The organism is Streptomyces albidicamelliae (assembly GCF_025642175.1).
In the GTDB taxonomy this organism is placed as follows: Bacteria; Actinomycetota; Actinomycetes; order Streptomycetales; family Streptomycetaceae; genus Streptomyces; species Streptomyces albidocamelliae.
In genome coordinates this window covers 7195201-7304237 of the sequence record NZ_CP106795.1, presented here as the reverse complement: position 1 = coordinate 7304237, position 109037 = coordinate 7195201, and the positions used below count along the sequence as shown (strand labels likewise).

Here is a 109037-nt window from a genome sequence, read left to right as displayed (position 1 = left end):
CGTTCGCTCTACCACCTGAAGGAGGCCGACCCGCACGCCTGGGTGCTGCCGCGGCTGTGGGGCAGGGCGAAGGCGGCGATGGCGGCGGTGGAGTTCGACGAGTTCGGGGGCGGACGGGCCGAGCGGGTCCACGCCCGCCTGTTCGCCGACCTGATGACGGACCTGGACCTGGACCCGGCCTACGGGCGCTACCTGGACGCGGCGCCGGCCCCGATGCTGGCCGTCGTCAACCTGATGTCCCTGTTCGGGCTCCACCGCGAGCTGCGCGGCGCTCTGGTGGGGCACTTCGCCGAGGTGGAGATCACCTCCTCACCGGGGTCCCGCCGGCTCGCCGAGGCGATGCGCCGCACCGGCGCCGGCCCCGCCGCGGAGTTCTTCTACGACGAGCACGTGGAGGCGGACGCGGTGCACGAGCAGGTGGTGCGCCACGACGTGATCGGCGGACTGCTGGAGGAGGAGCCCGAGCTGGCGGGCGACATCGCCTTCGGGATCGACGCGACCGAGTACCTCGAGGACCGGCTGGCCCGGCGGCTGCTGTCCGACTGGCGCGCGGGACGCTCGTCGCTGCGGACGGCCTTCAGCGGCGAAATGGCTCATACGTCCTGAATGTCGGGGTACCCGCGCGAGGTGATCGCATTGTTGCTTCCGGGCGTGTACGCCCCACAGGACGATACGGAGCTGCTGGCCGAGGCCCTCCGCGAGGAGAGTCCGCCGCCCGGCGCCCGGGTGCTGGACGTGGGCACCGGCAGCGGGGCGCTGGCGCTGGAGGCCGCCCGCCGGGGCGCCGAGGTGACCGCCGTGGACGTCTCCCGGCGCGCGGTGTGGACGGCGCGGCTCAACGCCTGGCTGCGGCGGCTGCCGGTACGCATCCACCGCGGCAATCTCTTCGGCCCCGTCGGGGACCGCACCTACGACGTCATTCTCGCGAACCCGCCCTATGTGCCGGCGCCCGACGCCGGGCGCGGCCCGCGCGGCCGCTCCCGGGCGTGGGACGCGGGCCGGGACGGACGGCTGGTGCTGGACCGGATATGCCGGGACGCCCCCGCGCTGCTGCGCGTCGGAGGCGTCCTGCTGATCGTGCACTCGGCGCTGAGCGACCCGGAGCTCACCGTGGAGCAGTTGCGGGCGGCGGGCCTCAAGGCCGCGGTGGTCCGGCGCCGCTGGATCGCGTTCGGCCCGGTGCTGCGCTCCCGGGAGGAGTGGCTGCGCCGGAGCGGGCGGCTCGGGGCGTCCGACGACAGGGAGGAACTGGTGGTCATCCGTGCCGAACGAGTCCGCTGACGACCGCGCCCGCCGGATCACCATGCCGCGGCGCGGGCCGCTGCTGGTCGAGGGACCGGTGGAGATCGAGCTGGAGGACGGCACCACGGTGTCGTCGGACCGTTTCCGTGTCGCTCTGTGCACATGCCGGCGCAGTCGCAGGTTTCCGTGGTGTGACACGAGTCATCGCCGCAAGGCCTGAACGCCGTTGAAACCGTAGGTTTTTCGCCGCTCCCCGGAAGGCCCCCCACGGGCCTGCCCGGGGAGCGGCTGTGTGCCCGGAGACCGACGGATGGCCCCACTCCGCCCGTCGGCTCCGGCGCGAGATCGCAGGTTCCCCACTCCCGGGGCCGCACTCCCCAGTTACGGTCCTGATCCGGTGTGTCGGGGAACCGCGCGATCCCGGTCCTAGAACGCGAAGACGCTGCCGGTGGCCGCGTCCTTCACGCAGTTGTTGCCGAAGGTCCGCTCGTAGGAGACGCGCTTGCCCTGCCAGACGCCCTGGACCGTGACGACCACCGGGTCGTAGACCTTGGTGCAGAACGCGTCCGCGTCGCCCTTGAGGGCGTCGAAGTCACCGGCGGCGCCGCGCAGTTCGGCACAGGCCTGAGCCGCGGCGGGGTGCGTGCCGGAGGCGCCGGGGGCGCAGACGAGGGTGACGGCGCGCTCCGGGGTCGCCGTGGCCGCGCCGCTGCCGTGGCCGGTGGTGAGCACCAGGGCCGACGGGGCGTAGAGCGACGACGGGGCGGCGTCCGGTGCAGCGACGGCGGCCCCGGTCAGGGGTCCGCCGACGGCGGCGGCCGTGAGGCCGAGGGCCGCTGCCCAGCGCGCGGTGGTACGCATTGTGTGCTTCCTTCCGCTCGAACATCGGGGGTGCCGGCCGGGGTCCGGTCGGGCACCGGGCGGCGAGCGCCACTCTGCCGAGTCCACCGGCGAAACTCACATCGCACCCATGGGTTTCAGTAACCTTCGGTGTTCAATCAGTGGCGTGAAGTTACGGAATTCGAACACGTCGACCGCGGAACTGAGCGGTTCTTGATCGGTGGAACCGGCCGGATGGCCGAAAAACACCTCTTCGTTAATCGGCCTGAAACATTCCGACTTTGCTCGCAGCGAACCCCTTCGTGACGCCTTGTGTTCATGAAACCGACGGCGTAAGCCTGATTACATGATTACAGCAGAGCAGAGAGACGAACTGCGCGGCTGGTTCGCCGGCCGGCTGCCCGACGATCTCTTCACCGAACTGGTGGAGGTGACCGCGGACCGCGAGGAGATCACCGTGACCGGGCGCGTTCCCGAACCACGGCTCACCGACGACGCTCCGGCCGCCGAGCGGCACGCCGCCCTGCGTTCCCGGATCCAGGAGTTCCGGGAGCGTACCCGCGAGGCAAGGATGGAGGTGGCCCGCGAGGCGGAGCATCTTTTCGGCCGCAAGGTGTCCTGGGGCGTGGTGTGCGGCACGGAACAGGCACTGTTCACCCATGTGGCCGCGCCCGTGATGACCCGGCTGCGCCAGCCCGAGCGACAGGTGCTGGACACCCTCATCGCCGCCGGCGTCGCCCGCAGCCGCAGTGACGCCCTCGCCTGGTGCGTGCGCCTGGTCCGGCGCCACACCGACGACTGGCTGACCGAGCTGCGCGAGTCCCTGGAACACGTCCAGCGGGTGCGGGCGCAGGGCCCGGACGCCGACGAGGCGGCCGACTCCCCCACCGACGAGGGCGGGGACGGCGACAAGGACGGATGACCGCGCCGCGCGGCCCGTGGCGCACGCGCGGCAGGTCGGCTCGTTCCCGTCGCCGCCGGCCGCCCCTGTGACCGTCGTTCACGGGTGAGACCCCCGTTCGCGCCGCCCCACCCCCGTCCGGGACGGCGCGGCCGCCGCCCGTGAGGGCGCCTGCCGACCTGCTGCTACCCGCCAGTATCGTCGGGCTGCACGCGTACTCAGCGACGAGAGGCGGGACGGCCGGATGGCGAAGCACTGGGCTGACTTCCAGTACGAGATCTATCTGAACGGCATGACGGGCTCCGTGCCCCGGCTGCCCACCGATCTGACCCGGCTCGAGGAGCTCGCCGAACACCGGCTCGGCCCCGGCCCGGTGGGCTACGTGGCGGGGTGCGCGGGCGACGGCAGCACCGCCCGCGCCAACCGGTCCGCCCTGGCCCGGCACCGGATCGTGCCGCGCATGCTGCGGGACGTACGGGAGCGTGACCTGTCGACGGAGGTGCTGGGGCGGGCCCTGCCCGCGCCGCTGGCCCTGGCCCCCGTAGGGGTGCTGTCGATCATGCATCCGGACGCGGAGTCCGCCGCCGCCCGGGCCGCGGCCGCGCAGGGCGTGCCGTACATCCTGTCGTCGGCGTCCAGCACACCCCTGGAGCAGGTCGCGGAGGCGATGGGGGACGCCGAGCGCTGGTTCCAGCTGTACTGGGGCAAGGACCGGGAGGTGACCCGCAGCTTCCTGGGCCGGGCGAAGGCGGCCGGGTTCACGGTCCTGGTCGTCACGCTGGACACCCCCCTGCTGTCCTGGCGCCCCCGCGACCTGGACCAGGCGTACCTGCCGTTCCTGCACGGGGTCGGGACCGCCAACTACTTCACCGACCCCGCCTTCGGGGCCGGGCTGACCAAGCCGGTGCACGAGGACCCCCAAGCGGCCGTGCTGCACTTCCTCGGCCTGTTCGGGGACCCGGGGCACACCTGGCCGGACCTGGCGTTCCTGCGGGAGCACTGGGACGGCCCGATCGTGCTGAAGGGCGTCCTGCACCCGGACGACGCCCGGCTCGCCGCGGACGCGGGCGTGGACGGCGTGGTGGTCTCCAACCACGGGGGCGGCAGGTGGCCGGCTCGGTCGCGGCGGCCGACGCGCTGCCCCGGGTCGCGGACGCGGTCGGCGACCGGCTGACGGTGCTCTTCGACAGCGGGGTGCGCACCGGCGACGACGCGTTCAAGGCCCTGGCCCTCGGCGCCCGGGCGGTGCTGCTGGGCCGCCCCTACGTCTACGGGCTCGGACTGGACGGACAGGCCGGGGTCGAGCACGTCGTCCGGTGCCTGCTGGCCGAGCTGGACCTGACGCTCGCCCTGTCCGGGCACACCGGTCCCGGCACGGTGGGCGCCGGCGATCTCGTCACGGACCCCGCCTGAGCACGCCGTGTCCGGGGCCGGGCCCGCCGGCCCCGGACACGGCGGCCCCGGACACGGCGGCCCGTCAGGTGTCCTTCCCGGTGTCCTCCGCCGGCCGGGCGGCCGGTCCGTCGGAGCCGGCGATCGACAGTGAACCAGGGCTCCGCGTCGGCGAGTCGGACTGCCAGCGCTGTCCGGCGGACCGGTCGCGGATCTTGACCACGACGTCGGACCCGGGTTCCCCACCGGCGGTGGCGAGTGCCACGGTCCGGTCCCAGCGGGGCAGCAACTCGCCCCGCACCGTGAGGTCGTAGCGCACGTCGTCGGCCCGCTTCGAGCCGGCCCCGGCGCAGCTGCCCAGGGTCACCACACCGGCGTCGGCGTGCGAGTCCAGGCACAGTCCGGTGGCGGCCGCGCTGCGCAACTGCCCGTCGGCGTCATACGTCCACTGCTGGCCGGCCGTCGTGGAGCAGACGGCGAGCACCGCGGCGGCACCGGACTCGGGCGTGCCCCGGACGTCCAGGCACAGGCCCGCTGCCGCGTTGCGCAGTCTGCCGGGGCGGCCCGTGGCGGGCAGACCTGCGGTGTCCGGCGCGGTGCCGGAGGCGCGCGGGGCCGGGCGTCGGTGCCGGGCACGGCACTCGTGGAGGCGACCGGACCGGTACCGGAGCCGCCGTCCGGCCATACGCCCAGGACGACGACGGTGGCCAGCAGCACGACGGAGGCCACGCCGACGCCGGTGAGCAGGGTCCGCGTGGACCCGAGGGCGGCGGTGCCGGTGCCGCCCGGCGCCGACGCCGTCCGGGCGAACGGCCCGGGGTGCCGCGCCGTCGGCCGCGCGCCCCCGTGCCGCGCGACCGCGGCTCCGGCTCGCCGCCCTCGCGGGCCCGGGCGCGCGAGGAGGCGGTCCGGAACAGTCCGGGCTTCCCGCCGCCGCGCCGGCGTCCGCCCGGGCCCCGGGAGCCGCCGCGGGCGGGGCCGGGCCGGCGGCCGGGACGGCAGTCGAGGTAGCGGCGGGCACCCCAGCCGAGGACGGCTTCGGCGAGCAGCACCCCCAAGGCGGCCTCGGTGCTGCCGAGTTGCTCGGCGGCATGCCGGCAGTAGACACAGGCCGCCAGGTGCTCCTGGACGTCGGGCAGCAGGTTTCCGCCCCGCCGTATCGGTACGTCGAGCAGGCGGTTGTAGTAACGGCACTCCGTGCCGGGAGCGAGTTCCCGGTGCGCGCGCACCAGGCCTTCCCGGAATTTCTCGCGAGCCTGTTCGAGTGCGATCGCCGCGCTCTCGGTGTCGATGCCGAGCAGTTCGGCGGGAGCGTTTATCGGCTCGGCCTCGACCTCGGTGTGCCACAGCAACGTCTGTTCCAGCCGGGGAAGTCCGAGGAAGGCGCGGTCGGAGAGCGCGCGGTTTTCCGGTATCAGGGTCTTCGCGTTGCGCATACCGCGGCCACCGGCGGGTTTTCCGAGTCCGGGCAGTACGGCGGTGATCCGGTCCGTGGAGGACCAGTTGAGGACCGTGTCCCGCACTGCCACGAGCAGGCGGGGACGGAGCGCCTCGCCGGGTTCGCCGAGGGCGAGCCGGCCGAGGACCTGGTGGAAGGCGGTGGCGGTGGCCATGTGGGCGAGGGGCCCGGGAGCGGCCAGGCATATCACCGCGTAGTCGTGTGCGGGCTGCCAGTGCCGGGACATCAGGAGGGCGGTGGACCGGGAGGCCTCCGCGTCGGAGCCGGCGCGCAGCGGGCCGGCGAGGGACTCGTCGGATTCCCCCGGTTCTCCGCCGGGGGGCGGATAGGGGGACGAGGGGGTGGGGGTGGGCACGGAGCGGATTCCTTTGGTGCGTGGTGCGTAGGTGCGAGCCTCTGGGTGCGCGCGGGGAACGGGAATTCACCGGCGCTCGGCCGGCCGGTTCCGCAACTGCCGAAAGAACCCTGGACTATGCCCCCCGCACGGGCGCTGCAACCCTTGCACAACTTCCACACGGGCAACAAGGCGCCCGTAGGACATCGGCCTTGTTGAAAGAAAGTCAGAAATACTCGGTCCGGGCCTGGTCGGGTGACGCGGCCTTTCGTATTCCCATGCGCCCCGTGTGAAGCGTGCGCACGCGCCGGTGGGACGCGCACGCTCCCGGGTCCGCGGGAGCGGTAGTGGACTGGGTATCGGCCCTCTCGGAAGGCCCCGCTCGGGACGGCGGCTCTCCCGCGCGCGACCGGCCGCCGGCCCTGTTCCTCCCGCCCTCGGCCGGCGGCCCCGGCGGCTTCCCCGCCGGCCGTGGACCGGCTCACCCGGGAACGGGTCCGGCCGGCCGGACCCACCCCCGCGGCCACGGCCCGCACCATCCGGGCCCGGCCCCGCGCGTGGGACCCAGCTCCCTTGAGTTCGGGCCGGATCGGCTGGGTTCGGTCGTTGATCCGGGGTCGGGTCGAGACTCACCGGATCCGGCCCGAGAACGCCGGGCGGAGCCCCGCGGCTCAGATCTGCCAGGACCGCAGTCGGTCCGCCGCCCCGTACACGTCGGTCTTGCCGGAGATCAGGTCGCGGGCCAGGTCCACGAGGGCGCCGTAGGGCGGATCGATGCCGGCCCCGCTGACGAACATGTACGCCACCGCCGTCGAGCAGGCGAAGCGGGCGTTGGCCGCGGGCAGCGGCTTGAGCACGGCGAGGGTGTGCAGCAGGGCGGCGGCACGCCAGGCGGCGTCGGAGTCGACGCCCAGCCGCGGCGGGTCCACGCGGTGCCGGGCCACGGCGGCGACCAGCGCGGAGAAGTCGTCCACGGCGGGCTGGTCGGGCAGGACCTCTTCGTGCCGCTGGAGCAGCCAGGGGACGTCGATGTGGAGGACGGAGGGCATCGCTCAGGCGGCCTCGCCCTTGGCGGGGGGCTCGTCGTCGGGGAACGCGGCGGCGAACTCCTCCGCGTGGGCGGCGAAGAAGCGCCGGAAGGTCTCGGCGCCCTCCTGCAGGGCGCGGTGCCGGGCGATGTCGGCGGCGGCCGCCTCACGCACGAGGGCCTTCATCGACGTACCGCGCTCCTTGGCGATCTGCCGCAGGTCCTCTAGTTCCCGTTCGCTGAACTCCACGTTGAGAGCTGGCATGCCCCTCACGGTACCGCTCGGGTACTCACGCGTAAATATCCACAGGTCGGGGCGGTTGCCACGCGGTACCCGCGGCTGCTACAGGGCCGTGTCCGTTTTCCGCCGGTCACCGGCCCGGCCGCGCAGCAGACTCGACAGCACGCGAAGGCCGCACGCACAGGCGGCACGGAGGTATCCGAGGGAGCACCCATGCATAGGCGCACCGTTCACACCGTCCACCCGAGCCCGCTCGGCGATCTGCTGCTGACCGCCTGCGCCGGGCCCGGTGGCCACGCCGTCTCCTCGCTGTCCCTGCCCGGCGGGCCCGGGACGCCGGCCCTGCGTCAGGAGGACCGCGACGACCGGCCGTTCACCGAGGCGCACCGCCAACTGGAGGGGTACTTCGCGGGCCGCCGGACCCGCTTCGACCTGCCGCTCTCCGCACCGGGCAGCGCGTTCCGGCAGCGGGTGTGGCAAGCCCTGGACGAGATCCCGTACGGCACCACGACCACGTACGGCGAACTGGCGGCCCGGCTGGGCGTGCCCCGCTCCGAGATGCGCGCGGTCGGCCGGGCCCTCGGCGCGAACCCGCACCTGCTGCTCCGCCCCTGCCACCGGGTGATCGGCGCGGACGGGTCGATGCGCGGGTACGCCGGCGGGGTGGAGAACAAGGTGTGGCTGCTCACCCACGAGGGCGCCCTGCAGCCGGCCCTGCTGTGAATCCTGGAGGAGGAGTGACGATGACCTTCACCCTGGCCGAGGCCCGCCGCCGGGTCGCCCGCACCGACTGGCCCGCGCTGTCGGCCGGGCTGGACGAGCTCGGCAGCGCCGCCACCGGCCCGCTGCTGACCGCCGCCGAGTGCGCCGGCCTGGCCGCTCTCCACGAGAAGCCGGAACTGTTCCGGACCACGGTCGACCTGGCCCGGCACCGGTTCGGATCCGGCGAGTACCGCTACTTCACCCATGACCTGCCCGCTCCCGTGGCCGCGCTGCGCGCCGCGCTCTACCCCCGGCTGCTGCCGGTCGCCCGGGACTGGTCGGCCCGCCTGGGCCGGGAGGCCCCCTGGCCCGACTCGCTCAATGACTGGCTGGAGCGCTGTCACTCCGCCGGCCAGGACCGGTCGGCGCAGATCCTGCTCAGCTACGGACCGGGCGACTGGAACGCCCTGCACCGCGACGTCTTCGGCGAACTCCTTTTCCCGCTCCAGGTGGTGATCGCCCTGGACGAGTACGGCACCGACTACACCGGAGGCGAGTTCCTGATGGTGGAACAGCGGCCGCGCGCCCAGTCCCGGGGTACGGCGACCGTCCTGCGGCAGGGACACGGCCTGGTGTTCACCACCCGGGACCACCCCGTGCGCACGCGCCGCGGCTGGTCGGCCGGGGCGATGCGGCACGGGGTGAGCACCGTGCGGTCCGGGCGGCGGCGCACGCTGGGGCTGGTGTTCCACGACGCCGCCTGACCGGGGGCACGCGGAGGGAAGCCGGGGGCGCGCGGACGCGTGAAGCCGGGGGACGGCACGCGGGAGCGAGGGCCGGGGCGCGCGAACCCGGGAAGCCGGGGGCGGCACGCGGGAACGAGGGCCGGAGGCGGCACGCGAACGGGAAGCCGGGGGCGCGCAAAACGGAAGCCAGGGGGGCGGCACGCGGGAACGAGGGCCGGAGGCGGCACGCGGGGGCGAGGGCCGGGGGCGCGCGGATGCGGGAAACCACAGGACGGCACGCGGAGTGAAGGCCCGGGGGCGGCACGCAGACGGAAAGCCAGGGGGCACGCGGGCAGGAAGCCGGGGGCGCGCGGATGCGGGAAACCACAGGACGGCACGCGGAGTGAAGGCCCGGGGGCGGCACAGAGACGGGAAGCCGAGGGCGCGCAAAACGGAAGCCAGGGGGGCGGCACGCGGGAACGAGGGCCGGAGGCGGCACGCGGGAACGAGGGCCGGAGGCGGCACGCGGGAACGAGGGCCGGAGGCGGCACGCGGGAACGAGGGCCGGGGACGGCACGCGGGCAGGAAGCCGGGGGCGCGCGGATGCGGGAAGCCAGGGGACGGCACGCGGAGTGAAGGCCGGGGACGGCACGCGGGCAGGAAGCCGGGGGCGCGCGGATGCGGGAAGCCAGGGGACGGCACGCGGAGTGAAGGCCGGGGACGGCACGCGGACGGGACGGCGGGGACGCGCGGGCGGGAAGCCGGGGGCCTCCCGTCCGCCCCGGCGGGCCGGTCGGACGTCGGGCCGGCTGATGCGCGCGGCGCCCCCGTCCTCGCCCGGGTGGGCGCCCGTGGGGGCCGGGCGGAGCCGCGAGCGGCGATTCCGACGTCGTGCCTCGCGCGATCGTCACGGGTCCGGACCCGACCGAGCGCCTTCGCCGGAGGACCGGCCGAAATCACCCCTTGACCTTGTTCGACCCATCGACCGCAGAGCCGGGGGTCGCGGTCCGCGGGCGGGTGGGAAGCACTACGCTGGAACCCAAGTGGTGCCACCTGTTCACTGTGAGTGTGCGCTTGGGAGCGGCGACGATGAGCCGGGTCTATCCGTTCGACGAGGCGGCGACGGCCCGGGCTGTCATCGATGAGGACGGAACCCTGCTGGAGTGGAACGAGGGCGCGCGGCGCCTCCTCGGCCACCCGGCGGACACCGTCGTGGGCCGTCCCGCCGCGGATCTGCTGGCCGGCGACCGTCCACCGGCCCTCCCGGCCGGCGTCCGCTGGGAGGGAACGGTCGGTCTGCGCCACCGCGACGGCCATACCGTCCCCGTGTGGCTGCTCGCCCACCGGCGGCCCGCGCACGACGACCACCGCGGCGACTGGCTGGTGGTCAGCCCGCTCACCGGCGACCGGCCGCCCGCCACGGACGATCCGCTCGCCGCGGCCGACCTGATCCAGTCACCGTGCGCGCTCGCCGTGTACGACGACGAGCTGCGGCTGCGCCGGATGAACGAGGCGATGGCCTCCGTCATGAACCTGCCCGAGGAGCGGGTCCGCGGCCTGCGGCTCGCGGAGATCGGGGGCAAGCCGCAGAGCGAGGAACTGGAACTGGGCATGCTCCGGGTGCTGACCTCGGGCCGGCCGTTGGACATGCAGGCCTTCCTGCGTACCGGCGGCGGGGACCACGCACGCGCCTGGCTCGCCCGGATGGCCCCGGTCACGGACGCGGAGGGCCGGGTGCGGGGCGTGTCCATGGCCGCGCACGACGTCACCGACAACTACCGGGCCCGCCAACGGCTGCAACTGGTGAACGAGGCGAGCGTGCGCATCGGAACCACGCTCGACGTCACCCGCACGGCGCAGGAGCTCGCCGACCTGTGCGTGCCCGCGCTGGCCGACTTCGTCACCGTCGACCTGCTGGACCCCGAGGACTACGGCGGGGAGCCGCCCGCACGCATCACGGCTCCGGTGAGCCTGCGCCGTACCGCCCACCAGTCGGTGCTGCGCGGCATCCCCGAGTCGGTGATCGAACCGGGCGAGGCGGAGGCGTACCCGGCCCTGTCCCCGCAGGCCGACTCGCTGACCGCGGGCCGCACGATGACCACGTCGGTCGCCGCGGGTGACATGGACCAGTGGCTGAGCTGGCACCCGGCGCGCGCCGAGCGGGTGCGGACACTCGGCATCCACTCGTCGATGTCCGTGCCGATCCAGGCACGCGGGCTGACCCTGGGGGTGGCGGTCCTCACCCGGCACCTGCGCCCGGACACGTTCAGCGCCGACGACGTGCTGCTGGCCGAGGAGATCACCGCGCGCGCCGCCGTCTGCATCGACAACGCCCGCCGCTACTCGCGGGAGCGGGAGACCGCCCTCGCGCTCCAGCGCAGTCTCCTCCCCCGCACCCTCCCGCGCACGGCCGCGCTGGAGGCGTCCTCCCGCTATCTGCCGGCCGCGCGCGCCGGGGTGGGCGGGGACTGGTTCGACGTGATCCCACTGTCCGGGATGCGCGTGGCCATGGTCGTCGGGGACGTCGTCGGGCACGGCATCCAGGCCTCCGCCACCATGGGCCGGCTGCGCACCGCCGTGCGCACCCTGGCGGACATCGACCTGGCCCCGGACGAACTGCTGACCCACCTGGACGATCTCGTGCTGCGGCTGTCGGAGGAGTCCGGTGTCGAGGGCAGCCCCGGGGAGGTCGGCGCGACCTGCCTGTACGCCGTCTACGACCCGGTGTCGCGGTGCTGCACCCTGGCCCGCGCCGGGCATCCGCCACCGGTGCTGCTCCGGCCGGGCGGCCTGCCGGAGCAGCTCGACCTGCCGGCCGGGCCCCCGCTGGGCCTGGGCGGGCTGCCGTTCGAGTCCGCCGAGCTGGAACTGCCCGAGGGCACGGTCCTCGCCCTGTACACGGACGGTCTGGTGCTGTCCCGGGACCGGGACGGCGACAGCGGCCGTGAGCGGCTGTACGAGGCCCTCGCACGGCACACCGACTCCCTGGACCAGACCTGCGACCACGTGCTGCACTGCCTGCTGCCGCCGGGCGGCGCCGCCGACGACGTGGCACTGCTGCTGGCCCGCACCCAGGGGCTGCCGCCGTCGCAGGTGATGACCTGGGACATCCCGGCCGACCCGGCGCTGGTCGCGCCGATCCGCAAGCAGGTCGTGGACCAGCTGGACACCTGGGGGCTGAGCGAGGCCGCGTTCACGGCGGAGCTGGTGGTATCGGAGCTGGTCACCAACGCCATCCGGTACGGCTCGCCCCCGATCCGGCTGCGGCTGATCCACGACGCCGCCACGCTGATCTGCGAGGTCTCCGACAGCAGCCACACCGCCCCGCATCTGCGCCGGGCGAAGATCTTCGACGAGGGCGGCCGGGGTCTGCTGCTGGTCGCCCAGCTCACCCAGCGGTGGGGCAGCCGGCACACCGCCGACGGCAAGACGATCTGGGCCGAACTACCCCTGTACGAAGAGGACTTCTAGCGCTCGCGGAAGCGTCGGCGGGGGTCAGGTCGCCGACAGCCAGGGCCGTACCTGCTTGCGTGCCTCGTGCAGGCGGGACTTGAGGGTGCCGAGCGGGATGCCTACGCGCTCGGCGACCTCGGCGTAGTCCAGCTGGCAGATGTCCCGGTAGACCAGCGGCGCCACCAGGTGCGGATGCTCCCGCTCCAGGCGGTCCAGCGCCTCCAGCAGGTCCACCCGGGAGCCGGCGATGACGCTGGTGGTGCGGGGGTCGACGGCGTGCGAGGGCTCGATGGCGGCGGGCTGTTCGGCGGCCCGCCGCTTCAGCTCGCGGTACTTCTGCCGGCAGCAGTTAGCGACCACGGTGTACAGCCAGGTGCCGAAGCGGCTGCGGCCCTCGAAGGCGGTGAGATGCCGGGCCACCTGGAGCAGCACGTCCTGGGCGGCCTCCTCGGCGTCCTCCCGGCACGGCAGGAAGCGCGCGCAGCGGCGCACGACCTCGGGCCGGATCTCGGTGAGCAGCCGGTCCAGGGCTGCGCTGTCGCCCGCGGCGGCCCGCCGGGCGAGGTCCTCCATGGGCGCCTGGTCCTGCACCGAAGGGTCCCCCTCCAAGTCGATCTCAGGGCAGGCATGATAGTCGTATGCACTCCCTGGAGCGGATCGGCCGCTACCGCCTCGAACGGCCGCTGGGCACCGGCGCCTTCGCCACGGTGTGGCTCGCCCACGATCCCGAGCTGCAGGCCCCGGTCGCCGTGAAGGTCCTCGCCGAGAACTGGGCGCACCGGCTCGACATCAGGGAGCGGTTCCTGTCCGAGGCGCGGCTGCTGCGGCGGGCCGGTTCGAACCGGGTGGTGCAGGTCTACGACATCGGTGAACTCCCCGACGGCCGACCGTACTTCGTGATGGAGTACGCCGACGGCGGCACCCTGGCCGATCTGCTGCGCGACGGTCCGCTGCCGGTGCCGGACGCGCTGGCGCTGACGGCCGAGGCCGCGCGCAGCGCCGCCGCGCTGCACGAGGCGGGCATCGTGCACCGGGACATCAAACCGACCAACGTGCTGCTGCACACCGCCCCGGACGGCACCAGGCGGGTGCTGCTGGCCGACCTGGGCCTCGCGAAGAGCCTCGCGCAGGCCTCCGTCCTGACCCTGGCGGCGGGTTCGGCGGGCTACCAGCCGCCGGAGCAGGCCGAGCCCGGCGAGGGCATCGACGAGCGGGCCGACGTCTACAGCCTGGGTGCGGTGGGCTACGAACTGGTCACCGGGAGGGTGCCGGGGCCGCCCGGGAAGGTGGTGCCGCCCCGGCGGCTGCGGCCGGACCTCGGCGAGGACGTGGAGCGGGCGCTGTCGCGGGCGCTGGAGCCCGACCGGGAGCGACGCTGGCCGGGTGCGCAGGCGTTCGCGCACGAGCTGGACGGGCTGGCGGCGGGCCGGCCCGCGGCGGGGCCGCGCGGCGGCTGGACGGGGTGCGCGGCCGGCTGAACGCCGTGACGCTGGCGGTGGCCGCGGTCCTCGCGGCCACCGCCGCCGCGGTGGCCGTCACCGTGGTCGTCCAGCGGGACGACGGCGCGCCGGACGGGGTGCGGATCACGGACGCCACCGGCCGGCTCGCCGTCGAGGTGCCCGCCGGCTGGGGCCGGGAGTTGCGCGACTCCGGCTGGGACCCGCGCGCGCTCGGCCTGACGGCGGGGCACCAGCCGGGTCTGGTGGTGGCCGACGACCTGTCGCGCTGGCCGGATCTGACGGCGGCCGTCGACGGCGTGTTCGTCGGGGTGAGCCCACACGGCGACGTGGCCGCCGAGGTGAAGGCCCTCCAGCACACCGGCTGCCGCTACTCCGGCAGCCACACCTTCGCCGACGCCGACTGGCACGGGCCGGTGCGGGTCTGGAGCGGCTGCCCGGACGGCGGTTCGGTCACGGAGTCCGCGCTGTCCCCGGCGGGCGGCGGTGCGCGGCCGCAGGTGTACGTGCAGGTGCGGCAGCGGGGTGCCGGGGACGCCACCGACGGCATACTCCGTTCGCTGCGGGTGTCCTGAAAGACGCGGATGGACGGTCAAGTCGGGGAAAAGATCCCTGCGTGTCCCGAACTTTTCCCGCGTCCGGCGCATCGGATTGTCATGACGGCGCATCCGGCGCCGCGGGCACGCGGTGCGCCGCGCGCCCCGAACAACCAGGAGTGTTGAGCGACATGGTGTACACCCCCCGGTCCACGCGGCACGGGGCCCTGCTCGTGGGCACGGTCGCCGTGCTGGGCCTCCTGACCGCCTGCGGCAACGGCAAGGACGTCCACAGTGCCCCGCCCGTCACGGCGTCCGGTACGGCCGCGCCCGCGACGGACGCCTCGAAGAGTCCGGCCTCGGCGACGTCCGGCACGTCCGCCGCGGCCTCCACGCCCACCGGCTCCCCGGTCTCGCCGTCGGCCCCGGCGACGACCGCGTCCCCGGGCGGCGGGAAGACCACGGCGGCGGCGGGTTCCCGCTGCCACACCTCCGAACTGGGGGCCTCCGTCGGCCGCAACGACCCGGGCGCCGGCCAGGAGAACTTCCCGCTGGTCCTCACCAACAAGTCCGCGCGGACCTGCACCCTGCGCGGCTATCCCGGTGCGGCCTTCGTCAACGGCTCGGGCACCCAGCTGGGCCCCGACCCCCGCCGTGAGCCGGGCTCACCGGTGACGGTCACCCTCAAGCCGGGGCAGAGCGCCTGGGCCGGACTGACCTTCTCCAACCCGGAGATCAGCGGGGCGAAGACGGGCACGCCCACCTCGCTGCTCCTCACCCCGCCGGACGAGCTGGACCATCTGACGGTGGCCTGGTCGGGCGGACCCGTCCCGGTGTCCGGCAGCTCCTCGTCCGTCTCCCTCTCCGTCCTCGCCCCCGGCACCGGTCCCTGACCGGCGCCCCCGGCTCCCGGCGACCCCGCTGCCCGCTCCCGCGGCAGCGGGGTTCGTCATGAACGCGCCACAACTGTCACAGGACGGCAACAGGCGCCGAAAGCCGCGATCTTTCTCACGGACCCCGTCATCGAACCCCCCGACCGCACGAGGAACGGGCCCCGCACCGGGGCCCCGACGAGGAAACCGGGGAGACGATGAGCGGGATCTCACGCAGGCGGATGCTGACGGCGGGAGCGGCGGCGGGCGCCCTGGGCACACTGGCCGCCTGCTCCTCCGGCACCGGCCTCCGGGTCGGCGGCCCCGGGCCGGCGGACGGCAGGGGGACGGCCCAGGCCCGGCCGGTGAAGCCGATCGGGGACGGCTCCACCGCGGACACCGGCCCCCAGCCGCACCAGCCGGAGCCGGACCGGCTGCGCCCGGGCCGCAAGCCCCCGCAGTTCGTGGTGTTCTCCTGGGACGGCGCGGGCGAGGTGAGCAACAAGCTGTTCTCCCGGTTCCGCAAGGTGGCCGCCGACCACGGCGCGAAGATGACGTTCTTCCTCAGCGGCATCTACACCCTGCCCGAGTCCAAGAAGCACCTGTACCACCCGCCGCAGCACCCGGTCGGCGCCTCCGCGATCGGCTACCTCGCCGACCGGCACATCCACGCCACGCTCCAACAGGTGCGCGCCGCCTGGCTGGAGGGCCACGAGATCGGCACCCACTTCAACGGGCACTTCTGCGGGGCGACCGGCGTGCGCAACTGGTCCCCCGCCGAGTGGCGCAGCGAGATCGAGCAGGCGACGTCCTTCGTCACGCACTGGCGGACGAACACCGGCTTCACCGACCTGGAACCGCTCCCCTTCGACTACCGCAAGGAGCTGACCGGCGGCCGCACCCCCTGCCTGGAGGGGCAGGCCAACCTGCTGCCGACGGCCGCCGCGCTCGGCTGGAAGTACGACGCCAGCTCCTCCGGCGGCCTGCAGATCTGGCCGGCCAAGGTGCAGGGCGGGAAGGTGTGGGACTTCCCGCTGCAGTCCATACCGTTCTCCGGCCACTCCTTCCAGGTGCTGTCCATGGACTACAACATGATGTTCAACCAGTCGGGCGGGAACCCCCTCGGTGACCGCGCGCAGTACGACTCCTGGCGCGCGCAGGCCCGGGACACCTACCTGGCCGGCTTCCGCCGCGCCTACGAGGGCAACCGCGCCCCGTTCTTCGTCGGCAACCACTTCGAGCGCTGGAACGGCGGCATCTACATGGACGCCGTCGAGGAGGCGATCGGGCGGATGGCCGAGCACGACGACGTGCGGTTCGTGTCCTTCAAGCAGCTGGTGGCCTGGCTGGAGGCGCAGGATCCGGCGATGCTGCGCAAGCTGCGGACGCTCACGCCGGGCCAGGTCCCGACGGGCGGCTGGGAGGAGTTCCTGGGCGCGGCGGGCACCCGGTCGTCGTAGCCCGTGCGGGAACGTCTGTTTTGATGGGCGGGCACCGACGTGATCGACCCGGAGGACCCGCCCTGAACACGCCCCTTGCCGAGGCACTGTCCGCCGTCCTGCTCGCCGCCGTGCTCGCCTGGGCCGTCGTGCGGCCCTTCGGGTGGCCCGAAGCGGTCCTGGCGGTCCCCGCCGCCGGGATCGCGATCGTGAGCGGGGCGATCCCGCTCGACCACGCCCGGGCGGAGGCGGAGCGGCTGGGACCGGTCGTCGGGTTCCTCGCGGCCGTGCTGGTGCTGGCCCATTTCTGTGACGTGGACGGGCTGTTCAAGGCGTGCGGCGCCTGGATGGCCCGCTGGGCGGCGGGCCGGCCGGTGCGGCTGCTGACGGCGGTCTTCGCGCTCGCGTCCGCGATCACCGCCGTGCTCAGCCTGGACGCCACGATCGTGCTGCTCACCCCGGTGGTGTTCGCGACGGCCGCGCGGACGGGCGTACGGCCGAAGCCGCATGTGTACGCGTGCACCCATCTGTCGAACACCGCGTCGCTGCTGCTGCCGGTGTCCAATCTGACGAACCTCCTGGCGTTCGCGGCGAGCGGGCTGAGTTTCGCCCGGTTCGCGGCGCTGATGCTGCTGCCGTGGCTGCTGGCGATCGGGACCGAGTACGTGGTGTTCCGGCGGTTCTTCGCCCGTGACCTCGCGGCGGCCGCGCCTGCGGCCGCGGACGGCGGGGAGGCTCCGCGGCTGCCGCTGTTCGCGCTGGTGACGGTGGCCTGCACGCTGGCCGGGTTCGTGGTGGCCTCGGCGTTCGGCGTGGAGCCCGCCTGGGTGGCCGCGGCGGGCGCCCTGGTGCTGGCCGGGCGGGCGCTGCTGCGGCGCCGGGCGACCCCGCTGACCGTCGTACGGGCGGCGGCCCCCTCGTTCCTGGCGTTCGTGCTGGCGCTCGGCATCGTGGTGCGGGCGGTCGTCGACAACGGCCTGGCCGACGTGCTCGGGAACGTCATGCCGGACGGCACCACGCTGCCCGCGCTGCTCGGCGTCGCCGCGCTGGCCGCCGTCCTCGCGAACCTCATCAACAATCTGCCGGCGGTGCTGGTGCTGCTCCCGCTGGCCGCGCCCGTCGGGCCGGGCGCGGTGCTGGCGGTGCTGCTCGGTGTGAACATCGGCCCCAATCTGACCTACGCCGGGTCGCTGGCCACGCTGCTGTGGCGGCGGATCGTGCACCAGCACGAGCACGGCGTGGACCTCGGCGAGTTCACCCGGCTGGGGCTGATCGCCGTGCCCTCCTCCCTCGCGGTCTCGGTGGTGGCACTGTGGGGGTCGCTGCAGATTCTCTGAGGGCTCTTCGCGGGCCCTCGCCGGTTCGAGGGAGGCCGTCCGGATGCGTGTGATCGCCTGGCTCGTCGAGGGCACCTGGCCCTCCTGCGTGGACGCCGTGCGCACGCACGCGCCGCCGGCCGCCGAGGTGGTGCTGCTGCACGTCAGCGGTCCCGACGTGCCCGGGCTCGCGCACGGTGCGTTCGCGGGCCTGCTCGGCCGCGGCCACCCGGAGCGCGATCCGGGGATCTGGTCGAGGCCCTGGGCGGGAGTTCGGCCGCCGAACTCCTCGACGCGGCGGCCGGCCGGCTCGGCCGGCCCTGTGTGCGCGAGGAGCGGGCGGGCCGGGTCGAGCGGGAGGTGGTGGCCGCGGCCGAGGGTGCCGATCTGCTGGTGCTGGCCCGGGACGGGGACCGCTCGCGGCTCGGTCCGAAGAGCCTCGGTCCGGCCGTCCGGTTCGCGGTCGACCACGCGCCCTGCCCGGTGCTGCTGGTGTGGCCGGAACCGGCTCCCGGGCTGGCGACGATCCCGCCGCCACCGCCGCACCACCCGCACTGAGTCAGTGGTGGTGGCGTCTGCCGCCGCCGTAGTCCCCGCCCCCGCCGCAGTAGTAGGGGTGCGCGGCACAGGGGTCGGTGGTCGTGGACGCCGTCGGCGAGGGAGTGGGGGTGGACCGGCTCTCGGTGGGCGTGGGACTCGGTGACGCGGTCTTCCGGGTGCTCCCGGAGGGGGTGGGCCGGGGGGCCGCGGTGTGCGAAGGGCTCTCGTCGTCGCCCCAGTTGACGTTCTGCATCCGCAGTTCGGGCTTGACGGTGTCGATGGTCCAGCGCTGTGCGGGGCCGGTGGCCCGGGTCTTGAGGACGAGGGCGCCGGAGCCGTCGGTGGCGGCCGGGGTGAGGGCCAGCTCCTGGTTCCAGCGCGGGACCAGTGCTCCCTGGAGGGTGAAGTCGTAGCGGATGTTCCTGCCGGAACGGCCGGTGGCCGTGCAGGGGGCGAGCCGGACCGAGTAGCCGAGGTGGGAGTCGAGGCACAGGCCGGGATCGGCGTCGCTGCGCAGCAGTCCGTCGGTCTCGTACGTCCACTGCCGCTCCGGTGTCGCGGAGCACGCGGTGAGTTCGGTCTCGGCGCCCTTGACGGCCTTTCCGCCGACGACTCCGACGCACAGCCCGGAGGCGACGTTGTGCAGCGCGCCGTGCAGGGCGCCCTGGCCGGTGGCGGGCGCGGCGGCCCAGGACGTGTCCGGGGACGGGGAGTCCTTGCCCGGCGTCCGGGACGGGGTGCCGCCGGGGTGGGGGTCCGGGGAGTCGCCGGAGCCGAGCACCGCCCACAGCACCAGGGGCAGGGCGACGAGGCCGCTGACGGTGACGACGGCCAGGGTGAGGTTGCGGCGGCGGGCACGGCGGGCGGCGCGGTGCGCGGAACGGGGGGACACGGAGGGCCCGCCGGCGCCGGACCGGCCGGCGGGCGCGGTGGATCCGGTGCCGGTCCGGCCGGCCGGTGCGACGGCCGGATCGGCGGAGGTCATGGAGGCGGCCGGGGCGCCGGACATCGCCGATCCGGAGCCGCCGGACATCGCCGCTCCGGCGGACGTCGCCGCTCCGGCGGCCGTGAAGGACTCGCCGGCCGGGGGCGCGACGACGGAGGCGGGGGCGGGGACCGGCGCGGCCGGTGCCTCCGCGCCGTACGCCCGGGACTCCACGTAGGGGCGGGCGCCCCAGCCGAGCACCGCCTCGGCGAGCGCGAGTCCCAGCCCCCCGTTGAACCGGGCGAGCTGGTCGGCGGTACGGCTGCAGTGGGCGCACCGGGACAGGTGCTCGCGCAGGTCGGGGTCGACCTCCGCGCCGCCGCGCCGGTAGGTGACGTCGAGCATGCGCAGATAGCGACCGCACTCTGCCTCGGGCGCGAGTTCGCGGTGGACCTGGAGGCACTCCTCGCGCAACCGCTCGCGGGCCCGGCGCAGTTCGACGCGGACGTCGTCCTCCTCCAGACCGAGCAGGGCGGCCGGCACCGCCGCGGGCTCGGCCTCGACCTCGGTGTGCCACAGGACGGCACGGGAGGTCGGGGGCACTCGCTGGAAGGCAGCGGACAGCAGCCGCCGGCCGGACGGCGGCAGCAGCCGGGCGGCGGCGCGACCGCCGGTGCCGTCGGCCGACCGCAGGCCCGGGTGGAGGAGTTCCTGACGGCCGTCGGAGGCCCACTCGGACGCGATCCGGCGGATGGTGACGAGGACGTGGGGCCGCCAGGCCGCGCTCGGACCGCCCTGCCGGATCGACGCGCCGAACAACCGGGTGAAGGCGGCGGTGGTGAGCATCCCGGCGGCACGCGGGTTGTCGGTGCACAGCCGGGCGTAGGCGAAGGCCGCCTCCCAGTGCCGGTCGAGCAGTTCACCGACCGGATGGAGGGCAGGCGTGGCTCCCGTCCACTTCTTCAGTTCGGCACCCAGTTGTTCGTCCGACAGGCCTGCCTCATTCACGGCTGCATTCCTCCGGGCGTCTGCGACATTAGTCCGTACCAAAGCGTTCGGGGAGGTCATGGGCGACCCGGACGTCCACCTGACGCAGCTCTTTTGGAGCGTGAAGGGTGTACGGCAACGGCACGGCGCGTACCGCCTAAATGTTTTCGCGACCGCGCACCGACAGCGCGCATTTTTACACAGCTCCGCACACCGGAACAAGATTGTCGCCATTCCGGGAGAGCGCATTCCCTATTGACATTTCGTCGATGAAATCCCTTTCCCTCATTCACGGCCGCGCCCGCGCCCGGTAGGCGCCGGGCGGCACGCCGTAGCGCGCCCGGAAGACCCGGCTGAAGTGGAACGGGCTCGGGAACCCGGCTGCCGCGGCCACCCGTTCCACCGTCAGGTCGGTGACCTCCAGCAGCCGTGCCTCGCGCACGGCCCGCATCGGGGACCGGCCGGTCCGCAGCGTGAACAGATGGGCGAACCGGGACGGGGAGAGCGCCACGCTCCCGGCGAGCGACCGCACGGTGTGCGGGGCGCCGGGGTCGGCGGCGATCAGCTCCTCGGCGCGGCGCACCCGGGCGTCGGCACCCGGTTCACCGGCGGCCGGTCGGGCGCCGGCGGCGGCGAGCAGGACGACCTCCTCCAGTGCGCACAGCGCCAGTTCCCGGCCAGGCTGCCCTCCGCCACCACCACCGGGTCCGGTCCGTGCGGCGGCTCCGCGGCGGGCCCCCGGCAGTCGGCGGCCATCCGGGCGAACGCGGCCTGGACCCGCCGGCACAGCGGGCCGGGCCGGACCGGGACCGCGTACAGGCCGTCGGCGCGGGCGTGGGGCGCGAGCCAGGGCGTCCAGGCGGGCCGGGCCTGGCAGTGCGCCCACCAGAACCGCCAGTGCCCGGCATCCGGCGCGACGGTGTAGCGGTGTCCGACACCGGGAGCCAGGACCACCAGGTCCCCGGCAGAGGGCCGGGCGCGGGCGGCGCCCTGGCGGATCCGGCCGCGCCCGCCGGTGGTGAAGGTGAACAGCCAGCTCGACGATCCCCGGGGCCGGTTGACGCCGTAGCCCTGCCCCCGGTCATAGCGGCCGGCGACCACCAGGCCGGGCGGCGGCGACGGGTCGCCGGGCGTGGCAGTCACGGGCAGGTTCTCGGCACGCACGGTCATCCTCCCGTCGGGCGACTCGCCCTAGCGTGACGGACGAGGACGGCGGACGCGAGAGGCGGCTCCATGACGGCCAAGGACAACCGCGCCTCGGGTGCCCCCGTCGGGCCCGAGGCGCTGCGGCGGCGCTTCGCCGAGGACGGATTCACCGTCGCGCACGGGCTGTTCCGCCACGGGGAAGTCAGGCGGCTGTGCGGCGAGTTCGCGGCGCTGCACGCGGCCGGGCCCGTGCCCGGCCACTTCGCGCCCGAACCGGCCGCGTCCGATCCGCTGCGCAGGTTCCCGCGGGTGATGCAGCCGCACGAGTTCAACGCCCTGGCACGCGGGTTCCTCCTGGACGCCCGGCTGCGGGCCGTGCTGGAGGTGCTGTTCGGGGAGGAGGTGCTGGCCGCGCAGAGCATGTTCTACTTCAAACCGCCGGGTGCGCGCGGGCAGGCGCCGCACCAGGACAACTTCTACCTGCGGGCCGAGCCGGGCACGTGCGTGGCCGCGTGGGTGGCCTGCGAACCGGTCGACCGCGGCAACGGCGGCCTGGAAGTGGTGCCGGGAACCCACCGGATGGACCTGTTCTGCCCGGAAGAGGCCGACGCGCGGCTGTCGTTCGCCCGCGAGTACGTTCCGCCGCCGCCCGGTCTGGTGCCGGTGCCCGTCGACCTGGCCCCGGGCGACGTGCTGTTCTTCAACGGCAGCCTCGTGCACGGCTCGGGCCCCAACCCGAGCGCGGACCGCTTCCGGCGCTCGTTCATCGGGCACTACGTGGGCCGCTCGGCCCTGCGCGTCGGGGCGTACTACCGGACGCTCACCATGTCCGGGGAGCGGGTGGAACTGGCGCGGAGCGAGGGAGCCGGTCCGTGCGGCACGGAGTTCGCGCCGCACGGACCGCACTGACGGGTCAGTGGCCGCTGATGGCGCGTGGGGTGTAGGGCCGCTCCAGCTCCTCGATCTCCTTGTCGCTCAGGCGGAGTTCGACGGCGGCCACCGCGTCCTGGAGGTGCTGCGGCTTGGCGGCGCCGACGATCGGAGCGGTGACCGTGTCCTGGTGCAGCAGCCAGGCGAGGGCCACCTGGGCGCGGGGCACGCCCCGGTCGCCGGCGATGCGGGTGACGGCCTCGACGATGGCGCGGTCGCTCTCCAGGTACAGGCGGCCGCCGAAGTCGTCGGTGGCGCTGCGGTCGGTGACCTTGCCCCACTCGCGGGTCAGCCGGCCGCGGGCGAGCGGGCTCCACGGCAGCACGCCGACGCCCTGGTCCGCGCAGAGCGGCAGCATCTCCCGCTCCTCCTCGCGGTAGAGCAGGTTGTAGTGGTTCTGCATGGTCGCGAACTTCGTCCAGCCGTGCCGCTCGGCGGTGTACTGCGCCTTGGAGAACTCCCACGCGTACATCGAACTCGCCCCGATGTAGCGGACCTTGCCCGCCTTGACCAGGTCGTGCAGCGCCTCCATCGTCTCCTCGACGGGGGTCGCGTGGTCGTAGCGGTGGATCTGGTAGAGGTCGACGTAGTCGGTGCCGAGCCGGCGCAGGCTGTGGTCGATCTCGCTCATGACGGCCTTGCGGGACAGTCCGGCGCCGTTCGGGCCCGGCCGCATCCGGCCGTTGACCTTGGTGGCCAGCACGATCTCGTCGCGGTTCGCGAACTCGCGCAGGGCCCTGCCGACGATCTCCTCGCTGGTGCCGTCGGAGTAGACGTTGGCGGTGTCGAAGAAGTTGACGCCGGCCTCCAGCGCCTGCCGGATGAGCGGGCGGGAGGCCTCCTCGTCGAGGGTCCATTCGTGCGTACCGCGGTCCGGGAGTCCGTAGGTCATGCAGCCCAGACAGATCCGCGAGACGTCCAGGCCCGTCGAACCGAGCTTCACGTACTGCATCGTTGCTGCTCCTGCCTTCGGGACGATGGTCACCGCCGAGCCTACGACCCCGTCCGGCGGCGATTTGACGGTGTGCGCGTGCGGGCGATTTGATCCTGGCACGTGCCGCGCCGCCCGGCGTGGGCAGGACGGAGCAGACTTGCCCCCGAAGGGTGCTTCCCGCGCCACGGTTTCCCGGACGTCCCTGGTCGCCCTGTCGGCCGCCCTGGCCGTCACCGTCCCGCTCCTTGCCGGGTGCGCTCCCGGCGGCGACGGGAAGAGCGGCCCGGCCGCGCCCGCCTCGGTTCGGCTGCCGCCGCGCGGTGCCGGATTCGACTACCAGATCGGCGGTGCCTATCCCCCGCCGAAGGGCGTGCGGATCGTCAGCCGCGACCGGTCCGACTCCCCCGCGCCGGGCCTGTACAACATCTGCTACGTCAACGCCTTCCAGGCCCAGCCCGCCGAACGCGCGTCCTGGCCGGCCGACCTGCTCCTGCGCGACGCGCGCGGCCGGGTCGTCATCGACGAGGACTGGCACGAGCCGCTGCTCGACCTGCGCACCCCCCGGAAGCGGGAGCGGGTGGCGCGGCGGGTCGGCCGGTGGATCGACGGCTGCGCGGAGAAGGGCTTCGACGCCGTCGAGCCGGACAACTACGACAGTTACACCCGCTCCGACGGCCTGCTCACCGCGCGGGACGCCACCGCGTTCATGGCGCTGGTCTCCCGGCACGCGCACGCCCGGCACCTGGCCGTCGCGCAGAAGAACACCGCCGAACTGGCCGGGCGGAGCGAGCGGGCCGGGCTGGACTTCGCGGTGGCGGAGGAGTGCGGGCAGTACGACGAGTGCGGGGTGTACGCGAAGGCGTTCGACGACCGGGTCGTGGACATCGAGTACACCGACGGCGGCCTGCGCTCGGCGCTCGCCCGCTGGGGCGGCCGGCTGAGCATCGTCCGCCGTGACCGGGACGTCTCCACGCCGGGCAGCGCGGGGTACGTCCGCAGGACGCGCTAGCCCGCGCCGGCCGGGCCGGCGGGCGGTCGCCGCCGTCCTTGCGTCAGGGCGCGTCCAGCAGGTCCAGCGCCCGCTCCCAGGCGAACCGCGGGTGCCCGCCGTCGGGCCCGGGTTCGCCGGTGAAGGGCTCGCCGAAGCGCACGCCCATACCGCGCAGCCGGGTCAGGCTCTCCCGGTAGGCGGGATGGGCGGCCAGCGCGTCGGCCACGCAGGGCAGGACGGCGATCGGCACGCCCAGGCCCGCGGCCTCGCACAGGGTGCCGACGGCGAGGGTGTCGGCGAGGCCGGCGGCCCACTTGTTGAGGGTGTTGAAGGTGGCGGGCGCCACCACCACGGCGTCCGGCGGCGGGAACGGACGGGGATCGGCCGGGGAGCGCCACGCCGACCGGACGGGCCGGCCGGTGCGTGCCTCGACCGCGCCGGCGTCGAAGAACCCGCCCATCGCGACCGGCGTGGCGATGACCCCGACCGCCCAGTCCCGTGCCTGGGCGGCGCGGATCAGCTCGGGCACGCCCGAGGCGATGCCGGCCGCGCAGACGACGACGTACAGGAAGGGCTTCTCGGCGCGTTCGGTCATCCGGGAACCCTACTGAGGGTGCCGGGCCAGCGGCCCGGCGGGCGGTCAGCCGGCGGACTCCGGCAGGGTGATGGCGTGTACCGGGCAGGCGCGTACGGCCTCCCGGACCATCGCGTCGCCCGCGCCGTCCTCGCGGCCGGGCAGCAGTGTGCTGTATCCGTCGTCGTCCTGGGTGAACACGCGCGGCGCGGCCAGCGCGCACTGACCGGCGCCGATGCAGACGTCCCTGTCGATCTCGATGTGCATGGCTCGAGCCTCTTACCAGGTCACGGGGAGTTCCAGCATCCCCTGGATCGTGTCGCCGGGTTTCCAGGGGATTTCCTCGGCGGGTGCGGCCAGCCGCAGCCCGGGCAGCCGGGCGAACAGGGCGCCGAGGGCGATCTCCAGTTCCACGCGGGCCAGGTTCTGGCCGAGGCACTGGTGGATGCCGAAGCCGAACGCCACGTGCCGGCGGACGGAGCGGTGGAAGTCCAGGCTGTCGGGTTCCTCGTAGAGGGACGCGTCCCGGTTGATCACGGAGGTCGAGAAGAGCACGCCCTCCCCCTCCCGGATCGTGGTGCCGTCCACGTCGATGTCCGCCAGGGCGACGCGCGCCAGCCCCTCGGCGATCGACAGCATCCGCAGGAGCTCCTCCACGACCGTGGGCAGCAGCTCCGGGTCGGCGCGCAGTTCGGCGAGGCGGGCGGGGTGCCGCAGCAGGGTGTAGGTGCCCAGGGAGATCATGTTGGCGGTCGTCTCATGGCCCGCGACCAGCAGGATGAGGGCCAGGGACAGGAGTTCGGCGCGGTCCAGCGCGCCGTCGCGGAGCTCGTGGTGGACGAGGTCGTCGAGGATGCCGTCGCCCGGCCCGGCCGCCTCGGCCTTACGGTCGATCAGCCCGCCGAGGTACTCCTCCAGCCGGTCGCGGGCGTCCTGGGTGTCGGCGGCCGTCGGCCCGCGCAGCAGCCTGCGCGACTGTTCCTCGAAGAACGTGTGGTCGGCGTACGGCACGCCGAGCAGGCCGCAGATCACCGTCGAGGGCACCGGCAGCGCGAAGGCGGAGACCAGTTCGGCGGGCGGTCCCTGCGCGATCATGGCGTCCAGCAGCTCGTCCACGATCCGCTGGATCCAGGGCCGCAGGGCGGCCGCCCGTTTGACGGTGAACGACGGGATCATCATCCGCCGCTGCCGTTGGTGTTCGGGGTCGTCCGCCCCGAGCAGGGCCACCCGCCGGTCCCGGGCGCCCGCGAAGCGCTCGCTGGGGATGGGGAAACCGGGGTGGCTCCGGTCGGTGGACAGGCGGGGGTCGGCGAGCAGCGAGCGGGCGGTGGCCTGTGCGGTGACCAGCCACACCTCGCGGCCGTCGTAGAGGGTGACGCGGGACAGGGGGCGTCCGTCGCGCAGCGGGTCGTACCCGGTGGGCGGCTGGTAGGGGCAGGTGCGGTCCTGGGGGAAGGCGACGGGGGCGGCCGCGGTCGCCGGGCCGGTGCTGTCCTTCAGTTCCGTCATGGAAAGACCTCGCAGACGAAGAAGTGCGTCGTGCCGATCTTCATTAGATGCCCCGGGCACCTAAGGGGCGACGGCAAGTTCGGCCACTTCGGTGATCCGCGGGATCTGGCCGAAGGGCGGGGCCCGCGGGGGCCGGAACCGGCCAGGTCCCGGTGCGGGAACGGGCCCGGTCGGCAGGGGTGTCCGCCCCGGGGAGGTGTCACCCGGTCGGCCGAAGCGACCCGCGTAACGGATGATTCCCGGGTCACGGGTGTCAAAACTGGTGACGGACGCAGGTCGGACCGACGAAGGAGACCGATTCCATGCCTCTTGAGGGCGAGTACGAGCCCAGCCCGGCCCAGTGGGTGCGCGAGCAGGTCGAGCTGTACGAGAGCTCCGGCGGAACGCGGGGCACGACCCTGCTCGACACCGGGCTGCCGGTGATCCTGCTGACCACCCGGGGTGCGAAGAGCGGGAAGATCCGCAAGACACCGCTGATGCGGGTGGAGCACGGGGGCGCGTACGCCGTGGTCGCCTCCCAGGGCGGGGCGCCCACGCATCCGGTCTGGTACTTCAACGTCAAGGCCGACCCGCACGTCGAGCTGCAGGACGGCCCGGTCAAGCAGGACATGCGGGCCCGCGAGGTCACCGGGCAGGAGAAGGCCGAGTGGTGGGAGCGGGCCGTCGCCGCCTACCCGCCGTACGCCGACTACCAGGAGAAGACGTCACGGGAGATCCCCGTCTTCGTGCTGGAGCGTACCGGCGCGAACTGAGCGGGTGCGGTGCCCGTCCGTCGCGGAGAAATCCGTGCCCGCCCCAGGTGTGAAGCGGGTTCCGGGCGGGCACCCGTCGTTCAGGCCCCGCCGCGTTCCCCCGTCGCGGCGGGGCCCTTCTGTGTCTCCCGTGCGTCGCCGTCGGTGCGGTCGGTCACGTCGAGGAAGATCTGGTCGGTCTCCGGGAAGGTCCGGGCCAGCGACCGCTTGATGCGGACGGAGACCTCTTCCACGCGCTCGCTGTCCAGCCCGGGCATCAGGTCGATGCGTGCGGCCACCAGGGTGGAGTCGAGGCCCATCTTCATGGTGAACAGCGCCTCCACGCTGTCGATCTCGGGCTGCGCCTCGAGCAGCGACCGGATCCGTGCGCTCTGCTCCGGGTCGGCGGCCTCGCCGATGAGCTGGTCGCGGGCGTCGCGGCCGAGCCGGTAGGCGACGTAGACCAGCAGGACACCGATGGCCAGCGAGGCGGACGCCTCCCACACCACCTGCCCCGTCACCATGTGCAGGGCCATTCCGATGATCGCGAGGGTCACGCCGAGGACCGCCGTGCCGTCCTCGGCGACCACGGTGCGCAGGGCGGGGTCGCGCATCGCGCCGAGCCCCCCGCCCTGCCGGCGCACCTGGTGCAGGGCGCGCAACAGCGAGACACCCTCGGCGAGCAGGGCCACTCCGAGCACGATCAGTCCGGCCACGTAGCCGCTGAACTTCTCCTCGGTGTTCGCCTGCAGCGCCTCGAAGCCCTGGAAGAAGGAGAAGCAGCCGCCCATGACGAAGATGCCGACGGCCGCGAGGAGCGACCAGAAGAAGCGCTCCTTGCCGTAGCCGAAGGGGTGCCGCTCGTCGGCGGGGCGGCGGCTGCGGCGCAGCGCGGCCAGCAGGAACACTTCGTTGAGGCTGTCGGCGACCGAGTGCGCGGCCTCCGACAGCAGCGCGGGCGAGCCGGCGAGGACACCGCCGACGGCCTTGGCCACGGCGATGACCAGGTTGGCGGCCAGCGCCACGAGGACGGTCACCTTGGTGTGCCGGTCGTCCTTCGAGGGGTCCTTGCCGCCGTCCGCCGCCTCCGGGCCGCCGTCGCCGCCCGGTGCCGCACCCGCGGCCCCGCCCGTGGCGTCCGGCCTCCCGGCCTCGCCGTGCGCCGGAGGGCGCTCGGGTGCCGTGTCGTGCTCCTCGGCCGTCCGTGCGGCCGTCTCCCGTTCCGAGGATGTCCCACTCACCCTTCGCCGACTGCCCCCGTGAGTCCGGATCACACCGTGCGACCGGCCGAAAACGGGGAACGCGTTGCACGGAAGCCCCGGCCCGCGAGGAGGAGCGATGGGCGGCGACGGCAACAGCGCATACGGCCATACGACGTTCTCCAGGTCCCGAAGCCATTTCACGGACCGCATCACCGCCGACGGCCGGGACGGCTGGCCGGTGACGGCGGGCCGGTACCGGCTGGTGGTCTCCCGTGCCTGTCCGTGGGCGAGCCGGGCGGTGGTCTCGCGCCGGCTGCTCGGTCTGGAGGACGCCCTGCCGATGGCGGTGGCCGACCCGATCCAGGACGACCGCAGCTGGCGGTTCACCCTGGATCCGGACGGCCGCGATCCGGTGCTCGGCATCCGCTTCCTGAGCGAGGCCTACGACCGCCGGGAGACGGACTACCCGGGCGGGGTGAGCGTGCCCGCGGTCGTGGACGTCCCGAGCGGGCGGCTGGTCACCAACGACTACCAGCAGCTCACCCTGGACCTGGCGACCGAGTGGACGGCCCTGCACCGGGAGGGCGCGCCGGACCTGTACCCGGCGTCCCGGCGCGCCGAGATCGACGAGGTGATGGCCGACGTCTACCGGGACGTCAACAACGGTGTGTACCGCGCCGGGTTCGCCAACGAGCAGAAGCGGTACGAGGAGGCGTGCACGGCGCTGTTCCGGCGGCTGGAACTGCTGGCGGAGCGGCTGGCCGGGCAGCGGTACCTGGTCGGCGACACCCTCACCGAGGCCGACATCCGGCTGTTCACCACGCTGGTCCGGTTCGACGCCGTCTACCACGGCCACTTCAAGTGCAATCGCTGGAAGCTGGCCGAGAACCGGGTGCTGTGGGCCTACGCCAGGGACCTGTTCCAGACGCCCGGGTTCGGCGACACCGTCGACTTCGACCACATCAAGCGGCACTACTACCAGGTGCACACGGGCATCAACCCCACCGGCATCGTGCCGCTCGGACCGGATCTGGCCGGCTGGCTGACCCCTCATCACCGTCAGGAGCTGGGCGGCAGGCCGTTCGGCGACGGTACGGCGCCGGGTCCGGTGCCGGAGGGCGAACGAGTCGCTCCGGCGGGACGGCCCGCATGAAGGTGGCCCGACGAGGAACATGAGGGCGGCATGACGAGGAAGGAGTCAGACATGGCCAAGAACAAGAAGAAGAAACTCCCTCTCGCCTACAAGCCGGTCGGGTTCGTGCTCAGCTGGGCGGGCGGCGCGCTGGCCGGCATGGCGTTCCGGCAGGCGTGGAAGGCGATCCGGCACGAGGACGACGCTCCGGACGCCCTGGACCCGGACCGGGGCTGGGGCGAGATCCTGCTGGCGGCGGCGGTCCAGGGCGCCATCTTCGCGGTGGTGCGCAGCGCCGTGGACCGCACGGGCGCGAAAGCCATCGAGCGGTCGACGGGCGTGTGGCCGTCGGCCGACAAGGGCGGCCGGGACTGAGTCTCGCGCGGGGGCCCTCCCGGTCCGTGGTCACGGCCCGGGAGGCGCCCCCCTTGTCCTGTCCGGCGGGGCTCAGGGGCGTCACCCCGTGCCCGGCACCGTCACCCCTGCTTGGGCGCCCTGCTGGGGAGCATGCGCAGGGTGAAGGAGTGCCCGGCGGGATCGGAGTAGCCGCGCTCCTCGTAGGGGCCGGCCGCGTCCCGCGCCTCGATGGGCCGGCCGCCGAGCCCCACCACCCGGCGCTCCGCCTCGTCCAGGTCCTCGACCAGGAAGTCGAGATGGACCTGGAGCGAGTTCTCCGGGCGGGGCCAGCTGGGCGGGGTCGCGTTCACGTCGCGGCGGAAGGCCAGCCGGACGCCGTCCGCGCCCCGTATCTCCACGAGGTTGGCGGACGCGTCCGTCTGCTCACCCTCCAGCAACTCCTTGTAGAAATCGGCGAGTTTCTCGGGTTCGGCGCAGTCCAGGACCAGGACGCCCGCTTTCACCAGTGCCATGCTTCCTCCCGGGGGTCTCCTCTTCCCTGCGCTTATCCCCGGCCTCCCGATTCAGTCGGCGAGCAGCCACCGCCCGTCGCGCATGAGCTCCCTGCCCGGCAGCTCGTCCGCCTCGCGCCAGGCCTGGACGCGCTGCGGCAGGACGGTGAAGTACAGGTAGCGGGTGGTCAGTCGACGCGGGTCGAAGCCGGTCTTCCCGGCGAAGACCTCGGCGTCCTCCTCGGGCAGGTCCTCGGGCGTCACCGCGCGGACGGTCCCCTCGATCATGACGACGTCGCGGGTCGGGCCGATGCCGAGGCGGGCCGTGCCGGTGGCCACGAGATTGCGGCCGGTGGGGCTCTCGGCGGGGGTGGCGATCAGCAGCACGGTGCCGTCCCACACGAAGGACAGCGGGACGAGGTAAGGGGCGCCGCCGTCGGGGCCGGCGGTGGCCACCCAGGCGTCGACGTCGTGCTCCAGCCGGTGGAGGGTGTCCTTCTTGCGCTGTTCGGCGGAGCGGGCGGGCGCTTCGGTCATGGCGTACGGCCTCCTCGGGTGCGGATGGCCTCCAGTGTGTCCGTCATCCTCCGGTCTCCGCACGAAGGTGATCGAGGCGTGTCCGGGCGGCTTCGAGGAGGAGTTCCAGGGCGGCCGGGTAGGAACTGCGCCGCATGGTGGCGGCGAGGTGGCGGGCGGTGGCCGCGATGTGCGGATGGGTGTCGGCGGGCAGCCGGCCGTACGTCGTCCGCCACACCTCGGTCTCGGCGTCGCGGGCGGCCCGCGGCAGCGAGGTGCCCGCGGAGTCCAGGGCGCCGAAGGCGAGGGCCTGGTCCACGAACGCGTGGTAGATCCGCACCGCCTCCGGGTCCGGGAACCCGGCCTCGCGCAGCACGCGCAGGATGCTCTCCACGGCCTGGATCTCGTGCGTGCGCCCGGTGACGCGGTGCGCGCCGAGCACGGCGGCGCGGGGGTGCGCGAGGGCGCCCGCGTGCATGCGCATTCCGAGGTCGCGCAGGTCCGCCGCCCAGTCTCCGGTGGGGCGCCAGGAGCGCAGGGTGCGGCCGATGAGCTCGTCGGCGACGGCCAGCATCAGGTCGTCCGTGTGCCGGAAGTACCGGTACAGGGAGCTGGGGTCGGCGCCGAGCGCCCGGCCGAGCCGGCGCACGGAGAGCGCGTCGGCGCCGTGCTCCTCGATCAGCCGGAGCGCGGTCCGCACGATCAGTTCCTCGGAGAGGACGACGCCCTGCTTGGTGGGCCGCCTGCGCCGGCGTTCGGCGGGCGGGACGACGCGTTCGCTCACGGGCGGCCTCCCTCGGGGTTGCCCGGCACCTTATGACAACACCGTTGACCTGTGAAGCGGCCGGACGGTTTCATCTGCGGTCACCGGGGCCCGTCCGGGCCCCCTGGTGCGAGCGGAGAGCCGGCCATGAGCGACAGCCCCTTCGGTGTGGATCCCCCCGCGCGGCCCGAGCTGCGCAGGTCCCTGAGCGTGCTGGACGGCGTGGCTGTCGCCGCGTCCAGCACGGCGGCGACCACCAGCATCGGCATCGGCCTCGGTGTGACCGCCGGGGTGGTCGGCCTGCACCTGCCGGCCATCATGCTGCTGGCGTTCCTGCCGGTGCTCGGCATCGCCGGCGCCTTCTCCCGGCTGAACCGGGTGGAACCGAACGCGGGCAACGGCTACGTGTGGGTGGGCCGATCGCTGAGCCCCTGGCTGGGCTTCACGGTCGGCTGGGTCAACATCGTGGCGAGCGTGGCCTTCCTCGCCTACACCACGGCGGTCACCGGCTCCGCGCTGCTGCAGCTGGCCGGGGACGCGGGGGTGCACCGCGTCGGCTCGCTCGCCCTGGACCCGGGCTCGACCGCGCAGACGACGCTGGTGGGCATCGTCGTCCTGGTCGCGGTCACGCTCACCGCCGTGACCGGTGTGCGCACCGCGGCCAGACTGCAGACGTGGCTGCTGGTCTTCGAGTACGCCGTGCTGCTGGGCTTCTGCGCCTACGGCATCGTCACCGGGCCGCATCCCTTCCGCCTCTCCTGGTTCGATCCGTTCGCGATCCCCTCGGCGAGCGCGCTGGCGCAGGGGCTGCTGCTGTCGGTGTTCTGCTACTGGGGCTTCGAGGCGGCGTTCACCGTGAACGAGGAGGTGCGGGACCCGAGGGACGCCTCCCGGGCCGGGCTGATCACCCTGGTCACGATGCTGGGGCTGTTCCTGCTCGGCTCGGTCGCCTTCCAGCGGGTGCTGTCCGAGCCCGAGCTGGCCGGACACGGGGCGGAGGGGCTGGCGTACTTCGGCGACCGGCTCGCCGCGCAGCCGCTGGCCGCCCTGCCCCTGGTGGCGCTGATGTTCTCGGCGGTGGCCTCGCTCCAGGCCGGGGTCATCCCGACGGCGCGCGGGATGTTCGCCATGAGCCGGGACCGCACCCTCGGACCGGTGTGGTCCAGGATCAGTCCGCGGTACGGCACACCGGCGGCCGGCACGCTGCTGATCGGGGCCCTGGCCACGGTGGTGGCGGTGCTCGCCCTGGTGATCCCGCGCCTCGCCGACATGATCATGGCGACGGTGAACGCCGTGGGGATCGTCGTGGCGCTGTCGTACGCGCTCACCGCGCTCGCGGCCGCGGCCCGTTTCCGGTCGCTGCTGCGGGAGGACTTCCGCCAGGGGGTGCGGGCGGTGGTGCTGCCCGCACTCAGCGCCGTCGCCCTGCTGGGCCTCGGCGGGTACCTCGGCTGGTCCTTCTACACCTCCGCCGACCATTTCGAGGTCAGCGCGGACAACGGCTGGTTCCTGCTGCTCATGCCGCTGGCCATGATCCTCTCCGGGGTCCTCGCGGCCGCGTGGGCGAAGTGGGTGCGCGGTTCGGCGTACTTCCGCACGGGCGAGGGCACCGACGCCGACTCCCCGCAGCTCCTGACCACCTCCAACTGACCTTGAAGGAAAGGCATCATGCACGCTGATCTCCTCTTCACCGGCGGCCCCGTCCTCACTCCCGAGGGCCGTACGGCGACCGCCGTCGCCGTCACCGGCGACCGGATCACCGCTGTCGGCCGTGCCGAGGTACGCGAACTCGCCGGGCCCCGTACGGAGGTGGTCGACCTCGCCGGGCGGCTGCTGCTGCCGGGCTTCCAGGACGCGCACGTCCACCCGGTGCCGGCCGGCCTCGAGCTGTCCCGGTGCGACCTGAGCGGCGCGACGACGGCCGAGGACACCGTGGCCGCCGTCCGTGCCTACGCCGACGCCCACCCCGAGCGGAAGTGGATTCTCGGCGGTGGGTGGTCCATGGAGGCCTTCGCCGGCGGCATTCCCACGAAGGAGCTGCTGGACGCGGTGGTCCCGGACCGTCCGGTGTACCTGCCCAACCGGGACCACCACGGCGCCTGGGTCAACAGCCGTGCGCTGGAGCTGGCCGGCATCGACCGGCACACTCCCGACCCGGCAGACGGGCGGATCGAGCGGGACGCCTCCGGCGAGCCCGGCGGCACGCTCCAGGAAGGAGCGATGCAGCTGGTGGGCCGGCTCACACCGGCCGCCACCCCCGCGGACCGGCTGGCCGCGCTGCTGCACGCTCAGCGGCACCTGCACGCGCTCGGCATCACCGCCTGGCAGGACGCGCTGATCGGCGACTTCCTCGGCATGGACGACCCGGCCGAGGCGTACCGCACCGCCGCGCGGGAGGGCACGCTCACCGCCCGGGTCCGGGGTGCCCTGTGGTGGGACCGCGAGCGCGGGGCCGAGCAGATCCCCGAGCTCGTGGCCCGCCGGGACGCGCTGAGCCAGGGACGGTTCCGGGCCGGGACGGTGAAGCTGATGCTGGACGGCGTCGCCGAGAACCACACGGCCGCGCTGCTGGACCCCTACCTGGACCGGTGCGGCTGCGCCACCGCCAACCGCGGCAAGAGCTTCATCGACCCGGAGCGGCTGCCCGCCTTCGTCACCGAGCTGGACGCGCTCGGCTTCCAGTGCCACTTCCACGCGCTGGGCGACCGGGCCGTACGGGACGCCCTGGACGCCGTAGAGGCCGCCCGCGCCGCCAACGGGCCGAGCGACACCCGGCCGCACCTCGCGCATCTCCAGGTGGTGCACCCGGACGACGTGCCCCGGTTCGCCCGGCTCGGGGCCACGGCCAACATCCAGCCGCTGTGGGCCGCGCACGAGCCGCAGATGGACGAGTTGACGATCCCCTTCCTCGGACCGGAACGGACCGCCTGGCAGTACCCGTTCGCCGCGCTGCTGCGCTCCGGCGCGCGGCTGGCGGCGGGCAGCGACTGGCCGGTGAGCAGCCCCGATCCGCTCCAGGGCGTCCATGTCGCGGTCAACCGGGTCGAACCAGGCGGCTCGCGGCCCGTGTTCCTGCCGGACGAACGGCTGGCCCTCGCGGACGCGCTCACGGCGTACACGGCCGGCTCGGCGTATGTGAACCATCTGGACGACACCGGCCGGGTGGCCGCAGGGGCGCTCGCCGACCTGGTGGTCCTGGACCGCGACCCGTTCGCCGGGCCGCCGGAGGCGATCGCGGAGACGGCCGTGGCCCTCACCTATGTCGGCGGCGAGCGGGTGTTCGCGGCCGGGTGACCGCTCAGTCGCAGCCGACGCCCTCCTTCAGCAACGGCCACGCCTCCACGCCGGCGGCCGTGCGGACGTAGGCGGTCGCACGGCCGTCCGTCAGCCACAGCCGCCGGCCCCGGCGGTGGTAGCCGGTGTCGTGGGCGCCGGCGGGCATCCGGACCTTCGCGCGGTACGGCTTCGGGAGCAGGCCGTCCCGGTGGAGCACCCCGTCGGGGTCGCGGGCGTACGTCCGGTCCTCCAGACGGAGGAAGGAGGCCGACTGCCAGCCGCAGTGCTCCGGTCCCGTCGAGCTCCTCAGGCGGCTCACCGGGACCCTGCGGCCGGCGCGGTCCGTCCAGATCTGCCAGTCGGTGGTGGCGGTGAAGCTCTCGGGGAGTTCGGCCGGGTCGCAGGCGGCGCTGGTCTCGGGGCCCCAGCCGGGCCGGTCCTTCTGGTCCCTGGCCACCACGACCGCCACCTTGGTCCGGCCGCCGACGTCGTAGGAGTACAGCACCCGGTCCCGCTCCTTGCGTTCCACGCGGTAGCCGTGGTCTGGCTCCTCCGGCTGGAACATGTCGAAATAGAGGGCGAGTCCCTCCGTGGGGGTGGCCCCTCCGTCGGACCTGCTCCAGCCGTCGGGGCCCGAGCCGTCGAAGATCTCCCCGTCGCACTCCAGCGCCCGGCCGGCGGCCCCGGACGCCAGGAGGAGCGCCCGGGGGCCGCTCTCGTCGGTCTCCCGGGTGGGCACGTCGAGCGGCCCGCCGTAGGGGGCGGCCGGCGGGGTGCCCTTCAGCACCAGGTCGGGCCGGGGGCCGTCGTCGCACCCCGCCGCCGCCACAGCCGTCAGTACCGCCAGCGCCACCAGTCCTCCGCGCATGTCCCGCCCCTCTTCTCCGGTGCCGTGTGCGCCCCTTCGACGCCGGACCGGGCGGGAACGTTCGCACGCCCGGCGGCGCGTGGCGTTCTCCGGGCGCGCCGATCGGGGCAGGCTGGGTGACCATGAGCGATGTGACCACGATGCGAGCCATCAGCCAGGACGTCCTCGGCGGCCCCGAGGTGTTGCGGGAAGTACGTGTGGAGCGGCCGGAGCCGGGGCCGAACCAGGTGCTGGTGCGGGTGCGGGCCGCCGGGCTGAACCCCACCGACTGGAAGCACCGGGCGACCGGCGGATTCCTGGGCGAGCCTCCCTTCGTCCTCGGCTGGGACGTCTCCGGCGAGGTCGCCGCGACCGGCATCGGCGTGGCCGCCTTCCGGCCCGGTGACGAGGTCTTCGGCATGCTGCCCTATCCGTACGGCCACGGTTCGCACGCCGAGTACGTGATCGCCCCGGTCCGCGCCCTGACGCGCAAGCCGGCCTCGCTCGACCACGTGCAGGCGGGCGCGCTGCCGCTGGTGTCCCTGACCGCCTGGCAGGCCCTGACCGAGCACGCCGACGTACGGCCCGGGCAGCGGGTGCTGGTCCACGCGGCGGCAGGCGGGGTCGGCCACGTGGCCGTCCGGATCGCCAAGGAGCGGGGCGCGTACGTGATCGGCACGGCGAGCGCGGGCAAGCACGGCTTCCTGCGGGAGCTCGGGGTGGACGAGCCGGTCGACTACCGCACCACGGACGTCACGGAGGTGGTGCGGGACGTCGACGTCGTGCTGGACACGCTGGGCGGCGACACGTCCGTGCGGTCCCTGCGGACGCTGCGGCCGGGCGGCATCGTGGTGTCGATCCTGCCGGTGGGCTCGGCGGACTTCTTCGAGGAGGCCGAGCGGCTCGGTGTACGGGCGGTGCGCATGCTGGTGGACGCGGACCGGGCCGGGATGCGGGCGGTCGCGGAGCTCGCCGGGTCCGGGAGGCTGCGTGCCACGATCGCCGGGACGTTCCCGCTGGCCGAGGCGGCCAAGGCGCACGAGCTCGGGGACACCGGGCGCACGACGGGCAAGCTGGTGCTGATCGTCGACTGACACGACACGCGCCAAACTCGAAGACATATGTCAATCGAACATGCTCAAATTCCTTCCATCGAGGGTAACTTGACGATCGGGGCACCGGCGTCCGGGAACGGGTGGGAGGTGGTGGCGGGGTGCGACACGAGCCTGTACCTCTCACACGGCATGTGCGTGTGTACGCCTACCGGGCGCACACGGTCCTGGAGTTCCGGGGCGAGATCGACATCGCCGCGGCGGCGGAGATCGTGCCGGTCCTCGATCTGGTCACGGGCCGCCCCGGCGAACGGATCCTGATCGACCTGCGGCGTGTGGAGTTCTTCGACTGCTCGGGGCTGCGGCTGCTGCACCGGGCGCGGACGCGGGTGCTGGAGCGCGGCGGGCGGGTGCATCTCGTGTGCACGCACCCGCTGACCCTGCGCGTGTTCCGGGTGACCGGCCTCACCCGGCTGCTGCCGCCGCACGCCACGCCGGACGCCGCCCTGGCCGAGGCCGAGGCGGCGTCCGGATCCGTGTGACGCGGGCTACGCCTCCTCGAACAGGGCGCTGACCGATTCGCCGTCGTGGATCCGGCGCACGGCCTCGGCGAGGGCCGGCGCGATGGACAGCACACGCAGCTTCTCCGCGTGCTCGGCCTCGGGGATCGGCACGGTGTTGGTGCAGACGATCTCCAGGACGTCCGGCTGCTCGCTCAGCCGTTTCAGCGCGCCCGCCGCGAACAGACCGTGCGTGCACGCCACCCGGATCGACCGCGGCCGGGACTCCCGCAGCCGGTCCAGGAGTTCCAGCACGGTGCTGCCCTTGGCGATCTCGTCGTCCAGCACGATGACGTCCCGTCCGGCGACGTCGCCGATGACGGAGCTGATGGTCACCCGGTCGTCCGCGTAGCGCTGCTTGGCACCGGCCGCCACGCCGGCGCCGATCCGGCGGGCGAACGCTGCGGCCTCCTTCGCGTTGCCGAGGTCCGGCGAGACGACCGTGGTGCGGGACAGGTCGTACTGCCTGAAGTGCGCGGCCAGTTCGCGCAGGGCGTGCAGATGGTCGACCGGCACCGAGAAGAAGCCGTGCACCTGCGGGGAGTGCAAGGTCATGGCGAGCACCCGGCTCGCGCCCGCGGCGACCATGAGGTCGGCGACCAGCCGCCCGCCGATGGAGATGCGCGGGGCGTCCTTCTTGTCGGAGCGCGCGTAGGAGTAGTGCGGCATGACCACGGTGATACGCCCCGCCGAGGCGCCGCGGGCGGCGTCACACATCAGCAGCAGCTCCACCAGATGCTCCTGCACCGGCGTGACCAGGGGCTGGATCAGGAAGACGTCCCGCTCCCGGCAGTTGGCCTGAAGCTGCACCTCCAGACAGTCGTTCGCGAACCTGCTCACCCGGGTGGGACTGAGCGGCACCCCGAGGTGAGCGCAGACCTCCTCGGCCAGGCCGGGGTGGGCGCTGCCGCTGAAGACGGCGATGTCTCGCACGATCCGCTCCTCGCATGATCGGCAGGGGTCTGGGCCGTCATGCTACTGGCGCCGCACCGCGCCCGCCCGGCGGCGACGGCACGATCAGGCCGGGGCACGAGCCGCCCGGCGAGCCGGGACTCTCGGCCAACAAGGCTGTCTGATACGGCGGTCGGCGGGCATCCGGACCCCAGGAAGGAGGACCGTCGCGATGGGGACTTCCGTCAGACGCACGCCCGGCTGGGCCAAGGCCGTGGCCGCCCTCGTCCTGGTGCTCGCGGTGCTGTTCGCCGGGATCCGGCTGGCCGTGCTGCCGGGCATCAAGGACCTGTTCGGCACCGAGACGCACGACCGCTCAGGACCCGCGCTCCTCAGGTCCATCCAGGACATGAGCCGCTACGACGCGGCCTCGGGCAACTTCCAGGTCGTCGTGGACCTGGACAAGGACGCCAAGTTCCTGCCCGACGCCATCCGCGGCACCCGCACCCTGTACGTGGGGGCCGGCACCGTGGACGCCTACGTCGACCTCGGACAGGTCGGGGAGAAGGACGTGACCGTCAACGGCGACCGCACGTCCGCCACGATCCGGCTGCCGCACGCCGCGCTCGGCAGACCCGCCCTCGACCCCGACCACTCGTACGCCGTGTCCAAGCAGCGCGGCCTGCTGGACCGGCTGGGCGACCTGTTCTCGGACAACCCCAACAGCGAGCAGGCCGTGCAGAAGGTCGCCGTACGCCACATCGGCGGCGCGGCGCGGAGCAGCGGGCTGACCGCCCGCGCCGAGAGCAACACCACCGCCATGCTCCAGGGGCTGCTGCGCTCCCTCGGCTTCAAGGAGGTGCACGTCACCTACGGCACGCGGGCGGCCTGATCAGCCGCCCAGCACCCCCGGCAGGGCCAGCAGTCCCAGCGCCGTGGCGCCGACCAGCAGCCAGGCCACGTAGTCGCCCACGTGCCCGGACTGCAGCCGGCGCAGCGGGGCGGCCCGGTCGGGGGCGGCCACCCATCGGGGGCGGGTCACGGCGAGGGCGGCGAGGGCCGCCGCCAGCACGGTGGCGGCCAGGCCCAGCAGGGCGCCGTGGAGCGTCCAGTGCACGGACACCTGGGCGCCGCCCGAGCCCGCCTCGTTGACCGAGCGGGCCACCAGGTCACCGAAGCCGGGGACGGTGCCGACGGCCAGGGCCCCGGCGAGCAGCACGGCGGGCACCGTCGTCATGGTGTCCGGGATCCGGCGCAGCGGACCGACGGTCTCGGGCTTCTCGTCGGAGCCGCTCGTCTCGTACTCGGCGTCCCGCGGGCGCGGCCCGAGACCGAGGAACACCCGGGCCGTGACCCGCAGGACGGCGCCGCCGGTGATGGCGGAAGCGGCCACGAACACCACGGTGAGCGGGCCGCCCACCGCCTCCTCGGTCACCGCCTTGCCGAGTCCGGTGCCGAACGGCGGCAGGCCCGCGAGGCCCAGGCCACCGGCGGCGAACAGCACCGCGGTCACGCGCATCCGGCGGGCCCGGCCGTGCAGGGCGTGCTCGTCGACGCTGCCGAACCGGTCGAGCAGTACGCCCGCGCAGGCGAACAGCGCGGCCTTCACCCCGGCGTGCCCGATGATGTACAGCGCGACCCCGTCGTCGCCCTCGGGGGTGAGGACGCCGATGCCGACGAGGAACAGGCCGGTGTGGGCGACGGTGGAGTAGGCGAGCAGCCGTTTGATGTGCCGCTGGTACCAGCACATGACGGCGCCGACCGCGGCCGTGAGGGTGCCGAGCGTCACCAGGGCCCGGGTCAGATCGGCGGCCGGGATGCCGCCGGGCCCGGCGAAGACGGTGCCGTAGACGCGCCAGACGCCGTAGACGCCGAGTTCGACCATCACCCCGGACAGCAGCATGCAGACCGGGGTGGGGGCGACGGCGTGCGCGTCCGGCAGCCAGAAGTGGAAGGGCAGCGAGGCCGCCTTCACCAGCAGGCCGGTCAGGACCAGCACGAAGGAGGCGAGGACCAGCGCGTCCGGACCGCCGCTCCCGGCCGCGGTGTCGAGGCCGCGCCCGATCTTCGACATGCCGAGTTCACCGGTGCGCGCGTACAGCAGGGCGATGCCCATCAGCATGGCGTACGCGCCGAGGGAGTTGACCACGCCGAAGGTGAGGGCGCCCTGCACGGCCTTGGCCTCGTCGATGCGGTAGCCGGTGAGCGCGTAGGCCGTGACGCTCATCAGCTCGAAGAACACGAACGCGTTGAACAGGTCACCGGCGAGGGCGAACCCGCACATGGCGCCCTGGAACACCAGCATCAGCGCGGTGAAGGCGCCGCGGTGACCGTGCGGGGGCTCGTCGAAGTACCGCCAGGAGTAGGCGAGGGCGGCGAGGGTCAGCAGCGAGACCAGCGTGGCCATGCCGAGCGCCGGGCCGTCCCCGATCACGACGATGCCGACGCTCTCGCCGCCGACGGGCAGCCAGCCGCCCACCCACTCGACCATCGGCGGGACGGAGGACGCCAGCAGGAGCAGCGCGAGGACGGCGGTGCCGCCCGCGACCACCAGACCGGTGATCTCGGCGGCGATCCGGGGCAGCCGCCGGCCAGCGACGACCAGGAAGGCCGCGCCGAGCAGCGGGATCGCGACGAGCAGGGGGAGCAGATGGTGCATCAGCCGCGCAGCTCCCGGAGCTCGTCGGGGTCGACGGTGCCGTGCCGTTTGGCGATCTGCAGCACCAGGGCGAGCAGCAGCGCGGTGACGGTGGCGCCGACGACGATGTCGGTGAGGGTGAGGGCCTGCACGACCGGGTCGACCACGGGCCGGGAGCCGGGCCGGATGTCGGAGAAGACCGGCGCGGTGGCGCCGTCGCGGTAGCCGACCGCCAGCAGCAGGACGTACGTGGCGGACTGGCAGACCGCGAGGCAGCCGACGGCGTGCACGAGGTTGCGGCTGGTGGCGAGGCCGTAGCAGCCCACCAGGAAGACGTAGACGGCGATCAGGTACGGAAGGACGTGCATCACGGTGTTCTCAACTCCCCTGCTCCTCCTCGATCTCGACGGCCTGGTCGAGGAAATTGGCCAGTAGGACGACCACCGCGCTCGCCACCTCCATGCCGATGGCCGCGTTCAGCAGCGGGACGCTGCCGCCGGAGGACAGGGTGTTGAAGGTGCCGTACGGCAGCAGCGTGTTGGCCAGGAACGCGGTGCCGGCCAGGATCCCCGCGAGGCCCAGCACGAGGTAGGAGGAGACGGCGACCGCGTCGGAGACCTCGTAGACGCCGAGCGGGCGGACGCGCTCCAGGGCGCGGTAGTCGGCGCCGAGGTAGAGCAGGTGCAGGGCGGTCGCGGCGACCACTCCGCCCTGGAAGCCGCCGCCGGGGCTGAGCTGGCCGTGCGCGACGACGTACAGGCCGGTGATCAGGGCGACGGGGAGCACGAGCAGGGCGTAGCGGCGGACCGGCCGGGCCACCTCGGCGGGTTCGGGCCGGGCCCGGTGCTCGTCACGGGCCTGGCGCAGCAGCACCACGCAGCCGAGGACCGAGGCGAACAGGATGCTCATCTCGCCGAGGGTGTCGTAGGCGCGCTGGTCGAAGTTGACGGAGGCGATGGTGTTGGCGGTGTGCCGGTCGAGGGAGGCGCGGACGGCCCGTTCGCCGTACGGGTGCCACCGGCCGCCGAAGTCCGGCAGGTCGAGGCAGGCCGCGGCCAGCAGGGCCGCCAGGCCGGTGCCGCCGACGGCCAGCAGCCACAGGCGCAGCCGGTTCACCGGGTGCCGTCCTCGTCCGGGGTGCGGCGCCTTCGGATCCGGCGCACGGAGAGCATGATCAGCAGCGGGGTCAGCGCGGCGCCGACGGCCAGTTGGGACAGGCCGACGTCGGGGGCCTGGAGCACGGTGAACAGCGCGGCGAGGACGACCCCGAGCACGGAGAGCACCAGCGCCTGCCGGGCCGGGTCGCGCTGGACGACGGCCGCGGTGGCGGAGGCGGCCACCAGGAGCAGGGTGACGACGATCAGCGCGTCGGACATGCGGCACCTCCCGGCGGTGCGCCGGCCGCCGTTCCCGCCCGGGGCGCGTCAGCCACCGCGCACCCCCTGAATGCCGCCGGCCAGCGCGCGTGAGGCGATCAGGTTGCCGCCGATCAGCAGGACGCCGATCACCAGCAGTTTCACCATGGCCCTGCCCGGCCCGCCGGCCACGCACAGCGCGAGCACGACGACCGCGCCCAGCCCGGCCGCGGCCCAGGTCAGCCCCCAGGCGCCCGCCTCCTCGCGCTCCAGTTCGTCGGAGAGGAGCCGGGCGAAGACGAGGGTGCCGACGGGGCCGAGCAGGGCGAGCAGCAGGGCGAGGTCGACGTAGGCCGGGCGGCCGTAGCCCTGGGAGAGGAGCAGCAGGGCCGGGCAGAGGACCGAGGTGGTCAGGTTCTGGGCGACGACCCGGCGGGCGAGCGGGCCGGTGGTCACGCCCCAGACGGCGGCCGCCCCTCCCCCGCCGAGTTCGACGGTGGCAGCGAGGATCCAGCCGTTCACCGCCAGGTCACCGCCCGCCGGCCGGCCCGGGCCAGCAGCGCGCCCAGTGCGGCACAGCTCGCGCCGACGATCCGCTCCAGGGTGTCGACGGTGGACACGAGCACCAGCCACAGCAGTGCCAGGGCCGCCCACCAGGCGAGGAGTTCGGCGGCGGCGAGGAGGACCGTGCGGCCGGCCGGTCGCCGGGTCATCCGCCACCTCCTCGGTCCGCTACGCCCATGGGTGCGGCGCTTCGTCCCCCGCACCGCTCGGGGCATCCAAGCACCGCCGGGCCCCCGGCGGGGCGGCGGCGCGCGGGTCGGTACCCGGAGTGCCCCGGGAGCGTGAACGGAAACCGGCGCTGCGCCCCCGATGACCGCCCGGGCGGCGGCATCCCGGGCCGGACTGCGGGTAACCGCTCGGGAAATCGGGGAAGTTCACGACCTGGAGGACCGCATGGCCCGTACCGCTTCACGCCTGCCCGCACTGCTGCGCGCTCCGAGGAAGGGGGAGCGGGCCGAGGCGCCGCGCCCACCGGCCGAACGGCACGCGCTCGCCCTGCCCGTACGGCTGCTGGCCATGCTGGTCGCCTTCACGTTCATGGTGGCGTTCGCCGTCGTACTGGCCCGGCTCACGCTGCAGCCGTCCCCGGCCTCGGTGTCTTTGACGCACAGCAATCTGCATCCCGGCCGCTCGCTGAAGGCCTACGTGGAGTACGCGCCGTTCCGGGACGCGGTCAAGCAGATCGGCGGGAACGTGCTGCTCGGCGTGCCGTTCGGGGTGCTGGTGCCGGTGCTCGCCCCGCGCGCCCGGGGGATGCTCCAGGTGCTGGTGCTCACGGCGCTGGTGATGCTCATGGTGGAGCTGGCGCAGGGCGCGCTGGTCACCGGGCGGGCCTTCGACATCGACGACGTCATCCTCAACACCACCGGCGCGCTGCTCGGTTGGCTGCTGCTGGGGCGGCGGCTCGGGCGCGGGGTGCACCGGCGGGTACGGCGGCCGGCGGCCGAGTGATCGTCAGCAACTGGTCCGTACCAAAGTATTGACGCGTCCTTATCTCACTCCTTAAATCAAGAGACATCTCACCCCCCACGCCGAACGGAGAGCCATGGCCTCCCCACGCCTGCTCCGCAGATGTCTCCTCGCCGCCCTGTCCGCCGTCCTGGTCGGCTCCGCCGCCGTCGGGCCCGCCCGGGCCCAGTCCGCCGCCCCGGCGGCGGCCGCGGCCGCGACCTTCTCCGACACCTTCGACGGTCCCGCCGGCTCGGGGGTCGACGGTTCGAAGTGGACGCTGGAGACCGGTGACAACGTCAACAACCACGAGCGGCAGTACTACACCTCGGGCACGAAGAACGCCGCCCTGGACGGACAGGGCCACCTGGTCATCACCGCCCGCAAGGAGAACCCGGCCGGCTACCAGTGCTGGTACGGCAGCTGCCAGTACACCTCGGCCCGGCTGAACACGGCGGGCAAGTTCACCGCGCAGTACGGCCATGTCGAGGCGCGCATGAAGATCCCGCGCGGGCAGGGCATGTGGCCGGCGTTCTGGATGCTCGGCACGCCGGTCAACTGGCCGGACTCCGGCGAGATCGACGTGATGGAGAACGTCGGCTTCGAGCCCTCGGCCGTGCACGGCACCATCCACGGTCCCGGCTACTCGGGTTCGGGCGGCATAGGCGCGGGCTACTCGCTGCCGAACGGGCAGGCCTTCGCTGACGCATTCCACACCTTCGCCGTCGACTGGGCGCCCGACTCGATCACCTGGTCGGTGGACGGCAACGTCTACCAGCGGCGCACCCCCGCCGACCTGGGCGGCCGGACCTGGGTGTTCAACAAGCCGTTCTTCCTCATCCTGAACCTCGCGGTCGGCGGCTACTGGCCCGGCGACCCGGACGGCTCCACGCAGTTCCCGCAGCAACTGGTGGTCGACTCCGTGTCGGTGACGACGAGCGGAAGCGCGGCCGGGGTACCCATCCGGGGCCTCGCCGGCAAGTGCGTGGACGTCGCCGGCGCGAACCCGGCGAACGGCACGCCGGTCCAGCTCTACGACTGCAACGGCACCGGCGCGCAGGCGTGGACGGCCGGCTCGGACGGCACGCTCCGCGCGCTCGGCAAGTGCCTCGACGTCACCGGCAACGGCACCGCGGACGGCTCGACCGTCCAGCTGTGGGACTGCACCGGCGGCCCCAACCAGAAGTGGACCGTCACCGGGGCGCACGACATCGTCAATCCGCAGGCGAACAAGTGCCTCGACGTCACCGGGAACAACGCGGCGAACGGGACCAGGCTGCAGATCTGGACCTGCACCGGGGGCGCCAACCAGAAGTGGACGGTCGGCTGAGCCGTCCGCTCAGTGGCGGATCGTCCAGGTGTACTTGTCACCGCCGACGAAGCGGACCACGTCCGGGTCGTCCAGGTCGTGGATCGGAATGCCGAAGGAGGCGGCCTTCTCCAGGACGTCGGTGACGGTCCTGGCCCGGCCGACCACCTCGCCGTCGATCTCCATGATCCGGAAGGGCGGCTCGCCGGGCTTTCCCGGGCACACCCCGAGCACCAGGATCCGCGGTTGGGAGATGTGAGGAGCTGCTTGTTCGGTCATGCAATTCAGCGTAGAACGCAACCCGGGCGGACGGGTCATCCACGGGCGCCGTCCAGGAGATCCAGTACGGCCGCCTCGACCGCGCCCTGCGTGGCCGGACGGCCGAAGTCCCCGTGTTCGCCCAGCCGGGTGAGCGCGGGGGCGATGGTCACGTCCTGGTCGAACAGCTCGAAGACCACCGGATCGATGTAGGAGGCCCGGCACACCGCCGGGGTGTTGCCCAGGTAGTGGCTGACCTCGCGGACGGCGCGGGTGATCTGCTTCCGCCGGGCCGTCTCGGAGGCGCGGGCGGTGCCGTCGACGACGGAGAGCGCCACGGCGGCGAGGACGGTGGCGTGCCAGGTGCGGAAGTCCTTGGCGGTGACGTCCGTGCCGGACAGCCGGCGCAGCGCCTCGTTGAGGTCGTCGCTGTGCAGGTCGTGCCAGTCCCCGCCCTCGTGGAAGGCCAGGAAGCGGTCGCCGCCCCGCGCGCGGCGCAGCAGGGCCCGGGTGACGGTCCCGACCTGGTCGTCCACGAGGGCCCGCACCGTCTCGACACCGCCCTTGGCCGGGAAGCTGAACGTGATCCGGTCCCGGGCGCAGGTCACGTGCTCGCGGAGCATGGTCGTCAGGCCGTAGGTCTCGCTGACGCGGGTGTGCCGGTCGCTGCCGACGCGGAAGAAGCCGAGGTCGAGCAGGCGGACCGCGCAGGCGGTGACCCGGGCCCGGCTCAGTCCGCGTCCCGCCAGGTCACCGGCGACCTCGGCGCGCAGCTCGGGCAGGGTTCGCGCGATCCGGCGCACGTGCTCGTGCTTGGCCTTCTCCTGCTCGGCCCGGAACTGCTCGTGGTACAGGTACTGGCGGCGGCCCGCGGCGTCCGTGCCGACCGCCTGCAGGTGACCGTTGGGCCAGGGGCAGATCCACACGTCCCGCCAGGCCGGCGGGATGGTGAGGGCGCGGACGCGAGCGAGCTGTCCCGCGTCGGTGAGGGGCTCGCCGGTGGTGTCGGCGTAGCGGAAACCCCGGCCGCAGCGGACGCGCCGGAAGCCGGGGCCGTCGTAGGAGCTGGTCCGCAGTCTCATGTGCTCAGGGCCGGCGCCAGTCGTCGCCGGTCAGGTGGGAACCCGCCTGCGGGCCCATGCGGAGCATGCCGCCGTCCACGCTCCAGGAGGCGCCGGTGACGTAGGAGGCGTCCGGGCTCGCCAGGAAGGCGATCACGGCGGCCACCTCCCGGGCGTCCCCGGGCCGGCCGAGCGGCACGCCGGGGCGGCGCTCGGTGTGCACGTCGGTGTCCTCCTGGCCGGTCATCGGGGTGGCGATCTCGCCCGGTGCCACCGCGTTCACGGTGATGCCGTACTCGGCCAGCTCCAGGGCCATCACCTGGGTGAGCAGGCCGAGCCCGCCCTTCGCGGCGCAGTAGGGGGCCGCGCCGACCCGCGGCTGGTGCTCGTGGACGGAGGTGACGTTGACGATCCGGCCGCCGTCGCCCTGCCGGATCATGTGCCGGGCCGCCCGCTGGCCGCACAGGAACGGGCCGACCAGGTCGACGTCCAGAACCCGGCGCACGTCCGCGAGGGTCAGGTCGAGGTACGGAGTCATCGTGCCGGTCCCGGCGTTGTTCACCAGCACGTCCAGCCGGCCGAGTTCGTCGCACAGCTCGTCGACGGTGTCGGCGGCCCCGGGCAGCCGGGTCAGGTCGAGCCGGGCGACGGCGGCGCGGCGCCCCTTGCCGCGCACCTCCTGCGCCGTCTCCTCGGCGCCCTTCGCATCGGAGTGCCAGGTGATGCCGACGTCCAGGCCCGCCTCGGCCAGCCGGACGGCGGTGGCACGGCCGATGCCGCTGTCCGCGCCGGTGATCAACGCGGTGCGCTGCGCGGGTGCGGCGGGCATGGGCGTCCTCCTGGCTCCGGCTGGCTCCGGTCACGTGTGGTGCTCCGCAGTACCCGGGGGCCCGTCGGGCAAACGGGACCCGGCGAACGGGGTCCCGGTGCGGCCGCCGCGTGGTTCGGCGCGCGGTTCCCCGCGCCCCATCGGGGCGGCTGTCGGACCCTGGTGTGCATGGACCCCGTCGCCGCACTGGACCGGATCGCCTTCCTGCTGGAGCGGTCGCTGGCGCCCACCTACCGGGTACGGGCCTTCCGTACCGCCTCCCGGGTGCTGGCCGCCCTCCCCGCCGGGGAGGTGGCCGAGCGGGCCGCGGACGGCACGCTGGAGTCCCTGAAGGGCGTCGGACCGAAGACCGCCCAGGTGGTGCGCGAGGCGCTGGCCGGGGAGGTGCCCGGGTACCTGCGCAAGCTGGAGGAGGAGGCTGCCGAAGCGTCCCCCTCCGGCCCCGGCGCCGCGCTGCGGGCGCTCGTCCGCGGGGACTGCCACACCCACTCGGACTGGTCCGACGGGGGCAGCCCGATCGAGGAGATGGGGCGTACCGCGGCCGGCCTCGGCCACGAGTGGACCGTCCTCACCGACCACTCGCCACGGCTGACCGTGGCCCGCGGTCTGTCCCCGGAGCGGCTGCGCGAACAGCTGGCGGTGGTCGAGGAGCTCAACGCGCGCTGGGCGCCGTTCCGGCTGCTCACCGGCATCGAGTGCGACATCCTCGAGGACGGCTCGCTGGACCAGGAGCCGGAGCTGCTCGGCCGGCTGGACGTGGTCGTGGTCTCCGTGCACTCCAAACTGCGGATGGACGCCCGTTCCATGACCCGCCGGATGGTGGCCGCCGTCCGCGATCCGCACGCCGACGTCCTCGGTCACTGCACCGGGCGCCTGGTGACCGGGCGGGGGCGGCCGGAGTCGGAGTTCGACGCGGACGAGGTGTTCGCCGCGTGCGCCGAGTCCGGCACGGCGGTGGAGATCAACAGCCGTCCGGAACGCCTGGACCCGCCCCGGCGGCTGCTGCGCACGGCCGTGGCGGCCGGCGTGCTGTTCGCCGTCGACACCGACGCGCACGCGCCGGGCCAGCTGGACTGGCAGATCCTGGGCTGCGCCCGCGCGGAGGAGTGCGGGGTGCCGGCCGAGCGGGTGGTCACGACGTGGTCCGCGGACGAACTGCTGGCCTGGACGCGTCATGGCCGTACGCCGGCACGCGTGACGTCTCCTGGGCGTGGTACCCGGTCCGGGCAGTGAGAGAAAGGACCACGCCGGATGGACCGAGCCGCCCTGTTCGACGTCGACGGGACCCTCGTCGACACCAATCATCTGCATGTCGTGACCTGGTGGGAGGCGTTCCGCCAGGCCGGCCACGACGTACCCATGCACGCCGTCCACCGGGCCGTCGGACTGGGCTCCACCGACCTGGTCGCGCATCTGCTCGGCGCCGACCGGGACACGGAGCGGGACGCCGAGCTGAGCGCGGCGCACAAGGCTCTGTACGGCCAGTACTTCGACCGGCTCCCGGCCCTGCCGAAGGCCGGCGAGCTGCTGCGCCGGCTGCACCGGGACGGCTGGACGGTCGTCCTCGCCACCTCGGCGAGCGGTGCCGAGCTGGGCGCGCTGCGCCGGGCGATCGACGCGGACGACGCGATCACGGACACGGCCAGCGCCGACGACGTGACGGAGGGCAAGCCCGCCCCGGAGCCCGTGGAACACGCCCTGGAGCTGGCCGGGGTCCCGGCCTCGCGGGCGGTGTTCGTCGGGGACACCGTGTGGGACATGCAGGCCGGCAGCAAGGCCGGGGTGCGCTGCCTCGGTCTGCTGTGCGGCGGGATTCCGCGGGCCGATCTCGAGGAGGCGGGGGCGGAGGCGGTCTACGCCGATCCCGCCGACCTCCTGCGGCGGCTCGCCGAAACCGCGCTGGCCTGAGTTTCACATGGCGTGACACGGGTCACTCGGACGGCTGGAACACCACGCGGTGGTTGCCCGTTGAACAAGCCGTGGGTGCGGATGGGACAGTGTCCCCGGGCCTCACCATCCGCCCACAGGGACGATCGTTCGGCTGAAGCCCTGTGGAGCCTTTCGCCGAGAGGCGACCGCCGTCCGTGCCCACCCCTGACCGCCCCGGTCGTGATTCCCCCGTCGCGACCGGGGCTCTTCTCTGTCCGCCGCGGTGCGCCCGGCTACCGGGCCGCGGCGGCTCCGGCGGTGTCCCGCGTCCGCCGGCCACCGGCCAGGAACTCCCGCAGGTCCGCCGTGAGCAGGTCCGCGTGCGTCGCGAACAGGCCGTGACCGCCGTTCTCGTACACCTTCAGGGTGGCGTCGGGGAGGAGCCGCGCCAGCCGCCGGCCGGTGAGGGCGAGGGGCGCCGAGGTGTCGTGGGTGCCGTGCACGACGAGCACGGGGACGTCCAGCGCGGGCAGCTCGGCCGTGAGGTCCAGGGTCGCGACGACGGCCCGGATGCCGGTCGCGGCACGCGCGGTGGCCACCAGGCAGCGGTCGATCATATGGCGGACGTAGGCGGGCGAGACGTCGTTGCCGGGCTGCCGTACCGCGAAGAAGTCGTCCGCGAAGGCGGTGAACCACGCGGCCCGGTCGCGCCGGAACAGCTCCTCGTCGGCGCGCACGGCCGCCGGGTCCACGCCGTCGGGGACGCCCGGCGAGCGGACGAGGCCGGGGCTGACACCGGCGACGAGCGCGACCCGGTCCACCCGGGCGCTGCCGTGCCGGGTGAGGCAGCGGATCACCTCGGCCGTGCCGACCGAGTGCCCGACGAGGGTGATGCCGTGCAGGTCCAGATGGTCGAACAGGCCGTTCAGGTCGTCGGCGAGGGTGTCGAGGTCGTAGCCGGACCAGGTGTCGTCGGACCGGCCGTGGCCCCGCCGGTCCAGGGCGACGCAGCGGTGGCCGGCCTCCGCGAGGGGCAGCATCTGGTACTCCCACATCTCGTGGCCCAGATAGGCGCTCGCCACGAAGACGGCGACCGGTCCGTCGGCGGGGCCGTGGTCGACGTAGTGCAGACGGGTCCCGTCGACGGGGCTCTCGAAGTACGGCATGGCTGCCTCCTCGGTGGGGTCCGGCCGGACGGTCCGTCCGCCGTTCTCGACACCACGGATGCTGCCGTGGGCCGGCCCGCGCGGTCGATTACCCCGGACGTCATGCCGCGTGTGCCGGACCGGCGCCCGGGTACCCGGCCGGTCGTCGCAGCCTCCGCCGCGAGGACGGAAGGAGCCGAAGGTGAGCAGCTCAGCGGGCAGCAGGGTGGTCGTGACCGGCGCCACCGGCAATGTCGGGACGAGTGTGGTGCGCCTGCTCTCGGAGGATCCCGGGATCAAGTCGGTGCGCGGACTCGCCCGGCGGACGCCGGGGTGGTCGCCCCCGAAGACCGAGTGGGCCGCCGTGGATCTGGCCTCGGAGCAGGCGAACCTCGCCGAGCGGTTCGAGGGCGCCGACGCCGTGATCCACCTTGCCTGGGCCTTCCAGCCGACCCACGACCCGGCCACCACCTGGCGCAGCAACGTGCTCGGCAGCATCCGGGTGTTCGAGGCGGTCGCCGCGGCCCGGGTGCCGGTGCTGGTGCACGCCTCGTCCGTGGGCGCCTACTCGCCGGGCCCCAAGGAGCACGCGGTGGACGAGTCGTGGCCGACACACGGCTGGCCGGACGCCGCGTACTGCCGGGAGAAGGCCTACCTGGAGCGCACCCTGGACGTGTTCGAGCGCGACCACCCCGAGGTGCGGGTGGTGCGCATGCGTCCGGCCTTCCTGTTCAAGTGGGAGTCGGCGAGCGAACAGCGCCGTATCTTCGGGGGGCGGTTCCTGCCCGGGCCGCTCGCCCGGCCCGACCTGCTGCCGTTCCTGCCGGACGTCCCGGGCCTAAGGGTGCAGGCGCTGCACACGGACGACGCGGCCGAGGCCTACCGGCTCGCCGTGCACTCGGACGGCGCCCGCGGCGCCTTCAATCTGGCCGCCGACCCGCCGCTCGACGCCGCTGTGCTGGCGGGGCTGCTCGGCACCCGTCCGGTACGGCTGCCGCGTGCGGCGGCCCGGTCGGCGATCGCGGCGGCCTGGGGGCTGCATCTGCTGCCGGCCTCCCCGCACCTGTTCGACGCCGTGCTGCGGCTGCCCCTGATGGACTGCGCCCGGGCGAAGACCGAGCTGGGCTGGCAGCCCAGGTGGTCGGCGACGGAGGTGATCCAGGAGTTCCTGGACGGCCTGCGTAAGGGCGGCGGGATGGAGACCGAGCCGATGCGGGGGCGGAAGGTCGGCTGAGTGCGGTACCGCGACGTGAGGGAGAACGTGATGGCCGAGCAGCAGCAGCGGGAGTCCGGCACCGGGTCCGGCGCCGGGGACCGTCCCGTACCCCGGGACATGCCCGACCAGCAGGCCCAGACCGACGAGGACCGGCGGGACGCCGTACCGGACGAGCCGGACGGGGACGGCGTGCCGGACACCGACGAGGCGGGCAGCGGCCCCCGGGGCGCGCCGCGCTCGGGCACCGTGCACCCGGAACACCCGGCACCGGAGGAGCCGACGGCCTGAGACGGGCGGAAGGCGGCCGCCGCTGCCGTCGTCAGCGCGGGGCGCGCTCCTCCAGGGCGGCGCGCCAGGCCGGCAGACGGTCCTCGCCGAGCGGTTCGGGGCGTCGGCCGCCGCTCGCGAAGAAGTCGGCCAGGGGCAGGATCGCGGCGCCGACCGTGACGGCGTCGGGGCCGAGCCGGCCGAGGTCGATCGTCACCTTGTCGGCCGGATGGCGCAGGGCGTACGTCGCCGCGTGCCGGCGGACCGCGGGCAGGAAGCGGGTGCCGAGCTGGAGCCCGGCCCAGCCGCCGATCAGGATCCGCTCGGGCTGGAAGAGGTTGATCAGGTCCGACAGACCGGCGCCCAGGTACTCGGCGGTCTCCTCCAGCACCGCCAGCGCGACCGGGTCGGGCGCAGTGCCCTCGGACGGGTACGCGGCGGCCAGCATCGCGGTGAGGGCGGTCTCCTCGTCGGTGCCCTCCGGCGGCCGGCCGCCTTCCTCGCGCCAGCGGGCCAGCAGGGACTCCGCGCCCGCGTAGGCCTCCAGGCAGCCGGGCGCGCCGCAGCGGCAGCGGCGTCCGCGGACCCGGACCGTCAGATGGCCCCATTCGACGGCTCGCCCGTGCTCCACCTCGGGGGTGACGAGGCAGGCGCCGACGCCGGAGCCGAAGAGGACGACGACGGCGTTGCGGGCGCCGCGTCCCGCGCCGAACCACATCTCCGCCTGGCCCAGGGTCTTGGCGCCGTTGTCGATGACGTACGGCACCTCGTCCGGGAGCGGGGAGGTGGCGCGGAGCAGCCGCTCCAGCGGGACCGCGTCCCAGCCGATGGTCTGGCCGTGGACGACGGCGCCCCGGTCCGGGGTGTGCTCGACGATGCCGGGGACGCCGACGCCGACCCCGAGCAGCCGCTCGGGCACGGCCTGTTCGGAGGTGAGGACCTCGGCGATGCCGTCGCGGATGTGACCGACGATGACGTCCACGTCGTAGCCCTGGGCCGTCAACGGCCGTTCGGTGCGGGCGAGCTCGGTGAGCGCCAGGTCGAACAGCTCGACGCGGACACGGGTTTCGCCGACGTCGACGCCGATCATCTGTCCGCTGTGCGGGGACACCCGCAGCAGCGTGCGCGGCCGGCCGCCGTCCGAGTCGACGCTGCCGGCCTCCTCGACCAGCCCGTCGGCGATCAGGTCCGCGACCACGTTGCTGACCGAGCCGGAGCTCAGACCGGTGGCCGGGCCCAGCTCGAATCGGCTCAGAGGGCCGTCGAAGTACAGCCGTTGCAGCACCGCCGTGCGGTTGCCCCGCCTCAGGTCGCGTACCGTGCGTCCGTTCCGCCCCGCCATGCGGCTCCCTTCACGAACCCTGCCCGACCTGCAACATACCCCTTCGGACAGCTCGGGCGCGACATTCGCACAACCCTTAGTTCACGCTATGAGCTAAGACGGGGGCGCCGGTTCCCGCCGAGGGCGGCGTTCCGCTTGGCCGCGAGCGCGCCCGGTACCGGGGCGGGGCGCCGGGTCCGGCACGGCGCCCCCCTCCCCCGCGGCTCAGCCCGCCGCGTACACGTCCTCGACGTAACGCCCGTCCGCCATCAGCGAGTCGAGCCACCGCCGGGCCGCGGCCTCGTCGGTGCCCGTGCCGCCCGTGAGCTGGGGCTCGCGGTGGACGGCGTCAACTACCACCTGCGGCGTCTGTCGGCCCGCTGGGGCGCCGCCAACAGCACGGAACTGGTCGCCCGCGCCTACGCCTTGAGTGTGCTCGTCCCGGGGGTGTGGCCACCGGAGACGAGGCCGGACGGAGTGGGCTGAGCCGCCGGCCGCGGGCGCACGAAGGCGAGTCCGTACGGCACTTCGGGAAATCCATTCGCCCTTTCGCCTGGCGGCTATCTACGCTAGCCAGGAACCTAGGAATCCTAGGTTACCGGTACAGGCATCTGGAGGGACCTCCCGTGAGAGCGATCACCGAGCAGGACATCCGCGACTCCTTCGTCAACTGTTCCAAGGGGGAGGCCAAGCGGATGAGCGTGCCGCGCGATCTCGCCGAACGCCCCTGGGACGACCTGGACTTCCTGGGCTGGCGGGATCCCGGGGCGCCCGACCGCAGCTGTCTGGTCACCGAGCGCGACGGCCGGCTCGTCGGCGTCGCGCTGCGCTTCCCGTCCTCGCAGCGGGGGTTCCTGCACCGCAGCATGTGCTCGCTCTGCCTGACCACGCACCCCGGCGGCGGGGTGTCGCTGATGACCGCGCGGAAGGCCGGGGCCGCGGGCCGCGAGGGCAACTCGGTCGGCCTCTACATGTGCACCGACCTGGCGTGCTCCCTGTACGTGCGGGGCAGGAAGGTGCCGGAGTCCGGCTCCCGGTTCGAGGAGAGCCTGACGCTGGAGCAGCAGATCGCCCGCACGACGGCCAACCTGTCGGCGTTCGTCGACAAGCTGTACGCCTGACCCCGTACGCCTGACGCCGGACGGTCCGGGAGGCCGGCAGGCGCCCGCCGCCGTACCGCCACCCCCGCCGGATGGCGGAAAGCCGATCCGGGCAAAATCCCTGAAACCTGCCGGTCCGCGCCTCCCATGCTCTCTTCGCGGTCAGGAACAGTCCTCGATCGGTCACGTTCGACCGACCCGAGGAACGGGAACAGGCCAAGGGATGTACGACGTACAGAAGTGGACCTCGGGACTGTGGCGCCTGGTGAAGCGGTACCGGGAGCCGGTGGTCGTCCAGACGCTGCGGTCGGCCGCGGCGGCGACGGTGGCCTACGTCATCGCGCTGCGGCTGAGCCCGGAGCCGGCCCCCCTGACCGCGCCCCTGACCGCCCTGCTGGTCGTCCAGGTGACCTTCTTCGCGACGCTCACCAACGGCATCCGCCGGGTGAACTCGGTGGTGGCCGGTGTGCTGGTCGCCATCGCCTTCAGCGTGCTCGTGGGACTGACCTGGTGGAGCCTGGCCCTGCTCATCGTGGCGTCGCTGGCCGTCGGTCACCTGGTCCGCGTCGACGAGTACGTGGCCGAGGTGGCGATCAGCGCCATGCTGGTGCTCGGGGTGACCACCGTCGGGTTCACCGCCTGGGCACGGATCGTGGAGACGCTGATCGGCGCGGTCGTCGGAACGGCCTGCAACCTGCTGCTCCCGCCACCGGTGTGGGTCGACGAGGCGGGCCGGTCGATCGAGGACCTGGCACGCCGGGTGCGCCAGTTGATGCTGCGGATGGGCGAGGAGGCCGCGGACCGCATCCCCTGGCAGCAGGCGGCCGCGCGGCTGCACGAGGCACGCCGGCTGGACCACGACATCGTCCGGGTGGACGCGGCGCTGCGGCAGGCCGAGGACAGCCTGCGGCTCAACCCCCGGGTCAGGGAGGGCCTGCTGCACCGGGTCGTGCTGCGCACCGGCCTCGACACCCTGGAGATCTGCACGGTGGTCCTGCGGGTGCTGGCGAGGTCGTTCACGGACCTGGCGAAGGCCCGCGGCTCCGAGGAGCTGTTCCCCTCGCGGATCGGGGAGACCGTGGAGCAGCTGCTGTCGGAGATCGCCGACGCCGTCGTCAGCTTCGCGGTGCTGGTGACCACCGATCTGAGCGAGAACGCCGAGTCGGCGGAGTCCCGGCTGACGGCGGAGCTGCACACGGCCGCCGGCACCCGGGACCGGCTGGCCGAGCTGCTCAAGGAGGAGATCCGGAAGGACTGGGCGAACTGGCAGCTCATGGGCGCGGTGCTGACCGAGGCCACGCGCATCATCGACGAGCTGAACACCGAGCACCGCACCCGCCGCCTGTTGGAGGAGCTGGACCGGGTGTCCCAGGAGCAGCGGGCGAAGCTGCCGCGGATGACCCGGCTGCGCGAGCGCCTCGGCGTCCAGGAGGAACTGTGGAACCGTGCGGGGTTCGGTGAGCGTTCTCGGTGAGGAAGGTGCCGGGAGACGGGCCGGCGCCGTGATGCGAGGGGGCGGTCGGATGAGCGGTGCGGCGGTACGGATCGACGGGAACACCCTGAGGCTGCCGGGCGGAGTGGCGGTGCGGTTCATCCGCACGCTGCGGCTGCCCGAGAAGGGCACGCACGCGCTGCCGCCGGGGCTGGGCGAGTTCCCGGTCCGGCGGGTCTCGGACCACCCGGACACGGTTCCGGCGGAGTGGCTTGCGCGCGGCGGTGTGATGCTGCCGGTGTACCTCCGCGAGGCGATGTGGCTGAGCTTCGCCGGTACGACGGAGCCGGCCGCCCTCCAGGTCGGCGTGGGCAAGGTGTGCGCGGTGTCCGGCAAGCGGTGGAGCGGCAAGCTGGCCCGGCGCCCGCAGAACTACGTGGTGCTGCCCCGGCAGCCCTGGCTGGACGGCATCAACAGCGGCAAGGGGACGGTCCGCCAGTTCGTCGCCGTACCGCTCGGTCTGGGCGCGACCGTGGAGGGGCAGGTGACGGGCGAGGAGGTGTGGGGAGGCGTCCAGCTCCAGTCCTTCCCGCTGCGGGACGACGTGCTGGCCGAGTGGCGGCGCCGGGAGGAGGAGCGCCTGGAGCGGGAGCGGCGCACCCGGATGGCGGCCGGGCCGGTCGGCGGGTACGGAGCGGCGCAGCCGATGATGGCCGCCCCCGGCTCGGCCCTGCCGCCGCCGGCTCCGGGCGCGGCACCCCGGGCGCCGGGTGCTGCTCCCCGTGCCGCGGCCGCCATGGGGCTGGGCGTCGGCGGTTCGATGCGCCAGGAGGTCTACCAGGACGACCGGCCGCTCAAGGAGTGGTCCACGGACCCGGCGGGCCGGGTCTTCGTGCACCTGGTCACGCCTCCCGAGTGGCGGCGCATCACGGGCGAGGCTCCCCCGCCGTCCCCGGTGGACCGGGCGGCGTACACCCGGGCGGGACTGCCCTGGTTCGACTACTACGACGCGGACGGCGAGGACCTCGCCCCCACGGACACCCTGGGCGCGGTCAAGCCGGTGGGCGACTGGCTCGGGGACGACCTCGACCCGTGGCAGGCGCCGTCGCCCGGTCAGGTGCAGCCGCTGAAGGACGCGCCCGGCGAACCGGTCGAGGACGGGGACTGGTAGGACGGAGACCGGGAAGCGCCCCGCGGTCGCACCCCGTGCGACGCCTGTGGCCCGGTTTGCCCTCGGCGGCGGGCCGGGGCCAGGGTGACTGTCACACGACCGGGGCGAGCGACGAGCTGAGGTACGGCATGGACATGGAGGCAGGGGCGGCACGGCGGCCTCCTCGCCCGGAGCGGTCGCGGGAGCCCGGGAGCGGCTGGACGCGACGCCGGTTCGTCGGTGTCGCGGCGGGCACGGCGGCCGTGGTGGCGGTGCCGTCCCCGGCGGCCCCGCCCGCGGACGGCCGGCCCGCCGAGGAGCGGCGCCCGGCGTCCGCGCCACCCCGGCGGGCCGCCGGCCCCCGTGCGCTGTACCTGGGCACCTACACCTCCGCCGAGGGCGGCGGCACCGGTGTGGGCTTCGCCTCGTACGACCCGGCGACGGGCCGCGTCACCGGGTCCGGAACGCTCACCGGGGTGCCGGACCCGTCGTACCTCGCCGTGCATCCGGACGGCCGGACGCTGTACGCGGTGAACGAGCGGCAGGACGGCGGTGTGACGGCCGTGCGGCTCGCGGACCGGCGGGTCCTCGGCACCCGGAGCACGGGCGGGGCGGGGCCCTGCCATCTGTCCGTGCATCCCGGCGGGCGCTGGCTGCTGAGCGCGAACTACGGGTCGGGCAGCGTCGCCGTGCACCCGATCGTGCCGTCGGGGGCTCTCGGCGAGCGCACCGACCTGGTCACGCACACCTCACCGCCGCCCGGACCGGGCCAACAGGGCCCGCGCGCCCACCAGTTCCTCAGCAGCCCGGACGGCGGTCACCTCCTCGCCGTCGACCTGGGCACCGACAGCGTCCACACCTACCGGCTCGACGGCCGCGCCGGCACGCTCACCGAGGTGGCGCGGGCGCGCACCCGGCCCGGCGCGGGGCCGCGCCATCTGACCTTCCATCCGGGCGGCCGGCACGCGTACCTGGCCAACGAGGTGGACGACACGGTCACCGTCTGCGCCTACGACGCCGGGACCGGCCGGCTGACGATCGGCGAGCCGCAGCCGACGGGGTCGCGCGGCGGCACCAACTACCCGGCACAGCTGGTGGTGACGGCGAACGGCGCGTACGCCTTCCTGGCCAACCGGGGCGACAACAGCATCGCGCGGTACGCCGTCGAGGCGGACGGGGCCCGGCTGCGGCTGCTCGGCACGGTGCCGGTGCGCGGGGACTTCCCCCGGCACATCGCGCTGTCGCCCGACGGCGGGCTGCTGTTCGCGGCGAACCAGCGGTCCGGCACGGTCACCGTCTTCCACGTCGACCCGGTCGGCGGCGAACTCCGCCCGGCCGGTGAGCCGTTCGCGTCACCCGTCGCCGTCTGCGCGCTGCCGCTGTAGCGCCCGGGGGCAGCCTGCGGCACTCGCCTGCGCCAGCAGGACGTGCATGCGCTCGGTGAGCTCGGCGACGCCGTCCGCGGGTGCGTGGAAGGGCAGCCGTACGTCGCCGTGGGCGCGGGTGCGTTCGATGCGCAGGGTCAGCCCGTGCCGGTCGACGGCGAGCGGTGCCACCCTGGTCGCGGCGTGCAGACTCTCCGGCCGGACCAGGCGGGTGAGCCGCTCGACGGCGTCCGGGTGGGCGTCCGCGAGATGGGTGAGCAGCCCGGATTCGGCGTGGGCGAGGGGGTCGGGCCGGGCGGCGGTGAACTCGTCGAGGTCCACGACCACGGCACCCTCGGACTGCCGCAGCAGGATCCGGCTGGGCCGGAAGAGCAGGGAGCCGTCGGCGGGCTCGAACCGGCCGGAGAGCCAGAGCCGGGTGCGGACGCGGTTGCGCACGGGTACGGGGGCGACGTCGGCGAACTCCAGCACCGCCGAGGGCTCCTGGCGCGGCGCGCACAGGACCGCCCCGATCAGGGCGCTGTCGTCGGGCACGGTCAGCCGGACCTCGCCCTCGTCGGACACGCCGTGCGCGCCGACGTACTCCTCGCGGGCGCCGTCCGCGGTCACCGCGCACGACCACGCGGCGGCCAGCACCGATCGCGCCCGCTCCGCCGCGCTCGGGGCGGCCGTCCAGTCCTGCGTGTCACCCATGCCGAGACCTCCTTAGGTAAGCCTTGCCTAACCTATCGAAGATCGGGGCGCACGCCAACCACGCGCCACCGGCGAAGGCGTGGGAGCCGGTCTCAGGCGATGATCCCCAGCAGCGCGCGGGCGCACAGGTCGCGCACCTCTTCCAGGCTCAACTCCCCCTCGCGCAGCCACTCCAGGCACACCGCCGTGGTGAAGGCGAGCCAGCCGCGGACCGCCAGCCGCACCCATGGGAGGGCCGAGAAGTCCGGCCCGAACTCGGGGTCGGCCGCGAGCGCGGCCAGGATCTGCCGCTCCTGGGCCGCCAGGGACCGCTGATAGACCCGGCGCACGGCCTGGTCCCCCGCGGCGTCGGCCCGGTGGAAGGCACGGAAACCGTGGGCATGGGCCTGGACGTATGCGAGCCAGGTGTCGAGACCCGCGGTGAGCTGCTCCCGGGCCGGCACTCCGGGCAGGGCCGCCGTCATGCGCAGCATGCGCTCGCTCTCCCGCTCCACGACGGCGGCGAAGAAGTCCCGTTTCGTCGGGAAGTAGTGGTACAGCAGCCCCCGGGAGACCCCGGCGATCTCGGCGACCTGCTCGATCCACACCTCGTCGTAAGGGCTCTCCGAGAACAGCTTGGCGCCGACCGACAGCAACTGCTCACGACGCTCTGCGGTGCTGAGTCTGCGCCGGGCGCGCTCCCCCTGGTTCGCGGACATGCCGTCACCTTACTTGACGTCGGTTCAACAGGCGGACCACACTGAAACACGCTATTGAACTCACGTACAACACACGCGCGCACAGGTTCAACGGTCCGCTGGATCAAGGGAGATCGCGTCATGGCGGAGACGAGGGAGTCCGGACTGCCGAAGGGATTCCGGAGCGCCGAGCAGGGCTGGCCCGAGCTGCACCGCATCCCGCATCCGCCGCACCGGGTGCCGCTCCTCGGCGACGTTCTCGGGGCCGACCGGCGCCGGCCGGTCCAGGACTCCATGCGGTACGCGCGCGAGCTGGGGCCCATCTTCCGGCGGCGGGCCTTCGGCAAGGAGTTCGTGTTCGTGTGGGGCGCGCGGCTCGCCGCCGACATCGCGGACGAGGCCCGGTTCGCCAAGCACGTCGGTCTGGGCATCGCCAATCTGCGGCCCATCGCCGGGGACGGCCTGTTCACCGCCTACAACCACGAGCCCAACTGGCAGCTCGCCCACGACGTGCTGGCGCCCGGCTTCAGCCGTGAGGCCATGGAGACCTACCACGGGATGATGCTGGCGGTCACCGGCCGGCTGACCGACCACTGGGACCGCGAGACGGCGGCCGGGCGCACGGTGGACGCGCCCGGGGACATGACCAAGCTGACCCTGGAGACGATCGCGCGCACCGGGTTCGGGCACGACTTCGGCTCCTTCGAGCGGGACCGGCCGCATCCCTTCGTCTCGGCGATGGTCGGCACGCTCACCTACGCGCAGCGGCTCAACAGCGTGCCCGGACCGCTGGCCCCGCTGCTGCTGCGGACCGCCGCCCGGCGCAACGCGGCCGACATGGCCTACCTCGACCGCACGGTGGACGGCCTGGTGGCCGACCGGAGCCGGTCCGGGGGCGGCAGCGGGGACCTGCTGGACCGCATGCTGGAGACGGCCCACCCCGCAACGGGCGAAAGGCTGTCGGCGGAGAACGTCCGCAAGCAGGTGATCACGTTCCTGGTGGCCGGCCACGAGACCACCTCGGGCGCGCTCTCCTTCGCCCTGTACTACCTCGCCCGGCACCCGGAGATCGCCGCCCGGGCGCGCGCCGAGGTGGACCGGGTCTGGGGCGGCACCGCGCAGCCCGGCTACGAGCAGGTCGCCAAGCTGCGCTACGTCCGCCGGGTGCTGGACGAGACCTTGCGGCTCTGGCCGACCGCACCCGCCTTCGCCCGCGAGGCCCGGCAGGACACCGTGCTCGCCGGTGAGCATCCGATGCGGCGCGGCGCGTGGGCGCTGGTGCTCACGCCGATGCTGCACCGCGAGCCGGCGGTGTGGGGCGAGGACGCCGAGCGGTTCGACCCGGACCGGTTCGACGCCAAGGCCGTACGGGCCCGGCCGCCGCACACCTTCAAGCCGTTCGGCACGGGGGCCCGCGCGTGCATCGGCCGCCAGTTCGCCCTGCACGAGGCGACCCTGGTCCTCGGCCTGCTGCTGCGCCGCTACGACCTGGGGATCGACCCGGGCTACCGGCTGGCGGTCACCGAGCGGCTGACCCTGATGCCGGACGGCCTGCGCCTCCGGCTGGACCGGCGCCCCACCCCGGCGTCCACCCCGGCGGTACCGGTCACGGTCCCGGACGGCGCCGACGGACCGACCGGCTGCCCGGTACACCGAACGGACGACTGACCCGGGCGGCTGCCCGTCCGGGGACGGCTCCGGCAGGTCGGCCCACTGCTGACGGACAGGGTGGGTGGACGACCGGCCGGCCAGGGCGGCTCATCGGCTCCCCGCCCGCTGCACCGGACCCCGGTTCCGGACGGCCGGACCCGAGCTGCCCGGCGCACCGGTGGGTCGAGTGACCAGGGCGGGCCCTCGGCTCGCCTAAGGCGGCGGCTCGGTCCGCCGCCCGACGTGTGGCAGCCCGCGGGTCAGCCCGCCGTCCAGTGGGCCGGGCGGGTGAGTGCGTCGGGGAGTCGGGTGGCGGCGTTGCCCCGGGCACCGTCGAGTTGGGGCTGGGTGAGGAAGAAGGCGTCGGTGAGGTCCGCGTCGGACAGGTCGGCGTCCCGCAGATCGGCGCCGATCATGTCCGCGCCGCGCAGATCGGCCCCGGTGAGGTCGGCGGCGATGAGCAGGGCACCGCGCAGACTCGCCTCCCGCAGGTCGGCGCCCCTGAGGCGGGCGCCGATGAGGTCCGCGCCCCTGCGGTCCTTGCCACCGCTCTTGCCGCCGCCCTTTCCGCCGCTCTTTCCGCCGCTCTTGCCGCCCTTCGCGGTGGCGCCGGGCCGGGCCAGCTCGCTGGTGCGCAGGAGGAGCACGTTGATCTCCTGGCGGTGCGCGGCCACGTCGAGAGCCGCCAGTTCCTCGGGGCCCTGCCGGGTGAGCGCATCGGTCCGCTCCCACGCCCGCCGCAGCTCGGGGTGGACGGGCCGGGCGGCGGGCATGCGCAGCGCCTCCGCCAGGTACCACAGGAGTTCGTGCAGTTGCCGGACCACCGGGAAGACGTCGAACATCCGCCGCGCGTCCTTCTTCGCCCCCGTCCGCCAGTCCTGCCCGCCGAAGGTGACCTGCGAGACCTTCTGACCGGCACCGAAGCAGTCGTAGACCGTGCAGCCGGTGAAGCCCTTGCCGCGCAGGTCGGCGTGGATGCCGCACCGGTGGTCGGAGCCCAGGTTCGGACAGGCCGTGCCCGCGGGCTTGTTCAGCGCGAAGTCGGAGGAGCGGGCGAAGGGCAGGGCGACACAGCACAGCCCGAAGCACTGTGCGCAGTCGCCGCGCAGGTCGGAGGGGTCGATCGTATGGTCCGGCATGAACCCCACCCTACTGACCTGCGGAGCTGCCCCCGAAACCCGCGTCGGCGCCCGCCCGGTGCGTCACACCTCGTCGCGGGCCAGCGCCAGCAGCCGGTCGAGGACACGGGGCGCGCCCGCGCGCAGGCCGTCGTGCTCGAACTCGTCGGTGACCCAGGTGCGCAGCCCCCGGATCGCGCGGGCCGTCGCCAAGGAGTGGGCGGTGTCGACGTACATGTCGTCGTGGTAGACGGCGGCCACGACCGGGACCTCGTTGGCGGCGAGACGCGTGGGGTCGTACAGCGGCCGCCAGTCGGTGCGGGCGGCGAGCAGGCCCGCCGTCTCCCGCAGAGGGCGCAGGGCCGGGTCGGCGTCGAACATCCACGGGTGGACCGTCTCGCCGGTGAACAGGACGGGGGCGTCGCCCGCGAGTGCCTTCGCCGCGTCGAACTGCGGGAACTCGGCGCGGACGCGTTCGGCGGCCCAGGCGGTGGGGCGGCCGTCCTGACCGTAGATCGCCTCGTGGACGAGGGCGTACAGGGGGTGGCCCGCGTACGACAGCAGGGTCTGGACCTGTTCCTGGAACGCGTCGGAGAGGTCGAGCCCGCCGGGGGTGCGCACGAAGGCGTCCTCCAGGAGGTGGTGCAGCCGGTGGCTGCCGTCGCTCGCACCGAGCATCAGGCCGAGGGACTGGAAGGCCTCCACGGTGAAGCGGTAGCCGTTCGGCAGGACCACGTCGTGGGTGAGGAGGTGGTCGGCGATACGGCGGGCCCGCTCGACGTCCTGCGGATAGCGGGCGTAGTGCGCGGCGACCTTCCGCTCGACGCGCGGGTAGGCGGCGCGGTACACGTCGTCGGCGTGGGCGTCGAGCGAGGGCAGCCCGCCGGTGATCACGGCCGTCCGCAGACCCTCGGGGGCGAGGGAGAGGTACGACACCGTGCAGAAGCCCCCGAAGCTCTGGCCGAGCACGGTCCACGGGGCGCCGCCGGTGACCTGCGGGCGGATGGCCTCGCAGTCGCGGACGATGGCGTCGGCCCGGAAGTGGGTGAGGTAGCCGGCCTGTTCGGCGGGGCCGCCGCGCAGCGGGAGCGTCTGCCGGGTGGCGGGCGTGGAGCTGCCCGTGCCGCGCTGGTCCAGCAGCAGGACGCGGTACTCCTTCAGGGCTCGGTCGAGCCAGGCCTGCCGTCCGACGAAACGATTCGCCCCGAAGCCGGGTCCGCCCTGCAGGTACAGCAGCCAGGGCAGGTCCTGGTCCGCCTTGTCACTCGCGACCGCCTCGCGGGCGTACAGCTCGATGGTCTCGCCGCCGGGGTCGGCGTGGTCGAGGGGCACGGTGAAGCGCCGGTCGGTGAGGACGACGCCCGGCTGGCGGTAGCTGAGGCTCAACGGGTCTCCCGGGACGGATGGGATGGACGCGTCCCAGTTCAGCACATGACCGGGTGCGGGCCGACCCCCGGGATCATGGATTGTTACTGAACTTCCGGTCAGCGGGCCGCGAGGCTGGAACGGCGCACGACCAGCTCCGGCTGGAGCACCACCCGGCGGTGTTCGTGGGCCCGCGACCCCTCCCCCTGCTCGGTCTCCTCCAGCAGCAGTTCGGCGGCCAGGGCCCCCATGGTGACGGCGGGCTGCCGTACCGAGGTCAGCGGTACGGCGGCGGCCGCGGCGAACTCGATGTCGTCGTAACCGACGATGGCGAGGTCGTCCGGGACGGTGACGCCCGCCGCGTACAGGGCCTGCAGGACGCCGAGGGCGAGCAGGTCGTTGGCGCAGAAGACGGCGGTGGGGCGCTCGGCGAGGCCGAGCAGCCGGGCGCCCGCGTCGCGGCCGGCGGCGACGTCGAGGCGCTCGGTGGGCAGCTCGCGCAGCGCGTCCGGGCCGAGCCCGGCTTCGGCGAGGGCGTTCAGGGCGCCGGTACGGCGGTCGCGGACCTGGTTCAGCCCGGGCGGGCCGCTGACGTAGGCGAGGGACCGGTGCCCGGCGTCCACCAGATGGCGGACCGCGAGCGCACCGCCCGCCACGTCGTCCACGGAGACCGAGCACTCGGTGGCGCCCTCGGCGACCCGGTCGACGAGGACGAAGGGGATGCCGTGCCGGCGGAAGGACTCGATGTTGCGGCCGGTCGCGTCCGCCGGGGTGAGCAGGACACCGCGCACCCGCTGCTCGGCGAAGAGCGACAGGTAGTCGGCCTCCTCGGCCGCGTTCTGGGCGCTGTTGCAGACCATCACGCCGAGTCCCGCCGCACGGGCCGCGCGCTCGGCACCGCGCGCCACGTCCACGAAGAACGGGTTGCCCATGTCGAGCACGAGCAGCCCCATGATCCGGCTGCGGCCCGCACGGAGCTGGCGCGCGGACTCGCTGCGGACGTAGCCGAGCCGGTCGATAGCGGACTGCACGCGCGCGCGGGTCTCGTCGGCGACCGTGTCCGGGCGGTTGATCACGTTGGACACCGTGCCCACCGACACTCCGGCGGCGCGGGCGACGTCCTTGATACCCACCGACTGGGCCATCGGGCTTCGGACCTCCAGGGGGACGACGGGCGGTGGGCGGGCCTTCACATTACCGGCACCGCCGCCCGGAACGAGCGGTCGTAAGGGGCGCGGGGCGGGGCTACGGGGAGGGCCGAGGGGGTCGTACCGCCCGGCCTTCCCTCCCGGTGGACGGGCCGGGCCGTGCCCTCGCTCGTGGCCGAGGGGCCGGGGTGGCCGTCCTCTCGGCCGCGCGCCCCGGGTGAAGGCCGGGGCGCGCGGCCGCGGGCCGCGCCGGCAGGTGGCCCGCTCCGGCCGTTCGGTCGAGGTGGAACACCTCGGCGAGCGGTCTCATGGCCGCGTCGGGCCGGGCGCCGTCCGGCGACTCGAAGAACGGCGCCCTCTCCGCCTGCCGGCGCGCGTTGACGCCGGTGGCCTCCGTGCCGGCCCGGGCGGCGGCGAAGTCGCCGGTCTCCAGGTAGCCGACGAGCAGGCCGTCCTCGTGCGGGAAGAGCGGGTAGTTGTGCCGGACGGCCGCGTGCCGCTCACGGTACTCGCCGAGGCGGTCCGCCCTGACCTTCAGCAGGAAGCACACGCGGTGCGTCGACGCCCCCTCTCCGCTCAGAAGTCGAACCGGTCGATGTTCTTCGCGTCGAACACGGTGGGCCTGCCCAGGTTGATCACACCGTCCTTGCCGAGGGTGTACGTCGTCCCGCCGGCCTTGAAGGTCTCGCCCTCCTTGCCGGAGATCTGCCCGGAGGCCAGGGCGACGGCGGTCCGCGCGGCGAGGTCGCCGAGCTTCGCCGGGTCCCACAGCTCGAAGCCGTCGACGGTGCCGTTCTTGACGTACTTGCGCATGTCGTTCGGGGTGCCGAGGCCGGTCAGCTTGACCTTGCCCTTGTACTTGGAGCCCGACAGGTACTGGGCCGCGGCCTTGATGCCGACGGTGGTCGGGGAGATGATCCCCTTCAGGTTCGGGTGCTCCTGGAGCAGGCCCTGGGTCTGCTGGAAGGACTGCTGGGCGTCGTCGTTGCCGTACGCGATCTTGACGAGCTTCACGTCCTTGTACTTCGGGTCCTTCAGCTCGTCCTTCATGTAGCCGATCCAGGTGTTCTGGTTGGTCGCGGTCTGTGCGGCCGACAGGATCGCGATCTCGCCCTTGTAGTCGATCTGTTCGGCGAGCAGCTGCACCTCGGTACGGCCCAGGTCCTCGGCGGACGCCTGCGACACGAACGCGTTGCGGCAGCCGGGGTTGGTGTCGGAGTCGTAGGTGACGACCTTGATGCCGCTGGTCATGGCCTGCTTCAGCGCCGTGCACAGGGCGCCGGGGTCCTGCGCGGAGACGGCGATGGCGTCGGCCCGCTGCTGGGTGAGCGTGTTGACGTAACTCACCTGCCCGGAGGTGTCCGTGGCGCTGGACGGGCCCACCTCCTTGTATGTCGAGCCGAGTTCGGTGAGCGCCCGTTCGCCGCCCTTGTCGGCGGTGGTGAAGTACGGGTTGTTCACCTGCTTGGGCAGGAAGCCGACGGTCAGGCCCTTCTTGGTGGCCGCGTTCGGGTCGGCCTTGCCTGCGGAGGCGGCGGATCCGTTGTCGTCCTTGACGTCGTTCTTGGTGGTGCCGCCGCAGGCGGTGAGGGCGAGGGCCAGGGAGGTGCCGGCGGCGAGGGCGGCGCAGGCGCGGCGAAGGGACGGACTACGCATGATGACGCTTCCTTTGCGGGAGGAGGGGTGGCGCCCCGTCGGGGGCGCGGGACTGGTCCGGACACGCGGCTCCGCCGCGGGAGACGTCCGCCGGCCGCGGCGGGCCCGCGGCCGGCGGACGGTCTAGCCGGTGGAGCCGGCCGCCCGGGCGAGGGAGATCTGCCGCGCGACCCGCGGCGCCAGGACGGAGATCACCAGCAGCACGCCGGTGACGACGATCTGCGACTGGGCGGAGACGTTGAGCAGGCTCATCACGTTCTGCAGCGCGCCCAGCAGGAAGACACCGGCGATCGCGCCGCCCAGGGTCCCCTTGCCGCCGTCGAAGTCGATGCCGCCGAGCAGCACGGCTGCCACGACGGAGAGCTCCAGCCCGGTGGCGTTGTCGTAGCGGGCGCTGGCGTAGTGCAGCGCCCAGAAGACGCCGGTGAGCGCGGACATCAGGCCGGTGGCGACGAAGAGGATCAGCTTGCCGCGCTTGACCCGGATGCCCGCGAACCGTGCCGCCTCCTCGCTCGCCCCGATGGCGAACAGCGACCGGCCGAACGGGGTCGCGTGCAGGACGACGACCGCGACGGCGAGCAGGACCAGGAAGGGCAGGAAGGCCTGCGGCAGGAAGGTCGTGCCGAGGCGGCCGGCCGCGAACTCCTGGTACCGGACCGGGAAGTCGGTCACCGCGTCGGAACCGAGCACGATCTGCGCGATGCCCCGGTAGGCGGCGAGCGTGCCGATGGTGACGGCGAGGGACGGCAGCCCGAGCCGGGTCACGAGCAGTCCGTTGACCAGCCCGCAGACCACGCCCAGGAGCAGACACAGCGGGACGATCGTCTCGATGGCCATGCCCTCGTTCCAGAGCCTGCCCATCACGGCCCCGGACAGCCCGGCCGTGGACGCGACCGAGAGGTCGATCTCGCCGGAGACGACGAGCAGGGTCATCGGCAGGGCGATCAGCGCGATCGGGAGCGTGTTGCCGAGCAGGAACGACAGATTGAGGGCGTTGCCGAAGCCGTCGACGAACCCGAAGGAGAGCAGCAGCAAGGCGATCAGGAGGGCGCCGACGACGGTGTCCCAGCGGATCGCGCGGATGAGCGACTCAGGCACCGGAGGTCTCCTTCGCCATGGCGGTCCTCCTCAGGGCCGACTTCTTCTTCAGGGCGGCGGCCACGCGCAGCGCCACGACCCGGTCGACGGCGATGGCGAGCAGCAGCAGGACGCCGTTGATGGCGAGCACCCACACGGAGCTGACGCCGAGCGCGGGCAGCACACTGTTGATCGAGGTCAGCAGCAGGGCGCCGAGAGCGGCGCCGTAGACGCTGCCGGCGCCGCCGGTGAAGGCGATGCCGCCGACCACGACCGCGCTGACGACGGTGAGTTCGTAGCCGTTGCCGGTGCCGGAGTCGACGTTGCCGAACCGGGCCAGGTACAGGACGCCCGCGAGTCCGGCGAGGGCGCCGCAGAAGGTGTAGGCGGCCAGGAGCCGCTTGCGCACGGGGATGCCGGCGAGTCGCGCGGCCTCCGGGTTGGACCCGAGGGCGTACAGCTCCCGCCCGCTGTCGTAGTGCCTGAGGAAGTACGCGGTCGCGACCAGCACCGCCAGCGCGATGACGGCCAGCCAGGGCACCGCCGAGACTCCTGTGGAGCCGAAGTCGACGAAACCGCCGGGGAGATCGGCCGCCGTGATCTGCCGGGAGCCGACCCAGATCGAGTCGATCCCGCGGATGATGTACAGGGTGCCGAGCGTGACGACCAGCGCGGGCACCTGGCCTAGGCTGACGAGCAGGCCGTTCAGCAGTCCGGACCCGATGCCGAGCAGGACGGCGAGGAGGATCGCGACGACCGTGTTCCCGCCGCCCTGGAGGTAGGAGCCGGCGGCGAAGGCGCTGATCCCGAGGGTGGAGCCGACCGACAGGTCGACGTTGCGGGTGATGACGACGAGGGACTGCCCGGTGGCGACGAGCACCAGGATCGTCGCGTTGAGCAGCAGGTCCTTGATGCCCTGCTCGGACAGGAACTGGCTGTTGCCCGCCTGGGTGACCGCGATCATCACCAGGAAGACGACCAGGATGGCGAGTTCGCGCATCTTGAAGACACGGTCCACGAGCCGGGTACCGCTGGAGCGGGGCGCATCGGCGACGGGGGCCGGGTTCGGCGAGGTCACCGTCATACGGCGGCCCTCCGATCGGCGACCAGGATCATCCGCTCAGCCCTCTCTACGGCTGTCGTACAACGGGCAGCCGTCACGGCGACTGCCGTCCGGCGGTCAGCCCCCTCTACCGCTGTCACCCGGCGGGCGTCCCCCTTTGTAGCCGTCGCGCGGCGAGCGGCCCGTTCGGCGGATGCAGTTCGGCAGGCAGCCCGATCTACAGCTGTCATGCGGCCGCCCTCCCGGTGGCCGCCGCCATCACGGATTCCTCGGTGGCCGCGGCGCGGGGGATCTCGGCGGTGATGCGGCCCTCGTGCATGACGAGCACCCGGTCGGCCATGCCGATGATCTCGGGCAGGTCGGAGGAGATCATCAGCACCGCCACACCGTCGGCGGCGAGCCGGGACAGCAGCCGGTGGACCTCGGCCTTGGTGCCGACGTCGATCCCCCGGGTCGGCTCGTCCACGATGAGCACCTCGGGGCGGCTGGCGAGCCACTTGGCGAGGACGACCTTCTGCTGGTTGCCGCCGGACAGCGTGGAGACGGCGTCCGCGATCCGGGCGTACTTCACCTGGAGCCTCACCGCCCAGTCCAGGGAGCGGCTGCGTTCGGCGCGGGGGTTCATCAGTCCGGCCCTGGCGGTCGTGCGCAGTCCGGTCAGACCGATGTTCCGCTCGATGGACATGTCCATCACCAGCCCCTGGGCGCGCCGGTCCTCGGGGACGAGGGCGAGTCCCGCGGCCATCGCGGTGGAGGGGGCCCCGTTGGTGAGCCGGCGGCCGCCGACCTCGACCTCCCCCGCGTCCCAGCGGTCGACGCCGAACACGGCGCGGGCGACCTCGGTACGGCCGGCGCCGACCAGCCCCGCGAGGCCGACGATCTCGCCGCGCCGCACCTCGAAGGAGACGTCGGTGAAGACGCCCTCACGGGTCAGCCGGCGGACGCTGAGCGCGGTCTGCCCGGGGGTGACGTCGAGCTTCGGATACAGCTCGTCGAGGTCGCGGCCGACCATCCGGCGGACCAGGTCGTCCTCGGTCATCCCGTCGAGCGGCTCGCCGGCGATCCGCGCGCCGTCGCGCAGCGTCGTCACCCGCCCGCAGATCTGGAAGATCTCCTCGAGCCGGTGCGAGATGAACAGCACGGCGGCGCCCTGTTCGCGCAGGGTGCGTACGACTCCGAAGAGCCGGGCGACCTCGCTGCCGGTCAGCGCGGCCGTCGGCTCGTCCATGATCAGGACACGGGCGTCGAAGGAGAGCGCCTTGGCGATCTCCACGATCTGCTGGTCCGCGATGGACAGTCCGCGGGCGGGCCGGTCGGGGTCGAGATCGACGCCGAGGCGTTTCATCAGGGCGGCCGTGGCCCCGCGAGTGGCCTTGTGGTCGATGCGGCCGAGGGACCGCCGGGGCCGGCGGCCCATGAAGATGTTCTCGGCGATCGACAGGTCCGGGAAGAGCGTCGGCTCCTGGTAGATCACGGCGATGCCGGCGTCACGGGCGTCGCCGGGACCGTGGAAGACGACCGGCGCCCCGTCGAGCAGCACCTGGCCGGTGTCCGGCCGGTGCACCCCGGCGAGGATCTTGATCAGGGTCGACTTGCCCGCGCCGTTCTCACCGGCGAGGGCGTGCACCTCGCCGGGCAGCAGCTCCAGCGAGACGTCCCGGAGGGCGCGTACGGCACCGAAGGACTTGGAGACGCCCGCGAGTGCCAGCACCGGGGCCGGTCCCGTGTCAGGCGGGTGGGTCATGGGGGCTCCTCGACGACACCGCCGGACGGGCCCGGGGCCGCCACGGCGTCTGAAAGGTTTCAAATGGATTGCCGGGACCGTAGGCATCACCGCCGGGCCGCGTCAATGGGTCCGTGTCGAAAAACTTTCCACGCCGATAAGTCACGGCGCAGTCACGGGCGACCGCGGGGGCCGGAGTCCTTGACACCCTTCGGAACGGCACCTAGCTTCCGTTCTGAATCGTTTCACACGCTTAGTCGTTCCGCCTGACCTCACAGGAGCCCTGAAGTGACCGACCTCGCCGCGGTGAAGGCCGCGCTCAAGACCCAGGCCGTCGAGACGCCGTCGTGGGCGTACGGGAACTCGGGAACCCGTTTCAAGGTGTTCGCCCAGGCCGGCGTGCCGCGCACGGCCCAGGAGAAACTCCAGGACGCCGCCAAGGTGCACGAGTTCACCGGCGTGGCCCCGACCGTCGCCCTGCACATCCCCTGGGACCGGGTCGACGACTACACGGCGCTGGCGAAGTACGCCGAGGAGCGCGGTGTGCGGCTGGGCGCTGTCAACTCCAACACCTTCCAGGACGACGACTACCGGCTCGGCAGCATCTGCCACCCGGACGCCGCGGTGCGCCGCAAGGCGCTCGGCCACCTGCTGGAGTGCGTGGACATCATGGACGCCACGGGCTCCCGCGATCTGAAGCTGTGGTTCGCGGACGGCACCAACTATCCGGGCCAGGACGACATCCGCGCCCGGCAGGACCGGCTCGCCGAGGGGCTGGCCGAGGTGTACGCGCGGCTCGGCGACGGGCAGCGGATGCTGCTGGAGTACAAGTTCTTCGAGCCGGCCTTCTACACGACGGACGTGCCGGACTGGGGCACGGCGTACGCGCACTGCCTGAAGCTCGGGCCGAAGGCGCAGGTCGTCGTCGACACCGGACACCACGCACCCGGCACCAACATCGAGTTCATCGTGGCGACCCTGCTGCGGGAGGAGAGGCTCGGCGGCTTCGACTTCAACTCGCGGTTCTACGCCGACGACGACCTGATGGTGGGGGCCGCCGACCCCTTCCAGCTGTTCCGGATCATGTACGAGGTGGTGCGCGGCGGCGGGCTGTCCGCGCGGGTCGCGTTCATGCTCGACCAGTGCCACAACATCGAGGCGAAGATCCCGGCGATCATCCGCTCGGTGATGAACGTGCAGGAGGCGACGGCCAAGGCGCTGCTGGTGGACCGGTCGGCGCTGGCGGCGGCGCAGGCCGCGGGCGACGTGCTCGACGCGAACGCCGTGCTGATGGACGCGTACAACACCGATGTGCGGCCCCTGCTGCGGCAGGTGCGCGAGGAGATGGGGCGCGACCCCGATCCGCTGGCCGCGTACCGGCGGTCGGGGTGGGCCGAGAAGGTCGTCGCCGAGCGGGTCGGGGGGCGGCAGGCCGGCTGGGACGCGTAGGCGTACGCCCCGCCGCCCGGTCGCCCGGGCCGCGCACCGGACGTCTCCGGCCGCCGGCCCCCCGCGCCCCCTTCGAACTCCCTGTCTTCCGAGGAGCTGAGGAATGTCCATGACCACCCTGTCCACACATCCCGAGGCCGCCGCACTGATCGCCCGGTCCCATCGGCTCGGTGCCGATCCCCGCAACACGAACTACGCCGGCGGGAACGCCTCCGCCAAGGGCACCGGCACCGACCCCGTCACCGGTGGTGACGTGGAGCTGATGTGGGTCAAGGGGTCCGGCGGCGACCTGGGCACGCTGACCGGGGCCGGGCTGGCCGTGCTGCGGCTGGACCGGCTGCGGGCCCTGGCGGACGTCTATCCCGGTGTCGAGCGCGAGGACGAGATGGTCGCCGCGTTCGACTACTGCCTGCACGGCAGGGGCGGGGCCGCGCCCTCCATCGACACCGCGATGCACGGACTGGTGGACGCCCCGCACGTGGACCATCTGCACCCGGACTCCGGCATCGCGCTCGCCTGCGCCGCCGACGGGGAGAAGCTGACCGCCGAGTGCTTCGGGGACCGCGTGGTGTGGGTGCCGTGGCGCCGGCCCGGCTTCCAGCTCGGCCTGGACATCGCCGCCGTCCGGAAGGCCAACCCGCGGGCCGTCGGCTGCGTCCTCGGCGGACACGGGATCACCGCGTGGGGCGACAGCTCCGAGGAGTGCGAGCGCAACTCCCTGCACATCATCCGCACCGCCGAGGCGTTCCTGGCGGAGCGCGGGAAGGCGGAGCCCTTCGGACCGGTGATCGCGGGGTACGAGGCGCTGCCCGAGGCCGGGCGGCGCGAACGCGCCGCCGCGCTCGCGCCGTACGTCCGCGCCCTCGCCTCCCGGGACAGGCCGCAGGTCGGGCACTTCGACGACTCGGCGGCCGTCCTCGACTTCACGGCCCGTGCCGAGCACCCGCGCCTGGCCGCGCTGGGCACCTCCTGCCCCGACCACTTCCTGCGCACCAAGGTCCGGCCGCTCGTGCTCGACCTGCCGCCCACGGCGCCGCTGGAGGAGGTCCTCGCACGGCTGACGGAACTGCACGGCGCCTACCGCGAGGAGTACGCCGCCTACTACCGGCGGCACGCACTGCCCGACTCCCCCGGCATGCGCGGCGCCGACCCGGCGATCGTGCTGGTCCCGGGCGTGGGCATGTTCTCCTTCGGCAAGGACAAGCAGACCGCGCGCGTGGCCGGCGAGTTCTACGTCAACGCGATCAACGTGATGCGCGGGGCGGAGGCGGTGTCGTCGTACGCGCCGATCGAGGAGTCGGAGAAGTTCCGCATCGAGTACTGGGCGCTGGAGGAGGCCAAGCTGCGGCGGATGCCGCGGCCCAGGCCGCTGGCCACCCGGGTGGCCCTGGTGACGGGGGCGGGCAGCGGGATCGGGCGGGCCGTCGCGCACCGGCTGGCCGGCGAGGGCGCCTGCGTGGTGGTGGCGGACCTCGACGCGGACAGCGCGGCCCGGGTCGCGGAGGAGCTCGGCGGGCCGGACACGGCGGTCGCGGTACGGGTGGACGTCACGTCGGAGGAACAGATCGCCGAGGCGTTCCGGGCGGCCGTGCTCGCCTTCGGCGGGGTCGACCTCGTCGTGAACAACGCCGGGATCTCGATCTCCAAGCCGCTGCTGGAGACCACCGCCCGGGACTGGGACCTCCAGCACGACATCATGGCCCGCGGATCCTTCCTCGTGTCGCGGGAGGCGGCCCGGGTGATGACCGCGCAAGGGCTGGGCGGCGACATCGTCTACATCGCGTCCAAGAACGCCGTGTTCGCCGGGCCGAACAACATCGCCTACTCGGCCACCAAGGCCGACCAGGCCCATCAGGTGCGGCTCCTCGCCGCGGAGCTGGGCGAGCACGGCATCCGCGTCAACGGCGTCAACCCGGACGGTGTGGTGCGCGGTTCCGGGATCTTCGCGGGCGGCTGGGGCGCCCAGCGGGCCGCCGTGTACGGGGTGCCGGAGGAGGAGCTCGGCGAGTTCTACGCCCGGCGCACGATCCTCAGGCGGGAGGTGCTGCCCGAGCACGTCGCCAACGCGGTGTTCGCGCTCACGGGCGGCGAGCTCACGCACACCACCGGGCTGCACATCCCGGTCGACGCGGGTGTGGCGGCCGCGTTCCTGCGATGAGCGCGGACGCGGGCGTGCGGGCGTACGCCGCGGTCGATCTCGGAGCGTCCAGCGGCCGGGTGATGGTCGGCCGGGTGGGCCCGGACTCGCTGGAGCTGAGCGAGGTGCACCGGTTCCCGAACCGGCCGGTGCGCCTCCCGGAAGGGCTGCGCTGGGACATCCTCGCGCTCCACCGGGGCGTGCTCGACGGGCTGCGGGCGGCGGGGACCCGCAGCGGCGGGCGGCTCGCTTCGGTCGGCATCGACGGCTGGGCCGTCGACCACGGTCTGCTGGACGCCGACGGGGCCCTGCTGGGCAACCCGGTGCACTACCGCGACGCCCGCACGGAAGGCGTCGCCGAGCAGGTGTGGGCGACCGTGCCGGCCGCGGAGCTGTACGCGGCCACCGGTCTGCAGTACGCCCCCTTCAACACCCTGTACCAGCTCGTGGCCGCCCGCCCGACCGTCCAGTTCGCCCGGGCGGCACGGGCGTTGCTCGTCCCCGACCTGCTCACGTACTGGCTCACCGGGGAGCAGGGGACCGAGCTGACCAACGCCTCGACCACCCAGCTGATCGATCCCCGCACCCGGACGTGGGCGCACGGGGTCGCCGGGCGGCTGGGCGTCGACCTCGGCCTGTTCCCGCCGCTGCGGCAGCCGGGCGATCCGGCGGGGCGGCTGCGCCCGGAGGTGCTGGAGGAGACGGGCCTCGCCGGTCCGGTGCCGGTGACGGCCGTCGCCTCGCACGACACCGCCTCCGCGGTGGCCGCCGTCCCCGCCACCGGCGAGCGCTTCGCCTACATCTGCACCGGCACCTGGTCGCTGGCCGGGCTGGAGCTGACCGCGCCGGTGCTCACCGAGGAGAGCCGGGCCGCCAACTTCACCAACGAGCTGGGGCTGGACGGCACCGTCCGGTACCTGCGCAACATCATGGGCCTCTGGCTGCTCCAGGAGTGCGTACGGGCCTGGGGCGAGCCGGATCTGGACGTGCTGCTGAGGGCGGCCGCCGCCGTGCCGGCGCTGCGTTCGGTGGTGGACGCGGGGGACGAGGCGTTCCTGGCACCGGGGCGGATGCCGGAGCGGATCGCCGAGGCCTGCCGGGCGACGGGGCAGCCCGTGCCCGGCACCCGCGCGGAGACCACGCGGTGCATCCTCGACTCGCTGGCACTGGCGCACCGGCGGGCCGTCGCGGACGCCCAGCGGCTCGCCGGGCATCCCGTGGACGTGGTGCACGTGGTGGGCGGTGGCACCCGCAACGCGCTGCTCTGCCAGCTGACGGCCGACGCCTGCGGACTGCCCGTGGTGGCGGGTCCGGCGGAGGCGGCCGCCCTGGGCAACGTCCTCGTCCAGGCCCGGGCGCACGGTCTGGTCGGCGATCTCGCCGACATGCGCCGGCTGCTCGTCCGCACCCTGCCGCCGACCCGGTACGCGCCGCGCGGGAACGGCGCCCGCTGGCGCGAGGCCGAGGCGCGGCTCGCCGCGCGGTGACAGCGCTCTCCGGCGGGCGGTACCCGCCCACTACCCTGCACTCGTCCGACGACCGAACCCGAGGAGCCGCGATGCGTGTCGCCCTGTTCCTGACCTGTGTCAACGACACGCTCTATCCGGACACCGGCCGCGCCGTGGTGAGACTGCTGACCAGGCTGGGCGTCGACGTCGACTTCCCGATGGGCCAGACCTGCTGCGGGCAGGCCCACTACAACACCGGCTACCGGCACGGCGCGGAGCCGCTCGCCCGGCACTTCGCCGAGGTCTTCGGGGACTACGAGGCGATCGTGACCCCCTCGGGGTCCTGCGGGGCGATGGTGCGGGAGCTGTACCCGCGGATGGGCGAGCGGGCACGCGCGGAGGGCCGCGGGGACGCGCTGGCCGCGACCCTGGCCCCGGTGGTGCCGAAGACGTACGAGCTGACGGAGTTCCTGGTGGACGTGCTGGGGGTGACGGACGTGGGGGCGTACTACCCGCACCGGGTCACCTACCACCCCACCTGCCACGGGTTGCGCGGGCTCCGGCTCGGCGACCGGCCCCGGCGGCTGCTGACGGCGGTCGGGGGTCTGGAACTGGTGGAGCTGCCGGGGGCCGAGGAGTGCTGCGGGTTCGGCGGCACGTTCGCGGTGAAGAACGCCGAGGTGTCGGCGGCGATGGGCGCGGACAAGGTGCGCTACGCCGAGTCGACGGGCGCGGACGTGCTGTGCGCGGCCGACAACTCCTGTCTGATGCACATCGGCGGCACGATGAGCCGGCTGGGGACCGGCATGCGGCCGGTCCACATCGCGGAGATCCTGGCGAGCACGAAGGAGGAACCGGCCGTATGAGCGCGACGTTCGTCGGCATGCCCGCGTTTCCCGCCTTTCCCGAGGCCGCGCGCGAGGCCGTGCGCGATGCCACCCTGCGGGGCAATCTGCGGCACGCCACCCACACCATCCGGAGCAAACGCGCCCGGGCGGTGGGCGAGTTGTCCGACTGGGCCGAACTGCGGGAGGCGGGCCGCCGGATCAAGGACCACACGCTGCGCCACCTCGACCGGTACCTGGTGCGGCTGGAGGAGTCGGTGACGGCGGCGGGCGGTACGGTCCACTGGGCCGCCGACGCCGAGGAGGCCAACCGGATCGTGGCCGGGCTGGTCAGGGCGACCGGCGAGTCGGAGGTCGTCAAGGTCAAGTCGATGGCCACGCAGGAGATCGGGCTGAACGAGGCCCTGGAGGCCGAGGGCATCCGCGCCTACGAGACCGATCTCGCCGAGCTGATCGTCCAGTTGGGCAAGGACCGTCCCTCGCACATCCTGGTGCCGGCGATCCACCGCAACCGGGGTGAGATCCGGGACATCTTCGCGAGCGAGATGGGCGAGTGGGGCCGTCCGGCGCCCGAGGGCCTGACGGACACGCCCGCCGAACTCGCCGAGGCCGCCCGGCTGCACCTGCGGGAGAAGTTCCTGCGCGCGAAGGTCGGCGTCTCCGGCGCGAACTTCATGGTCGCCGAGACCGGCACGCTCGTCGTGGTGGAGTCCGAGGGCAACGGCCGGATGTGCCTGACCCTGCCCGAGACGCTGATCTCGGTCGTCGGCATCGAGAAGGTGGTGCCCACCTGGCGGGACCTGGAGGTCTTCCTCCAGACGCTGCCGCGCTCCTCCACCGCCGAGCGCATGAACCCGTACACGAGCATGTGGACCGGCACCACCGACGGCGACGGGCCGGACACCTTCCACCTGGTGCTCCTCGACAACGGGCGCACCGACACCCTCGCCGACACCGTCGGCCGCCAGGCCCTGCGCTGCATCCGCTGCTCGGCCTGCCTCAACGTGTGCCCGGTCTACGAGCGGGCCGGCGGCCACGCCTACGGTTCGGTCTACCCGGGCCCGATCGGTGCCATCCTCAGCCCCCAACTGCGCGGCACGGCCAGCGAGATCGACGCCTCGCTGCCCTACGCCTCGTCCCTGTGCGGGGCCTGCTACGACGTCTGCCCGGTCGCCATCGACATCCCCGAGGTGCTGGTGCACCTGCGGGAGCGGGTGGTGGAGGGCGGACCGGCGGTCCGGGAGGGCAACCGGGTCGTGCTCAAGCCGGCCAGGGGGCACGCGGCGGAACGGGCGGCCATGCGGGCCGCGCGCTGGGCGTTCGCCCACCCCGGCGCCCTGCGCACCGGCCAGCGGCTCGCCTCCCGCACCCGCCGGCTGCACCCCCGTACCCTGCCGGGTCCGGGCCGGGCGTGGAGCGGCAGCCGGGATCTGCCGGCGGTGCCCGCCGAGCCGTTCCGGGACTGGTGGCAGCGGACCCGCGGCGGAAAGGACGAGGTCAAGTGAGCAGCAGGGAACGGATCCTGGGCCGGGTGCGGCGGGCGCTCGCCGACGTCCCTCCCGACGAGGAGCCGTACGAGAGTGCCGTGGCGCGGGACTACGCGCGCGAGCACGGGGAGCGCACGGCCGAGGAGACGGTGGAGCTGCTCGCCGAGAACCTGGCGGACTACCGGGCGATCGTGCACCGCTCGGACGAGGAGGAGCTGCCGCTGCTGGTGATGCGGCTGCTGGCCGCGCGCGGCTCCGAGGAGGTGCTGGTGCCGCCGGGGCTGCCGCCCGGGTGGCTGGCGGCGGCGGACCCGGTGCGGATCCACGACCGGGCGGCGGACACCCCGCACCGGCTGGACCGGGTGGGCAGCGTGGTGACCGGGTGTGCCGTGGCCGTCGCCGAGACCGGCACGATCGTCCTGGACGGCTCCCCCGGCCAGGGCCGGCGCCGGATCTCGCTGATCCCGGACCACCACATCTGTGTGGTCAGGGTGCCCGACCAGGTCGTCGCCTCCGTTCCGCAGGCCCTCGAACGGCTCGACCCGGTACGCCCGTTGACGTGGATCTCCGGCCCGTCGGCCACCAGTGACATCGAGCTGGACCGGGTGGAGGGCGTGCACGGCCCGCGCACCCTGGAGGTGATCCTGCTCGGCTGACGGGACGGCCGGTGATCGCCCGGTGCCGGTGTCCGCCACTCGGGTCACGGCCGGATGACGCCCGGACGGCCCCGCCGTAGCGTGAGGGGATGATCCGGTTCGAGCAGGTCACCAAGCGGTACCCGGACGGTACGACGGCCGTGGACGACCTCTCCTTCGAGGTGGCAAAGGGCGAACTCGTCACGCTCGTCGGCCCCTCGGGCTGCGGCAAGACGACCACCATGATGATGGTGAACCGGCTCATCGAGCCGACCTCGGGCCGCATCCTCGTCGGCGGCGAGGACATCGCGGCCGTCGACCCGGTGCGGCTGCGCCGCCGCATCGGGTACGTCATCCAGCAGGTCGGCCTGTTCCCGCACCGCACGGTGCTGGACAACACCGCGACCGTGCCCGCCCTGCTCGGCTGGAAGCGGACGCGGGCCCGGGCCCGCGCGGCGGAGCTGCTCGACCTGGTCGGTCTCGACCCGAAGACGTACGGGCCGCGCTACCCGGAGCAGCTCTCCGGCGGGCAGCGGCAGCGGGTCGGGGTGGCACGGGCGCTGGCGGCGGATCCACCGGTGCTGCTGATGGACGAGCCGTTCGGCGCGGTGGACCCGGTGGTGCGCGAGCAGTTGCAGGACGAGTTCCTGCGGATGCAGTCCGCCGTGCGCAAGACGGTCCTGCTGGTCACCCACGACATCGAGGAGGCCGTCCGGCTCGGCGACCGCATCGCCGTGTACGGGCAGGGCCGCATCGAGCAGTTCGACACCCCCGGTGCGGTGCTGGGGGCGCCCGCGACGCCGTACGTCGCCTCCTTCGTGGGCGCGGACCGGGGCCTGAAGCGGCTGTCGGTCACCGCGATCGAGCCGGACGATCTGCAGCAGCCCCCGGTGGCCCGTCCGGACGAGCCCGCCGGGCGGGCGGCGGAGCGGCTGCGGGCGGAGGGCGCCCGGTGGGCGGTCGTCCTGGACGGGCGGGGCGACCTGCACGGCTGGGCCGGCATCGACGAACTGGCGGCGGGCGGCACGGTCGGGGACCTCGCCCACCGGATGACCGCCTGGGTGCCGGTGGGCGCACCGCTGAAGCAGGCGTTCGGGGTGATGCTCCAGCACGACGCCGGGTGGGTGGCCGTGCTGGACGGCGCGCGGTTCCTCGGGGTGCTGACCCCGGCGAAGCTGCACGAGGCGCTGCGCCGTTCGGTGGACGCGGACGCGCGGGGCGTGGCGCGGGGGCAGGTGCCGTTCGACTCGGTGTCGGACGCCTGACGCCGGCTACTTCAGCAGCCCCTTGTCCGTCAGGTAGGCGCGCGCCACGTCGGCGGGCAGCCGCCGCCAGCTGTCGACCTGTTCGTTCAGGCGGGCCAGGTCGGCGGTGGTCAGGACGTCGTCGAGCCTGCCGAGCGCCCTGGCGACGCCGGGGCCGCCCGCGCGGGAGCGGTTGACGACCGGCACCACGTAGTCGGCGTTCTGCAGGTGCTTGTCGTCGGCGAGGAGGACCAGCCCGAACTGGCCGAGCGTGGCGTCGGTGGTGGTGGTCAGCACCATCTGGTCCCGGCCGTCCTGCACGGCGCGCTTGGCCTGGGTGGTGCCGACGCCCTTGGGGTCGACCCCGGTGACGTCGATGCCGTACACCTTCTTCAGTCCCGGTGCGCAGTACGGCCGCTGCACGCATTCGTCGCCCGCCGCGAGCCGTACCTTCAGGCCCGAGGCGCCGAGGTCGCTGAGCGTCCTCAGCCGGTGCGCGCGGGCGTAGTCGGCGCTGACCGCGAAGGCGTTCTGGTCCACGGCCCGGCCCGGGGACAGCACGGTGAGGCCGCGGGGCGTGGCGAGGGCGCGCAGGGCCTTCATCGTGGTGGCGAGGTCGGGCGAGCCGGCCGGGGGCGCGTGGGCGCCGTGCTCCTTCGCGTTCAGCCAGTCGGCGAAGGTGGCCGCGTACTCGGGGACGACGTCGATCTGGCCGGACTCCAGGGCCGGTTCGTACAGCTCCCGGTTGGCGACCGTCAGGACGGACGTGCGGTAGCCCGCCCGGTCCAGCAGCTGGGCGTACATCTGGGCGAGCAGGTCGCTCTCGGTGAAGCCGGCGGAGCCGATGGTCAGGTGGCGGCTGTCGCCGGGCGGTGCGGTGACCTGGCCCCGGTTCTCCAGGGAGGGGCCGGTGGTGCAGGCGGTGAGGCCGAGCAGGACGGCCGCCAGGGCGGCGCGGCCTCTCACCGGCCGCTCCTGGCCCACGCCGGTGCGGTCCGTTCCGCGATCTCGAAGACCGCCTCGACGACCAGGGCGAGGGCGGCGACGAGCAGGGCGCCGGCCACCACCTGGGGGGTGCTGGCGAGGTTGAAGCCGGCCGTGATGATCCGGCCGAGGCCGCCGCCGCCCGCGAGCGCCGCGATGGTGGCGGTGGCGACGAGCTGGACGGCGGCGATCCGCACGCCGTTCATGACCATGGGCAGCGCGAGGGGGAGTTCCACCCGGAACAGCGTCTGCCGCCCGGTCATCCCCATGCCGCGGGCGGCGCGGACCACGTCGCGGTCGACCTCGCGCATGCCGACGTAGGCGTTGGTGAGCAGCGGCGGCACGGCGAACAGCACGAGGGCGACGACCGTGGGGCCCTCGCCCCAGTTCCCTACCGGGGTGAGGAGCAGCAGGACGAGGACGGCGAAGGTGGGGACGGCGCGGCCGACGTTGGAGATGTTCACGGCGAGGGTGCCGCCCCTGCCGAGGTGGCCGAGGACCAGGGCGACGGGCAGCGCGATCAGGCAGCTGACGAGCAGGCACACGACGGTCAGCAGCAGGTGCTGGAGCAGCCGGTGCCGGACGCCGTCGGGGCCGGACCAGTGGGCGGGGTCGGTGAGCCAGTCCCAGGTGGCGCCGAGGGTGCTCATCCGCGGGCCGCTCTCGCCCAGGGGGTGATCAGCCACTGCACGCCCAGCAGGAGCAGGTCGGCGGCGACGGCGATCACCACGCACAGCACGGACGCGGTGAGGACCTGCGCCTTGAAGTAGGTGTTCATCCCGGAGTAGATGAGGTTGCCCAGGCCGCCGAAGCCGACGATCGCGCCGACGGTGACCAGGGACACCGCGGAGACGGTCGCGATGCGCAGCCCGGCCATCGCGGCGGGCAGCGCGAGGGGGAGTTCCACGGTGAGCAGGAGCCGGACGGGGCCGAAGCCGAGGCCGCGGGCGGCCTGCCGGGTCTCCTCCGGGACCGCGCGCAGGCCGGCGAGGAGGTTCCGGACGAGCAGGGTGAGCGAGTACAGCACCAGCCCGGCGACGACGAGGCCGGCGGAGAGGCCGTAGAGGGGCAGGAGCAGGGAGAACATCGCCAGGGAGGGGATGGTGTAGAGGATCGTGGTCAGGGCGAGCACCGGTCCGGCCGCCCAGCCCCAGCGGCGGGCCAGCACCGCGAGCGGCACGGCGACGACCAGGGCGAGGAGGACGGACACCACGGTCAGCTGGAGGTGCTGGAGGACCGCGTCGAGCAGGACCTCGCGGCGGGTCCGCACATAGGCGCCGCAGATCCACTCGTTGCGCGCGAGACAGTCGTCGGGAGGCGCGGTCACGCCACCATTCCACCGGCCGGCCGGCCGCCTCGTCGCGTTGGGGTGACCCGTACAGGTGGGCCCCGTCAGGGTCGCTGGTGGCTCACGCCAGGCCGGCCGCGTCGAGCAGGGCCGTCGCCGTGGAGGTCGCGAGGCCGTCCGCCAGGTTCTCGACGCCGGCGCCGGCCCGCGCGCTGGCGCCGTCGAAGACGAGGACCAGCTGCCTGGCGAGTCGTTCGGGGTCGCGGGCGCCGCCGCGCTCGGCCTCGGCGCGGAACGTTCGCGCCAGGCGCTCCTTGACCCCGCGGGCGACCAGGCTCGCCGGGTGCCCGGGGTCCTTCAGCTCGACCAGGGCAGCCAGATACGGGCAGCCGTGGTAGTCCGTCTCGACGGAGGCCTTCTCCAGCCGCTGGAACACGTACAGGATGCGCTCGCGGGGGGACGCGGCCGCCGCGTCGGGGTGGCTGAAGCGGGCCTCGTACCAGGGGATCCGCCGCTCCAGGCTCGCGGCCAGCATCTCGTCCTTGCTGTCGAAGAGCTGGTACATGGACCGCTTGGAGACGCCGGCCTCCCGGCACAGGGCCTCGACGCCGACGGAGACACCGTCGCGGTAGGACAGCCGGGCCGCGGCGTCGAGCAGCCGGTCCCGCGGGGAGAGCTTGTCGGTGGAGGCCATGCAGCGAGAGTAACCGCGCCGCGGACGAAAGGAAACCGATCGGTGTATTCCGCTCGGCGCCGCGACCGCAATGGCCGCCGAGCCTCGCGGATTCCGCGTGACAGGAGCACTGAACAAGCGCTTAGATAGTAGGGCGGCCGTCCGAACGGACGGCCGGAGCAGTGCGGACCCGCACCCCCGACCCCGCCGGAGGCCCCGTTGTTCACGTCCGTCGACGACGTCGCCGCCCGCCTCGCCGAGACCGGCTACCTCGCCTCCCCCGCCGTGGCCACGACCGTCTTCCTCGCCGACCGCCTGGGCAAGCCGCTGCTGGTGGAGGGCCCCGCCGGGGTGGGCAAGACCGAGCTGGCCAAGGCCGTCGCCCAGGTGGCCGCGGCCCGGCTGGTGCGCCTGCAGTGCTACGAGGGCGTGGACGAGTCCCGCGCGCTGTACGAGTGGAACCACGCCAAGCAGCTGCTGCGGATCAGCGCCGGCCGCGACGAGAGCTGGGACGAGACCCGCACGGACATCTTCAGCGAGGAGTTCCTGCTCCCCCGCCCGCTGCTGACCGCCATCCGCGGCGACGAGCCGACGGTGCTGCTCATCGACGAGACCGACAAGGCCGACGTCGAGATGGAGGGCCTGCTGCTGGAGGTGCTCAGCGACTTCCAGATCACCGTCCCCGAGCTGGGTACGGTCACCGCGACCCGCCGCCCCTTCGTCGTCCTCACCTCCAACGCCGGCCGCGAACTGTCCGAGGCACTGCGCCGCCGCTGCCTGTTCCTGCACATCGGGTTCCCGGAGGAGGAGCTGGAGCGGCGGATCGTACGGCTGAAGGTGCCGGGTCTCGGCGAGGCGCTGACCGCTTCGGTGGTCCGGGTCGTCGGGGCGCTGCGCGCCATGGACCTGCGCAAGCCGCCGTCCGTCGCGGAGACCGTGGACTGGGCGCGGACCCTGCTGGCCCTGGGCGCGGGCACCCTGGACGAGACGGTCGTACGGGACAGTCTCGGCGTGATCCTCAAGCATCAGGACGACATCCTGAAGGCGGCCGCGAAGCTCGACCTGGACGCGCTGTGACCGGTGCCGCCGAACGGATCACCGGGCTGGTCGGCGCGCTGCGCGGACACGGGATGCGGATCGGCACCGGCGAGACCGTGGACGCGGCCCGGGCGGCCGAGGCGCTGGGGTTCGCGGACCGGGAGCTGCTGCGCGAGGGACTGGCCGCGACACTGCTGCACGGACCGGGGCAACGGGCGGTGTTCGACCCGGTCTTCGACCTGTACTTCCCGCGCGGGGTGGGCGGTCCGGACGGCGCCCCCGCGGACCGCGAGGCGCTGCGCGACCGGCTGGCCGAGGCGCTGGCCGCCGACGACCGGGCGCTGATGGCCCGGCTGGCGGCGGAGGCGGTCGACGGACTGGGCGGGTACGGCAGTTCGCCGGAGTCCGACGGCTGGTCGGCGTACCAGACCCTGGAACGGCTGCGTCCGCAGACCCTGCTGGCGCGGGTGCGGGCCGACGTCCGGGGCCGCGACGGGAACGGCTCGGGGTTCGCGGACCGGCTGCTGGACGACGAGATCCGGCAGCGCATCGAGGAGTTCCGGCGGATGGTCGGGGCGGAGGCGCGGCGCCGGGTCGCCGAGCGGCGCGGCCGCGACGAGATCGCGCGGCGCGGAGTCCGGCCGACCTCGGACCGGGTGGACTTCCTGTTCGCGAACCGGGACCAACTGGCCGAACTGCGCAGGGCCGTACGGCCGCTCGCGCGCAAGCTGGCCACCCGGCTCGCCGCCCGCCGCCGCAGGGCCGCGCGCGGCACGATCGACCTGCGCCGCACCCTGCGCTCCTCGCTGTCCACCGGTGGGGTGCCGATGCGGCCCGTGCTGCGCCGGCGCCGTCCCGGCCGGCCCGAACTGGTCCTGCTCTGCGACGTGTCGGGCTCGGTGTCGGGCTTCTCCGACTTCACGATGCTGCTGGTGCAGGCGCTGCACGACCAGTTCAGCAAGGTCCGCGTGTTCGCCTTCGTCAACCGGCTCGACGAGGTGACCGGCCTCCTCGACCACGGCCGCGCCGACCCCGACGGCCTCGGCGCCCGCATCCGCGCGGAGGCCACGCTGACCGGCTGGCACGGCAGCAGTGACTACGGCGTGGCCCTGGGCGAGTTCACCGAACGGTACGGCGACGCGGTCGGCCCGCGCACGACGGTGTTCGTCCTCGGGGACGCCCGGACGAACATGAGCGACCCCAACCTGGCCGCCGTGCGCGAGCTGGCCGGCCGGGCCCGGCGCGTGTGCTGGCTGAACCCGGAGTCGCGGGCTCAGTGGGGCACCGGCGACTCGGCGGCACCGGCGTACGCCGAACTGGTCGAGATGCACGAGTGCCGCACGGCCCGGCAGCTGGGCGCGCTGGCGGAACGGCTGCTGCCGGCCTGACGCCGCGGGGCCCGGCGCGCGGGCGCCTCGTCGGCGGACCGGCCTCGGCCGGCCCGGCCGCACGCCCAGCCCGGCCGAGGGCTCACCGGTGGCCTCACCCCCGGCGGGTGAGCACAGCGATCCGCCGGCACCCTACGGTGGCGGGGCAGCGCCCGTCCCGCACCGGAAGGCCCTCCCATGTGCCGATGGCTCGCCTACTCGGGTACGTCCGTCCTGCTGGACGAGGTCCTGTACCGGCCGAAGCACTCCCTGATCGACCAGAGCCTGCACGCGCGCATGGGTGTGGAGACGACCAACGGGGACGGCTTCGGCATCGGCTGGTACGAGGAGCACACCGACACCCCGGCCGTGTTCCACGACATCGGCCCGGCCTGGAGCAACCGCAACCTGCGGGAGATCGCCGGTCACGTCCGCTCGCCGCTGTTCTTCGCCCATGTCAGGGCGTCCACCGGGACGGCCGTGCAGCAGACGAACTGCCACCCCTTCCGCCACGGCCGCTGGATGTGGATGCACAACGGCGCGATCGCCGGGTTCCACGAACTGCGCCGCGACCTCGTCCTCGCGGTCGATCCGGGCCTGTTCTTGTCGATCGAGGGCTCCACGGACTCGGAGGTGATGTTCCATCTGGCGCTCACCTTCGGACTCGACGACGACCCGCCGGGCGCCGTCGCCCGGATGACGGGCCTCGTGGAACGCGTCGGACGGGAGCACGGGGTGCCCGATCCGGTCCAGATGACGCTCGCCGTGGCCGACGGGGAGGGACTGTGGGCGTTCCGGTACGCCAGCCGGGGCCCGGCGCGCTCGCTCTACTACAGCTCCAGGATCGGTGACCTGCGCGCGCTGCACCCGGACGTCGACTTCCTGCGGGACGTCTCCGACGAGACCCGGCTGGTCGTGTCGGAACCCCTGGGCGACCTGCCCGGCGCCTGGAACGAGGTGCCGGAGAGCAGCTACGGCGTCATCCGGCCGCAGGGGGACTATCTGAGCGAGTTCGCCCCGCGGGACGTATGACCGTCCTCCGGGGGTGTGCCGCGGGACCGCCGGTGTGATCGACTGGTGGCCCGTTCGCCCGCTGACGAGGACCTTCCGGATGAGCCAGCTGCCCGTGCCACTCGGCACGTTCCCCACCCCCGTCGAGCCGGCGCCCCGGCTCGCCGCCGCACTCGGGCTCGGCCCGGACGACCTGTGGATCAAACGGGACGACCTGACGGGCCTCGGCGGCGGCGGGAACAAGATCCGCAAGCTGGAGTGGACGCTCGGCGCGGCCCTCGCCGAGGACGCGGATACGCTCGTGACGACCGGTGCCCCGCAGAGCAACCACGCGCGGCTGACCGCCGCGGCCGGCGCCCGTCTCGGGCGCGACGTCGTCCTCGTGCTGCGCGGCTCGCCGGGCGTCTCCCGGTCGGGGAACCTCGCCCTGGACGGGCTGTTCGGGGCGCGGCTGGTCTGGGCCGGGGAGGTGGACCGGGCGGGGCTGGACGCGGCGGCCGCGGAGGTCTGCGCCGCGCTGCGGACGGCCGGTGCCCGCCCCGCGCTGATCCCGTTCGGCGGTTCCAGTGTCCTGGGCGCCCGCGGCTACGTGCGCTGCGGCGAGGAACTGCGCGAGCAGGTGCCCGGGCTGCGGACCGCGGTGGTGGCGCTCGGCTCGGGCGGCACCATGGCCGGGCTGGTCGCGGCCCTGGGTAGCGGCTCGGTGCTGGGCGTGGACGTCGGCGCGCTGGCCGACCCGGCGGCGGCCGTGGTGGAGTTCGCGGGCGCGCACACCGGCGAGGAGGTCACCGCGGACCGGCTGCGGGTGCGCCGGGACCAGGTGGGCAGCGGATACGCGGCGCTGACCGGTCCGGTGGCCGAGGCCCTCCGGCTGGCCGCCCGCACCGAGGGGATCGTCCTCGACCCCACCTACACGGGACGTGCCCTGGCCGGGCTGGCCGCCGCCGTCCGGGACGGCGGTGTACGGCCGGGCGAGAAGACCGTGTTCGTGCACACCGGCGGACTTCCCGGTCTCTTCGGCCACGCGGACGCCGTCGCGTTCGCCGAGGAGGGTGCCGTCGGCCACGGCGGCTGACGCCGTCGGCCCCTTACACACAAGGGCCGTCGTCCTCCCCCGGGACTACGGCTCTTCCCCGATGTGCGGCCGGGGAACGCCGCCGTAGCCTGCCCGTAGACGGCAGGGGGGAGAGGGCCATGAAGGCGGTCGTCCAGGACCGGTACGGTTCACCGGACGTGCTGGAGCTGAGGGACGTGGACGAACCGGTGCCGGCCGACGACCAGGTGCTGGTGCGGGTGCGGGCGGCGGGGCTCAACGCGTACGACTGGCACCTCATGCGCGGCGACCCGTACGTGGCCCGGCTCGCGCTGGGGCTGCGCGGTCCCCGCGCCCGGGTCCGCGGCCGGGACTTCGCCGGCGTGGTGACGGCGGTCGGCCGGAACGTGCGGGGCCTCGGGCCGGGTGACGAGGTGTTCGGCGAGGTCGACGGCACGTTCGCGGAGTACGTGTGCGTCCCCGACGCCTGGGTGGAGCGCAAGCCCGCCGCCCTGACCTTCGAGCAGGCGGCGGCGCTGCCGCTGGCCGGGAACACGGCCCTGCGCGCACTGCGGGACGTGGCCGGACTGCGGCCGGGCCAGCACGTACTGGTCAACGGCGCGTCCGGCGGGGTGGGCACGTTCGCCGTGCAGATCGCCAAGGCGCTCGGCGCGGAGGTGACCGGCGTGTGCGGCACGCGGAACACCGACCTGGTCCGGACGCTGGGCGCGGACCACACCGTGGACTACACGCGGGAGGACTTCACGCGCGCCGGGCGGCGGTACGACGTCGTCCTCGACCTCGTGGCCGGCCACGGGATCTCCGCCCTCCGGCGCGCCCTCACGCCCACCGGGACACTGGTCCTGGGCGGCGGTGGCCGCTCGGGGCAGTTCCTCGGGGCGCCCGTCCTCATCCTGAAGGGCGTGGCGCTGTCCCCGTTCGTGCGCCAGCGGCTGCGGCCACTCGTCGGACCGGCGCCCAGCAAGGCGATGCTGGCCGATCTGCGGGACCTGGCCGAGTCCGGGAGACTCGCCCCGGTGATCGACCGGACGTACCCGCTGGCCGAGGCACCGCAGGCCATTCGGCACCTGGAGGTGGAGCACGCGCGGGGGAAGATCGTCGTCACGGTGTAGCCGCCGGTCGGGCGGGGACGGTCGCCGTGGCCGGTGCGACCGTCCGCTCCGTACGGCGCACGGCGAGCAGGGCGCCGAGATAGGCGGCGTCCAGCAGGAAGCAGCCGGCGTAGAGGTAGTACATGAGGGCGTTGTCGTGGCGGGGCGCCAGAGCGGGATCGGTGAGCATCGACAGGGACGCGCAGGCGGTGCCCAGCAGCTTGGCCAGCGCGATGCCGGCGGACTGGCCGCGGGTACCGCGGCGGGCGGCGAGCATCGCGAGGAACATCCCGGACATCGCCAGGTTGCTGGCGAACGCCGTGACGGCGCCGGCGCCCTCGTCGAACAGCTCGGACGCGTAGTTCATGCCCGGATAGGCGAGAGCGAGCACCGCGAGGAGCGCGGGCAGGAACAACGACCGGGGCAGATACGGGAATTCGGCGCGCCCGAAGCGTACGAGCGTGTATCCGATGGCGACGTCGAAGCAGAACCAGACGATGTTGATGACGTGCATCACCCCGGACGGTGGCCGCACGAAGGCGAACATGAACTCCCAGCTGATGTTGGTGGCGAACGCGACGACGGGCATGCCGAAGGTCCGCTCCCGCAGGCCCGTACGGATCAGCAGCACGTAGGCCACGGTCCAGAAGCCGCCCGTGCCGAGCAGAAACGCCGTGTGCACCGTCTCCATCGCCATCCCCATCCCCGTCGCCCAACTGCCCTGTCCGCTGCGGTGATTACTCTGGCACGATGACCGCCACCGACACAGCATCCCTCGCGACGGGCGACACCGGGGATCCGGCCCTGCGCCCCCTGCCCGGGCGGGCCGCCGCCCTGCTGGCGTCGGCCGACGCCCCGCCCCGGCTGGTGGCCCACCTCAGGGCGGTGCACGACGTCGCCGCGCAGCTCGTGGCCTGGGTGCGGCACCGCTGCCCCCGGCTGGAGTTCGACGCCGAGGCGGTGCTGTTCGGTGCCGCCACGCACGACATCGGCAAGGCCCTGCACCCGGCCGAGCTGTCCGGTCCCGGCGCCCTGCACGAGGCGGCGGGGCGGGAGTTGCTGCTGACGCACGGCGTGCCGGCCCACCTCGCCCGCTTCGCCGGCACCCACGCGTCGTGGACGGCACCCGGCATCGGTGTGGAGGACCTGCTGGTGAGCCTCGCCGACAAGGTCTGGAAGAACAAGCGCGTCGCCGAACTGGAGGACCTGGTCATGGCCCGGCTGGCCGCCGCCGACGGGCGGACGCCGTGGGAGTGGTTCCTGGAACTGGACGAGACGCTCACGGACCTCGGGGAGGGCGCCGACCGTAGGCTGGCGTACCAGATGTCCCACCCCCTCACCCGGAGGTGACCATGTACGCGAGCTCACTCGGTGACGACGGCGCCGAGCTGTGTCCCCTCCAGCCCTGGCAGGCCGAGGAGTTCCTCGCGCACATGGACCGCGGCCGGGAGTTCATCGGGCGGTTCAACGGACTGCCGGACGTGGTCGCGGACGTGGACGGGGCACGGGCGTTCCTGCGGGCGTACGCCCGGAAGGAGGCGGCCGACGCGGGTCTGATCCGGGGGATCCGGCTCGACGGCACCCTGGTCGGGGCGGTGATCCTGCGCCGGTTCGACGCGGTCCTGGGCACGGCGGAGGCGGGCTGCTGGCTGGAACCCGCCGCGGTGGGCCGCGGGCTGGTGACGCGGGCGGTGCGGGTGCTGATCGACTGGGCGGTCCGGGAGCGGGGCGTCCACCGCGTGGAGTGGTGGGTGTCGGCGGGCAACGCTCCCAGCATCGCGGTCGCCCGGCGCCTCGGCATGCGCAAGGAGGCCGTCCTGCGGGAAAGTCACCCGTACCGGGGTGAACGGCACGACGAGGAGATCTGGTCGGTCCTGGCACCGGAGTGGACGGGCGGCACGACCGGCTCCGCGCACGGGAGTTGAGCCCGGGACGTGTGTGCCGCTCGTGTCACCAGGTGCGTGCCGCTCGCAGCAGCGACGCCCGGACACGGGCCACGTCGGGATTGTCCGGGGCGCCGGGCCGCTGGACGAGGAAGCCGGTGTTGATCGGCGGGTCCTCCGGCTCCAGCAGGGCCACCAGCGCGCCGGAGTCGAGCAGTTCCTGGCAGAGGTAGCGGGGCAGCACGGCGAAACCGGCGCCCGCGGCCACCGCGGCGAGGACCCCGCGCAGGTCGGGCACGGTCATGTCGGCGGTACGGGACAGCCGCCGGCCGAAGACATGGCGCCAGTAGCGGCGGGTGATCGGCAGATCCTCCGCGTAGGTGATCAGCGGCACGCCCTCCAGGGCGGCCGGCCCCTCGACGGCCGGCCGGTCCGCCGCCCGCCCGGCCCAGACCGGCGCGGCGACCAGGACGAACTCCTCGTCGGCCAGGGGCACGGCGTGCACGGTACGGCCGCGGGGGCGGGTGGTGGCGATCACCAGATCGTGCCGTCCCGCGCGCAGTTCCGCCAGCAGCGGGTCGGTCAGCCCGGTCGACACGCGCAGCCTTACACCCTCGGCCACCAGCGGGGCGAGGGCGGGGAGGACGGTGGTGCAGAGCAGTTCGGCCGGCCCTGCCAGATGGACGGGCTCCGCGCGGGCACCCCCGGGCGGGGTGGGGCCCGCGACGGCCGCCAGTTCGTCCAGCGGCGCGGCGATCCGTCCGGCGAGTTCGTCGGCCACCGGGGTCGGGGCGACACCGCGGGGCAGCCGTTCGAACAGTTCGCGGCCGGTCTGCCGTTCCAGCGCGCGCATCTGCGTCGTGACGGTCGGCTGCGACAGGCCCAGCAGACGCGCGGCGCCGGTGAAGGAGCCGGAGCGGTACACGGCCAGGAAGGTACGCAGCAGGTTCAGGTCGAGGGAAGCGGTCTCCACGCGTCCGAGTATCACCGCTCCGGTATTCCCCGGCACCCATAGGCAGCCCTATGCCGGTCATGCGTCGTTTCATTGGATACCTATGGGTCGTCTCGCCTACGTTCTGGGGGCAGACGCACCCTTCCGGGAGAAGAAGAGACACCCATGTCGAAGATCCTGTTCGTGATGACCGGCGCCGACCGGTGGACGCTCGCCGACGGCACCCTCCACCCGACCGGCTTCTGGGCGGAGGAGGCCGTGGTCCCCTACCGGGCGCTCAAGGCCGCCGGTCACGAGGTCGTCGTGGCCACGCCGGGCGGTGTCGTGCCGCCGGTGGACCGGGCGAGCCTGGCCGCCGAGGTCAACGGCGGCCAGGAGAAGGCCGACGAGCTGGCCCGGGCGCTGGCGGAGATGACCGAGCTGGCCACGCCGGTGAAGCTCGCGGAGGTGGACCTCGCCGACTTCGCGGCCGTGTTCTACCCCGGTGGGCACGGGCCCATGGAGGACCTGGCGGTGGACGCCGAGTCCGGCAGGCTGCTCGTGGCCGCCCTCGACTCCGGCCGGCCGCTGGGCGTGGTCTGCCACGGACCGGCCGCGCTGCTGGCCGCGGTGCGCGCCGACGGCACCAACGCCTTCGCCGGCTACCGGGCGGCGGCCTTCACCAATGAGGAGGAGATCCAGGGCGGTCTGGCCGGCCGGGCCGCGTGGCTGCTGCAGGACCGGCTCACCGAGGCGGGCGTCGACGTCCGCGCGGCCGAGCCGTGGGCACCGCACGTCGTGGTCGACCGCAACCTCGTCACCGGCCAGAACCCGGCCTCCTCGGCCGCGGTCGCCGGGGAACTCCTGAAGCGGCTGGGCTGAGCGGCCGGGGGAAAATTTCTCGGGCATCACCTGCAACCTCGGCCGGGGCCGGACGTCTGTCGGGGTGGAGGCCTCCACTTCGACCAGATGTCCGACCCCGAGCCACCGAAGGAACCCATGTCCGCACAGCGTTCCCCCCGCCCGAGCCGCGCCCGCAGGCTGCGTGCAGCCCTGGGGGTCTCCGCCGTCGGCGCCGCGCTGGCCGTCGCCGGCACGATGACCGCCCGGGCCGCCCAGGACGGCGGCCACTCCCCGGCCCGCCCGGGCACCGCCATCGCGCCGGCCCCGGCCCACCCGGACGGCAGTGCGACCCCGTCCCCGGTCCCCTCGCCGCCGCGCACCGCGACACCGTCCCCGGTCCCCTCGCAGGTGTCCCGTTCGGCCACCCCCTCCCCCGTGCCCTCGCCGGTGACCCGCACGGCGACACCCTCCCCCGTCCCCTCGACGGCCGCGCCCTCCCCGGTGCCGAGCTCGGCCACCCCGTCCCCCGTGCCGGGCTCCGCCACCCCGTCCCCGGTGCCCTCGGCGGCCCGCACGGCCGCGCCGGCCCCGCACCACGGCCACCCCGCACCCGCGCCGGTTCCGCGGCACCACTGAGGCAGGTCCGGGAGCGGGGAGCCGTCGCGCGACGACTCCCCGTCCCCGGCCCGGGAGACCCATGACGACAGCGACACCACCGGCGGCGGCCCTGCCCCGGGACCACCGGCACCGCGTTCCCCGACGCCCCGCGCCCTGGCGGCGCTTCGCACAGACCGTGCGGGCCCGGGTCCTCGCGCGCACCGGCACGTCGTCGGCGACGCCCGGCAACCGGGCCGGCGCGGACGCCCCGGCCTCGCCGAGCCCGTACGGCGCCCGGACATCGAGGAGTTGTACCACCACCGCCGGTTGTCCCTGGTGCGGCTGGCGTTGCTGCTGGTGGACGACCTGCCCACCGCGGAGGACGTCGTCCAGGACGCCTTCACCGCGCTGTTCCGCCGGCACGGGGGCCGCCTGGCCTCCCTCGACGACCCGGAGGCGTACCTGAGGACGAGTGTCGTCAACGGTGCCCGCTCGGTGCTGCGGCGGCGCAGGACCGTACGGGCCCACGTACCCCACGCCGAGGGGCACGCGCCCGCTCCGGAGGAGGACGTGCTGCTGCACGAGGACCACCGGGAAGTGCTGGCCGCGCTGCGCACGCTGACCAGGCGTCAGCGGGAGGTGCTGGTGCTGCGCTACTGGTCGTATCTGACCGAGGCCGAGATAGCGGCGACGCTCGGCCTTTCACGGGGTGCCGTCAAGTCCACGGCCAGCCGGGCGCTGGACGCGCTCGGCCGACGTCTGGAGGGGCTGCGATGAACGACTCCGGTAGAGGGACCGCCGGCACGCGGGTCGAGGAGCGGCTGCGGGCCGCCCTGGCCGCGCGGGCGGAGTCCGTCCACCCGGCCGACCTGCGCCCCCTCGCCCCGCCGTCCCGCACGGTGCGGTCCACCGGGGTGCTGCTGCGCCGGGCCGCGGTCGGGGTGCTGGCCCTGGCGGCCGTGGCGGCGCTGGTGTTCTTCACCGTGCGCGGCGGACCGGACCGCCCGGCCGAACCGGCGCGCCCGCCCCGGCCGTCCGGACCGGCCGTCGGCACTCCTTCCCCGGTGCCGAGTTCGGCGACCCCCTCCGCCGCCCGGCCGTCGCCGAGCGCCTCACGGCCGTGACGGCTTCCGGCAACGGGGACGCGCCCCCTCACCCGGGGGTGGAGCGGTGACGTCGGCCCGTTGACCCGGTCCGGGAAAATGCCGGGTTTCCGTGCTCACCCTCCGGTGCCCGCACCGCTAGGTTGAACGGCATGAGCAACCTTGACCGCGCGCCCGTGCCCAGCGTCTGCGGTGGCCGCGGATTCGTCGTCGCCGAACCGGTCCGCGAACTGCTGAGCCCCCGTCGGGTGAAGCTGGGCGAGTCGACGGAGGTGCGCCGGCTGCTGCCCAACCTGGGGCGCCGCATGATCGGCGCGTGGGCCTTCGTGGACCACTACGGTCCGGACGACATCGCCGACGAGCCCGGCATGCAGGTCCCGCCGCATCCGCACATCGGGTTGCAGACGGTCAGCTGGCTGCACGAGGGCGAGGTGCTGCACCGGGACTCGACGGGCAGCCTGCAGACGATCCGGCCCCGCCAGCTGGGCCTGATGACGTCCGGCCGCGCGATCAGCCATTCCGAGGAGAGCCCGCGCCCGCACGCGCGCTTCCTGCACGGCGCCCAGCTGTGGGTGGCGCTGCCGGACGAACACCGCGACACCGAGCCGGACTTCGAGTTCCACCCGGAGCTGCCGTCCACCGGCGCCCCCGGTCTGACGGTCACGGTGCTCCTGGGCGAACTGGACGGCGCCCGCTCCCCCGGGACGGCGTACACCCCGATCGTGGGCGCCGACCTCGCCCTCACCCGGGGCACCGAGGCCCGCCTGCCCCTGGAACCGGACTTCGAGTACGGCGTGCTGGCGATGTCCGGCGAGGTGCACGTGGACGGGGTGCCGGTGCTGCCGGGCTCGATGCTCTACCTGGGCTGCGGGCGGACCGAACTGCCGCTGCGCGCGGAGTCGGACGCCGGGATCATGCTGCTGGGCGGCGAACCGTTCGCCGAGGAGCTGATCATGTGGTGGAACTTCGTCGGCCGCACCCAGCAGGACATCGAACAGGCCCGCGCGGACTGGCTGTCCGGCAGCCGCTTCGGCGAGGTCAAGGGCTACGACGGCCCCCCACTGCCCGCCCCCGCCCTCCCCCCGGTCCCGCTGAAACCACGCGGCAGGGTGCGCTGACCCGAAGGACGTGAGCCCGACGTCCGTCAGCAGTCGGCCTGACGTGCCCCGTTCCGCCGTCGGAGGGTCGGGCGAGGTGCGCGGGGCGTCGGCGCGGCGTGCGCTGCGAACGGTTGTGCAAGGGGGTCGGTATCGTCGCGCCGCAGGCACCTGCCTGCGGCACAGCGGCGGAGGAGAGAGCCATGTCCGATCCCCGGCACGGGGCCGCGTCGGGCGGCGGACAGACGTCGCGGCCGCCGGAGAGTCACGGGCCGAGCGGGCACGACACCGTACGGCTCGCCGTGGTCGTCGGTGCCCTGGGGGTGGTCTTCGGCGACATCGGGACCAGCCCGATCTACACCCTCCAGACGGTCTTCAACCCGAGCGACCCGCATCCCGTTCCCGTCAGCACGCAGAACGTGTACGGGGTGGTGTCGCTCGTGTTCTGGTCGGTGATGATCATCGTGACGGTCACCTACGTGCTGCTGGCGATGCGCGCCGACAACGACGGCGAGGGCGGCATCATGGCGCTGATCACCCTCGTACGGCGGTGGGGCTCGCGGCGTGGCCGGCGCGCCACGGCCGTCCTCGCCGCGCTCGGCGTCTTCGGCGCCTCGCTGTTCTTCGGCGACAGCATGATCACCCCGGCGATCTCGGTGCTCTCCGCGGTCGAGGGGCTCAAGGTCGTCGAGCCGTCGCTGGAGAGCGCGGTCGTCCCGGTCACCGCGGTGATCATCGTCCTGCTGTTCCTAGTGCAGCGCAGGGGGACGGCGGCGGTGGGCCGGATCTTCGGGCCGGTCATGATCGCCTGGTTCGTGGTCATCGGCGCCTGCGGCGTGGTCGGCGTCGTCGACCACCCGGCGATCCTCCGGGCGCTGTCGCCCACGTACGCCCTGGGCTTCCTGATCGGCCACTTCGGGACCGCCTTCTTCGCCCTGGCCGCGGTCGTGCTCTCGGTCACCGGCGCGGAGGCGCTCTACGCCGACATGGGGCACTTCGGCCGTCGGGCCATCACGCGCGGCTGGATGTTCCTCGTCCTCCCGGCGTGCATGCTGAGCTACTTCGGCCAGGGCGCGCTGATCCTGGCCGATTCCCGCAACATCAGCAGCCCCTTCTTCCTGCTCGTGCCGCACTGGGGCAGATGGCCGATGGTCCTGCTGGCGACGGCGGCCACGGTGATCGCCTCCCAGGCGGTGATCACCGGGGCCTACTCGGTCACCTCGCAGGCCGCCCAGCTCGGCTACCTGCCGAGGCTGCGCATCGCGCACACCTCCGAGTCCACGATCGGCCAGATCTACGTCCCCTGGATCAACTGGCTGCTGATGGTCTCGGTCCTCACCCTGGTCTTCGCCTTCCGCAGCTCCACGGCTCTGGCCTTCGCGTTCGGCATGGCGGTCACCGGCACCATCACCATCACCACCCTGCTGTTCTTCTACGTCGCCCGCGCCAAGTGGGGCACGCCCAAGTGGCTGATCGCCGTCGGGGCGAGCGTGCTGCTCCTCGTCGACCTGCTGTTCGTGGCGGCCAACCTGACGAAACTCGTCCACGGCGCCTGGCTGCCGCTGCTGATCGGCCTCACCGCGTTCACCGTCATGACCACCTGGCAGCGCGGCCGCGAGATCGTCACCAAGGAACGCGTACGCGACGAGGGGCCGCTGCCCGAGTTCATCGACCGCCTCCGCAGCGGAGAGGTGCCGACGCTCCGCGTCCCGGGGACGGCCGTCTTCCTCAACCGGGGCAAGCAGACCACCCCCCTGGCCATGCGGGCCAACGTCGAGCACAACCACGTGCGGCACGACCAGGTAGTGATCATGGCCATCGAGACCGAACCGATTCCGCGTGTCCCGGCCGACCGGCGGCTCGTCGTCGACGACCTCGGCTACACCGACGACGGGATCATCCACGTCACCGCCCGGTTCGGCTACATGGAGACGCCGGACGTCCCCAGCACGATGGCCATGCTGGAGCCGGTCCGCACCGAAGGATCGCTGCGGCTCGACGAGGCGTCCTACTTCCTGTCGAAGATCGACCTCCGGCGCGGTAAGGAACCGACGATGGCGCCGTGGCGCAAGCGGCTGTTCATCGCCACCTCCTACATCACCGCGGACGCCGCCGAGTACTTCGGCCTCCCCCGTGACCGCACGGTCATCATGGGCTCGCACATCGAGGTGTGATCGGGGTGTAGAGGTGCGGCCGGGTCACAGTCCCACGTCACGGCGGCGGATGTCCTCCAGGGATTCCCGGCGGACCAGCAGACGGGCCAGTCCGTCGCGCACGGCGACGACCGGCGGGCGGCCGACCAGGTTGGACAGGTGGTACGCGCCCGCCACGGGAACGGCGAGCAGGTCGCCCGGCCGTACGTCCGCGGGCAGATCCGCGTCGGCCGCGAGCACGTCGCCGGCCTCACAGTGGCGGCCCACCACGGTCGCGGGTCATCGGGGCTGCCCCTCTCAGGCGGTTCGCAGGGCGGGGGTCTCGCGCGTGACCGGCAGAGCCGGTGCGACCGGTACCGGCGCGGCGAAGGGCGCGGGTGCCGGGGCGGTGAACTGGGGGTCGACCGTGACGGTGGTGACGCCGAGCGGTGCGGTCAGCGCGCGCAGGGCGGGCTCCGCGAGCCGGATCCACGCCTGCCCGGGGCCGAGGAGGGCGGTCAGCCGGTGCTCGGAGGTGAAGCCGACGGCCGTGCGCCGGCCGAGCGGGGTGCGGAAGATCCGGGCCGCACTCCCGGAGGGACCCGGCCGGACCGGTACGTACAGGGGTCCGGCCGGGAATCGTTCGGAGGGCTCGGGGTCGTCGTCGAGGATGTCTGCCATGGGGTGCCTCCGGAGGGGCTGGACGGGATCGGGGCTTCGCTGGTGAGGTCATGCCCGCCGTCTCCGGCCGACGAGCCGGTCCTGACGGGACGCTGACGGCGATGCGGGCGACGTTGACGGGACGCTGACAGCGGGCGAGAGGCGGGCGGCGGGAGCCGGCGGTCCGGGACCGGCTCCCGGACCGCCGGCTCGCGTTCGGGCGTACCGGTCCGTCACCGCCTCGCCGCGAGGTCCTTGACCGCGATGTTGAGCTCGAGGACGTTGACCTGCGGCTCACCGATGAAGCCGAGGGCGCGGCCCTGCGTGTGGTCCTCGACCAGCTTCTGGACCTCCGCGACGGGCAGGCCGTTCCGCGCGGCGACCCGGTGGACCTGGAGTGCGGCGTACGCCGGGGAGATGGCCGGGTCCAGGCCGGAGCCGGACGAGGTGACGGCGTCGGCGGGAACGTCCGACGGCTTCACCGTGTACCCGGGCACCGAGTTGTCCTTCACCACGGCGGCCTTGGCGGCGAGCACCCGGGCGCAGAGCGTGCCGGCCTCGGGTTCGGCCGGGCACGTACCGTTCACGGCACCGCTGTCGGCGGCCAGGTTCGTCGCGCCGGACAGGATCAGCTTGTACCGCGTGTTCACGCTGTTGCCGCCGAGTCCGCCGGCCGGGCGGCCCTGGAACCACTTCAGGTCCGGGTCGGGTGTGTCCTGGCCCTTCTTCAGAGGCAGGTCGTAGTGCTGCCCGATCAGGGAGGAGCCGACGACCCTGCCGTCCGCCTCGATCTTGGAGCCGTTCGCCTTCTCGTGGAACAGGCCCTGGGCGACGCCGGTGACGGCCAGCGGGTAGAGGACGCCGGTGACCAGGGTCAGCACGAGCAGGGCGCGCAGGCCCGCCCCGAGCAACCGGGCGGTGTTCGTTACGGAGTTGTTCATGGCGGTCAGCCGATTCCGGGGATGAGGGAGAGGAGCAGGTCGATGATCTTGATGCCGATGAACGGGGCGATCAGGCCGCCGATGCCGTAGACACCGAGGTTGCGCCGCAGCATCCGGTCGGCGCTGACCGGCTTGTACCGCACGCCCTTCAGGGAGAGCGGCACCAGCGCGATGATGATCAGCGCGTTGAAGACGACGGCCGACAGGATCGCGGAGTCCGGCGAGGACAGCCGCATGATGTTCAGTGCGTCCAGACCCGGGTAGACCGCCGCGAACAGGGCGGGGATGATCGCGAAGTACTTCGCGACGTCGTTGGCGATGGAGAAGGTCGTCAACGCGCCCCGGGTGATGAGCAGTTGTTTGCCGATCTCGACGATCTCGATGAGCTTGGTCGGGTCGGAGTCGAGGTCGACCATGTTGCCGGCCTCCTTGGCGGCCGACGTACCGGTGTTCATCGCCACGCCGACGTCCGCCTGGGCGAGGGCGGGCGCGTCGTTGGTGCCGTCGCCGGTCATCGCGACCAGCTTGCCGCCGGCCTGTTCCCGCTTGATGAGGGCCATCTTGTCCTCGGGGGTGGCCTCGGCGAGGAAGTCGTCGACGCCCGCCTCGGCGGCGATCGCCTTGGCGGTCAGCGGGTTGTCACCCGTGATCATGACCGTTCTGATGCCCATGCGGCGCAGTTCGCCGAACCGTTCCCGCATGCCGTCCTTGACGACGTCCTTCAGGTGGATCACCCCGAGGACGCGGGCGCCCTCGCCGTCGTGGACGGCGACCAGGAGCGGGGTGCCGCCCGCCTCGGAGACACGGGCGGCGATGCCGCCGGCGTCCCCGGCGACCGTGCCGCCCTGCTCCTCGACCCAGGCGGCGACCGAGGCGACGGCACCCTTGCGGATCCGGCGGCCGTCGACGTCCACGCCCGACATGCGGGTCTGGGCGGTGAACTCGATCCACTCGGCGTGCGCCAACTCGCCCTGGTGGCGCTCGCGCAGTCCGTACCGCTCCTTCGCCAGGACGACGACGGAACGCCCCTCGGGCGTCTCGTCCGCGAGGGAGGACAACTGGGCCGCGTCGGCGACCTCCGCCTCGGTGGTGCCGCTCACCGGCACGAACTCGGCGGCCCGGCGATTGCCGAGGGTGATGGTGCCGGTCTTGTCCAGCAGCAGCGTGGAGACGTCACCGGCGGCCTCCACCGCACGGCCCGACATCGCGAGGACGTTGCGCTGGACGAGGCGGTCCATGCCCGCGATGCCGATCGCGGAGAGCAGCGCGCCGATGGTGGTCGGGATCAGGCAGACCAGCAGGGCCACCAGCACGACCAGGCTCAGGTGGGTGCCCGCGTAGTCGGCGAGCGGCGGCAGTGTGGCGCAGGCCAGCAGGAAGACGATGGTCAGCGAGGCCAGCAGGATGTTCAGCGCGACCTCGTTGGGCGTCTTCTGCCGGGCCGCGCCCTCGACGAGACCGATCATCCGGTCGATGAAGGTCTCGCCCGGTCTCGTCGTGATCCTGACGACGATCCGGTCGGAGAGGACCTTCGTGCCGCCGGTCACCGCGGAACGGTCGCCGCCGGACTCGCGGATCACGGGAGCGGACTCGCCGGTGATCGCCGACTCGTCCACCGAGGCGACGCCCTCGACGACATCGCCGTCACCGGGGACGACGTCACCGGCCTCGCAGACCACCAGGTCGCCGATCCGCAGCGCGGTGCCCGGCACCCGTTCCTCGGAGCCTTCCGTCAGCAGCCGGCGCGCGACGGTGTCGGTCTTGGCCCTGCGCAGGGTGTCGGCCTGGGCCTTGCCGCGGCCCTCGGCGACCGCCTCCGCCAGGTTGGCGAAGAGCACCGTCAGCCACAGCCAGGCGCTGATGGTCCAGCCGAACCAGTCCCCCGGGTGCTGGAAGGAGAAGACGGTGGTCAGCACGGAGCCGATCCACACCACGAACATCACGGGCGACTTGACCATCACCCGGGGGTCGAGCTTGCGGAGCGCCTCCGGCACGGACGTGAGCAGCTGCCCGGCGTCGAAGTGGCCCCCTCCGACACGTCCTTCGGGCCGGTCGTGTCCGGTCGGCGCGTCCCGGTGGGGTGCGAGGGTGGGAGTGGACATGGAGTCCTCGTGCTTCTCGGTGTCGGTGGTCATCACGCCAGTCCTTCGGCGAGCGGGCCCAGGGCGAGGGCCGGGAAGTACGTGAGACCGGTGATGATCAGGATCGCGCCGACCAGCAGACCGGCGAACAGGGGTTTCTCGGTGCGCAGGGTGCCCGCGGTGACCGGCACCGGCCGCTGCCCGGCGAGCGAGCCGGCCAGTGCCAGGACGAACACCATCGGCAGGAAGCGGCCCAGGAGCATCGCGAGCCCGGTCATGGTGTTGAACCAGTCGGTGTTGGCGTTCAGCCCGGCGAAGGCCGAACCGTTGTTGTTGGCGGCGGAGGTGAAGGCGTACAGCACCTCGGAGAACCCGTGCGCGCCGGAGTTGAGCATCGAGTGCGGCGGGGTCGGCAGCGCCATCGAGGCGGCCGTGAACACGAGCACCAGCGCCGGGGTGATCAGGATGTAGGCCGCCGCCAGCTTCATCTCCCGCGCGCCGATCTTCTTGCCCAGGTACTCGGGCGTACGGCCGACCATGAGGCCGGCGATGAACACCGCGATGACCGCCATGATCAGGATGCCGTAGAGGCCGGAGCCGGTGCCGCCGGGCGTGATCTCGCCGAGCATCATGCTCAGCATCGTGATACCGCCGCCGAGCCCGGTGAAGGAGGAGTGGAAGGAGTCCACCGCGCCGGTCGAGGTGAGCGTGGTCGCCACCGCGAAGATCGACGAGCCGCCGACGCCGAAGCGGACCTCCTTGCCCTCCATCGCCCCGCCCGCGGCCTGGAGCGCCGGGCCGTGGTGGGCGAACTCGGTCCACATCATCAGCGCGGTGAACCCGAGCCAGATCGCGCCCATGGTGGCGAGGATCGCGTAGCCCTGCCTCGCCGACCCGACCAGCACACCGAAGGTGCGGGTCAGGGAGAACGGGATCACCAGGATCAGGAAGACCTCGAACAGGTTGGTGAAGGCGGTGGGGTTCTCGAAGGGGTGGGCGGAGTTGGCGTTGAAGTAGCCGCCGCCGTTGGTGCCCAGCTCCTTGATGGCCTCCTGGGAGGCGACCGCGCCGCCGTTCCACTGCTGCGAGCCGCCCATGAACTGCCCGACCTCGTGGATGCCGGAGAAGTTCTGGATCACCCCGCAGGCCACGAGGACCACCGCGGCGACGGCGGCGACCGGCACCAGGATCCGCAGGGTGCCGCGCACCAGATCGGCCCAGAAGTTGCCGAGTTCACCGGTGCGCGACCGGGCGAACCCCCGGACGAGCGCCACGGCGACCGCCATGCCGACGGCGGCGGAGACGAAGTTCTGCACGGCCAGACCTGCGGTCTGCACGACGTGCCCCATGGTCTGCTCGCCGTAGTACGACTGCCAGTTGGTGTTGGTCACGAACGACACGGCCGTGTTGAACGACTGTGCCGGGTTCACCGAGGAGAAGCCCATCGAGCCGGGCAGTACGCCTTGGAGCCGCTGGAGCAGGTAGAGGAACAGGACGCCGACGGCCGAGAAGGCGAGGACCGCGCGCAGATACGCGGGCCAGGTCATCTCGGTGTCGGGATCGGCACCGATGGCCCTGTAGATCCCCTTCTCCATCCGCAGGTGCTTCGCGGAGGAGTAGACCCGGGCCATGTGGTCGCCGAAGGGGACGTGGACGAGCGCCAGCACGCCTATGAGGGCGAGCAGTTGGAGCACGCTCGCGGTTGCGGGGTTCATGGGGTGGCTCAGAACCTCTCCGGGAAGATCAGGGCGAGGACGAGGTATCCCAGCAGGGCGACGGCCACGACGAGGCCGACGACGTTCTCGGCGGTCACAGCTTGGTCACCCCCCGGGCGACGAGGGCCACCAGCGCGAAGGCCGCGAGCACGGTGACGACGAAGGCCAGATCGGCCATCGCGAGCTCCTGGAGTGAGGTTCTTGGATCGGACGGTTCGAGGAAACCTCCTCCACGGCCCGATCCGGTCGCCGTTGACGGCTCTCTTACGGCGCCGCTTCCGGCCTTGACGGGCCCCATACGGCGGCCGGCCCATGGCGATCCGGCCGCAGGTGCCCGTGGACCCGTAAACAGTAGCCATGTACATAGTAGCCATGTACTGTATGGAGCCATGAGCAGGGAAACCGAAGGGGCCACGCCGGGCTTCCTGGTGTGGCGGCTGTCGACGAAGTGGCGGGTCGCCGTGGACCGCGCGGTGGCGCCGCTGGGGCTGACGCACGCGCAGTACGCACTGGTGGCCTCGCTGTACGGCATGCAGCGCACCGGTGTGCGGCCCAGTCAGCGCCGGCTCGCCGACCACACCGGTCTGGAGGCGCTGTACGTCTCCAAACTGGCCCGCGGCCTGGAGACGGCCGGACTCCTCACCCGCGCCAAGGACCCCGCCGACCCGCGCGCCGTACAGCTCGCCCTCACCGAGCAGGGCCGGGAGGTCACCGGGAAGGCGATCGACGTCGTCCGGGGACTGCTGGGGCAGCTGCTGGCGCCGCTCGGCGGCCCGGACAGCCCGCGCGCCCGGCAGTTCACCCGCGACCTGACGACCCTGCTCGACACACCGCTCGACCCGTTCGGCACCACCGATCACGAGACGGAGCAGTCATGACCACCACCGCACCCCGCGTCGACGGCCGCGCCATCGGCCTCGCCCACTACGCCTCGCGCGCCGTCCTGGAGCACGTCCTCGCCCCGCACGGCGTCACCTTCCTCCAGTTCGTCACCCTCCGGCTCGCCTCCGTCACGGACGGGCCGGCCGGGGAGACGGCCCTGATCGACGGCGTCGCCGGCACCGTGAAGGTCGACGAGGCGGAGGTGCGGCGCGCGATCGGCGACCTTCACGGTGCCGGCCTGCTGACCTCCGAGGAGCCGTCCGGTGTGCGCCTCACGGAGGCCGGGCGGGAGCTGTACGCCACGGCCGCGGCCGAGACCACGGCGATCGCCGACCGCCTGTACGCGGGCATCCCCGAGGAGGACCGCTCGGTCGCCGGACGGGTGCTCGCCCTGGTGACCGAGCGGGCCGACGCGGAACTGGCCGCCCTGCGGAAGTAGTGGAATATTGAACAATCTCTTTCCGTTGTGGCCCTCGAAGGAGGTCACGAGTGGAGACGCAAGCGCAGACCACGTACTACGACCACGGCACGCCGGCGGAGCGCTGGGAGCGGGCGCGGCAGTTCTTCGACGCGAAGGACTACGCGGGCGCGGCGCGGGTGCTGGCCGGGCTGGTCGAGGAGGTGCCGGAGCAGACGGGGCCGCGGCTGCTGCTGGCCCGCTCCTACTACCACTCGGCCCAACTGCGGCGCGCCGAGACCGAGTTGCGGATCATCGTCGAGCGTGACCCGGTGGAGCACTACGCGCGGCTGATGCTGGGCCGCACGCTCCAGCGGCAGTCGCGGCACGAGGAGGCGGAGCGGCACCTGCGGGTCGCCTCGGCGCTCGCGGGTGACTTCCCGCAGGAGTGAGCCGCCCCGCGTCCGACGCCGGGTGGGTCGTACGCCCAGGGTCCGGTTCCCGACGGGGACCGGACCCTCGGCATGTCCGCCCGCGGGTCACAGGGGGGTCGCCGCGTGCAGGATACGGAAGAGGGCGACGGCGGAGTTCGCCGACGACATCGCGGACGCCAGCGCCCCCGCGGCGGCTCCCCAGGCGGCGAGACCGACCGGGGTGAAGGCCGACGGCCAGCTGCGGGCCACGGGGGCCGGGGCCAGCAGGGCCGCCACCCGGCGCGGCACGGGACCGGTCGCGGCCAGCGCGGGGAGGGTGGGGAGGGGGTGCCGGCGGACAGCAGCGCGGCCCGGCCGATGGCGCGGGCGACCGTCCGCCGGTCGCCGACCGCGCGGGCCGCCTCCTCGTCGGCCCACCGCTCGGCCGTGTAGAGGACGGCGGTGCGCAGGGGGCGCAGGAAGGGGTTGGCCCGGGCGGCCAGGTGTGCGGCGAGCAGGTGCCGCTGGTGGCGGCCGGCCAGGTGGGCGCGCTCATGGGCGAACAGGGAGCGCCGCTCGGCGGGGGCGAGCCCGGCCAGCAGGGCGGTGGTGACGACGATCCGGCCCCGGCGCCCGGGCAGGGCGTAGGCGTACGGCGTGGCGTCGGGCAGCACCGCCACGGTACGGCCCGGCAGCGCGGCCAGGGCCCGCCGGGCACCCCGGGTGACCCGCCGGTGCCGCCACAGGGTGCGGACGCAGACGGCCGCGACCAGGGCGAGCGCGGGGATGGCGGCTCGGCCGGCCACCTCGTCGTAGGGGACGGCGGCCCGCACCCGGGAGTCGGACCAGCCGTCCGGGAGGGGGTTGCCGGGGAGTTGGGCGGTGCCGACCACCATGAGCAGGGCCAGGCACAGGGTGCTGCACACGGCCATGACGACGGCGACGGCCGTCAGCAGCCGGGTCGCGGTGCGCGGGTGCAGCCCCGTCTCGGCGAGCCGGGCGACCGGCCAGGCGGACAGCGGCAGGACCAGTGGCAGGAAGACGAAGACTCCCACGGCCGGTCAGTCCCCCGTACCGCCGGCGTCGGTGCCCGGAAGGTCGAGCAGCGCCCTGAGCACTTGCTCGTCACCGGGCGGAAGGGTGGTGACGAAGCTGGCCAGGACGGCCTCGCGGTCCCGTTCGCCGTCCAGCAGCCGGCGCATGCGCAGGGCGGCGAGCCGGGCCACGTCGGCGGTCGGCGTCCAGACGAAGGAACGGCCCCGCCGTTCGCGGGAGACGACGTCCTTGGCGAGCAGCCGGGTGAGGATCGTGACGACGGTGGTGGGGGCGAGGTCGCCGCCCAGACGCCGGCGCACCCAGGCGGCGGTGACCGGTCCGTCCGCCTCGCGCAGCGCGCCGAGGACCTGGCCCTCCAACTCCCCCTGGCCGCGCCGGACCCGGCCGTCCTCCCGCGCCATCTCCCCGTCTCCCCTTCCCCACGGCCCGGATCGCCCGCCGGCACCCGGATCGCGCCCCGCCCGACATCTCCGCGTCGGCGTGGCGCCCACGCTACTTCACGCCGCCGACACCTTCGCGGCCACGGCGCCGGTACGCGATCTCACCGAGGGCGACGTCCACGGCGAGGAAGACGGCCAGCGGTATGCCGAGCAGCGGCACGAACCAGCCCAGTACGGCGACGGCGGCGAGCGCCGGGACGAGGATGTACGGCGGCACCTCGGCCCAGGCGCCGCGCGGCACGGGCCGGCCGAAGGAGGAGCCCCGGCCGCGCTGCCACCACATGCGGTAGCCCCACACGACGAGCAGGATCAGGGCGACGGCGAGCAGGGCGAGCGCGATCTGGTTGACGAGCCCGAAGAGCACGCCGGTGTGCAGGTCGATCCCCCATCGGGTGAGCTTGGCGAGGACGGGGTAGTCGGCGAACCGCAGTTCGTCGGTGACCCGGCCGGTGGCGGGGTCGACGGCGACCGCGTCCTGCGCGGTCGGCCAGCTCCGCTGGATCTGCCGGACGACGTAGGCGCTGTCCGCGTCCGCCGGCGGCACGATCTCCACGGGGTCGTCGAGGCCCTTCGCGCGTGCCGCCGCGAGCACCCGGTCCAGGCCCACGCCGTGCCCGGCGCCGCCGGTGGTGCCCGCCCCCGTGCCGTGGCCCGTGTGCTCGCCGCCCGCCGTGGCCGAGAGGGACGGGGTGGCCTGGCGCAGGGAGGTGCGCAGCTCGTCGATGTGGGCGCCCGCATAGGTGGACCAGGTCAGTCCGGTCGCGGACAGGAACAGGAACCCGGCGGCGGTCCAGACGCCGACGGTGCCGTGCAGGCCGAGGGTGCGCCGGCGCCCGCCCGTGCCGCGCACCTTGCGCAGGGCGCGCCGCCGGGAGAACCAGAGCACCAGCCCGCCGGCCGTGACCACCCACAGCCAGCTGGCGGCCAGTTCGCTGTAGAGCCGGCCGGTCTCGCCCAGGTGCAGGTTGGCGTGCAGCTGGTCGATCCAGGTGCGCAGGGGCAGCGCGCCCGTCGAGCCGTACTGTTCGAGCGCGCCGCGTACCTTGCCGGTGTACGGGTCGACGAACACGGCGAGGGTGCGGTCCGGGTCGACGCCCTTGACGCCGGAGAGCAGCACGCGGGTGGTGGCGCCGGGTTGGGCGGACGGGCGCACGGCGGAGACGGTGCCCTCCGGGTGGTTCTCGCGGGCGGCGGCCACCTGGGCGGAGACGGGCAGTTCGCGCTCCCCGACGGCGACGGTCGTCTCGTGGCCGTACAGGAGCTTCTCGGCCTGGAAGGAGCCGGCGTAGAGCAGGCCGGTGACGGCGGCGAGCAGCAGGAAGGGGGCGACCAGCACGCCGGCGTAGAAGTGCAGGCGCAGGACGAGGGGTCGCAGGGGCGCCCAGTGGCCGCGGGCGGCGGAGCGGGCCGCCTCCGCCGGGGCGCTCGGAGGAGCGGTGGTCATCGGGGTTCTCCGGGGGCTCGGTGCTCAAGCGGGGGCGGTCCAGTAGTCGGACCGCGAAGGGGCGGAGTTCCCCGGGGTGTTGGTGACGTATGACACAGACGGCGGTGCGGGCATGGCATCCTGACGCGATGGCACCTCCCCCCGAGCACGCACCGCTCGCCGAGCGCGTCGAGGAACTCCTCGCGGCCGGCGGCCCCCTGCCCATCGTCGCGGCCGGACAGCCGGTGCTGCGGCGCGGCACCGAGCCGTACGAGGGCCAGCTGGGCCCGGCCCTGCTGGCCCGCTTCGTCGAGGCGCTGCGCGAGACCATGCACGCGGCCCCCGGTGTGGGCCTCGCCGCGCCCCAGGTCGGGGTGGAGTTGCGGATCGCGGTCATCGAGGACCCGGCACCGGTGCCCGAGGAGATCGCGGTGGCCCGCGGCCGCGTCCCGCAGCCCTTCCGGGTGCTGGTCAACCCGGTGTACGAGCCGGCCGGCAGCGCCCGCGCCGCGTTCTTCGAGGGCTGCCTGAGCGTGCCGGGCTGGCAGGCGGTGGTCGCCCGGCACGCCGAGGTGCGGCTGCGTGCCGAGGACGAGCGGGGCCGCGCGCTGGACGAGGTGTTCGGCGGCTGGCCGGCACGCATCGTCCAGCACGAGACGGACCACCTGGACGGCGTCCTCTACCTGGACCGGGCCGAGCCGCGCTCCTTGTCCACGAACGCGGCGGTGACGGCCCTGTGGTCGCAGCCGACCCCGCGTACGGCGGCCGGGGCCCTGGGCTTCGAGCTACCCTGACGAGGGGTCAGCTGTCGCGGTAGGCCTCCAGCAGCCGCAGCCAGACCTCGCTGAGCGTCGGGTACGAGGCGACCGCGTGCCACAGGCGGCCGACCGGGACCTGGCCGACGACGGCGACGGTGGCCGAGTGGATGAGTTCGCCGACGCCGGGGCCGACGAAGGTGACACCGCGCAGGATCTCCTCCTCCAGGTCGACGACCATACGGGCGCGGCCCTTGTAGCCGTCGCCGTACAGGCCCGCGCCGGCCACGGAGGAGAACTCCACGTCCACGGCGCGGACGCGGTGGCCGGCCTGTTCCGCCTCGGCGAGGGAGAGACCGACCGCCGCGGCCTCGGGGTCGGTGAAGACGACCTGGGGTACGGCGCCGTGGTCGGCGGTGGCCGCGTGCGCGCCCCACGGCTCGTCCAGCAGGGGACCGCCGGCGGCGCGGGCGGCGATCGCGGCTCCCGCGATGCGGGCCTGGTACTTGCCCTGGTGGGTCAGCAGGGCGCGGTGGTTGACGTCGCCGACCGCGTACAGCCAGTCGGTGCCGGTGACGAGCAGACTGTCGTCGGTCTCCAGCCAGGAGCCCGGCTCCAGGCCGACGCTCTCCAGGCCGAGATCGTCGGTGTGCGGGGCGCGGCCGGTGGCGAAGAGGATCTCGTCGGCCTCGATACGGTCGCCGGTGCCGGTCACGGCCACGACCGTGCCGTTCACGCGGCTGACGGACTCCACGGAGGTGCCGGTGCGGACGTCGACGCCCGCCTCGGTGAGGGCCTCGGCGACCAGTTCCCCGGCGAACGGCTCCATCCGGTTCAGCAGGCCCTTGCCGCGCACCAGCAGCGTCACCCGCGAGCCGAGGGCCTGCCAGGCGGTGGCCATCTCGGTGGCGACGACACCGCCGCCGACGACGATCAGCCGCCCCGGTGCGGCCTTGGCGCTGGTCGCCTCGCGGCTGGTCCAGGGCCGCACGTCGGCGAGGCCGGGCAGGTCGGGCAGTTGGACCCGGGTGCCGGTGGAGACGGCGACGGCGTGCCGGGCGGTGAGGGTGGTGACCGTGCCGTCGGGGGCGGTCACGGCGACCGTGCGGGGCCCGGCGAGCCGGCCCTGGCCGCGGTAGAGGTCGGTGCCGGTGCCGTCGAGCCAGGCGACCTGGCCGTCGTCCTTCCAGTGGGAGGTGAACTCGTCGCGGCGGGCGAGCACGGCCGGGGTGCCCAGGGACCCCTGGACCGCCTCGGCCAGGCCGGGCAGCCGGCGGGCGTCGGACTGGGCGATGACCGGCCTGAGCAGGGCCTTGCTGGGCATGCAGGCCCAGTACGAGCACTCGCCGCCGACCAGTTCGCTCTCCACGAGCGCGGTGGTGAGACCGGCCGCCCGGGTGCGGTCGGCGACGTTCTCCCCCACGGGTCCGCCCCCGATCACCACGACGTCGTACGCGATGGATTCCGTTTCCGTCATGGGGCCAGTCTGGTGGGTGGTGTGCGCCGAGGCCACATGGGTACGCGCGCGGAACACAGGCATGCACGTGTGGAATAGGCGGCCCGGCGGCCGTGTTTCCGCCGTCGGCACACCGCACACCAGGAAGAGGGACACACGCCATGAGCAGCACCG

At 73.7% G+C, this 109037-nt stretch carries 111 protein-coding genes and 7 pseudogenes (2 of these 118 only partly in view); 61 read left to right on the top strand and 57 right to left on the bottom strand.

Annotated elements, in window-relative coordinates; translation table 11 throughout:
• The 3 genes in view from N8I86_RS33130 to N8I86_RS33120 are tightly spaced (at most 22 nt apart) and all read left to right on the top strand, a layout consistent with a single transcriptional unit that may run on beyond the window.
• Positions 1–606 carry the 3' portion of an iron-containing redox enzyme family protein gene (locus tag N8I86_RS33130; RefSeq protein ID WP_263279447.1) on the top strand. 408 nt of this gene lie to the left of the window's left edge, so only the last 606 of its 1014 coding nucleotides appear in the window; its start codon lies off the left edge, out of view; it ends in the stop codon at positions 604–606.
• Positions 607–1281: a HemK2/MTQ2 family protein methyltransferase gene (locus tag N8I86_RS33125; RefSeq protein ID WP_123440587.1), complete on the top strand. Its 675-nt coding sequence runs from the start codon at positions 607–609 to the stop codon at positions 1279–1281. It abuts the gene before it with no gap.
• Positions 1282–1303: 22 nt separating this feature from the next.
• Entirely contained in the window at positions 1304–1462 is a 159-nt protein-coding gene (locus N8I86_RS33120; RefSeq protein ID WP_371127846.1) for a CDGSH iron-sulfur domain-containing protein, read from the top strand.
• Positions 1463–1668: 206 nt separating this feature from the next.
• Here N8I86_RS33120 and N8I86_RS33115 read toward each other — a convergent pair whose 3' ends face one another.
• Complete coding sequence (locus N8I86_RS33115; protein ID WP_073890971.1) at positions 1669–2103, bottom strand: protease inhibitor; 435 nt, start codon at positions 2101–2103, stop codon at positions 1669–1671.
• Positions 2104–2428: 325 nt separating this feature from the next.
• Between N8I86_RS33115 and N8I86_RS33110 the strand changes: the two genes are divergently transcribed.
• Together N8I86_RS33110 and N8I86_RS33105 are read left to right on the top strand one after the other, a co-directional pair.
• Positions 2429–3004 carry a hypothetical protein gene (locus N8I86_RS33110; protein WP_123440586.1) on the top strand — a complete coding sequence of 192 codons (576 nt, stop codon included), beginning with the start codon at positions 2429–2431 and terminating at the stop codon, positions 3002–3004.
• Positions 3005–3227: 223 nt separating this feature from the next.
• Positions 3228–4396: pseudogene (locus N8I86_RS33105) on the top strand (lactate 2-monooxygenase).
• Positions 4397–4460: 64 nt separating this feature from the next.
• Here N8I86_RS33105 and N8I86_RS39110 read toward each other — a convergent pair.
• The 4 genes from N8I86_RS39110 to N8I86_RS33090 all read right to left on the bottom strand — a co-directional run bounded on the left by N8I86_RS39110 (position 4461) and on the right by N8I86_RS33090 (position 7460).
• Positions 4461–4898 carry an RICIN domain-containing protein gene (locus tag N8I86_RS39110; RefSeq protein WP_317633656.1) on the bottom strand — a complete coding sequence of 146 codons (438 nt, stop codon included), beginning with the start codon at positions 4896–4898 and terminating at the stop codon, positions 4461–4463.
• Entirely contained in the window at positions 4813–6189 is a 1377-nt protein-coding gene (locus tag N8I86_RS33100) for a hydrolase (RefSeq protein ID WP_317633627.1), read from the bottom strand. Before N8I86_RS33100 ends, N8I86_RS39110 begins: the two co-directional genes overlap by 86 nt.
• A gap of 650 nt (positions 6190–6839) precedes the next feature.
• Positions 6840–7217, bottom strand: coding sequence for a toxin Doc (locus tag N8I86_RS33095; protein ID WP_123440583.1), 378 nt, complete (start codon positions 7215–7217; stop codon positions 6840–6842).
• A 3-nt stretch (positions 7218–7220) separates the two neighbouring features.
• Complete coding sequence (locus N8I86_RS33090) at positions 7221–7460, bottom strand: hypothetical protein (protein WP_073890979.1); 240 nt, start codon at positions 7458–7460, stop codon at positions 7221–7223.
• Positions 7461–7649: 189 nt separating this feature from the next.
• Here N8I86_RS33090 and N8I86_RS33085 point away from each other — a divergent pair, with 189 nt between their 5' ends.
• From N8I86_RS33085 to N8I86_RS33075, 3 genes are all read left to right on the top strand, one after another.
• The gene (locus N8I86_RS33085; RefSeq protein WP_263279446.1) at positions 7650–8159 is read left to right on the top strand and encodes a methylated-DNA--[protein]-cysteine S-methyltransferase; all 510 of its coding nucleotides are present in this window, start codon (positions 7650–7652) and stop codon (positions 8157–8159) included.
• A 20-nt stretch (positions 8160–8179) separates the two neighbouring features.
• Positions 8180–8902, top strand: coding sequence for a 2OG-Fe(II) oxygenase (locus N8I86_RS33080; RefSeq protein ID WP_263279445.1), 723 nt, complete (start codon positions 8180–8182; stop codon positions 8900–8902).
• 1050 nt (positions 8903–9952) lie between these two features.
• Complete coding sequence (locus N8I86_RS33075) at positions 9953–12334, top strand: SpoIIE family protein phosphatase (RefSeq protein ID WP_263279444.1); 2382 nt, start codon at positions 9953–9955, stop codon at positions 12332–12334.
• Between the two features lie 24 nt (positions 12335–12358).
• Here the strand turns inward: N8I86_RS33075 and N8I86_RS33070 are convergent, their stop codons facing one another.
• On the bottom strand, positions 12359–12907 hold the full coding sequence (locus tag N8I86_RS33070; RefSeq protein WP_073890984.1) for an RNA polymerase sigma factor: 549 nt from the start codon (positions 12905–12907) through the stop codon (positions 12359–12361).
• Between the two features lie 47 nt (positions 12908–12954).
• Between N8I86_RS33070 and N8I86_RS33065 the strand changes: the two genes are divergently transcribed.
• From N8I86_RS33065 to N8I86_RS33040, 6 genes and pseudogenes are all read left to right on the top strand, one after another.
• Positions 12955–13794: a serine/threonine-protein kinase gene (locus N8I86_RS33065; RefSeq protein WP_263279443.1), complete on the top strand. Its 840-nt coding sequence runs from the start codon at positions 12955–12957 to the stop codon at positions 13792–13794.
• 5 nt (positions 13795–13799) lie between these two features.
• A complete protein-coding gene (locus N8I86_RS33060) occupies positions 13800–14348 on the top strand; it encodes a hypothetical protein (RefSeq protein WP_263279442.1) in 549 nt (182 codons plus the stop codon).
• 152 nt (positions 14349–14500) lie between these two features.
• On the top strand, positions 14501–15202 hold the full coding sequence (locus N8I86_RS33055) for a DUF4232 domain-containing protein (RefSeq protein ID WP_263279441.1): 702 nt from the start codon (positions 14501–14503) through the stop codon (positions 15200–15202).
• A 197-nt stretch (positions 15203–15399) separates the two neighbouring features.
• Entirely contained in the window at positions 15400–16641 is a 1242-nt protein-coding gene (locus tag N8I86_RS33050; RefSeq protein ID WP_263279440.1) for a polysaccharide deacetylase family protein, read from the top strand.
• Positions 16642–16664: 23 nt separating this feature from the next.
• Positions 16665–17957 (top strand): arsenic transporter, encoded by a 1293-nt coding sequence (locus N8I86_RS33045; protein ID WP_123440577.1) that lies wholly within the window; start codon positions 16665–16667, stop codon positions 17955–17957.
• Positions 17958–18000: 43 nt separating this feature from the next.
• Positions 18001–18494: pseudogene (locus N8I86_RS33040) on the top strand (universal stress protein).
• Between the two features lies 1 nt (position 18495).
• On the opposite strand, the gene N8I86_RS33035 reads toward N8I86_RS33040, so the two are convergent.
• Positions 18496–20469: an RICIN domain-containing protein gene (locus N8I86_RS33035; RefSeq protein ID WP_404830850.1), complete on the bottom strand. Its 1974-nt coding sequence runs from the start codon at positions 20467–20469 to the stop codon at positions 18496–18498.
• 208 nt (positions 20470–20677) lie between these two features.
• Positions 20678–21558 (bottom strand): annotated as a pseudogene (locus N8I86_RS33030) (helix-turn-helix domain-containing protein).
• A 63-nt stretch (positions 21559–21621) separates the two neighbouring features.
• Between N8I86_RS33030 and N8I86_RS33025 the strand changes: the two are divergent.
• Positions 21622–22443 carry a phytanoyl-CoA dioxygenase family protein gene (locus N8I86_RS33025; RefSeq protein WP_263279438.1) on the top strand — a complete coding sequence of 274 codons (822 nt, stop codon included), beginning with the start codon at positions 21622–21624 and terminating at the stop codon, positions 22441–22443.
• Between the two features lie 4 nt (positions 22444–22447).
• On the opposite strand, the gene N8I86_RS33020 is transcribed toward N8I86_RS33025, so the two are convergent.
• Positions 22448–23416 carry an aldo/keto reductase gene (locus N8I86_RS33020; protein ID WP_263279437.1) on the bottom strand — a complete coding sequence of 323 codons (969 nt, stop codon included), beginning with the start codon at positions 23414–23416 and terminating at the stop codon, positions 22448–22450.
• Between the two features lie 139 nt (positions 23417–23555).
• On the opposite strand from N8I86_RS33020, the gene N8I86_RS33015 reads away from it, so the two are divergent.
• Positions 23556–24407: an endo alpha-1,4 polygalactosaminidase gene (locus N8I86_RS33015; RefSeq protein WP_073890999.1), complete on the top strand. Its 852-nt coding sequence runs from the start codon at positions 23556–23558 to the stop codon at positions 24405–24407.
• 43 nt (positions 24408–24450) lie between these two features.
• Here N8I86_RS33015 and N8I86_RS33010 read toward each other — a convergent pair whose 3' ends face one another.
• Genes N8I86_RS33010 through N8I86_RS33000 form a run of 3 tightly spaced genes read right to left on the bottom strand, consistent with a single transcriptional unit; the run spans position 24451 to position 26472 of the window.
• Positions 24451–24984 carry a flavoprotein gene (locus N8I86_RS33010; RefSeq protein ID WP_073891001.1) on the bottom strand — a complete coding sequence of 178 codons (534 nt, stop codon included), beginning with the start codon at positions 24982–24984 and terminating at the stop codon, positions 24451–24453.
• 45 nt (positions 24985–25029) lie between these two features.
• Positions 25030–25230, bottom strand: a complete 201-nt coding sequence (locus N8I86_RS33005; RefSeq protein WP_073891002.1) for a ferredoxin — start codon at positions 25228–25230, stop codon at positions 25030–25032.
• A 12-nt stretch (positions 25231–25242) separates the two neighbouring features.
• A complete protein-coding gene (locus N8I86_RS33000) occupies positions 25243–26472 on the bottom strand; it encodes a cytochrome P450 (RefSeq protein ID WP_263279436.1) in 1230 nt (409 codons plus the stop codon).
• A 302-nt stretch (positions 26473–26774) separates the two neighbouring features.
• On the opposite strand from N8I86_RS33000, the gene N8I86_RS32995 reads away from it, so the two are divergent.
• Positions 26775–27224 (top strand): nitroreductase family deazaflavin-dependent oxidoreductase, encoded by a 450-nt coding sequence (locus tag N8I86_RS32995; RefSeq protein WP_073891005.1) that lies wholly within the window; start codon positions 26775–26777, stop codon positions 27222–27224.
• An 80-nt stretch (positions 27225–27304) separates the two neighbouring features.
• Here the strand turns inward: N8I86_RS32995 and N8I86_RS32990 are convergent, their stop codons facing one another.
• Positions 27305–28444, bottom strand: a complete 1140-nt coding sequence (locus tag N8I86_RS32990; protein WP_385326285.1) for a cation diffusion facilitator family transporter — start codon at positions 28442–28444, stop codon at positions 27305–27307.
• A 97-nt stretch (positions 28445–28541) separates the two neighbouring features.
• Between N8I86_RS32990 and N8I86_RS32985 the strand changes: the two genes are divergently transcribed.
• Together N8I86_RS32985 and N8I86_RS32980 are read left to right on the top strand one after the other, a co-directional pair.
• Positions 28542–29558, top strand: coding sequence for a glutathione S-transferase family protein (locus tag N8I86_RS32985; RefSeq protein ID WP_263279435.1), 1017 nt, complete (start codon positions 28542–28544; stop codon positions 29556–29558).
• 51 nt (positions 29559–29609) lie between these two features.
• Positions 29610–29912 (top strand): DUF4235 domain-containing protein, encoded by a 303-nt coding sequence (locus N8I86_RS32980; protein ID WP_073891010.1) that lies wholly within the window; start codon positions 29610–29612, stop codon positions 29910–29912.
• 101 nt (positions 29913–30013) lie between these two features.
• On the opposite strand, the gene N8I86_RS32975 is transcribed toward N8I86_RS32980, so the two are convergent.
• The 3 genes from N8I86_RS32975 to N8I86_RS32965 are packed head-to-tail and all read right to left on the bottom strand — an operon-like array spanning position 30014 to position 31685.
• Positions 30014–30406 carry a VOC family protein gene (locus N8I86_RS32975; RefSeq protein ID WP_263279434.1) on the bottom strand — a complete coding sequence of 131 codons (393 nt, stop codon included), beginning with the start codon at positions 30404–30406 and terminating at the stop codon, positions 30014–30016.
• Positions 30407–30457: 51 nt separating this feature from the next.
• Positions 30458–30922 carry a pyridoxamine 5'-phosphate oxidase family protein gene (locus tag N8I86_RS32970; protein WP_073891013.1) on the bottom strand — a complete coding sequence of 155 codons (465 nt, stop codon included), beginning with the start codon at positions 30920–30922 and terminating at the stop codon, positions 30458–30460.
• 43 nt (positions 30923–30965) lie between these two features.
• Positions 30966–31685 (bottom strand): TetR/AcrR family transcriptional regulator, encoded by a 720-nt coding sequence (locus N8I86_RS32965; RefSeq protein WP_073891014.1) that lies wholly within the window; start codon positions 31683–31685, stop codon positions 30966–30968.
• Positions 31686–31811: 126 nt separating this feature from the next.
• On the opposite strand from N8I86_RS32965, the gene N8I86_RS32960 reads away from it, so the two are divergent.
• The gene (locus tag N8I86_RS32960) at positions 31812–33314 is read left to right on the top strand and encodes an APC family permease (protein ID WP_073891016.1); all 1503 of its coding nucleotides are present in this window, start codon (positions 31812–31814) and stop codon (positions 33312–33314) included.
• 18 nt (positions 33315–33332) lie between these two features.
• Positions 33333–34958: an amidohydrolase gene (locus N8I86_RS32955; protein ID WP_073891017.1), complete on the top strand. Its 1626-nt coding sequence runs from the start codon at positions 33333–33335 to the stop codon at positions 34956–34958.
• Positions 34959–34962: 4 nt separating this feature from the next.
• Here N8I86_RS32955 and N8I86_RS32950 read toward each other — a convergent pair whose 3' ends face one another.
• Positions 34963–35808: a hypothetical protein gene (locus N8I86_RS32950; RefSeq protein ID WP_073891019.1), complete on the bottom strand. Its 846-nt coding sequence runs from the start codon at positions 35806–35808 to the stop codon at positions 34963–34965.
• Positions 35809–35930: 122 nt separating this feature from the next.
• Here N8I86_RS32950 and N8I86_RS32945 point away from each other — a divergent pair, with 122 nt between their 5' ends.
• Positions 35931–36881, top strand: coding sequence for an NADP-dependent oxidoreductase (locus N8I86_RS32945; protein WP_198960355.1), 951 nt, complete (start codon positions 35931–35933; stop codon positions 36879–36881).
• 152 nt (positions 36882–37033) lie between these two features.
• Positions 37034–37381: an anti-sigma factor antagonist gene (locus N8I86_RS32940; RefSeq protein ID WP_382982776.1), complete on the top strand. Its 348-nt coding sequence runs from the start codon at positions 37034–37036 to the stop codon at positions 37379–37381.
• A 6-nt stretch (positions 37382–37387) separates the two neighbouring features.
• Here the strand turns inward: N8I86_RS32940 and N8I86_RS32935 are convergent, their stop codons facing one another.
• Complete coding sequence (locus tag N8I86_RS32935; protein ID WP_073891023.1) at positions 37388–38332, bottom strand: ribose-phosphate diphosphokinase; 945 nt, start codon at positions 38330–38332, stop codon at positions 37388–37390.
• A gap of 190 nt (positions 38333–38522) precedes the next feature.
• Between N8I86_RS32935 and N8I86_RS32930 the strand changes: the two genes are divergently transcribed.
• A complete protein-coding gene (locus tag N8I86_RS32930; RefSeq protein ID WP_263279433.1) occupies positions 38523–39182 on the top strand; it encodes a DUF4230 domain-containing protein in 660 nt (219 codons plus the stop codon).
• On the opposite strand, the gene N8I86_RS32925 is transcribed toward N8I86_RS32930, so the two are convergent.
• Genes N8I86_RS32925 through N8I86_RS32900 form a run of 6 tightly spaced genes read right to left on the bottom strand, consistent with a single transcriptional unit; the run spans position 39183 to position 42996 of the window.
• A complete protein-coding gene (locus N8I86_RS32925; protein ID WP_263279432.1) occupies positions 39183–40949 on the bottom strand; it encodes a complex I subunit 5 family protein in 1767 nt (588 codons plus the stop codon).
• Complete coding sequence (locus N8I86_RS32920; protein WP_073891026.1) at positions 40949–41296, bottom strand: sodium:proton antiporter; 348 nt, start codon at positions 41294–41296, stop codon at positions 40949–40951. The genes N8I86_RS32925 and N8I86_RS32920 overlap by 1 nt, the downstream gene beginning before the upstream one ends.
• A 10-nt stretch (positions 41297–41306) precedes the next feature.
• A complete protein-coding gene (locus N8I86_RS32915; RefSeq protein ID WP_263279431.1) occupies positions 41307–42044 on the bottom strand; it encodes an MnhB domain-containing protein in 738 nt (245 codons plus the stop codon).
• Positions 42041–42304 carry a hydrogenase subunit MbhD domain-containing protein gene (locus tag N8I86_RS32910; protein WP_073891029.1) on the bottom strand — a complete coding sequence of 88 codons (264 nt, stop codon included), beginning with the start codon at positions 42302–42304 and terminating at the stop codon, positions 42041–42043. Before N8I86_RS32910 ends, N8I86_RS32915 begins: the two co-directional genes overlap by 4 nt.
• Positions 42305–42352: 48 nt before the next feature.
• The gene (locus N8I86_RS32905) at positions 42353–42805 is read right to left on the bottom strand and encodes an MrpF/PhaF family protein (RefSeq protein ID WP_263279430.1); all 453 of its coding nucleotides are present in this window, start codon (positions 42803–42805) and stop codon (positions 42353–42355) included.
• The gene (locus tag N8I86_RS32900; protein ID WP_263279429.1) at positions 42802–42996 is read right to left on the bottom strand and encodes a hypothetical protein; all 195 of its coding nucleotides are present in this window, start codon (positions 42994–42996) and stop codon (positions 42802–42804) included. Before N8I86_RS32900 ends, N8I86_RS32905 begins: the two co-directional genes overlap by 4 nt.
• 244 nt (positions 42997–43240) lie before the next feature.
• On the opposite strand from N8I86_RS32900, the gene N8I86_RS32895 reads away from it, so the two are divergent.
• Together N8I86_RS32895 and N8I86_RS32890 are read left to right on the top strand one after the other, a co-directional pair.
• Positions 43241–43798: a VanZ family protein gene (locus tag N8I86_RS32895; RefSeq protein ID WP_073891034.1), complete on the top strand. Its 558-nt coding sequence runs from the start codon at positions 43241–43243 to the stop codon at positions 43796–43798.
• A gap of 94 nt (positions 43799–43892) precedes the next feature.
• Entirely contained in the window at positions 43893–45125 is a 1233-nt protein-coding gene (locus N8I86_RS32890) for a lectin (protein ID WP_263279428.1), read from the top strand.
• 9 nt (positions 45126–45134) lie between these two features.
• Here the strand turns inward: N8I86_RS32890 and N8I86_RS32885 are convergent, their stop codons facing one another.
• From N8I86_RS32885 to N8I86_RS32875, 3 genes are read right to left on the bottom strand one after another with little or no spacing between them, the layout of a single operon-like run.
• On the bottom strand, positions 45135–45383 hold the full coding sequence (locus N8I86_RS32885; protein WP_073891037.1) for a hypothetical protein: 249 nt from the start codon (positions 45381–45383) through the stop codon (positions 45135–45137).
• A gap of 35 nt (positions 45384–45418) precedes the next feature.
• Positions 45419–46444, bottom strand: coding sequence for a DNA topoisomerase IB (locus tag N8I86_RS32880; protein WP_263279427.1), 1026 nt, complete (start codon positions 46442–46444; stop codon positions 45419–45421).
• 4 nt (positions 46445–46448) lie between these two features.
• On the bottom strand, positions 46449–47252 hold the full coding sequence (locus N8I86_RS32875) for an SDR family oxidoreductase (protein WP_263279426.1): 804 nt from the start codon (positions 47250–47252) through the stop codon (positions 46449–46451).
• Between the two features lie 168 nt (positions 47253–47420).
• Between N8I86_RS32875 and N8I86_RS32870 the strand changes: the two genes are divergently transcribed.
• Both N8I86_RS32870 and N8I86_RS32865 read left to right on the top strand, forming a co-directional pair.
• Positions 47421–48485 (top strand): PHP domain-containing protein, encoded by a 1065-nt coding sequence (locus N8I86_RS32870; RefSeq protein ID WP_263279425.1) that lies wholly within the window; start codon positions 47421–47423, stop codon positions 48483–48485.
• 18 nt (positions 48486–48503) lie between these two features.
• Positions 48504–49160: an HAD family hydrolase gene (locus tag N8I86_RS32865; RefSeq protein WP_263279424.1), complete on the top strand. Its 657-nt coding sequence runs from the start codon at positions 48504–48506 to the stop codon at positions 49158–49160.
• 254 nt (positions 49161–49414) lie between these two features.
• On the opposite strand, the gene N8I86_RS32860 is transcribed toward N8I86_RS32865, so the two are convergent.
• Positions 49415–50287, bottom strand: a complete 873-nt coding sequence (locus N8I86_RS32860; RefSeq protein WP_263279423.1) for an alpha/beta fold hydrolase — start codon at positions 50285–50287, stop codon at positions 49415–49417.
• A gap of 181 nt (positions 50288–50468) precedes the next feature.
• Between N8I86_RS32860 and N8I86_RS32855 the strand changes: the two genes are divergently transcribed.
• Positions 50469–51500: an SDR family oxidoreductase gene (locus tag N8I86_RS32855; protein ID WP_263279422.1), complete on the top strand. Its 1032-nt coding sequence runs from the start codon at positions 50469–50471 to the stop codon at positions 51498–51500.
• 30 nt (positions 51501–51530) lie between these two features.
• Positions 51531–51770, top strand: a complete 240-nt coding sequence (locus N8I86_RS32850) for a hypothetical protein (protein ID WP_263279421.1) — start codon at positions 51531–51533, stop codon at positions 51768–51770.
• A gap of 31 nt (positions 51771–51801) precedes the next feature.
• On the opposite strand, the gene N8I86_RS32845 is transcribed toward N8I86_RS32850, so the two are convergent.
• Together N8I86_RS32845 and N8I86_RS32840 are read right to left on the bottom strand one after the other, a co-directional pair.
• Positions 51802–53091, bottom strand: coding sequence for an ROK family transcriptional regulator (locus tag N8I86_RS32845; protein ID WP_073891046.1), 1290 nt, complete (start codon positions 53089–53091; stop codon positions 51802–51804).
• Positions 53092–53295: 204 nt separating this feature from the next.
• Positions 53296–53430 (bottom strand): hypothetical protein, encoded by a 135-nt coding sequence (locus N8I86_RS32840; RefSeq protein WP_263279420.1) that lies wholly within the window; start codon positions 53428–53430, stop codon positions 53296–53298.
• On the opposite strand from N8I86_RS32840, the pseudogene N8I86_RS32835 reads away from it, so the two are divergent.
• From N8I86_RS32835 to N8I86_RS32815, 5 genes and pseudogenes are all read left to right on the top strand, one after another.
• Positions 53368–53556 (top strand): annotated as a pseudogene (locus tag N8I86_RS32835) (diguanylate cyclase); the annotation flags it as partial. The gene N8I86_RS32840 and the pseudogene N8I86_RS32835 sit on opposite strands and share 63 nt — an antisense overlap.
• 140 nt (positions 53557–53696) lie before the next feature.
• The gene (locus N8I86_RS32830) at positions 53697–54191 is read left to right on the top strand and encodes an FBP domain-containing protein (protein WP_263279419.1); all 495 of its coding nucleotides are present in this window, start codon (positions 53697–53699) and stop codon (positions 54189–54191) included.
• 202 nt (positions 54192–54393) lie between these two features.
• Positions 54394–55644: an aromatic acid exporter family protein gene (locus N8I86_RS32825; RefSeq protein ID WP_263279418.1), complete on the top strand. Its 1251-nt coding sequence runs from the start codon at positions 54394–54396 to the stop codon at positions 55642–55644.
• Between the two features lie 49 nt (positions 55645–55693).
• A complete protein-coding gene (locus N8I86_RS32820; protein WP_073891049.1) occupies positions 55694–56773 on the top strand; it encodes a hypothetical protein in 1080 nt (359 codons plus the stop codon).
• 134 nt (positions 56774–56907) lie between these two features.
• Positions 56908–58137: a lactonase family protein gene (locus N8I86_RS32815; protein ID WP_263280188.1), complete on the top strand. Its 1230-nt coding sequence runs from the start codon at positions 56908–56910 to the stop codon at positions 58135–58137.
• Here N8I86_RS32815 and N8I86_RS32810 read toward each other — a convergent pair.
• Together N8I86_RS32810 and N8I86_RS32805 are read right to left on the bottom strand one after the other, a co-directional pair.
• Positions 58105–58830 carry a DUF2470 domain-containing protein gene (locus tag N8I86_RS32810; protein ID WP_263279417.1) on the bottom strand — a complete coding sequence of 242 codons (726 nt, stop codon included), beginning with the start codon at positions 58828–58830 and terminating at the stop codon, positions 58105–58107. The genes N8I86_RS32815 and N8I86_RS32810 overlap by 33 nt on opposite strands.
• A gap of 92 nt (positions 58831–58922) precedes the next feature.
• The gene (locus N8I86_RS32805) at positions 58923–59528 is read right to left on the bottom strand and encodes a TetR/AcrR family transcriptional regulator (protein WP_263279416.1); all 606 of its coding nucleotides are present in this window, start codon (positions 59526–59528) and stop codon (positions 58923–58925) included.
• Between the two features lie 120 nt (positions 59529–59648).
• Between N8I86_RS32805 and N8I86_RS32800 the strand changes: the two genes are divergently transcribed.
• Positions 59649–61175 carry a cytochrome P450 gene (locus N8I86_RS32800; RefSeq protein WP_263279415.1) on the top strand — a complete coding sequence of 509 codons (1527 nt, stop codon included), beginning with the start codon at positions 59649–59651 and terminating at the stop codon, positions 61173–61175.
• A 242-nt stretch (positions 61176–61417) separates the two neighbouring features.
• On the opposite strand, the gene N8I86_RS32795 is transcribed toward N8I86_RS32800, so the two are convergent.
• From N8I86_RS32795 to N8I86_RS32760, 8 genes and pseudogenes are all read right to left on the bottom strand, one after another.
• Complete coding sequence (locus tag N8I86_RS32795) at positions 61418–62296, bottom strand: pentapeptide repeat-containing protein (RefSeq protein ID WP_263279414.1); 879 nt, start codon at positions 62294–62296, stop codon at positions 61418–61420.
• 63 nt (positions 62297–62359) lie between these two features.
• Positions 62360–63661, bottom strand: a complete 1302-nt coding sequence (locus tag N8I86_RS32790; RefSeq protein ID WP_263279413.1) for an alpha/beta hydrolase — start codon at positions 63659–63661, stop codon at positions 62360–62362.
• A gap of 98 nt (positions 63662–63759) precedes the next feature.
• Positions 63760–64785, bottom strand: a complete 1026-nt coding sequence (locus tag N8I86_RS32785) for a LacI family DNA-binding transcriptional regulator (protein ID WP_073891057.1) — start codon at positions 64783–64785, stop codon at positions 63760–63762.
• Positions 64786–65068: 283 nt separating this feature from the next.
• A pseudogene (locus N8I86_RS32780) lies at positions 65069–65338 on the bottom strand (L-rhamnose mutarotase); the annotation flags it as partial.
• Positions 65339–65364: 26 nt separating this feature from the next.
• Entirely contained in the window at positions 65365–66444 is a 1080-nt protein-coding gene (rhaS, locus tag N8I86_RS32775; protein ID WP_263279412.1) for a rhamnose ABC transporter substrate-binding protein, read from the bottom strand.
• Positions 66445–66567: 123 nt separating this feature from the next.
• Positions 66568–67542 (bottom strand): ABC transporter permease, encoded by a 975-nt coding sequence (locus N8I86_RS32770; protein ID WP_263279411.1) that lies wholly within the window; start codon positions 67540–67542, stop codon positions 66568–66570.
• Positions 67535–68605, bottom strand: coding sequence for an ABC transporter permease (locus N8I86_RS32765; RefSeq protein ID WP_263279410.1), 1071 nt, complete (start codon positions 68603–68605; stop codon positions 67535–67537). The genes N8I86_RS32770 and N8I86_RS32765 overlap by 8 nt, the downstream gene beginning before the upstream one ends.
• Positions 68606–68810: 205 nt before the next feature.
• A complete protein-coding gene (locus N8I86_RS32760) occupies positions 68811–70328 on the bottom strand; it encodes a sugar ABC transporter ATP-binding protein (RefSeq protein ID WP_263279409.1) in 1518 nt (505 codons plus the stop codon).
• Positions 70329–70595: 267 nt separating this feature from the next.
• Between N8I86_RS32760 and rhaI the strand changes: the two genes are divergently transcribed.
• The 7 genes from rhaI (at position 70596) to N8I86_RS32725 (ending at position 79573) form a co-directional block, all read left to right on the top strand.
• Entirely contained in the window at positions 70596–71756 is a 1161-nt protein-coding gene (gene rhaI / locus N8I86_RS32755) for an L-rhamnose isomerase (RefSeq protein WP_263279408.1), read from the top strand.
• 118 nt (positions 71757–71874) lie between these two features.
• Positions 71875–73914: a bifunctional rhamnulose-1-phosphate aldolase/short-chain dehydrogenase gene (locus N8I86_RS32750; RefSeq protein ID WP_073892071.1), complete on the top strand. Its 2040-nt coding sequence runs from the start codon at positions 71875–71877 to the stop codon at positions 73912–73914.
• On the top strand, positions 73911–75380 hold the full coding sequence (locus tag N8I86_RS32745) for a rhamnulokinase (RefSeq protein ID WP_263279407.1): 1470 nt from the start codon (positions 73911–73913) through the stop codon (positions 75378–75380). The genes N8I86_RS32750 and N8I86_RS32745 overlap by 4 nt, the downstream gene beginning before the upstream one ends.
• Before the next feature lie 71 nt (positions 75381–75451).
• Positions 75452–76207, top strand: a complete 756-nt coding sequence (locus N8I86_RS32740; RefSeq protein ID WP_263279406.1) for a (Fe-S)-binding protein — start codon at positions 75452–75454, stop codon at positions 76205–76207.
• Positions 76204–77691 (top strand): lactate utilization protein B, encoded by a 1488-nt coding sequence (locus N8I86_RS32735; protein WP_073891069.1) that lies wholly within the window; start codon positions 76204–76206, stop codon positions 77689–77691. The genes N8I86_RS32740 and N8I86_RS32735 overlap by 4 nt, the downstream gene beginning before the upstream one ends.
• Positions 77688–78329, top strand: a complete 642-nt coding sequence (locus tag N8I86_RS32730) for a LutC/YkgG family protein (RefSeq protein WP_263279405.1) — start codon at positions 77688–77690, stop codon at positions 78327–78329. Before N8I86_RS32735 ends, N8I86_RS32730 begins: the two co-directional genes overlap by 4 nt.
• Positions 78330–78418: 89 nt before the next feature.
• On the top strand, positions 78419–79573 hold the full coding sequence (locus N8I86_RS32725; RefSeq protein ID WP_073891072.1) for a betaine/proline/choline family ABC transporter ATP-binding protein: 1155 nt from the start codon (positions 78419–78421) through the stop codon (positions 79571–79573).
• Positions 79574–79579: 6 nt separating this feature from the next.
• Here the strand turns inward: N8I86_RS32725 and N8I86_RS32720 are convergent, their stop codons facing one another.
• The 4 genes from N8I86_RS32720 to N8I86_RS32705 all read right to left on the bottom strand — a co-directional run bounded on the left by N8I86_RS32720 (position 79580) and on the right by N8I86_RS32705 (position 82518).
• Positions 79580–80518, bottom strand: coding sequence for an ABC transporter substrate-binding protein (locus tag N8I86_RS32720; protein ID WP_073892074.1), 939 nt, complete (start codon positions 80516–80518; stop codon positions 79580–79582).
• A complete protein-coding gene (locus N8I86_RS32715) occupies positions 80515–81186 on the bottom strand; it encodes an ABC transporter permease (RefSeq protein ID WP_263279404.1) in 672 nt (223 codons plus the stop codon). The genes N8I86_RS32720 and N8I86_RS32715 overlap by 4 nt, the downstream gene beginning before the upstream one ends.
• Positions 81183–81863, bottom strand: a complete 681-nt coding sequence (locus N8I86_RS32710; protein ID WP_073891075.1) for an ABC transporter permease — start codon at positions 81861–81863, stop codon at positions 81183–81185. Before N8I86_RS32710 ends, N8I86_RS32715 begins: the two co-directional genes overlap by 4 nt.
• Before the next feature lie 82 nt (positions 81864–81945).
• Positions 81946–82518, bottom strand: a complete 573-nt coding sequence (locus tag N8I86_RS32705) for a TetR/AcrR family transcriptional regulator (protein WP_123440540.1) — start codon at positions 82516–82518, stop codon at positions 81946–81948.
• 198 nt (positions 82519–82716) lie between these two features.
• Between N8I86_RS32705 and N8I86_RS32700 the strand changes: the two genes are divergently transcribed.
• From N8I86_RS32700 to N8I86_RS32680, 5 genes are all read left to right on the top strand, one after another.
• On the top strand, positions 82717–83574 hold the full coding sequence (locus N8I86_RS32700) for an AAA family ATPase (protein WP_263279403.1): 858 nt from the start codon (positions 82717–82719) through the stop codon (positions 83572–83574).
• A gap of 53 nt (positions 83575–83627) precedes the next feature.
• Positions 83628–84923, top strand: a complete 1296-nt coding sequence (locus N8I86_RS32695; RefSeq protein WP_263280187.1) for a vWA domain-containing protein — start codon at positions 83628–83630, stop codon at positions 84921–84923.
• A 177-nt stretch (positions 84924–85100) separates the two neighbouring features.
• On the top strand, positions 85101–85934 hold the full coding sequence (locus tag N8I86_RS32690; protein ID WP_073891082.1) for a class II glutamine amidotransferase: 834 nt from the start codon (positions 85101–85103) through the stop codon (positions 85932–85934).
• A gap of 79 nt (positions 85935–86013) precedes the next feature.
• Positions 86014–86988: a pyridoxal-phosphate dependent enzyme gene (locus N8I86_RS32685; protein WP_263279402.1), complete on the top strand. Its 975-nt coding sequence runs from the start codon at positions 86014–86016 to the stop codon at positions 86986–86988.
• A 119-nt stretch (positions 86989–87107) separates the two neighbouring features.
• On the top strand, positions 87108–88079 hold the full coding sequence (locus tag N8I86_RS32680) for an NAD(P)-dependent alcohol dehydrogenase (protein ID WP_263279401.1): 972 nt from the start codon (positions 87108–87110) through the stop codon (positions 88077–88079).
• On the opposite strand, the gene N8I86_RS32675 is transcribed toward N8I86_RS32680, so the two are convergent.
• Positions 88069–88755 carry a transmembrane-type terpene cyclase gene (locus tag N8I86_RS32675; protein WP_241840869.1) on the bottom strand — a complete coding sequence of 229 codons (687 nt, stop codon included), beginning with the start codon at positions 88753–88755 and terminating at the stop codon, positions 88069–88071. The two genes, N8I86_RS32680 and N8I86_RS32675, sit on opposite strands and share 11 nt — an antisense overlap.
• Positions 88756–88808: 53 nt before the next feature.
• On the opposite strand from N8I86_RS32675, the gene N8I86_RS32670 reads away from it, so the two are divergent.
• Complete coding sequence (locus N8I86_RS32670) at positions 88809–89408, top strand: HD domain-containing protein (RefSeq protein ID WP_263279400.1); 600 nt, start codon at positions 88809–88811, stop codon at positions 89406–89408.
• Positions 89409–89410: 2 nt separating this feature from the next.
• Complete coding sequence (locus N8I86_RS32665; RefSeq protein ID WP_073891089.1) at positions 89411–89983, top strand: GNAT family N-acetyltransferase; 573 nt, start codon at positions 89411–89413, stop codon at positions 89981–89983.
• A gap of 25 nt (positions 89984–90008) precedes the next feature.
• On the opposite strand, the gene N8I86_RS32660 is transcribed toward N8I86_RS32665, so the two are convergent.
• Complete coding sequence (locus tag N8I86_RS32660; protein ID WP_073892079.1) at positions 90009–90914, bottom strand: LysR family transcriptional regulator; 906 nt, start codon at positions 90912–90914, stop codon at positions 90009–90011.
• Between the two features lie 144 nt (positions 90915–91058).
• On the opposite strand from N8I86_RS32660, the gene N8I86_RS32655 reads away from it, so the two are divergent.
• The 6 genes from N8I86_RS32655 to N8I86_RS32630 all read left to right on the top strand — a co-directional run bounded on the left by N8I86_RS32655 (position 91059) and on the right by N8I86_RS32630 (position 96686).
• Complete coding sequence (locus tag N8I86_RS32655) at positions 91059–91754, top strand: type 1 glutamine amidotransferase domain-containing protein (protein ID WP_263279399.1); 696 nt, start codon at positions 91059–91061, stop codon at positions 91752–91754.
• A 117-nt stretch (positions 91755–91871) separates the two neighbouring features.
• The gene (locus tag N8I86_RS32650; RefSeq protein WP_263279398.1) at positions 91872–92351 is read left to right on the top strand and encodes a hypothetical protein; all 480 of its coding nucleotides are present in this window, start codon (positions 91872–91874) and stop codon (positions 92349–92351) included.
• A gap of 270 nt (positions 92352–92621) precedes the next feature.
• The gene (locus tag N8I86_RS32645) at positions 92622–93089 is read left to right on the top strand and encodes an RNA polymerase sigma factor (RefSeq protein WP_404830849.1); all 468 of its coding nucleotides are present in this window, start codon (positions 92622–92624) and stop codon (positions 93087–93089) included.
• A complete protein-coding gene (locus N8I86_RS32640; RefSeq protein WP_263279397.1) occupies positions 93086–93436 on the top strand; it encodes a hypothetical protein in 351 nt (116 codons plus the stop codon). The genes N8I86_RS32645 and N8I86_RS32640 overlap by 4 nt, the downstream gene beginning before the upstream one ends.
• Before the next feature lie 131 nt (positions 93437–93567).
• Positions 93568–94533 carry a pirin family protein gene (locus N8I86_RS32635; RefSeq protein WP_263279396.1) on the top strand — a complete coding sequence of 322 codons (966 nt, stop codon included), beginning with the start codon at positions 93568–93570 and terminating at the stop codon, positions 94531–94533.
• Between the two features lie 182 nt (positions 94534–94715).
• A complete protein-coding gene (locus N8I86_RS32630; RefSeq protein ID WP_263279395.1) occupies positions 94716–96686 on the top strand; it encodes a potassium transporter Kup in 1971 nt (656 codons plus the stop codon).
• Between the two features lie 24 nt (positions 96687–96710).
• On the opposite strand, the pseudogene N8I86_RS32625 reads toward N8I86_RS32630, so the two are convergent.
• The 7 genes and pseudogenes from N8I86_RS32625 to N8I86_RS32595 all read right to left on the bottom strand — a co-directional run.
• Positions 96711–96938, bottom strand: a pseudogene (locus N8I86_RS32625) (diaminopimelate decarboxylase); the annotation flags it as partial.
• Positions 96939–96962: 24 nt separating this feature from the next.
• Positions 96963–97325 carry an SAV_915 family protein gene (locus N8I86_RS32620; RefSeq protein WP_263279394.1) on the bottom strand — a complete coding sequence of 121 codons (363 nt, stop codon included), beginning with the start codon at positions 97323–97325 and terminating at the stop codon, positions 96963–96965.
• Between the two features lie 212 nt (positions 97326–97537).
• Positions 97538–98245 carry a potassium-transporting ATPase subunit C gene (locus N8I86_RS32615; protein WP_263279393.1) on the bottom strand — a complete coding sequence of 236 codons (708 nt, stop codon included), beginning with the start codon at positions 98243–98245 and terminating at the stop codon, positions 97538–97540.
• A 5-nt stretch (positions 98246–98250) separates the two neighbouring features.
• Complete coding sequence (gene kdpB, locus N8I86_RS32610) at positions 98251–100380, bottom strand: potassium-transporting ATPase subunit KdpB (protein WP_263279392.1); 2130 nt, start codon at positions 100378–100380, stop codon at positions 98251–98253.
• The gene (kdpA, locus tag N8I86_RS32605; RefSeq protein WP_263279391.1) at positions 100380–102041 is read right to left on the bottom strand and encodes a potassium-transporting ATPase subunit KdpA; all 1662 of its coding nucleotides are present in this window, start codon (positions 102039–102041) and stop codon (positions 100380–100382) included. The genes kdpB and kdpA overlap by 1 nt, the downstream gene beginning before the upstream one ends.
• Before the next feature lie 8 nt (positions 102042–102049).
• Complete coding sequence (kdpF, locus tag N8I86_RS32600) at positions 102050–102139, bottom strand: K(+)-transporting ATPase subunit F (protein WP_009326374.1); 90 nt, start codon at positions 102137–102139, stop codon at positions 102050–102052.
• Complete coding sequence (locus tag N8I86_RS32595; protein ID WP_263279390.1) at positions 102136–102339, bottom strand: hypothetical protein; 204 nt, start codon at positions 102337–102339, stop codon at positions 102136–102138. The genes kdpF and N8I86_RS32595 overlap by 4 nt, the downstream gene beginning before the upstream one ends.
• A gap of 91 nt (positions 102340–102430) precedes the next feature.
• Between N8I86_RS32595 and N8I86_RS32590 the strand changes: the two genes are divergently transcribed.
• From N8I86_RS32590 to N8I86_RS32580, 3 genes are read left to right on the top strand one after another with little or no spacing between them, the layout of a single operon-like run.
• The gene (locus N8I86_RS32590) at positions 102431–102919 is read left to right on the top strand and encodes a MarR family winged helix-turn-helix transcriptional regulator (RefSeq protein WP_263279389.1); all 489 of its coding nucleotides are present in this window, start codon (positions 102431–102433) and stop codon (positions 102917–102919) included.
• Positions 102916–103362 (top strand): helix-turn-helix domain-containing protein, encoded by a 447-nt coding sequence (locus N8I86_RS32585; protein ID WP_263279388.1) that lies wholly within the window; start codon positions 102916–102918, stop codon positions 103360–103362. The genes N8I86_RS32590 and N8I86_RS32585 overlap by 4 nt, the downstream gene beginning before the upstream one ends.
• 50 nt (positions 103363–103412) lie before the next feature.
• On the top strand, positions 103413–103772 hold the full coding sequence (locus N8I86_RS32580; protein ID WP_123440520.1) for a tetratricopeptide repeat protein: 360 nt from the start codon (positions 103413–103415) through the stop codon (positions 103770–103772).
• Positions 103773–103859: 87 nt separating this feature from the next.
• Here the strand turns inward: N8I86_RS32580 and N8I86_RS32575 are convergent.
• From N8I86_RS32575 to N8I86_RS32565, 3 genes and pseudogenes are all read right to left on the bottom strand, one after another.
• A pseudogene (locus N8I86_RS32575) lies at positions 103860–104788 on the bottom strand (M56 family metallopeptidase).
• Positions 104789–104794: 6 nt separating this feature from the next.
• The gene (locus N8I86_RS32570; protein WP_073891110.1) at positions 104795–105190 is read right to left on the bottom strand and encodes a BlaI/MecI/CopY family transcriptional regulator; all 396 of its coding nucleotides are present in this window, start codon (positions 105188–105190) and stop codon (positions 104795–104797) included.
• Positions 105191–105281: 91 nt separating this feature from the next.
• Positions 105282–106673, bottom strand: a complete 1392-nt coding sequence (locus N8I86_RS32565) for a PepSY-associated TM helix domain-containing protein (RefSeq protein ID WP_263279387.1) — start codon at positions 106671–106673, stop codon at positions 105282–105284.
• Between the two features lie 128 nt (positions 106674–106801).
• Here N8I86_RS32565 and N8I86_RS32560 point away from each other — a divergent pair, with 128 nt between their 5' ends.
• On the top strand, positions 106802–107446 hold the full coding sequence (locus tag N8I86_RS32560) for a peptide deformylase (protein WP_073891113.1): 645 nt from the start codon (positions 106802–106804) through the stop codon (positions 107444–107446).
• 7 nt (positions 107447–107453) lie between these two features.
• Here N8I86_RS32560 and N8I86_RS32555 read toward each other — a convergent pair whose 3' ends face one another.
• Positions 107454–108884 carry a dihydrolipoyl dehydrogenase family protein gene (locus N8I86_RS32555; RefSeq protein WP_263279386.1) on the bottom strand — a complete coding sequence of 477 codons (1431 nt, stop codon included), beginning with the start codon at positions 108882–108884 and terminating at the stop codon, positions 107454–107456.
• A gap of 140 nt (positions 108885–109024) precedes the next feature.
• On the opposite strand from N8I86_RS32555, the gene trxA reads away from it, so the two are divergent.
• On the top strand, positions 109025–109037 hold the beginning of the coding sequence (gene trxA / locus N8I86_RS32550; protein ID WP_073891116.1) for a thioredoxin. The gene runs 365 nt beyond the window's last position; only the first 13 of its 378 coding nucleotides appear in the window; its start codon is at positions 109025–109027; its stop codon lies beyond the right edge, outside the window.

What these genes read in the sequence shown, in the direction of transcription:
- N8I86_RS32875 (WP_263279426.1), bottom strand. Translation starts at nt 47,252, where the DNA reads ATGCCCGCCGCACCCGCGCAGCGCACCGCGTTGATCACCGGCGCGGAC.
- N8I86_RS33075 (WP_263279444.1), top strand. Translation starts at nt 9,953, where the DNA reads ATGAGCCGGGTCTATCCGTTCGACGAGGCGGCGACGGCCCGGGCTGTC.
- rhaS (WP_263279412.1), bottom strand. Translation starts at nt 66,444, where the DNA reads ATGCGTAGTCCGTCCCTTCGCCGCGCCTGCGCCGCCCTCGCCGCCGGC.
- N8I86_RS32640 (WP_263279397.1), top strand. Translation starts at nt 93,086, where the DNA reads ATGAACGACTCCGGTAGAGGGACCGCCGGCACGCGGGTCGAGGAGCGG.
- N8I86_RS32665 (WP_073891089.1), top strand. Translation starts at nt 89,411, where the DNA reads ATGTACGCGAGCTCACTCGGTGACGACGGCGCCGAGCTGTGTCCCCTC.
- N8I86_RS33120 (WP_371127846.1), top strand. Translation starts at nt 1,304, where the DNA reads ATGCCGCGGCGCGGGCCGCTGCTGGTCGAGGGACCGGTGGAGATCGAG.
- N8I86_RS33085 (WP_263279446.1), top strand. Translation starts at nt 7,650, where the DNA reads ATGCATAGGCGCACCGTTCACACCGTCCACCCGAGCCCGCTCGGCGAT.
- N8I86_RS32845 (WP_073891046.1), bottom strand. Translation starts at nt 53,091, where the DNA reads ATGGCGGGGCGGAACGGACGCACGGTACGCGACCTGAGGCGGGGCAAC.
- N8I86_RS32590 (WP_263279389.1), top strand. Translation starts at nt 102,431, where the DNA reads ATGAGCAGGGAAACCGAAGGGGCCACGCCGGGCTTCCTGGTGTGGCGG.
- N8I86_RS32680 (WP_263279401.1), top strand. Translation starts at nt 87,108, where the DNA reads ATGAAGGCGGTCGTCCAGGACCGGTACGGTTCACCGGACGTGCTGGAG.
- N8I86_RS32885 (WP_073891037.1), bottom strand. Translation starts at nt 45,383, where the DNA reads ATGACCGAACAAGCAGCTCCTCACATCTCCCAACCGCGGATCCTGGTG.
- N8I86_RS32650 (WP_263279398.1), top strand. Translation starts at nt 91,872, where the DNA reads ATGTCCGCACAGCGTTCCCCCCGCCCGAGCCGCGCCCGCAGGCTGCGT.
- N8I86_RS32860 (WP_263279423.1), bottom strand. Translation starts at nt 50,287, where the DNA reads ATGCCGTACTTCGAGAGCCCCGTCGACGGGACCCGTCTGCACTACGTC.
- N8I86_RS32695 (WP_263280187.1), top strand. Translation starts at nt 83,628, where the DNA reads ATGCGGATCGGCACCGGCGAGACCGTGGACGCGGCCCGGGCGGCCGAG.
- N8I86_RS32870 (WP_263279425.1), top strand. Translation starts at nt 47,421, where the DNA reads ATGGACCCCGTCGCCGCACTGGACCGGATCGCCTTCCTGCTGGAGCGG.
- N8I86_RS32715 (WP_263279404.1), bottom strand. Translation starts at nt 81,186, where the DNA reads ATGAGCACCCTCGGCGCCACCTGGGACTGGCTCACCGACCCCGCCCAC.
- N8I86_RS32865 (WP_263279424.1), top strand. Translation starts at nt 48,504, where the DNA reads ATGGACCGAGCCGCCCTGTTCGACGTCGACGGGACCCTCGTCGACACC.
- N8I86_RS33050 (WP_263279440.1), top strand. Translation starts at nt 15,400, where the DNA reads ATGAGCGGGATCTCACGCAGGCGGATGCTGACGGCGGGAGCGGCGGCG.
- N8I86_RS32760 (WP_263279409.1), bottom strand. Translation starts at nt 70,328, where the DNA reads ATGACCCACCCGCCTGACACGGGACCGGCCCCGGTGCTGGCACTCGCG.
- N8I86_RS32690 (WP_073891082.1), top strand. Translation starts at nt 85,101, where the DNA reads ATGTGCCGATGGCTCGCCTACTCGGGTACGTCCGTCCTGCTGGACGAG.
- N8I86_RS32795 (WP_263279414.1), bottom strand. Translation starts at nt 62,296, where the DNA reads ATGCCGGACCATACGATCGACCCCTCCGACCTGCGCGGCGACTGCGCA.
- N8I86_RS32555 (WP_263279386.1), bottom strand. Translation starts at nt 108,884, where the DNA reads ATGACGGAAACGGAATCCATCGCGTACGACGTCGTGGTGATCGGGGGC.
- N8I86_RS32620 (WP_263279394.1), bottom strand. Translation starts at nt 97,325, where the DNA reads ATGGCAGACATCCTCGACGACGACCCCGAGCCCTCCGAACGATTCCCG.
- N8I86_RS32985 (WP_263279435.1), top strand. Translation starts at nt 28,542, where the DNA reads ATGGGCGGCGACGGCAACAGCGCATACGGCCATACGACGTTCTCCAGG.
- N8I86_RS32850 (WP_263279421.1), top strand. Translation starts at nt 51,531, where the DNA reads ATGGCCGAGCAGCAGCAGCGGGAGTCCGGCACCGGGTCCGGCGCCGGG.
- N8I86_RS33090 (WP_073890979.1), bottom strand. Translation starts at nt 7,460, where the DNA reads ATGCCAGCTCTCAACGTGGAGTTCAGCGAACGGGAACTAGAGGACCTG.
- N8I86_RS32685 (WP_263279402.1), top strand. Translation starts at nt 86,014, where the DNA reads ATGAGCCAGCTGCCCGTGCCACTCGGCACGTTCCCCACCCCCGTCGAG.
- N8I86_RS33020 (WP_263279437.1), bottom strand. Translation starts at nt 23,416, where the DNA reads ATGCAGTACGTGAAGCTCGGTTCGACGGGCCTGGACGTCTCGCGGATC.
- N8I86_RS32955 (WP_073891017.1), top strand. Translation starts at nt 33,333, where the DNA reads ATGCACGCTGATCTCCTCTTCACCGGCGGCCCCGTCCTCACTCCCGAG.
- N8I86_RS32975 (WP_263279434.1), bottom strand. Translation starts at nt 30,406, where the DNA reads ATGGCACTGGTGAAAGCGGGCGTCCTGGTCCTGGACTGCGCCGAACCC.
- N8I86_RS33080 (WP_263279445.1), top strand. Translation starts at nt 8,180, where the DNA reads ATGACCTTCACCCTGGCCGAGGCCCGCCGCCGGGTCGCCCGCACCGAC.
- N8I86_RS32995 (WP_073891005.1), top strand. Translation starts at nt 26,775, where the DNA reads ATGCCTCTTGAGGGCGAGTACGAGCCCAGCCCGGCCCAGTGGGTGCGC.
- N8I86_RS32630 (WP_263279395.1), top strand. Translation starts at nt 94,716, where the DNA reads ATGTCCGATCCCCGGCACGGGGCCGCGTCGGGCGGCGGACAGACGTCG.
- N8I86_RS33065 (WP_263279443.1), top strand. Translation starts at nt 12,955, where the DNA reads ATGCACTCCCTGGAGCGGATCGGCCGCTACCGCCTCGAACGGCCGCTG.
- N8I86_RS32890 (WP_263279428.1), top strand. Translation starts at nt 43,893, where the DNA reads ATGGCCTCCCCACGCCTGCTCCGCAGATGTCTCCTCGCCGCCCTGTCC.
- N8I86_RS32900 (WP_263279429.1), bottom strand. Translation starts at nt 42,996, where the DNA reads ATGACCCGGCGACCGGCCGGCCGCACGGTCCTCCTCGCCGCCGCCGAA.
- N8I86_RS32725 (WP_073891072.1), top strand. Translation starts at nt 78,419, where the DNA reads ATGATCCGGTTCGAGCAGGTCACCAAGCGGTACCCGGACGGTACGACG.
- N8I86_RS32805 (WP_263279416.1), bottom strand. Translation starts at nt 59,528, where the DNA reads ATGTCCGCGAACCAGGGGGAGCGCGCCCGGCGCAGACTCAGCACCGCA.
- N8I86_RS32825 (WP_263279418.1), top strand. Translation starts at nt 54,394, where the DNA reads ATGTACGACGTACAGAAGTGGACCTCGGGACTGTGGCGCCTGGTGAAG.
- N8I86_RS32565 (WP_263279387.1), bottom strand. Translation starts at nt 106,673, where the DNA reads ATGACCACCGCTCCTCCGAGCGCCCCGGCGGAGGCGGCCCGCTCCGCC.
- N8I86_RS32880 (WP_263279427.1), bottom strand. Translation starts at nt 46,444, where the DNA reads ATGAGACTGCGGACCAGCTCCTACGACGGCCCCGGCTTCCGGCGCGTC.
- N8I86_RS32945 (WP_198960355.1), top strand. Translation starts at nt 35,931, where the DNA reads ATGAGCGATGTGACCACGATGCGAGCCATCAGCCAGGACGTCCTCGGC.
- N8I86_RS32635 (WP_263279396.1), top strand. Translation starts at nt 93,568, where the DNA reads ATGAGCAACCTTGACCGCGCGCCCGTGCCCAGCGTCTGCGGTGGCCGC.
- N8I86_RS32920 (WP_073891026.1), bottom strand. Translation starts at nt 41,296, where the DNA reads ATGCACGTCCTTCCGTACCTGATCGCCGTCTACGTCTTCCTGGTGGGC.
- N8I86_RS33055 (WP_263279441.1), top strand. Translation starts at nt 14,501, where the DNA reads ATGGTGTACACCCCCCGGTCCACGCGGCACGGGGCCCTGCTCGTGGGC.
- N8I86_RS33115 (WP_073890971.1), bottom strand. Translation starts at nt 2,103, where the DNA reads ATGCGTACCACCGCGCGCTGGGCAGCGGCCCTCGGCCTCACGGCCGCC.
- N8I86_RS32595 (WP_263279390.1), bottom strand. Translation starts at nt 102,339, where the DNA reads ATGGGGCCCGTCAAGGCCGGAAGCGGCGCCGTAAGAGAGCCGTCAACG.
- N8I86_RS32970 (WP_073891013.1), bottom strand. Translation starts at nt 30,922, where the DNA reads ATGACCGAAGCGCCCGCCCGCTCCGCCGAACAGCGCAAGAAGGACACC.
- N8I86_RS32925 (WP_263279432.1), bottom strand. Translation starts at nt 40,949, where the DNA reads ATGCACCATCTGCTCCCCCTGCTCGTCGCGATCCCGCTGCTCGGCGCG.
- N8I86_RS32800 (WP_263279415.1), top strand. Translation starts at nt 59,649, where the DNA reads ATGGCGGAGACGAGGGAGTCCGGACTGCCGAAGGGATTCCGGAGCGCC.
- N8I86_RS32820 (WP_073891049.1), top strand. Translation starts at nt 55,694, where the DNA reads ATGAGCGGTGCGGCGGTACGGATCGACGGGAACACCCTGAGGCTGCCG.
- N8I86_RS32745 (WP_263279407.1), top strand. Translation starts at nt 73,911, where the DNA reads ATGAGCGCGGACGCGGGCGTGCGGGCGTACGCCGCGGTCGATCTCGGA.
- N8I86_RS32615 (WP_263279393.1), bottom strand. Translation starts at nt 98,245, where the DNA reads ATGAACAACTCCGTAACGAACACCGCCCGGTTGCTCGGGGCGGGCCTG.
- N8I86_RS33045 (WP_123440577.1), top strand. Translation starts at nt 16,665, where the DNA reads ATGGGCGGGCACCGACGTGATCGACCCGGAGGACCCGCCCTGAACACG.
- N8I86_RS33000 (WP_263279436.1), bottom strand. Translation starts at nt 26,472, where the DNA reads ATGACGGAACTGAAGGACAGCACCGGCCCGGCGACCGCGGCCGCCCCC.
- N8I86_RS32560 (WP_073891113.1), top strand. Translation starts at nt 106,802, where the DNA reads ATGGCACCTCCCCCCGAGCACGCACCGCTCGCCGAGCGCGTCGAGGAA.
- N8I86_RS32950 (WP_073891019.1), bottom strand. Translation starts at nt 35,808, where the DNA reads ATGCGCGGAGGACTGGTGGCGCTGGCGGTACTGACGGCTGTGGCGGCG.
- N8I86_RS32960 (WP_073891016.1), top strand. Translation starts at nt 31,812, where the DNA reads ATGAGCGACAGCCCCTTCGGTGTGGATCCCCCCGCGCGGCCCGAGCTG.
- N8I86_RS32670 (WP_263279400.1), top strand. Translation starts at nt 88,809, where the DNA reads ATGACCGCCACCGACACAGCATCCCTCGCGACGGGCGACACCGGGGAT.
- N8I86_RS33025 (WP_263279438.1), top strand. Translation starts at nt 21,622, where the DNA reads ATGACGGCCAAGGACAACCGCGCCTCGGGTGCCCCCGTCGGGCCCGAG.
- N8I86_RS32785 (WP_073891057.1), bottom strand. Translation starts at nt 64,785, where the DNA reads ATGGCCCAGTCGGTGGGTATCAAGGACGTCGCCCGCGCCGCCGGAGTG.
- N8I86_RS33095 (WP_123440583.1), bottom strand. Translation starts at nt 7,217, where the DNA reads ATGCCCTCCGTCCTCCACATCGACGTCCCCTGGCTGCTCCAGCGGCAC.
- N8I86_RS32910 (WP_073891029.1), bottom strand. Translation starts at nt 42,304, where the DNA reads ATGTCCGACGCGCTGATCGTCGTCACCCTGCTCCTGGTGGCCGCCTCC.
- N8I86_RS32815 (WP_263280188.1), top strand. Translation starts at nt 56,908, where the DNA reads ATGGAGGCAGGGGCGGCACGGCGGCCTCCTCGCCCGGAGCGGTCGCGG.
- N8I86_RS33010 (WP_073891001.1), bottom strand. Translation starts at nt 24,984, where the DNA reads ATGACCGAACGCGCCGAGAAGCCCTTCCTGTACGTCGTCGTCTGCGCG.
- N8I86_RS32810 (WP_263279417.1), bottom strand. Translation starts at nt 58,830, where the DNA reads ATGGGTGACACGCAGGACTGGACGGCCGCCCCGAGCGCGGCGGAGCGG.
- kdpA (WP_263279391.1), bottom strand. Translation starts at nt 102,041, where the DNA reads ATGAACCCCGCAACCGCGAGCGTGCTCCAACTGCTCGCCCTCATAGGC.
- N8I86_RS32570 (WP_073891110.1), bottom strand. Translation starts at nt 105,190, where the DNA reads ATGGCGCGGGAGGACGGCCGGGTCCGGCGCGGCCAGGGGGAGTTGGAG.
- N8I86_RS32930 (WP_263279433.1), top strand. Translation starts at nt 38,523, where the DNA reads ATGGGGACTTCCGTCAGACGCACGCCCGGCTGGGCCAAGGCCGTGGCC.
- N8I86_RS32735 (WP_073891069.1), top strand. Translation starts at nt 76,204, where the DNA reads ATGAGCGCGACGTTCGTCGGCATGCCCGCGTTTCCCGCCTTTCCCGAG.
- N8I86_RS32655 (WP_263279399.1), top strand. Translation starts at nt 91,059, where the DNA reads ATGTCGAAGATCCTGTTCGTGATGACCGGCGCCGACCGGTGGACGCTC.
- N8I86_RS33005 (WP_073891002.1), bottom strand. Translation starts at nt 25,230, where the DNA reads ATGCACATCGAGATCGACAGGGACGTCTGCATCGGCGCCGGTCAGTGC.
- N8I86_RS32740 (WP_263279406.1), top strand. Translation starts at nt 75,452, where the DNA reads ATGCGTGTCGCCCTGTTCCTGACCTGTGTCAACGACACGCTCTATCCG.
- N8I86_RS32675 (WP_241840869.1), bottom strand. Translation starts at nt 88,755, where the DNA reads ATGGCGATGGAGACGGTGCACACGGCGTTTCTGCTCGGCACGGGCGGC.
- N8I86_RS33110 (WP_123440586.1), top strand. Translation starts at nt 2,429, where the DNA reads ATGATTACAGCAGAGCAGAGAGACGAACTGCGCGGCTGGTTCGCCGGC.
- N8I86_RS32585 (WP_263279388.1), top strand. Translation starts at nt 102,916, where the DNA reads ATGACCACCACCGCACCCCGCGTCGACGGCCGCGCCATCGGCCTCGCC.
- N8I86_RS32980 (WP_073891010.1), top strand. Translation starts at nt 29,610, where the DNA reads ATGGCCAAGAACAAGAAGAAGAAACTCCCTCTCGCCTACAAGCCGGTC.
- N8I86_RS32705 (WP_123440540.1), bottom strand. Translation starts at nt 82,518, where the DNA reads ATGGCCTCCACCGACAAGCTCTCCCCGCGGGACCGGCTGCTCGACGCC.
- N8I86_RS33125 (WP_123440587.1), top strand. Translation starts at nt 607, where the DNA reads ATGTCGGGGTACCCGCGCGAGGTGATCGCATTGTTGCTTCCGGGCGTG.
- N8I86_RS32765 (WP_263279410.1), bottom strand. Translation starts at nt 68,605, where the DNA reads ATGACGGTGACCTCGCCGAACCCGGCCCCCGTCGCCGATGCGCCCCGC.
- N8I86_RS33035 (WP_404830850.1), bottom strand. Translation starts at nt 20,469, where the DNA reads ATGACCTCCCCGAACGCTTTGGTACGGACTAATGTCGCAGACGCCCGG.
- kdpB (WP_263279392.1), bottom strand. Translation starts at nt 100,380, where the DNA reads ATGACCACCGACACCGAGAAGCACGAGGACTCCATGTCCACTCCCACC.
- N8I86_RS32895 (WP_073891034.1), top strand. Translation starts at nt 43,241, where the DNA reads ATGGCCCGTACCGCTTCACGCCTGCCCGCACTGCTGCGCGCTCCGAGG.